Below are 115,343 nucleotides of genomic sequence, written 5' to 3'. Positions count from 1 at the left end.
GCCGCCGCGAGTCGTCGCATCGACAACGCGTCCAGACCTTCGGCGTCGGCCACGGCGACCGCGACGGCGACGATCGCCCGACGGTCGAGGGCTCCGTCGGTGGTCCGGCCGGTGGGGGTGCCTGCCCGGGTGCCGCGCACGGGCGCGGTCGCCCCGGCGACGACGGTGCCGACGCCGGGCCGTGCCTCGACGAGTCCTTCCTGGCGTAGCGCCGTCAGCACCTTGGTGGCCGTGGCCATCGCGACGCCGTGACGGCGGACGATCTCTCGCGTCGACGGCACCCGTGCACCCGCGGCGAGCTCGCCCGACCGGATGCGGGCCCGCAGCTGTGCGGCGATCTCTGCCGACGACGCGGCCATCCCGACCTCCTGAGGTGCACTAGTACAGCATTGTCTGCGCCGGTCGGCGCGCCACCGTCGAAATAGTGCACTAGTACGCTGCTGTTTTCCAGCGCGAACACCTTGAGACAGTGCACTTGTACGGCGTACGTTCCTGCGTCGTGGGGGTCGACGAGGCCCGCCGGACGAGGAGGCTTACGGTGCACGAGAACGACGTCCTGATCTCCGGAGCGAGTATCGCGGGCCCGGCGCTGGCGTTCTGGCTGAGCCGGGCCGGCTACCGGGTGACCGTCGTCGAACGGGCGCCCGCGCTGCGCCCGGGCGGGCAGACGGTCGACCTGCGCGGCGCGGGCCGCACGGTCGTCGAGCGGATGGGTCTTCTCGACGCGGTCCGCGCCCGCTGCGTGCACGAACGCGGCCTCGCCTACGTCGACGAGCAGGGCCGTCGCGTCGCCGAGGTGCCCGTCGAGGCCTTCGGCGGGCAGGGGATCGTCGCCGAGATCGAGGTGATGCGCGGCGATCTCGCGGAGGTGCTGTTCGACGCGACGCGCGGCGACGTCGAGTACCTGTTCGGCGACCGGATCGCGGCCCTCGGCGAGGGCCCCGACGGTGTCGACGTCCGGTTCGCGAGCGGTGAGCGGCGCCGCTTCGGGCTGGTCGTCGGCGCCGACGGGCTGCACTCGGGGGTACGGGCGCTGGCGTTCGGGCCGGAGTCGGAGTTCGTGCGCCCGCTCGGGCTGGTGATGGCGTTCTTCACCACGCCCGACCGCGTGGGCCTCGACGGCTGGTGCACCATGCACAACGTTCCCGGCGGTGTCGTCGAGCTGCGGCCGGACCGGGTCGCCGGGCAGGCGAAGGCGCTGGTTGCGGCGCACACCGGCGAACCGGTGCACCGGCTCCCCCGGGAGCGGTCCCGGGCGCTGCTGCGGGAGGCGCTGGCCGGCGCCGGCTGGGTCGTCCCGCAGGTTCTCGACGACATGGACGGCGCCGACGACTTCTACGTCGAGGCGATCGGCCAGGTGCATCTCGACTGCTGGTCGCGTGGGAGCGTCGTGCTCCTCGGTGACGCGGCGTGCTGCCCGTCGCCGCTGACCGGGATGGGGACGAGCCTCGCGCTCGTCGCGGCCTATGTCCTGGCGGGGGAGCTGGTCCGGCACCCGGAGAGCCGTCCCGCGGCCCTCGCCGCCTACGAGGAGCGGATGCGCCCCTATGCCGTGCGGGCCCGCAAGCTCCCGCCCGGCGGCACCGAGGGTTTCGCGCCGAGGAGCCGGGCGCGGATCGCCGTGGGGCGGGCGTCGATGCGGTGGATGACACGGTGGCCGCTGCGGCTGCTGGCCGCGCGGATCTTCTCGGCCGCGGACGGGATCGACCTGCCGGACTACGGCGGCCTCGTCGCCCCCTCGACACCGCTGTGACTCGTCCGTCACGTCCATTATTCATCGGACGTTGAGTTGATGTCCCGGGAGCGCTACCGTCCCGGCATGACGGACGCCGCAGGCACCGCCCGCGCGGGGCAGCTCGTGGTCGGGCTCGCCGGCCTGCGCCGCGGTTCCCTGGCCGTCGCCGGGGGAAAGGCGGCCAACCTGGGGGAGCTGGTCGCCGCGGGCCTCCCGGTGCCCGACGGGTTCTGCGTCACCACCGACGCGTACACCTCGGCCGCCACCGCGGCGGGCCTGCCCGCGGCCCTCGCCGAGGGCGCCGTCCCTGCCGCTCTGCGGGCCCGGCTGCAGGACGCACCCGTCCCCGCCTGGATCGCCGACAGCGTCCGGGCCGCCTACGCCGCACTCGGCGGCGCGGGCGGCGGGGACGTCCCGGTCGCGGTCCGGTCCTCGGCGACCGCCGAGGACCTCCCCGACTCCAGCTTCGCCGGGCAGCAGGACACCTACCTCAACGTCGTCGGCGCGGACGCGGTCGTCGACGCGGTGCGCCGCTGCTGGGCGTCGCTGTGGACCGACCGGGCCGTCGCCTACCGCGAGACCGCCGGGATCGGCCCGGCGACGGTGCGGCTCGCGGTCGTGGTGCAGCGCATGGTCGACGCCGTCGCCGCGGGTGTGCTGTTCACCGCCGACCCGCTCACCGGCACCCGCGACCGCGCGGTCCTCGACGCCGCGCCCGGGCTCGGCGAGTCCGTCGTCTCCGGCGCGGTCGACCCCGACCACGTCGTCGCCGGGCACGACGGACGCGTCCTCGACTACCGCGTCGGCCGGGACGGGGTGGCCGTCCGGGCTGTCGCCGGCGGTGGCACCGTGCACGAGGAACCCACCTCGGAGCGCACCCGCTGCCTCAGCGACGCCCAGGTCGCCGAGATCGTCGCGCTCGGGCTCCGGGCGGCCGCGCACTTCGGCGCGCCGCAGGACGTCGAGTGGGCGGTCGCTGCCGACGGCACCGTCGCGCTCACCCAGTCCCGCCCGGTCACGACGCTGTTCCCGCTGGTCGAACCCGTCGTGCCCGGACACGTGTACCTGTGCGTCAGCCTGGCCCAGGGCCTCGTGCGGCCGATGACCCCGCTCGGGGTCTCCGCGGCCCGCGTGATCGGCGCGACCGGTGTCGGCCTCATGACGGGCCGGCAGCCGGCCGACCCGCGCCGCGGCCCCCGCGGGTTCGCGGTCGCCGCGGGCCGCCCGTTCGTCGACGTCACGATGCCACTGCGCAGCGCACCCGGACGGGCCCTGCTGCCACCGATCCTCGACGTCATGGAGGCCCGCTCGGCCGTCGTCGCGCGGGCACTGCTCGCGGGCGGGCTCGCCGGGCAGCACGAGCTGGACCGGCCCGCGGGCCGCCGGTCGTGGCTGCCGTTCCTGCGCGGCGTCGGGCGGATCGCCGTCCGGTTCCGGGTGCCGGTGCGTCTCGTCGGTGCGCTCGTGTCGCCGCGGTACGCGTTGCGCCACGTCGCCCGGGTCCGCATGGGCATAGCGCCGCTGTGCGTCGTCGCCCCGGACCTGCCGACGCCGGCACGGCTGCAGCGGGCCGAGGAGGTCGTCGCGGCCGTCTTCCCGGTGCTGCCGACGACCGCGCCCGTCGCCGGGGCAGGATTCGTCGCGCTCGGCGCGGCCCGGTGGCTCGCGGGTGCCGACCTGCCGGCCGCCGACGTCCACGAGGTGCTGCGGTCGTTGCCGCACAACGTCACCACCGAGATGGACCTGCGGCTGTGGGCGCTCGCCGCGCGGCTGCGCACCGACCCCGCGTCGGCGGCCGCCCTCCGCGACCACGACCCGGCCACCCTCGCCGCGCGGTACGGACGAACCGAGCTGCCCGACGCGCTGCAGACCGGGCTCGCGGGGTTCCTGCGTGACCACGGCCACCGCGCCGCGGCCGAGATCGACCTCGGGGTCGCCCGCTGGTCCGACGATCCGGGGCCCGTCCTCGCGGTGCTCGCCGGCTACCTGCGGCTGCCCGTCGACGAGCGCCCCGACACCGCACCCGACGTCCAGTTCGCCCGCGGTGCCCGGGCCGCGGAGCAGGCGGTGACGGCGGTCGCCGCCCGCGTCCGGACCCGTTCGCGCCTCCGCGCCGTGCTCGTCGCCGCGGCACTGCGCCGCACCCGCGCGCTCGCCGGGCTGCGCGAGGAGCACAAGGACCTGCTGGTGCGGGTGCTCGCAGCCGCACGGGCGCACCTGCTGCTCGCCGGCGCCGACCTCACCGTGCGCGGGCTGCTCGCGGCGGCCGACGACGTGGTCATGCTCGACCTCGCCGAGATCGGCGCCGCGGTCGCCGGCACCGACCAGCGCGCGCTCGTCACCCGTCGCCGGGCCGAGCACGAGCATGAGCTGCGCCGCCGGCACGTCCCGCGGATCGTCCTGGCCGACGGGACCGAACCCGAGGCAGCGGTCCTGGCGGCCGAGACCCCGGCGGACGGGGCGCTGACCGGCACCGCGGCGTCGGCGGGTGCGGTCGAGGGGCCGGTGCGGATCGTCCTCGATCCCGCCGACGCCGCACTGCAGCCGGGGGAGGTGCTCGTCGTGCCGTCGACCGACCCCGGCTGGACCCCGCTGTTCCTCACCGCGGGCGCGCTCGTCATGGAGATGGGTGGGTCGAACTCCCACGGCGCCGTCGTGGCCCGCGAGTACGGCATCCCGGCGGTGGTCGGTGTGCCGTCGGCGACGACGGTGCTGCGGACCGGCCAGGTCGTGCGCGTCGACGGCGCAGCGGGCACCGTCACGCCGGTCGCCGCGACGGCCTGAGACCGACGACGGACCGGTCCCGTTCATGTTCGAACCAACCTCGTGTCGGACCCGGCGCTGAGCAGCGGGAACCACCGCGCCGGGCCGGGCCACGGCGCCGGGCCAGACCACCGCGCCGGGCCGGGGGCGGAGCGCAGGCCTCAGGACGGTTCGGGCGTCAGCAGCCGGGCCGTCGCGGCGGCGATGCGCAGCGACCCGACGCCCGTCGGATGGAACGGATATCGGTCGCCGAGACCCTGCAGGTCAGGGCCCAGCCCGTCGACCGGGGGCGGGCTGCACAACGGCTCCAGCGGCGGGTCGACGACCGTCAGCGCGTACTTCGCCGCGCCGGCGCGGAGCACGTCGTTGAGTGCCTGGTTGCGCTCGTGCATGAGCTCGGTCTTGGCCCGGTCGAGCCCCGGCACACCGGCCGGGCCACGGGCGTCGGGGCAGTCGGCGGTGTCACGGCCAGGGGCGAACACGTCGTAGGACGTCGCGATGACGATCTGCGGATGCCCGGGCAGCGTCGTGAGGTCCTGCAGGAGGTCACCGTAGTCGCGGTCGAACGCGGCGAGCCGGTAGTCGAACTCGCCCGCGGTGAAGCGGTCGGCACAGTCGGGCACGCCGAAGCAGTAGGCGAGGAAGTCGCTCCAGCCCAGGTCGTTGGGCCCGATGGCGACGACGACCCAGCGCAGCCCCGCGATCTGCTTGAGCAGCCCGACCTGCGCGGGCACCGAGGTGTCACCGCCGCGGGCCTGTGGTCCGCGCAGGCCCTGGGAGATGCTCGCGCCCGAGCACGCGAGGTTGCGCACGGGTGCGCCGGAGACCAGCGCGAGCTCCGAGGCGAGCGAGTCGGCACTGCGCTCGCAGGCGGTGTCCTCCGGCGAGGCGTCGGGGACGGGTGGGCCGCCGACGCGCGCCACCCGGGAGTCGCCGATCACCGCCCCGGTGTAGCCGAACACCGTCGGCCCCTCCGGCGAGGGCGACAGGTGGTAGGACCCGACGAGCTGGGTGAGCGACCGGATGTCGGAGAGCCCCCGCGTCGCACCCGCGTAGGCGAGGGCCCCGCACGCCGCCCAGGCCAGCAGCGACGTCGTCAGCGCGAGGACCGTCGTGCGCCCGACGGTGCCGGCGCCGCGGTGCCACAGGTCGGCGACGGTGACGTGCCCGGTCGCGGCGGTGCGGCTCTCCCGGCGCAGCAGCGCGAGCGTCCGGATGCAGCCGGCGACCGCGCAGATCGCGACGCACACCCCGACCAGCCCCAGGGCACCCCACACGTACCAGCGGACGAACCCGGACGTCAGCGTGTCCGCGGCCTGGGCGCGGGCGGCGACGGTGCGCTGCGGGTCGAGGACCTGCGCGGCGGCGGCGTTGCGCTGCACCGGCCCGAGCGTGAGCTGCGGGCGCATCGGCCCCCACACCTGCAGCGGTGCGATGTCGAGGCGGGTGTTGCCGATCTGCACGAGCTGCGCGGGCCCGGAGACCGACGGCGTCGGGGTCCGCGCCCCGAGCTGGACGTGCTGGCCGAGGACGGTGACGTCCTGGGCGGGGGTCAGCGCGATCGTCGCGGGCAGGCCGCCGAGGACGCACACGGCGAGGACCACCAGCGTGGGCCAGGACCGCAGCTCCCGCCACAGCGCCCGGAGCGGACCCCGCCGACGAGGCGTCGCCGGGTCTGCCTCACGCGCGCGCTGCGCGGTCGATGACGCCATCTCGGACCGGGACCCCCCGCGGTGTCGGTTCGTGCGGCTCGCCCCAGGATGCGCGACGGGACCCCGGTCCGTCACCACCTGCCGCGCGTGGTGAACCTTCTCACCGCCGCGACGCGTCCCCGCCCGGATGCCCGGGGCCGTGCGGACCCGCGGCGTTCACCCCGTCGACATCCGATCGACGGGGAACGGTCATCCCCGACCGGTGAGGTTCCACCCATGGTCTTCGACGGCCCGCAGGGGCGCTGGTGACGCTGCGGTTGGCGCTGCTCGACCTGGCGGGGACGACCGTGTGCGACGACGGGCTCGTCCTCGACGCGGTGCTCGCCGGACTGGGTGCGGTCCGGGTGCCGAGCGCCGGTCCGCGGTTCCCCGCGCTGCGCCGCCAGGCGGAGGCCACGATGGACCGGGCCTCGCTGTCGGTGTTCGGCGACCTGCTCGACGGCGACATGTGCCGGGCCCGGCACGCCGACGCCGCGTTCGCCGCGCGGCTGCGCACCCGGATGGCCGACGGGGTGCTGCGCGAGGTGCCCGGTGCGACGAGCGCGATCGCCGCGTTGCGGGAGGCGGGGATCGCGGTGGGTCTGTCCAGCGGGTTCGAACCGACGCTGCACGCCGACATCGTCGCCGCACTGGGCTGGACCGGGCTGGCCGACGTGACCGTCTGTCCCGCCGACGTCGACGGCCGCGGCCTGCCCGATCCGGCCATGCTGCTGACGGCCGCCGCGCGCGTCGACGCCGGACCGGCCGACGTCGTGACCGCGGGCGACGCCACCTCGGCGATGGTGGCGGGCCGTCGCGCGGGGGCGGGCCTGACCGTCGGCGTGCTGTCGGGGGCGCACCGGGCGGGGCCCCTGCGGGCGGCGGGTGCCGACGCGATCGTCGACTCCGTCGCGGATCTCCCCGCGCTGCTCGGCCTGCCGTCCTGAGCGCCCGGCTCCGTCAGCCCATGCCCGCCGCCGCCAGCGGGTCGTATCCGGGCGCGGCGAGCATCGTCTGCAGCTGACGGCGGCGCACCCCGGCATTGCTGCCCTCGATGACCGGGTAGGCCAACGCCTCGTTGAGGTGGCGGACGAGCGGGAACTGCTTGTCGTAGGCGGTGACCCCGACGATCTTGACGAGGTCGTTGATCACGTCGACCGCGGTCTCGGAGCCGAACACCTTGGCGTGCAGGGCGAGCTCGGGCCCGGCCGGGTCCTGGGACAGGACGGCGTCCAGCGCCCGCCACGACAGCAGCCGGACGGCCTCGATCCGGCCCTTGGCGTCGGCGAGGACGTCGGACACGGCCTGGTGGGCGATGATCGGCTCGGTGCCGCCGCGGCGCTGCGTCGTCGCGAAGCGGTGGGCGACGTCGAAGGCCTGCCGCATCGCGGCCGTCGCGAAGGTCCCGATCGAGGCACCGCTGGCGAAGAAGGCGTTGCGCGTCAACGACGGGCCCTGCCCTTCGGCACCGAGCAGGTTCGCCCGCGGCACCCTGACGTCGTGCAGCCGGACCCGGGCGGTCATGCAGCCGGCCAGGCCGGGCAGGTCCAGGTACTGCTCGACCTCGATGTGCCCGGCGAGGTGCTCGCGCTCGGCCACCACCAGCGAGACTCCGCCGGGGGTCCGGCAGACGATCGTCATCAGGTCGGGGCCGTCGCCGTCCCAGCCGGGCAGGTGCGACGCCCACTGCTTGCGCCCGTTGACGACCCAGTGGTCGCCGTCGGGCACCGCGACGGTGCGGGTGCCCTCGGCGGGCGGCGGGGCGTCGAAGTTCGCGCTGCCGTCGGGCTCGGAGAAGGCCATCGCGGCGACCGGCGCGCCCGAGTCGGCCAGGAACGGGGCGACGAACCTGCGGATCTGGTCGGGTGTGCCCACCTCGTAGACGGGCGCCAGTGCGATGAGCGGCCCCGCCATCGAGATGACGAAGTCCGGGCTCTGCGCCGCCCACTCCTCGATGAGGATCGCGGCGTCGACACCACCGCCCGCGGCACCGCCGAACGGTACCGGGATCAGGCCCTTGAGGAAGCCGGAGGCGACCGCCTTCTCGAACGCGGGCCGGGCCAGCAATGCGCGGCGCAGCGGGTCGGGCTCGGCGCGCACGGCGTCGGCGAGGGGACGCAGCTGTTCGTCGGCGAACGCGCGGGCGACGTGCACGAGCTGCTGCTGCGCGGGGGACAGGGTGAAGGAGACGGCCACGGGGTGCTCCTCTGCGGTCTCGGGCCGGGCGTCGAGGTGTGACGTCCACCGTCGGGCCGCGGGCCCGGCCGCGTCCCGGCCGGACGTGCGCGATCGCCGTGCAGAACGTGCACGCGCCTGCTCAGGCCCGGCGTCGGCGCAGGTCGCCGGGGGCGATCCCGTACTCGCGGCGGAACGCACGGCTGAAGGCCGACGGATCCCGGTAGCCGTGGCGGGCGGCGATCGCCGTGACGGTGCCCGCCACGGCGGGATCGACGAGGGCACGGGAACAGCGCTCGAGCCGCATCGTGCGGACGGCGGCGGCGAACGTCGTGTCGTGCCCGGCGAACGCGGCGTGCAACGTGCGAGGGGAGACGGCGAAGTGCCGCGCCACCGTCGTCACCGACAGTCCGGGGTCGCCGAGGTTGGCCGCGACGTGGCGCAGCACGGCGGCACGCAGCGCCTCGTGTCCCGGCTCGTCGCCCGGGCCACCGAGCAGCGCGGACACCGCTGAGGCGAACGATCGCTGGAGGTCGTCCTGGCCCCCCGCGGCGGGGGGCTCCGGGGCGTCGTCGAGGTGCCACAACGCCGTCATCAGGGTCGCGACGACGTGCCCGGTGCCGGTGTCGGCGCCGACGGCACGGCCGAGCCGCGCAGGCCGGGGCCTGCCGCCGAGGTCGCGGTGGGGCACGCGGAACGACAGCATCCGCCAGGGTTCGTCGAACCGGAGGTGGTAGGGCTCGGTCGTGTCGAGGACGACGAACCGCCCCGGCCCGACGACCGACTCGACGTCCTCGGTCCCGACGCGGTGGCGGACGTGGCAGCGGCCCCGCAGCTGCAGGTTGACGAAGACGAACTCGCCGTCCGAGCGTGCGACCTCGCGGGCGCCGTGCGCGGTGAGCTGCGGCTGCGAGTCGATCCGGGCGCGGTTGACCTCACCGAGCTCCCGCGTCTCGACCCGGGACGGGAAGCCGTTCACGTCCGCGCCGATGCGGCTCGGGGTCAGCGGCACGAAGGCGCGGCAGATGACGTCGTGCCACATCGCGAACTGGTCGGCGGGCGGTCGCCGCCCGATGTCCCAGACCGGCATGCCACCTCCCGGGGATCGGAACGAGGATGCTCGCCCCGGCCGGTGCGGACAAGGCACGCGGGTCAGCCGGTCGCGAGCTCCTTCTCCAGCGGCGTGCGGAACCGCGGCACCACCCGGGTGCCGCCGAGGTGCGTCGCGACCCGGTGTGCGGCCGCGTCGACGCAGCCGGTGGCCTCGGCGCCGACGTCCTCGAGCAGCCGCACGACGACCTCGCCGCCGTCGCGAACCGCCCATCCGCCGACGACACGGCCCGCCCACCACACCGTCGGCCCGATGTTGCCGGTCCGGTCGAACAGCAGGTCGCGGTGCGGGCCGAGGAACCAGTCGCGGGACTGCCACCCCATCGGCGTCGGGTCGAGCGCGGGCAGCAGCGCGGCCTCGGCCGGCGGCTCGGCGTCGACGGCCGAGCCGGTGACGGGATCGTCGGCGAGCCGGATACCCGGGGTGCCGTCGAGGTCGACGTCGACGACCGCGTCGCGGCCGAGCGTGGCCAGCGCGCGGGTGGCCTCCCGGGCGGTCCAGCCGGTGTACCAGCGCAGGTCCGACACCGGTGCCGGTCCGAAGGCCCTGAGCCAGCGGGCGGCGAGCCCGGCCTGCGCCTGTTCGACGGGCACCGCGGCGAGGGGGGCGCCCAGCCACGTCGCCACCGGTGACCAGCGGTACTGCGTCGAGGTCCACGACCCGCGGGGGCGGCCGCGGACGATGTGCCCGTCGACGGCGAGCTGCAGCAGCACCCGCGCGGTGGCGTTCTGGCCGGTGGCCTCGATGCGGGTGCGCAGCCGGGGGACGTCGGCGGCCAGGTCGGCGGCGAAGGCCTCGCCGCGGGCGTGCAGGGCGGCGAGGGTCTCGGCTTCGACGTCGGCCAGCCAGGCCGCCGCGTCGGCGACCCCGGACCCGTCGAGGTGCATGACGAGGCGCTTGCGCTGCGTCGCGGCGACGGTGTGCGCGCAGCCGTGCTGGACCAGTGCGGCGGTCTCGCGGTCGAGCACCCACACGGTCCGGCGCATGCCGAGCATCCGGACGAGCCTGCGGTCGGTGTAGAGGGCGTGCTCGACGTCGGCGACGCCGCCGCCGTCGGTGCGGGCCAGTGCGGACAGGTGCACGGTGGCGGGGTCGGTGGCGTGCAGGCCGAGCACCGCGGACGCGGCCGCGACGATGCCGTCGGGGTCGCCGCCGGCCCGGGCCGCGGCGGTCAGCCGGTGCCGGGCGGCGAGCCGCGCGCGCCGGGCCGCGACGGTGATCGGTTCCACGGGCGACAGTCCACCACGAGGCCGCCCCGGCCGGGCCGTCAGCTCCAGGCGCGCGCCGAGCGTGCCGCCCAGTACTCCTCGGCCGGCTGGGCCAGGTCCGAGAGCTCCTCGAGGACAGCGGTGTCGACGACCCGCAGGTCGACGTTCGCCGCGGCCGCGTTGCTGCGCACCTGCGCGCCGTCGACGCCGCCGGACAGGACGCGCCAGGCCCACGGCCGGGCCATGGCGACGGCGATGGCGAGCCGGTCGACCCCGATGCCGGCCTTCGCGGCGAGCGCGGCCGCCTTGGCCGCGGCGGGGGAGCCGTCCTGCCCACCGGGTGCGAGCAGGCCGTTGGCCACGGGTTCCTTCACGATCACCCGCGCACCCGCGCCCGCGGCCTCGGCCAGTGCCGGGCCCGCCGAGGGTTCGAGCACGTTCCACGTCGACTGGATGGACGTGAACAACGCCCGCCCCCCGACGTGGATCTCCAGGGCACGCCGGATCGCGTCGGCCTGCCGGGGCCCGGACGTCGAGATCCCGACGCGGACGCCCTCGTCGCGCAGCGCCGCCATCTGGGTGTGCAGGGACGTGTCGGCCAGGACGCCGGTCTCCAGCGTCGCCGAGTGCACGTGGTAGACGTCGAACCGCGGCCCGAGCGTGGCGCGGGTGAGCGCGAGCTGCGTGGTGAACGCGGTGATCGAGTGGTCCTTGACCTCGTGGACGGCTGCGTCGGTGCGCCAGTCGCCGACGTAGCGGTAGCCCCACTTCGACCCGACCTCGACGGCGGCGCCGGGGTGGGCGTCGAGCCAGCCCGCGAGGAACTCCTCGGCGCGGCCGTAGGAGCGGGCGACGTCGATGTAGTCGACCCCGCAGGCGACCGCGGCGTCGAGCACCTGCCAGGTGCGGTCCCGCAGCGTCTCGACGTCGCGGTGCGTCCCGAGGTCGGCGTCGCGGCCGGAGGTGATGTAGGCGGGCCGCGCGACGGCCGCGAGCCCGATGCCCAGTCGCGCGCTCACGCGCTCGCCGCCGGTCGCTCGGTGATGACCGGTGGCCAGGAGGCGGCGCCCAGCTCGCGGGAGATGCTGCGGGCGGCGGCGCGCAGGGCGTCGGTGGCGGCGGGGTCGAGCGGCCAGCCGGTCTGCGGAACCACGAGCCCGATCGCCCCCGCGACGGCGCCGCTGTGGTCGCCGACCGGGGCGGCGACGCCGTACTCGCCGAGCACGGCCTCCTCGGCCTCGGTCGCGATGCCCGCGGCGCGCACGGCGGCCAGCTCGGCGCGCAGCCGCGCGAGGTCGGTCACGGTCTCGCCGGTCATGCTGCGCAACGTGTCCGCCTCCGGGAAGGCGGTGTCGTCGAACGCCAGCAGCGCCTTGCCGAGGGCGCACGCGTGGGCGGGGACGACGATCCCGACCTCGTTCATCTGGCGACCGCCGCCGGGCCGGGGCTCGTGGGCGACGACGATGATCTCGCGCTCGGGGACATCGCGGTCGGAGCCCGCGAGCGGGACGGCCGTGCGTACGGCCATACCGGTGCGGGCCGCGAGGTCCTCGGCCCAGGGCACCGAGCGGGAGCGTAGCTCCAGGGTGTCGAGGTAGACGTTGCCCAGCCGCAGCGTGGCGGGGCCGAGGCGGTAGCGGCCGGAGTCGCGTTCCTGGGCGATCATCCCGTGGTCGAGCAGGGTGCGGACGATGCCGTGCACCGTCGACGGCGCGAGCTCCAGCTGGGTGGCGAGCTCTCCGAGACCCATCCGGCGTGCGCCCTGCAGCGCGGTCAGGATGCGGACGGCGCGGTCGACGGACTGGATCACGCGGTCCTCCCGCCTCGTCGTCGCGGATTCCCTGGACGGACTCTTGCCCGGCTCCGCGGGTGAGCGTAGCTTCCGATGCGCGTTCGGCATAGTCGAAATACATTCACGGTGATCCGCACGTGCCGCCAGACCCGGTCGCGCCCAACGGAGGGCCCACGATGAAGAAGCTCATCAACGATCCGGCCGACGTCGTCGCCGAGGCGTTGCGCGGCATGGACGCCGCCCACCCGGAGCTGCGGGTGGACCACACGAACCGGATCGTCTACCGCGGCGACGCCCCGGTGCGCGGCAAGGTCGGGCTGATCTCCGGCGGCGGGTCCGGCCACGAGCCGATGCACGGCGGCTTCGTCGGCCCCGGGATGCTCGACGCCGCGTGCGCGGGCGAGGTGTTCACCTCCCCGGTGCCCGACCAGATGGTCGAGGCCACCAGAGGCGTCGACGGCGGCGCCGGCGTCCTGCACATCGTCAAGAACTACACCGGCGACGTCATGAACTTCGAGATGGCGGCCGAGCTGGCCGGCGCCGAGACGGGCGTCGAGGTCCTGTCGGTCGTCACCGACGACGACGTCGCCGTCCAGGACAGCCTCTACACCGCGGGCCGCCGGGGGGTCGGTGTCACGGTGCTGCTGGAGAAGATCGTCGGTGCGGGCGCCGACGAGGGCCGCGACCTCGCCGCCGTCGCCGCGCTGGCGCGCAAGGTCAACGGCAACGGTCGCAGCATGGGGATGGCGCTCACGTCGTGCACCGTGCCTGCTGCCGGGCAGCCCACGTTCGACCTCCCCGACGACCAGATGGAGATCGGCATCGGCATCCACGGGGAGCCGGGCCGGCGCCGGGTGCCGGTCGCGCCGGCCCGCGAGATCGCGGCGATGCTCGTCGAGCCGGTCCTGCACGACCTGGACTTCACCGGCCCGGACGGCGTCATCTGTTTCGTCAACGGAATGGGCGGCACCCCGCTGCTGGAGCTGTACCTCATGTACGCCGAGGTCGCCGCGCTGCTGGAGAAGGCGAACGTGCGCATCGCCCGCTCGCTCGTCGGGCCCTACATCACGAGCCTGGAGATGGCGGGCTGCTCGGTCACACTGTTGAAGGCCGACGACGAGCTGGTCCGGCTGTGGGACGCGCCGGTCACCACGCCCGGACTGCGGTGGGGTGCATGAGCGCGACACTCGGCCGGCTCGAGGAGTGGGTCCGCCGCTTCGCGGTCGCCGTCCACTCCCACCGTGACGAGCTGACCCGGCTGGACGCCGCGATCGGCGACGCCGACCACGGCTCGAACCTCGACCGCGGCATGACCGCCGTCGTCGCCGCCCTCGACGCGGAACCACAGCCCGGTGCCGCCGCCCTGTTCAAGAAGGTCGGGATGACGCTGGTCAGCACCGTCGGCGGGGCGAGCGGGCCGCTCTACGGCACGTTCTTCCTGCGCGTCGCCACCGCCTCGGGCGAGGTCACCGAGCTCGACGGCCCCGCCTTCGCCAAGGCGTTGCGGGCGGGTCTGGAGGGAATCGTGGCCCGTGGCAAGGCCGAGGCGGGCGACAAGACGATGTTCGACGCGCTCGCCCCCGCCGTCGACGCGCTCGATGCGGCGCTGGCCGACGGCGACCCGCTGGGGGAGTCGCTGCGGGCGGCGACCGCTGCCGCCGAGGCGGGCCGCGACGCGACCATCCCGCTCGTCGCCCGCAAGGGCCGCGCCAGCTACCTGGGCGAACGCAGCGTCGGGCACCAGGACCCGGGCGCCACGTCGGTCACGCTGCTCGTGGCGGCCGCCGCCGACGCACTGGCGTGAGCGGGCCGACCGGGGCGCTCGTCGGGATCGTCGTCGTCTCCCACAGCCGGGCGCTGGCCGAGGCCGCGGTCGCGCTGGCCCGGGAGATGGTGCACGACGGCGGCCCGCCGATCGAGGTCGCCGCAGGCCTCGACGAGACCACCTTCGGCACCGACGCGGCCGCGATCATGGCGGCGGTCGAGGCCGCCGACGCGGGAGCGGGCGTCGTCGTCCTGATGGACCTGGGCAGCGCCGTGCTCTCGGCCGAGCTGGCACTGGAGATGCTCGACCCCGACGTCGCCGGTCGGGTGGCACTGTGCGCGGCACCGCTGGTCGAGGGGCTGGTCGCGGCCGTCGTGACGGCGGCGGGCGGCGCGGACCGGGCCGGCGTCGCCGCCGAGGCGAGCGGTGCGCTGGCCGCGAAGACCGCGCAGCTCGGCGGCGCGGCGGTCGACGCCCCGACCGACTCCGGGTACGCCGACCCGACCGCCCCCACCGTCTCGCTCACCCTCACCGACCCGCACGGCCTGCACGCACGTCCGGCGTCACGCCTGGTCGGCGCGGTGCGTGGGCTCGACGCCGACGTCCGCGCCCGCAACACGACCACCCGCTCGGACTGGGCCCCGGTCGCGAGCCTGTCGCGGCTCGCCGCTCTCGGCGCGCTCGCCGGGCACACCGTCGAGATCGGGGCGACGGGTCCCGACGCCGCGACGGCCGTCGACCGGGTGGTGGCCGCGGCCGCGGACGCGGGCCTCACCGCCGGCCCCGCGACGCGACCCGTGCACCCCGTCGTGACGCGACCGCCCGCCCGTCCGCTCGGGGCCTCGCCCGGGATCGCCGTCGGCCCCGCCCGGCCCCTGCGCGCCGTCGCCGTCGACGTCCCCGACACCCCGGCGGGCGACCCGGCCGCCGAGCGCGCCGCGCTCGGCCGCGCCCTCGCCGACGCCGCCGCCTCGATCGAGACGACCCGGGCCCGCACCGCTGCGACCGGGGCCGCAGGCGAGGCCACGATCTTCGACGCCCACCTCGCTCTCCTCGACGACCCCGACCTGCTCGATGCGGCCCACACCGGCATCACGGCGGGCCGCGGCGCGGGCCGGGCGTGGGCCGACGCGGTCACCGCCGCGGCCGACCGGTTCGCCGTGCTGCCGGGGGAGTACCTGCGCGCCCGCGCCGCCGACGTCCGCGCCGTCGGCGAGGAGGTGCTGCGCGCCCTCACCGGCGCACCCGCGCCCGCCGCGGCACCGGGCGACGGCATCCTCGTCGCCACCGACCTCACCCCGGCCGGCGCCGCCGGGCTCGACCCCGCGCGCGTCACCGGTGTCGTCCTCGCCGCGGGCAGCCCGACCGCGCATGCCGCGATCCTGCTGCGCGCCAAGGCGATCCCGGCGGTGGTCGGGGCGGGCGCAGACGTTCTCGACGTCGCCGCGGGCACCGTCGTCGCGATCGACGGCGCCACCGGGGAGGTGCTCCTCGACCCGACACCGGAGCAGGCCGACCGGTTCGCCGCCCGCGCCGCCGCGGCCGCCGGACGCGACCGCGCCGCCCGCGCCCGCGCCACGGAACCGGCGGTCACCCGCGACGGCGTCGGCGTGCTCGTCGGTGTCAACGCCGGATCGGCTGCCGACGTCGCGGCCGCCACCGGTGCCGACCTCGCCGGCCTGGTCCGCACCGAGTTCCTGTTCCTCGGCCGCGGCGACGCCCCCGGCATCGACGAGCAGGAATCGGCCTACCGCGACGTCGCCGCCGCCCTGGGCGGCCGCCGGATCACGCTACGCACCCTCGACGTCGGCGGCGACAAGCCGCTGCCCTACGTGCCGGCCCCGGCCGAGGCCAACCCGTTCCTCGGGGTCCGGGGGCTGCGGCTCGCGCTGCGCGCCCCGGACCTGTTCGCCACCCAGCTGCGCGCGATCGTGCGCACCGCGCACACGACGCCGGTCAGCATCATGTTCCCGATGGTCACCACCGTCGACGAACTACTCGCCGCACGGGCGGCGCTGGACTCCGCGATCGCGGCCGAGGGTCGTGGCCGGCCCACGGACCTGCAGGTGGGGATGATGGTCGAGGTCCCCGCCGCGGCCCTGCGGGCGGCGGCGTTCGCGCCGCACGTCGACTTCCTGTCCATCGGCACCAACGACCTCACCCAGTACACGCTCGCGGCCGAACGCGGCAACGACGCAGTCACCGCCCTGGCCGACCCGCTCGATCCCGCGGTGCTCGCGCTGGTCGCGGCCACGTGCCGCGGAGCGGGCGAGGACGTCCTCGTCGCCGTCTGCGGGGAGGTCGCCGCCGACCCCGCCGCCGCGGCGCTGCTGGTGGGGCTGGGGGTCCGCGAGCTCAGCGTCGCGGCCCCGGCCGTCGCAGGCGTGAAGCAGTCGGTCCGGGAGATCGACGTCGCGGCCGCCGCGGAACTCGCGGACCGGGCTCTCCGCGCCCCCGACGCGGCTACGGTCCGGGCCCTGGCCGCCGCGCCCTGACCTGCACGAACGGCACCGTCGCGCAACTCGGTTGCGGCACTGTGCCGTTCGTTCGCTCCGGAGGTGGTCAGACCTGCGGGGTGATCGCCTGCAGCGCAGCGGATCCGCGCACCGCGCGGGCGAGGTCGGCCAGCGCGGCGCCGTGCGCGGCGGCGAGCGTCGCAGTGTCCTCGGTCAGCATCGTGCGGTCGACGTAGCCGGCGTGGTCGACGTACAGGCCGGGTGAGAGCACCTGGACCGCGAAGAACGACGCCAGCACGTTGCGCAGGTCGTTCACCGCGAGGAAGTGGTGCGCGCTCGCGCCCGTCAGCACCGTTGCGGCCACCTTGCCCTGCAGCGGCGCGGTCTTCTCGCCCCAGCGGCCGCGCTCGCAGCCCTCCAGGGCCGTGCGCAGCAGTGCGCTGAATGACGCCCGGTAGACCGGGCTGCCGAGCACGACACCGTCGGCGGCCTCGAACGCCGCCGCGATCTCGTCCTGGGTGACCTGGCTGATCTCCAGCAGCGACGTCGTCGCCCCCGCCTTCGCCGCCCCCGCGAGGATGCCCTCGACGGCGGTCGTGGTCCGGCCACCGACGTCCGGGCCGCCGACGAGCCCCACCAGCACCGGGCTCATCGGGCCTGCTCCGGCTCGGCGACGAGGGTGTAGGCGCCGCGGTGGAACAGCAACGGCGAGCGGGACTCGTCGGCACCCAGGGCGCCGACCCGGCCGACGACGATCGTGTGGTCGCCGCCGTCGTACTCGTTCTCCAGCGCGCAGTCGATCCAGGCGCTCACACCGTCGAGGATCGGTGCCCCGGACGGCGCCGCGCCCCATCTCACGCCCGCGAACTTGTCGACGCCCGAGCGCGCGAACCCGGCGCTGTAGTGCTGGTGGTCGGCGGCGAGGACGTTCACGCAGAAGCGGCCGACCTCCCGGATCCGCGGCCACGTCGACGACGAGCGGGCCGGGGAGAAGTTCACCAGCGGCGGGTCCAGCGACAGCGACGCGAACGACTGACAGGTGAAGCCCAGCGGTCCGTCGGGGCCCGCCGCTGTCACGACGACGATCCCGGACACGAAATGACCCAGCACGTCGCGCATGGTTGCGGCGTCGACCGGATCGGGGGACACACCTGTCCTGGGCTGCGAGTCCGTCACCCGATCAACCCTAGGCGGCGGAACGTCCCGGGACCATGGAAGAGCATCACACCACGATGTCGGCGGAGTGTGACGGCGGTCATTGCGATCGGAGCCGATCCGCGTCGCGCAGGCGTGGCCGAGCCCGCCGGGGTCTCGTAGCGTTGCCGCCGAACGCCCGGCGACGTCGAGGAGGACGGTGCAATGGCGGATCTCGAGCACTTCCGGATGGTGATCGGCGGCAAACCCGTCGACGCGATCTCGGGGGCGACGTTCGAGTCGGAGAACCCCTACACGGGCACGCCGTGGGCGGTGCTCCCCGACGGCGGCACCGACGACGTCGACGCGGCGGTCGCCGCGGCACGCGCCGCACTCGACGGCGAGTGGGGGGAGCTGACCGGGTTCGCGCGGTCGGCGTTGATGCGCCGTCTCGGCGACCTGATCGCCGAGAACGCCGACCGGCTGGCCAGGCTGGAGGTCAACGACTCCGGCAAGCTCTACCGCGAGATGATCGGCCAGCTCAACGGCCTCGGCGGCTGGTTCCACTACTACGCGGGCCTCGCCGACAAGCTCGAGGGCCGCCAGATCCCGTCGCCCAACCCGAACTTCCTCGTCTACACCCGGCGCGAGCCGGTCGGTGTGGTCGCGGCGATCACCCCCTGGAACTCGCCGCTGCTGCTGCTGACGTGGAAGGTCGCACCCGCGCTGGCCGCCGGGTGCACGATCGTCGTCAAGCCCTCGGAGCACGCCCCGGCCTCGTCGCTCGGGCTGGCCGAGCTGTTCGAGAAGGCCGGCTTCCCGGCGGGCGTCGTCAATGTCGTGACGGGCAGGTCGCGTGAGGTCGGCGCGCACCTGGCCGGGCACCCGGGCGTCGACAAGGTCGCGTTCACCGGGTCGACGGCCACCGGGCGCGCGGTCGCGCACGCCGCGGCGGAGAACCTCAACAAGGTCACCCTGGAGCTGGGCGGCAAGTCCCCGCAGATCGTGTTCCCCGACGCCGACCTCGAGGCGGCGTCCAACGGGCTCGTCGCCGGGGTCTTCGCCGCGACGGGCCAGACCTGCATGGCCGGGTCGCGGCTGATCGTGCACGAGTCGGTGCACGACGAGCTGGTGCGGCTGGTGGCCGAGCGGGCGTCACGGATCCGGCTGGGCGACCCCAACGACCCCGACACCGAGATGGGCCCGGTCGCGAACCGGCCGCAGTACGAGAAGGTCCTCGGCTACCTCGAGACCGCCAAGGGTGAGGGCGCGACGGTCGCCTACGGTGGCGCGGCCGACACCGGCCTCGGCGGGCTGTTCGTACAGCCGACCGTGCTGACCGGAGTCGGGCCGGACTCGACGATCGTGCGCGAGGAGGTGTTCGGGCCCGTGCTGTCGGCCTACACGTTCACCACCGAGGACGAGGCGATCAAGCTGGCCAACGACACGAACTACGGTCTGGCCGGCGCCGTCTGGACCAAGGACGTGCACCGGGCGCACCGCGTCGCGGCGAAGATCCGGGCCGGTTCGGTCTGGATCAACGCGTACCGGGTCGTCGCCCCCAGCGTGCCGTTCGGCGGCTACAAGAGCTCGGGCCTGGGCCGGGAGAACGGCATCGAGGCCGTCAACGAGTACACCGAGAACAAGTCGGTGTGGGTCGAACTGTCCGGCGGCACCCGGGACCCGTTCACCTTGGGCTGACACCTGGTGACTGTCCGTCACTCGAACGGGATGCCTGTCGCCCGTGAGTGGCGGGACATGGAGGGGTAAAAAGACGGCGGAAGTCGCCGCCCGTCACTCGTGGGGAGCCCGGTGGGCGGCGGCGACCCGACGGTCGGCGACCGGTTCCCCGGTCGCCGACCGCGGCCTCGTCTCGAGAGGTTCTCCGGGTCGCCCGCGAAGGTCAGCTCGCGTAGGCGCGCAGCCGGTCGGCCCGCTCGCCGACCCGCAGCTTGCCCATGACCTCACGCTCGATCTGGCGCACCCGCTCGCGCGAGAGACCGAACCGGCGGCCGATCTGGTCGAGTGTGCGCGGCTGGCCGTCGTCGAGGCCGTAGCGCATCCGGATCACGTTCTGCTCGCGCTCGTCGAGCGTCGAGAGGACGCGGCGCAGGTCGTCGTGGAGCAGGTGCGAGATCACGACGTTCTCGGCGTCGGCAGCCTCGGCGTCCTCGATGAAGTCCCCGAGCGGGGCCTCCTCCTCGGCGCCGACCGGCATGTCCAGGCTCACCGGGTCGCGGGCGTGGTCGAGGAGGTCGGCGATCTTCCCCTCGGGCAGGCCCGACTCCTCGGCCAGCTCGGCGTGCGTGGCCTCGCGGCCCAGGCGCTGGTGCATGTCGCGTTTGATGCGCGCCAGCTTGTTCACCTGCTCCACGAGGTGGACGGGAAGCCGGATGGTGCGGGCCTGGTCGGCCATGCCGCGGGTGATGGCCTGGCGGATCCACCACGTCGCGTACGTCGAGAACTTGAAGCCCTTGGCGTAGTCGAACTTCTCGACGGCACGGATCAGGCCGAGGTTGCCCTCCTGGATCAGGTCCAGCAGCGGCATCCCGCGCCCGGTGTAGCGCTTGGCCAGGCTCACCACGAGGCGCAGGTTGGCCTCGAGCAGGTGGTTGCGGGCCCGGACGCCGTCGCGGCCCACGGCCCGCAGGTCGCGGGCGTAGTCGGCGTCGAGCTCGCGGCCCTCGGCGGCGGCGGAGTCGAGCACGTGGCGGGCGAAGACGCCGGCCTCGATGCGCTTGGCCAGGTCGACCTCCTGTGCCGCAGTGAGCAGCGCGGTCTTGCCGATCCCGTTCAGGTACACCCGGACGAGGTCGGCCGCGGGGCTCTGCGCGTCGAGCTCGTCGACGGTCGGAGCGGGCCGCGGCTCGATCGTCGGGTCGGTGTCGACCATCTCCGGCTCGGGAGCGGTACGCTGCGACGGCACTGCCTTCGGCTTGCGGGCAGCGGGCTTACGGGCGGTGGCTGCGGTCATCTTGGTTCCCTCCCTGCGCTGCCGGGGGAGGTACGCTGTGGCGTCTGCCGCCCCGGCTTCTGACCGTTCCAACGCAACGCCGTGAACAATCGTTCCCGGCGCGGCGCATCCGCCGTGCGGGTGACAACGTGCCTCTCGTCACTCTCGGAACGTCCGGATTCACCCGTGGTGGCCGGGAGAGCATCGGGGGAGCGGGTGGGCACGTCGGACGTGGTGCCACCGCCGCACGCCGAACCGTCCGCGGGGTCTGCCGCCCGCACCGCGACCGCGCGGTCGGCGGTGTCGCGGCTGCGCGACGTCGTGTCCCCGTCCTGGCTCGCGGCCCGGCTCGACCCGATCGACGTCGTGGGGACCCTCGCCGGGGCTGCGCTGGCCGTCGCGGGCAGCCCGTCCGCCGCGGTCGCCGCCACGACCCGTCTCGCGGGCGGGAGCCTGCACGCCCTCGCCGCCGTCACCGGCTCCGGCGATGCGCCCGCCCCACCGCCCGACCGTCGCCACAGCCACCCCGCGTGGGAGACCAACGCCTGGTACGCGTTCCTGCGCCGCGAGCACGTCCTGCTCGCCGAGTGGGCGCACGCCGTCGCCGCGGGCACCGAGCTGGGGCCGGGCGCGTCCCGCAAGCTCGCGTTCGTCCTCGACCAGGCCGTCGCCGCCGCCGACCCGGCCAACTGGCCGCTCACCAACCCGGAGGTCCCCGCCGCCGCGTTGCGCACCGGCGGGCGCAGCATCCTGCGCGGCCTGCGCAACCTCGTCCGCGACGTCGCCACCAACGGCGCCGCGCCCCGGCAGGTGCCCCGCGACGCGCTCCTCGTCGGCCGCGACATCGCCGCGACACCGGGGAAGGTCGTGTTCCGCAACGACCTCGTCGAGCTCGTCCAGTACGCGCCGACGACCGCGACCGTGCACCGCACCCCGCTGCTGCTGTCGCCGCCCTGGATCAACAAGTACTACGTCATGGACCTCGCACCGGGGCGCAGCTTCGCCCAGTGGGCGGTCGACCACGGGCGCACCGTCTTCGCGCTGAGCTACCGCAACCCCGACGCCGCGCACCGCGACCTGACGATGTCGGACTACCTGCGCGACGGGCTGCTCGCCGCGCTCGACGTCGTCGAGGACGTCACGGGCGAGTCGCGCGCCGACGTCGCCGCCCTCTGCCTGGGCGGCACCCTCGCCACCGCCGCCGCCGCGTGGCTCGCCGCCCGCGGGGACCGGCGCATCGGCACGCTCACCCTGCTCAACACCATGCTCGACTACCGCGACCCGGGCCCGCTCGGCGTCTTCACCGACGCCCGCTCCGTCGCCCGCCTCGAACGGCGCATGCGCGGACCCGGCTTCCTGCCCGCATCGGCGATGAAGGCGACGTTCGACTCGCTGCGCCCCGAGGACCTGGTGTGGCGCTACGTCGTCGAGGGCTGGTGGCTCGGTGAGGACCCGCCGGTGTTCGACCTGCTCGTGTGGAACGCCGACTCCACCCGCATGCCCGCCGCGATGCAGACCGAGTACCTGGCGGGGCTCTACGTCGAGAACCGGCTGGCCACCGGCCGGATGGAGCTCGCCGGTGAGCTGCTCGACCTGGGCGCGGTCCGCCAGGACACCTACGTCGTGGCCGCCGAGACCGACCACATCGCGCCGTGGCGGTCGGTGCACGCCGGGGCGAGGCACCTGGGCGGCGACGTCCGCTTCGTGCTGACGACGTCCGGGCACATCGCCGGGGTGGTCAACCCACCGTCGCCGCGGGCGGCGCACCGGATCGGCACCGGGCCGCTTCCCGCCGACGCCGACACCTGGCGCGACGCGGCCGAGCGGCGGTCGGGGAGCTGGTGGGAGGACTGGGCGGTGTGGGCGGGGGAGCGGGCCGGGCCGATGCGCCCGCCGCCCCCGACGGGCAGCTCCGACCATCCGCCCCTCGACGACGCGCCGGGACGCTACGTCCGGGAGACCTGACGGCGGGGCAGGGGCATCAGGGACAATGGCATGGTGGGACGGGGAGGGCGATGAGCACCGGGGAGCGAGCCGCGGACACCGGGCCGTGGGCCGAGCAGGTCAACGCGCTCGGCGACTTCATCCGTGCCCAGCGCCAGCTCGCCAACCTCTCGTTGCGGGAGATGGCGTCGCTGACCAGCGTGTCCAACGCCTATCTGTCGCAGGTCGAGCGGGGGCTGCACCAGCCGTCGCTCAAGGTCCTGCGCTCGATCGCCGACGCGCTGTCGCTGTCGACCGAGCAGCTGCTCTCCGAGGCCGGCTGGTCGACGGCGGAGCCGACCGCCCCGGCACCCGAGCCGGAACCGGCCGCCACCGGCACCGAGGACGCCATCCGCGCCGACCCCCGGCTCAGCGACGACCAGAAGGCCGCCCTGCTCGGCGTGCTGCGCAGCTTCGTCGAGGGTGCGTCCCCGGCCCGCTGACGCCCGGCGGCGGATCGACGCGTCAGACCTCGACCAGCACCGTGAACGGGCCGTCGTTGACCGACTCGACCTCCATCGCGGCCCGGAACACCCCGGTCCCGACGGTCGCACCGCGCGCCCGCAGCTCGGTGACGACCGCCTCCACCAGCGGTGCGGCCACCTCCGGCGCCGCGGCCGCCTGCCACGACGGGCGGCGGCCCTTGCGGGTGTCGCCGCAGAGCGTGAACTGGCTGACGACGAGCAGCGGGGCGTCCGCCGTCGCGCACGACGCCTCGTCGCGCAGGATGCGCAGCTCGTGGAGCTTGCGGGCCATCGTCGCCGCGTGCTCGGCGGTGTCGTCGCGGTGCACCCCGAGCAGCACCAGCAGGCCGGCCCCGATCTCGCCGACGACCTCGCCCTCGACGCGCACCGCCGCGCGCGTGACCCGCGCCGCGACGGCCCTCACGCCGGCCCCTGCGCCGGGACCAGGAACCCGTGCCGGACCAGCTCGCGCACCGCGGGCAGCGTCGCGTCGACGAGCGCGTCGTACGGGCGGTCGTGGGCGAACGACAGCAGCGCCAGCAGCTCCGAGAGCGGGAGGTCACCGCGGCACCCGGCGAGCAGCGCGGCGGCCGGCTCGTCGACCTCGTGCCGCCACGGCGGCCCGTCGCGGCGGGTGACGGCGGCCCCGGCGTCCTCCCAGCCCTCCGGGCCCGGCACCGCGTAGCGCTCCAGCGTCGCGGCCGGCGTCAGCGTCAGCGTGGCGTCGAGCAGCGCCTCGTCGCGGGTGTGGGCGCGCAGCCAGTCGACGCGGTCGAGCCAGCCCGTGGCCTCCGGCCCCAGCGGGCCGGCCGAGTCACCGACGAGGTCCTCGACCACGACGACCGGCTCGGAGTCGGTGCGCCGCAGCAACAGGTGGCCGAACCCGATGCCCTCGACGTCGCGCTGCGCGGCCCAGTCCAGCCACTCGCCCGCCTGGGCCCGGGCGGAGGGGGAGGAGACGTCGAGGCCGGCGTCACGCTGCCAGGTCCCGACGTGCATGGCCGGGTCGACGACCTCGCGCTGCAGGATCCAGGCGTCGCAGCCCGGCGGGAGCCAGCCGCGGACACGGTCGGGCCAGTCCTGCCCGCGCACGTGCAGCCACGACCCCAGCAGCTGCGCCACCCCACCCGGCTCCAGTACGCCGGGCAGGTCGCGCAGCAGGGCGGCGAGTGCGTCGTCGCCGTCGCGGCCGGAGTCGCGGTAGACGTAGTCGACCCGCGCGGGACCCGGTACGAACGGCGGGTTGGACACGATGTGGGAGAACCGCCTGCCCGCCACCGGTTCCAGCCACGGCCCCTCCAGCAGCTCGGCGTCGACCCCGGAGAGCGCGAGGGTCGCGGCGGCCATCGCCAGCGCGCGCGGTGCCAGGTCGGTGCCGACGACCGTCGCCGAGTGCCGGCTCGCGTGCAGCACCTGCACGCCGCAGCCGGTACCCATGTCCAGGGTCGCGGCGGCGGGCCGGCGGATCGCGGCGGCGGCGAGTGACAGCGACGCCCCGCCGACGCCGGTGACGTGGTCGCGGTCCTGGCGCGCGGCCGGGGTGTCGAGGTCGGAGACGACCCACCAGGCGTCGTCCGCGTCGCCGGGGCCGGCGTCGTCGGCGTAGGGGCGCAGGTCGAGCGCGGCGGCGAACCCGGCGCCGTCGCGGCGCAGCAGCCCGCCCGCGACGAGCGGGTCCGGGTCACCGAGTGCGGCGCGCACGGCGGCGGCGGGCTCCGTCGCGCCGAGCAGCAGCAGCCGCACGACGACACCCAGCTCACCGCCGTCGCGGGTGGCACGGTGTGCCGCCTCCGGTTCGCCGCGGGTCAGGGCGTCGTGCGCGGCGTTGCCGAGCAGGGCCCGCACACCGTCGACGGTGTAGCCGTGGGTGGACAACGCCGTGCGCAGACCGGGCGCGACCGGGACGAGATCGGGGAGCACGCGTCCATCCTCGCCGCCCCGGTCCGGGGGCCCCACCGACGGGTCCCGGACCGGTGGGGTCGGCCGCTAGGCTGACCGCGTGACGCTCTGCCTGGCCCAGGACGCCGACGCCGACGCGCTGCTCGACCGCGACCCGCTCGCTCTGCTGATCGGGATGCTGCTCGACCAGCAGTTCCCGATGGAGCGCGCCTTCGCCGGGCCCGCGCTGCTCGCCGCCCGCCTCGGTGTCGACCGCTTCGACGCCCGCGAGCTGGCCGAGTACGACCCGGACGGGCTCGTCGCCCTGTTCACCGGGCCGCCCGCGGTGCACCGCTACCCGAAGTCGATGGCGCAGCGGGTCCAGGCGCTGGCGGCGACGATCGTCGACCGCTACGACGGCGACGTCACCGGCATCTGGTCCGACGCCGCGACCGGCAAGGAGCTGTTCTCCCGGCTCGCCGGGCTACCCGGCTTCGGCACCCAGAAGGCTCAGATCTTCACCGCCCTGCTGGGCAAGCAGCGCGGTGTCACCCCGGACGGCTGGCGCGACGCCGCGGGCGGCTACGGCGAGGACGGCGTCCACAAGTCTGTCGCCGATGTCGTGGACGCCGCGTCGCTGGGCCGGGTCCGCGACTACAAGCAGGCCGCCAAAGCCGCCAAGAAGGCTGCCGCAGCCGGCTGACGGCCGGGGCGGGACCGCCTGCGGTCCGTGCCGAATTCGACGAGCGACACACCGCCATGTGCGCACATGCTGAGACTCACGGGCTAGCATCGGCGTCGTGCACAAGGTCCCGACCGATCGCCAGGGCCTTCGCGTCGTCGACCCCGATCAGGTGTGCGACGCGACGGCAGTCCTCGCCGACCACGACGAGCTCACCCGTGCGGCCACCGTCCTCGACGCGCTGGGCGAGACGAACCGGCTCAGCATCCTGCTCGCGCTCCACCACGCCGGTGATCTCTGCGTGTCCGACCTCGCGGTCTCCGTGGGCATGAGCGACAGCGCCGTGTCCCACGCCCTGCGGCTGCTGCGGGCGCACGGGATCGTCTCCGCGCACCGGGAGGGTCGCCTCGTCCGCTACCGCGTGGGCGAGGGCATGGCGCGCAGGCTCCTCGAGGTCGTCTCCGACGAGGCCGTCGCGCCCGTCAAGCTCCACGCGCACGGCCATGCCGACCCGAAGGACGTCGTCACCGGCTGACCGCGTCCACGGCTGCCCGTCAGCTCCGTACCCGTTCCGGGCTGCCCGGTTGCGACGGCTGCGGGTCGTTCGTCCGTCGTCGCGTGCGAGGATCCTGGACGCATCTGCGGACGGACGCGCGATCCCACGGCTGTGGTGCAACGATGGTGCAGGTCGGCGGGGACACCTTCCCGGCGACAGCGAGGGAGATGTCGTGACCGAGCCGCAGCGGAGCAGCCAGGACCAGCCGGTACTCATCACCGACGCGGCGATGTCGTACGAGCAGGAACTGGCGGTCCGCAAGCGACGGTACAAGATCATGATGCTGATGCGGATCCCGTGCATGATCGCCGCGGCCGCCTGCTACCAGATCCCGTGGCTCGCCGTGGGTCTGCTCGTGATCTCGATCCCGCTGCCGTGGATGGCCGTTCTCGTTGCGAACGACCGGCTGCCGCGCAAGGTCGAGAAGCCGAACAAGTTCACGCCCGACCGCCACGCCATCGAAGCGCGGGAGCGGCCCGTCATCGACGGCTGACCCCCGCTCGGCCGGCCAGCGCCACCGCGACGTCCGCGGCCAGCGCCGCGTTGGCCTCGACCAGCGCGACGTTCGTCGCCAGGCTCGCCCCACCGCTGCCGCTGTGGAAGTGCTCCAGCAGTGCGGGGGTCACGTCCTTGCCGGCGATCCGGCGCTCGGCCACCATCGCCAGGCCCTCGGCGAGCAGCCGGTCGTGCAGGGTCTCGTCGAGCTCGGCGGCGGCCGGGACGGGCTGGGCGACGACGAGCCCCGCACCCGTCGCCCGGTGCGCCGCCCACACCGCCGCCACCTGTGCCGGGGTGTCGGCCCGCCACGGCACCGGGTGCCCGGAGTCGCGGCGGTAGAAGCCGGGGAACGCGTCGGTGCAGTAGCCGACGACACCCACGGAGTCGGTCTCCAGCACCTCCAGGGTGGCGCCGACGTCGAGGATCGACTTCACGCCCGAGCACACCACCGCCACCGGGGTGCGGGCCAGCACCCCCAGGTCGGCCGAGACGTCCCACGAGTCGCGGGCGCCGCGGTGCACCCCGCCGAGCCCGCCCGTCGCGAACAGTGCGATGCCGACGGCCGCGGCGAGCCATGCCGTCGCGGCGACCGTCGTGGCGCCGTCGCGGCCCAGCCCGGCAGCCGCGCCGAGGTCGCGCACCGACAGCTTCACCAGGTCGTCACCGCAGACCCGGTCCAGCGCGGCCGCGTCGAGTCCCACGCGGGGCCGCCCGTCGAGCACGGCGACCGTCGCCGGTACCGCACCCCGGTCGCGGACCGTGCGCTCGAGGACCTCGGCGGTCGCGCGGTTGCGCGGCGCGGGCAGCCCGTGGGCCAGCAACGTGCTCTCCAGGGCGACGACCGGCCTGCCCCCGGCGAGCGCGTCGGCGACCTCGTCGGACACGACCGGGGCGAGCGGGGAGCCGGCGAGGGGGGAAGGGGGGAGGACGCGGGCGGTCACGTGCGGCATCATGGAGCACATGGCCACCCAGACGCTGCCCGAGGTCGACACCCGCCCGGAGGGCACCGACTCCACGGGCAACGACGAGCCCAAGATGTTCCACTACGTGAAGAAGGCCAAGATCGCCGAGAGCGCGGTCATGGGCAACCTCGTGGTGGCGTTGTGCGGGGAGACGTTCCCCGTCACCAAGTCGCCCAAGCCCGGGTCGCCGGTCTGCCCCGACTGCAAGAAGATCTTCGAGTCGATGCCGCCCGGCAAGGACTGACGTCGTCAGAGATCCGCTCCTGCGGGGGCGGCCAGGAACGCGTCGACGACCGGGGCCAGCTCGTGCGCCTCGGTCAGCAACGCGAGGTGCCCTCCGGGGTGCACGTGCAGCTGTGACCCGGCGATGCCGCGGTGCAGGATCCGCGCGTTGACCAGTGGCACGATCGGGTCGTCCTCACCGGCGACGACGAGCGTCGGCACCCGCAGCAACGGCAGGAACGGCAGGCTCGTCCAGCTCGCCGCCGCCAGCAGCTGGTAGCGGTAGCCGCGGTCGCCCGGGCCGGCCGCGCGCCCGGCGCCGAGAACGTCGGCCGCCTGCTCCGGCCGGGTCCGCATCGTCCCGCCGTAGATGCGGCCCGCGACGGCCCGCGCGTGGTCCGGATCGTGGTAGCGGCGGCCCGTCAGCATCCGCGCCAGCACCGACGGCGGGCCCGGCACCATGAGTGCGCCCGTGCCCGTCGCCACCAGCACGAGGCGACGCACCCGGTGCCGAGCCGACAGCGCCAGCTGCTGCGCGAGCGCCCCGCCCCACGAGAAGCCCAGCACGTCGACCCGGCCGTGGCCCAGCCGCGCCAGCAGGTCGTCGACGACGATCGCGAGCCCGGCCAGCGGGTACGGCAGCACCGGTGCGGGGGAGCCGCCGACCCCGGGCGGGTCGAACCGGACCGTCTCCAGGTCGGCGGGCAGCGCGCGGACGAACGGGTCGAGCAGGCCCAGCTCCGCGCCGATGCCGTTGACCAGCAACAACGGGGTGCGGGCCGAGCCCGCCGAGGCGTGCCGGACCGACACCCGCAGGGTCCGGCCGTCGACGCTCACGTCGGCGACGTGTTCGGCGTCGCTCACCGTGCGGAGACGTACTCGCCCGGGGAGGGCGCGATCGCGTGCATCCCGCGCCCTCCCAGCTCGGCAGGTGCCTCGCGGCGTTCGCCGGTCCGGGCGCCCAGCCAGTCGGTGAGCACCTCCCACCACGACTCGCGGTCGTCGGCGGGCGGGTCGACGAACTCGGCGTGGGAGGTCTCGACGACGCGCACCGGCCCGGAGCCGGCGAGCCGGGCCCAGACCGCGACGTCCGCGGCGTCGGCGACGACCAGCCCGTCCCGGTCGACGGCGGCCGGGTCGAGCGGCGTGCCCAGCAGGTCGGCAGGTGTGCCGGGACCGGTGGGTGCGTCGGCGGTGTCGGCGAGCCACTGCCTCAGGTCGCGGGGTACGCGCCCGTCGGTGGTGGCGGCGCGCGGGTCGAGGCCGACTAGCACGGCCGCGGCGACACGCGCCTGCAGCCCGACCGCCGCGAGGTGGGCGAGGACGCCCGCGGTGAGGTCGGCGCCGCCGCCGATCCCGAGGACCACGGTGGCCGTGGTCCGTGCGATGCGCTCGGCGGCGTCCAGGGCGTCGAGCAGCGCCTGGCCCAGCGTGTCCGGGTCGCCGGTGGCGCCGGGGTGCCAGCTCACGAGCAGGACCTGTTCGCCCGCCCGGACCAGGTGCTCGACGAGGCTGCGGCCGGGGGACAGGTCGGCGAGGTAGCAGGGCAGGCCCGGCGGGGCCACGACGAGCACCGGGAGCGCGTGGACCTCCCGGGTCTGCGGCAGGTAGTGCAGCAGCTCGAACACGTCGGTGCGCAGGACGACGGCGCCCCCGGTGGCGGCGACGTCCTCGCCGACGGTGAGCCGCCGCGTCCCGGTCACCGCTGGTGCGGGTGGGGGCGCGGGCTCGGCGACGGCGCCGGCCGCCCCGGTGGTCTCCGGAGGCGCGTGCCGGGCGGCCAGCGCACGCAGCACCGGGTTGTTGCTCGGCGCGACGACGTCGGCGACCGACTCGACGACGGCGCGCAGCACCTCGGCGTCGCCCGCGTCGAGGCCGGCGTCGTCGAGCATCGCGGCGGCGGCGGCGGTCGTGGCGAGATGGGTCTGGACGACCCGGCGCAGCAGCGGGTCGGCCGACCACGCGGGCGCGGCGAACCGGTCGTCGCCGGGGTCGGGCGCGAGCCCGGAGCTGCCCAGCCCGATCCGGGCGAGCTCACCGGCGAGGGCGACCGTGTGCCGGGCGAGGCCGGCCGGCCGGGACAGCAGTGCCGTGGCCAGGCGCGAACCGGCGGCGGCCACCGTCGGCGGGTCGTCGGGGTCGCCGGCTGCTCCGCCACCGGACGGCGCGCTGCTCACATGATCTCCTGACGTGCTCGGTCCCCACCCGCCGTCACGGCCGGCCGGAGTGATCGTCCACCGTCAGCATGGGCGGGCTGCTCGGGGGCGGGCAAGTCGGCAGGACGGGCGGCGTCCCGTCGCGTCCCCGGCTGCACGGGCGCCACCTGCTCCGGCACCACGCCCGCCTGCCGGACCGCGGCGACCGCCCGCGCTCCCGCCTCCCGTACCGCCGACGTCCCCGTGAGCGCGGCGTGGCGGGCGGTGCGGGTGTGCGCGGCCGCCGCGTGGCGGGCCGCCGACGTCCCGGCCAGCGCCGCCCGCGCCGCGGCGGCGCGCATCGCCCGCAGCCGCCGCAACCGGCGCTGGCGCCGCGTCGGCCGGGACGGCCACGTCTCCTCGACGGCGTTGTTGAGCTGAGCCCCGAGCACGATCGCGAACCCCAGCAGGAACCCGAAGAGCAGGAACGCGATGGGTGTCGCCAGTGCGCCGTAGGTGTAGCCGGTCGCTGTGATGAGGGTGAGATAGACGCGCAGCCCGGTCGTCGAGACCACGAACACGACCATCGCCAGCAGCGCCCCGGGCAGCAGACGCCGCCACGGCGGGCTGTGCCGCAGCGCCACCTTGTAGAACGTGGTCAGGCCCAGGACCAGGACCAGCGCGACCCCCGGGTAGTAGAAGGCGTCGACGGCGGCGGTCACCGAGGGCCGCCACGCCACCGGGAAGACCCGCGGCAGCAGGTCGGGCCCCAGCGCGACGACGGGCAGTGCGAGGACCGCCACGACCAGCGCCACCAGGTACACGCCGAGCGCGACGAGCCGCTGCCACACCGGGTTGCGCACCTCGTACTGGCCGTGGGCCTCGGTGACCGAGTCGACCATCGACGCCACCGCCGACGACCCCGCCCACAGTGCGATGAGGAACCCGAGCGACACGACGTCGGCGCGGCCGCGGGTGAGGATCGCCTCGGCGGTCGGGGCGATGATCTGGTCGACCACCTCGGGGGTGAACACGGTCCGCGAGAACCCGACGATCGCGGCCTCCACGGAGTCGACCGTCCGCGGCCCGAACCAGTCGTCGACGAAGCCCAACGAACCGAGCAGCGCCAGCAGCAGCGGGGGCAGCGACAGCGCCTGCCAGAACGCGGCCTGCGCCGACATCGAGAAGATCCCGTCGTCCCACGCCTTGACCAGGGTCCGCCCCGCCACCCGGCGGACCAGTCACCGCCTGCGCGGCGGAGCCGCCGCGGGGCCGGGCCCCGGCCCTGTCACCGGGGGCTCGGCCGGTGGCTCGCCGGTCGGGTCGTCGGAGGTCATCGCGGCACAGCATGGCCCCCGGGGCCGCCGACGGCGGGTCACGACGCGCCGCCGGATCCCCGCGGGCTACCCTCGTCGTGGTCCGCGAGCGCGGGGGCCCCGACCCCGTCCCTTCCCCGACGCGGCCTCGGAATGACCGTCCGACCAGGGAGTTGTGTGTCGCAGGCAGTTGAGCGCAGCCCCGGGATCGCCCTCGAGCAGCGGCCGCTGCGGGCCTGGCAGCGCAGCGCGCTCGCCCGCTACCTCGCAGGATCGCCACAGGACTTCCTCGCGGTCGCGACGCCCGGCGCCGGCAAGACGACGTTCGCCCTGCGGGTGGCCGCCGAGCTGCTGCGCGACCGCCGCATCGACCGGATCACCGTCGTCACCCCGACCGAGCACCTGAAGTACCAGTGGGCCGACTCGGCCGCCCAAGCCGGCATCCCGCTCGACCCTGAGTTCCGCAACTCGGCGGGCGGCACGTCGTCGGACTACACCGGCATCGCGGTCACCTACGCCGGTGTCGCGGCGCACCCGATGCTGCACCGGGCCCGCACCGAGACCCGCCGGACCCTGGTGATCCTCGACGAGATCCACCACGCCGGCGACGCGAAGTCGTGGGGCGACGCGGTCAAGGAGGCGTTCGACCCGGCGGTGCGCCGGCTCACCCTCACCGGGACGCCGTTCCGTTCCGACGACAACCCGATCCCGTTCGTCGACTACCTGCCCGACGCCGAGGGCGCGCTGCGCAGCAAGGCCGACCACGCCTACGGCTACGCCGAGGCGCTGGCCGACGGCGTCGTGCGGCCCGTGGTGTTCCTCGCCTACTCGGGTACGTCGAGCTGGCGCACCAGCGCGGGCGAGGAGATCACCGCCCGGCTCGGCGAGCCGATGACCGCCGAGCAGACCGCACGGGCCTGGCGCACCGCACTCGACCCGGGCGGCCAGTGGATCCCGGCGGTGCTGGCGGCCGCCGACAAGCGCCTCACCGGGCACCGGGCGGGTGGCATGCCCGATGCGGGCGGTCTCGTCATCGCGTCGGACCAGACCGCGGCCCGCGCCTACGCCGCGATCCTGGAGAAGATCACCGGCACCGCGCCGTCGATCGTGCTGTCCGACGAGAAGGGCTCCTCGAAGCGCATCGCCGACTTCTCGTCGTCGGACGACCGCTGGATGGTCGCGGTCCGGATGGTGTCCGAGGGCGTCGACGTCCCGCGGCTCGCGGTCGGCGTCTACGCCACGAGCGCGTCGACGCCGCTGTACTTCGCCCAGGCCATCGGCCGCTTCGTGCGGTCGCGCCGGCAGGGGGAGACGGCGTCGGTGTTCGTGCCGAGTGTCCCCGTGCTGCTCGGGCTGGCCAGCGAGCTCGAGGCGCAGCGCGACCACGTCCTGGGCAAGCCGCACCGCGCCGAGGAGATCTGGAACGACGAGGAGCTCGCGGCCGCCCAGCGCGTCGAGGACGAGCCGGGGGAGGACGAGAAGTCGTTCACCGCCCTGCACGCCGACGCCGAGCTCGACCAGCTCATCTACGAGGGCACGTCGTTCAGCGCCGACGAGGAGGACTATCTCGGCCTGCCGGGCCTGCTCGACCCCGACCAGGTGCGCACCCTGCTCAACCAGCGCCAGCAGGAGTGGATGGCCCGCGGCCAGGAGCGCCCCCGCACCGGGGCCCAGGCCCGCGCCACCCCCGCTCCCGAGCCCACCGAGCGCCCGCAGAAGTCGGTGCGCGAGCAGCTCAACGGGTTGCGCAAGGAGCTGAACACCCTGGTGGCGATGTACCACCACCGCACGAAGAAGCCGCACGGCGCGATCCACAACGAGCTGCGTGCGTCGTGTGGTGGCCCGGTCACCGCGATGGCGACGATCGAGCAGCTGGAGGAGCGCATCGCGACGCTGCGCTCCTGGCGGTGACGTGGTGAGCCCGGCAGGGTTCGACGTCTCCCGCGTCCGGGCGCAGTACCCGGCGCTGGGCGACGGCCGGGCCTGGCTCGACGGCGCGGCAGGAACCCAGGTCCCGGAACCGGTCATCGAGGCCGTCGCGGCCGCGATGCGGGCGGGCGTCGCCAACCAGGGCGGGATGTTCCCGGCAGCCCGGCGTGCCGACGCGCTCGTCGACGCGGCGCGCCGGGCCTTCGCGGCGTTCACCGGTGCGCCCGACCCGGCGGGCGTCGTCCTCGGCCCGACGATGTCGGCACTGACGGTGCGGCTGGCCACCGCCCTGGAACAGGCGTGGGGGCCCGGCGACGAGATCGTCGTCACCGAGGCCGACCACGAGGCCAACGTCGCGCCCTGGACGCGGGCGGCCGCCCGGACGGGCGCGACCGTCCGGACGGCCCGGCTCGGCGCCGACGGCGGGCTGCCCGCTGACGCGGTGACGTCGCTGATCGGGCCGAGGACGCGACTGGTCGCCCTCACCGCGGCGTCGAACCTGACCGGGGCACGCGTCGACGTCGCGGCGGTCACCGCCGCGGCCCGGGCCGTGGGGGCGACGAGCGTCGTGGACGGGGTGCACCACGCCGCGTACTCGGCCGTCGACGTCCGGGCCCTCGGCGCGGACCTCTACGCGACGAGCGCCCACAAGTGGGCAGGCCCGCACGTCGCGGCGCTGGTGGCGGCCGATCCGGCCGTGCTCGACGACATCGACCCGCCGCGTCCGGCCGGGGCACCGGCGTCGGGACCCGCACGGTTCGAGCAGGGCACCAACCCGTTCCCGGCGCTCGCGGGAGTGGCGGCGGCGGTCGCGCACTGGGCCGGGATGGCGGACGGCGACGACCCGCGGGCCGGGCAACGGGCCGCGGCGGCGCACACGGCGGCGCTGGGGGCCCGGCTGTGGTCGGCGCTCGGGGAGCAGCCGCACGTGCGGCGCTACGGCCCTGAGGGTCCCGAGGGCGCTGAGGGCGCTGCCGGGTCCGATGCCGCGGTCCGGACGCCGATCGCGGCGTTCCGGGTGGCCGGGCGGACGCCCGCGCAGGTCGTGGCCGCGTTGGACGCCGCGGGTGTCAACGCCTGGGCCGGCTACGCGTACGCGTGGGGCGCGGCCGGGGCGCTGGGGGTGCGGGAGGACGGCGGGCTCGTGCGGCTGAGCCCGAACCACTACTCCCGTGCGTGGGAGGTCGACAGGGCGCTCGACGTGCTGGCCGCCCTCACGCCCTGACCGGACCGCGCTGCGGCTCGTCACCGCGGCGGGAACCCCGGACATGACGCAGGGCGGGAACCTGAATGGTTCCCGCCCTGCGTCGGACGTCTGGGTGACCGGCTACCGCCGGCGCGTCAACTGCCCGACTGCACGTCCACCTCGAGCTCGCGCAGCTTGTCGGCGTGCGCACGCGCGTGATGGCCACAGAAGAGGAGCTCTCCACCGGAGGAAAGTACGGCGCGAACCTTGGCTGCCGCGCCGCAACGGTCACAACGGTCGGCGGCGGTCAACTCGGGGCGGGTAAGGGTTCCGGGCTGCATGGCGGTCTCCCTCCGTCTCGACACCGGAGGATCCGGTGCCCTGTGCACTGGACGACCGCTCGCGCGGCGCGCCCACACTCTTGCAGACGTACAGAGCGCTGTACGTGTTCCCGGCCCGGGGGCGACGACCGTCACGTTCGACCACTCGGGGTCGGTGAGGAGTCTTTCCGGTGTACCGCCGGGGAACCTCTGCGATTCAGTTGACGACGAGTGAATGATGCGGTGCCGCTGATGGCCTCGCAAGGTCAGGTGCGTTAACTCTCGTCGGGTCACGACTACTCTTCGCAGTCGTGGTGAACGGCTCGCAGACGTGACGACGACGAGCCCCCGCCGGGTCCCGGCGCCGGTCCTCTTCGTCGTCGGCGGAGCCTCGATGTACGTCGGGGCGGCCGTCGCCGTCGGTCTGTTCGATGATCTCTCGCCCGCCGTGGTCGCCGCGTTACGGATCATGGCGGCGGCAGTCGTGCTGATGGCGTGGCGGCGGCCCGGGAGGGACGCCTGGCGGGGCCGGCGGGTTCTGCGTGCGGGGGTGTTCGGGCTCGCGACGGCGGGAATGAACGTCGCCTTCTACGAGGCGGTCGCGCGGCTGCCGCTGGGCACCGTGGTCGCGATCGAGTTCTGCGGCCCGGTGGCGGTCGCCGCACTGGCGTCGAGGCGGCCGCGCGACGTGGCGGCGGTGGTGCTGGCAGCGGCGGGGGTGGCGTGCATCGCCGATGTGCGCTGGTCAGGAAGTCCCGCCGGCGTCGCGTGGGGGCTCGCGGCGGCGGCGTTGTGGGCGGCGTACATCGTCGTCGGCAAGCGGGTGGCGCTCGCCGGCAACGGTCTGGACGACATGGCGACGGGCTTCGCGCTCGCCTCGGTGCCGCTCGTCGTGCTCCTCGTGGTCGACCGCGGCGGCCTCGCCGCGCTGGGCTCGCCGTCGGTTCTCGGGCTGGCGGCGGGCGTCGGGGTGCTGTCGAGCGTCGTGCCGTATGCACTCGATCAGGTTGTCCTGCGGAGGGTGGGCCGGGCGCGCTTCGCGGTGCTGCTCGCGCTGCTGCCGGTGACCGCGACGGTGATCGGTCTGGTGTTCCTCGGACAGGTGCCCGGAGTCCTCGAGGGGGTGGGCATCGTGGCCGTCGTGGCAGCGGTGGCGCTGCGCTCCCGTGACGGGGACGAAGCGGCCCCGGATGCCGTGCCACCCTCCTGATCAGCGGTCGTTGCTACGCAGAGTGATAACCCACCGTGTGACCTCGTGTGACAGTAAGCGGCGCGAACGGGTGATTTCCTGATCATGTGCTGTCCGAATAGACCCGGATTGTCCCTTTGTCGGGACGTCGGGTCAGGAATGTCCGGATGTCGGCCGCCGCGTTCGGCTCAATCGGTCGGTGTCGCGCGCACTCATCGCCGAACGGCACTCGACGCTCGGGAACCACACGGTCGGCTCCGGCCCGTTCGGGCGTGTCGCGCCGCGCGCCGTTCGGTGATCGAGTGGCCGAAGTTCGGCTGATGTCGACAACAAATTCCCCTCTGCGTGACCCAAATGTGATGTTGCGTGAGGACCTGGACCGATTCAGTGTGCTTCCCGTCACCTGGGTATGGGTCATACGTTGTGGCTCGCAACATTCGGGCGCCGCCACGGCGGCCCACGATGACGTGGGAAGGACATCGATGCGCATACGGAAGACGGCCCTTGCCGTCGTCAGTGCGGGCCTGGCGTTCGCGCTGGCGGCGTGTGGCCAGAACGCCGCACCCTCGACCGGCGGAAGCACCGGGGGCAGCACCGCCCCGGCCGCGGGTGGTGTGAAGGTCGGCGTGATCCTGCCGGAGACCGACTCGTCGGCCCGGTGGGAGGGCTTCGACAAGCCGATGATCGAGAAGGCGATGCGGGCACAGGGGCTCGACCCCGACATCCAGAACGCCCAGGGTGACGAGCAGAAGTTCTCCACCCTCGCCGACGGGATGATCTCCAGCGGCGTCAAGGTCCTGGTCATCGCCTCGATCTCGTCCGACGGCGGCAGCGCCGTCGCGGCCAAGGCCAAGGCCCAGGGCATCCCGGTCATCGACTACGACCGGCTCAACCTCGGCGGCACCAGCGACTACTACGTGTCCTTTGACAACGTGAAGGTCGGTGCGCTGCAGGGTCAGGGCCTCGCGCAGGCGCTGCAGACCAAGCCGGGCGCGCAGGTGATCGAGATCGAGGGCGCCCCCACGGACAACAACGCGACGCTGTTCTACAACGGCCAGCAGACCGTGCTGAAGCCGCTGTACGACTCGGGCGCTCTCAAGCTCGTGCAGAAGCAGGCCATCGACAAGTGGGACAACCAGGTCGGCGGCACCACGTTCGAGCAGATCCTGACCAGCAACGGCGGCAAGGTCGACGGCGTCGTCGCCGCCAACGACGGCCTCGCCGGCGCGATCATCACCGTGCTGGCCAAGAACGGTCTCAACGGCAAGGTCCCGGTCACCGGCCAGGACGCCACCGCCGACGGCCTGCAGGCCATCCTCCGCGGGGACCAGTACATGACGGTCTTCAAGCCGATCCAGGAGGAGGCCGACGCCACCGCGAAGCTCGCGGCGGCGCTGGCCAAGGGTGACACCGCCGCCGCCAACGCGGTCGCGACGCAGAACACGGACGACCCGAAGGGCAACCGCCAGGTCAAGTCCGTCCTGCTCACCCCGCAGCTGATCACCAAGGACAAGGTCAAGGTCGTCACGGACGCCGGCTACGTGAAGGCGAGTGAGATCTGCGTCGCGCAGACGCAGGCCGCCTGCACCGAGCTCGGGATCAAGTGACCCGCTGACCCGTCCGGCCGAAGCACGTGGCGCCGGCGTCGAGACCCGACGCCGGCGCCACGTCCCGGCCCCCATCGCAAGGAGCGCGAGTGTCCGAACCGATCCTGCAGCTGCGGGCGGTCTCCAAGAGTTTCGGCGCCGTCCGGGTGCTGCACGACGTCGACTTCACTGTCCGGGCCGGTGAGGTCACCGCGCTCGTCGGCGACAACGGCGCCGGCAAGTCGACGCTGGTCAAGTGCGTCGCGGGCATCCATCCCATCGACGGCGGGGAGATCGCGTTCGACGGTGAGCCCGTCACGATCAACTCGCCCGCCGACGCCTCCGCGCTCGGCATCGAGGTCGTGTACCAGGACCTCGCGCTCGCCGACAACCTCGACATCGTCCAGAACATGTTCCTCGGCCGCGAGCGCGGCAAGCCCTGGCTGCTCGACGAGTCCGACATGGAGCAGGCCGCCCGGCGGACGCTCGCGTCCCTGTCGGTGCGGACCGTCACCTCGGTGCGGATGCCCGTCGCGTCGCTGTCCGGTGGGCAGCGCCAGACCGTCGCCATCGCCAAGGCCGTCCTCTGGGACTCCAAGGTCGTGCTGCTCGACGAGCCGACCGCCGCACTGGGCGTCGCCCAGACCCGCCAGGTCCTCGACCTGGTCCGGCGCCTCGCCGAGCAGGGCCTCGGCGTCGTGCTGATCAGCCACAACATGGCCGACGTCTTCGAGGTCGCCGACCGCATCGCGACCCTCTACCTCGGCCGGATGGTCGCCGAGGTACCGACGAAGGACGTCACCCATGGCCAGGTCGTCGAGCTCATCACCGCCGGGCGCTCCGGGGACCTCGGCCTCGCCCGGCCCGAGGCTGCGGGGGTGACCCGGTGAGCGAGGACTCCGGGCCCGACCTGTCGAAGGACAGCGGGCCGGCCGCCGACGTCGCGACCGCCACCTCCACCGACTCCGCGCCCGGCGCGGCGGAACGGGCCGCACCCGGCAACCGCCAGGGCGACTTCGGGATCGACACCACCGCCCGCACCACCGGCCAGGCCCTGCGCGACTACGGCGTGCGGCTGCGCTCCGGTGAGCTCGGCTCGCTGCCGGCCCTGCTCGGCCTGCTGGCGCTGTTCATCCTGTTCACCGCGCTCGACCGGGGCGGGGTCTTCCCGAGCCTGCTCAACCTCGCGAACCTGCTCCAGCAGGGCGCCGGGCGCACGATCATCGCGATGGGCCTCGTGTTCGTGCTGCTCACCGGCGAGATCGACCTCGCCGCCGGCACCGCGTCCGGACTCGCGGCCTCGCTCATGGCGCTGCACCTCGTCTCGGGCGGCAACATGCTCGGCGCGATGGGCCTGACCGTCTTCGTCCTGTTCGTCCTCGTCATGCTGGTCGCCGCTGCGCTGGCCGCGTACCTGCGGATCTGGTGGGCAGTCGTCCTGAGCCTCGTGGCGGCACTGCTGCTCGTCGTGGGGTTCCCGCAGAACGCCTGGCTCGAGATGCTGCTCGCGATCTGCACCGGCGTCGTCATCGGCACGCTGACCGGCTTCCTCGTCGCGAAGATCGGGATGCCCTCGTTCGTCGTGACGCTGGCGCTGTTCATCACCTGGCAGGGCGTCATCCTGCAGCTGATCGGCGACGGCGGCACCCTCGGCCTGCGTGACCCCGTCATCAACGCCGTCGCCAACGGCAACCTGTCGACCCTGGGCAGCTGGGTCCTGTTCGTGGTCGCCGCGGGCGGCTACGCAGCCATCCTGCTGAACCGGCAGCGCACCCGGCTGGCCAAGGGCCTCGTCGCCCAGCCGACCGGACTCGTGCTGCTCAAGATCGGTGCCGTCGTCGTCCTCGGTGCCGTTGCGACGTACCTGTTGACGCGCAACAGGTCGGCCGGTCTGACCGAGATCTCCGGGGTGCCCTACGTCGTCCCGGTGGTCCTCGTGCTGCTCGTCGCCGGGACCTACGTGCTCGACCGGACCCGCTTCGGCCGCCACGTCTACGCCGTCGGCGGCAACCGTGAGGCGGCCCGCCGCGCCGGCATCGACGTCGTCCGGATCCGTGCCAGCGTGTTCGTCATCGCGGCCGCGTTCGCCGCGATCGGGGCCATCGTCTACTCGTCCAAGGTCGGGTCCGTCTCACCCGCGGCCGGTGGCGGCAACACGCTGCTGTTCGCCGTCGGTGCGGCCGTCATCGGCGGGACGTCGCTGTTCGGCGGCCGCGGCCGGGTCAGCAACGCCGTCATCGGCGGTGCGGTCCTCGCGACCGTCGAGAACGGCCTGGGTCTGCTCAAGCAGCCCGCGGCGGTGGTCTTCGTGATCACCGGCCTTGTGCTGCTCGTGGCGGCCGGTGTCGACGTGCTGTCCCGGCGTCGATCGGCCTCCGCCGGGCTGTGACCGCTCCGACGTCCGGCACGCGGCCCGACGACGCGCGCAGGCACAACCGCTCGGCGCTGCTGCGCCGGCTGCACGTCGAAGGGCCCTGCACCCGGGCGACCCTGGCCACCGAGCTGGGGCTCAACCGCAGCACGATCAAGGCGGTGGTCGACGGCCTCGCCGAGGCCGGCGTCGTCACCGAGGCCGTCCCGTCCCAGCGCACCGGGGCGGGACGGCCCTCCCTGATGGTGCTGCCGCAGCCGCAGTCCGCGGTGGTGCTCGCCGTCGACATCCGCGTCGACCAGGTCGCCATGGCGATGATCGGCATCGGCGGGCAGATCCTCGGCCGGCACAGCTGGAACCTGCACCGCACCACCCGGCTGCCCGGCGAGGTCATCACCCACGTCGTCGAGTCGGCCCAGCTGCTGCGCGACGAGCTCGCCGTCGTCGTGTCCGGGGCAGGGGTGTCGGTGCCCGGCGTCGTGCGCCGCGCCGACGGCTTCGTCCACGAGGCCCCCAACCTCGGCTGGCGCGACGTCGCGCTCGGCCGCCGGCTCGGGTCGGTGCTGCAGCTGCCCACGCTCGTCGGCAACGACGCCGAGCTCGGTGCCCTCGCCGAGCACGTCCGCGGCGTCGCCCGCGAGTCCAGCGACCTCGTCTACCTGTCCGCCGACGTCGGCCTCGGCGGCGGCGTCATCGCCGGGGGCCGGCCGCTGCGCGGCACCGGCGGCTACGTCGGGGAGATCGGGCACATCCAGGTCCGCCCGGGCGGCCGCGCGTGCTTCTGCGGCGCCCAGGGCTGCTGGGAGACCGAGGTCGGCGAACCCGCACTGTGCCGGGCGCTCGGGCTGCCCGAGGACACCCCCCGCGGCGCGCTCGTCGCCGAGCTCCGCTCGCTGTCCGCGGCGCCGGACCAGATCGACGACAAGCTCGGCGAGTTCACCGAGTGGCTCGCCACCGGTCTGGTCACGCTGGTCAACATGCTCGCCCCCGAGCTCGTCGTCCTCGGCGACCTGCTCACCGCGCTGCCGCCCCGCGTCGTCGACCGGGCCCGCTCGATCGTCCACGAGCGCAGCCTGGTCAGCCGCGCCATCGGCGGGACCAGGATCACCGTGTCCCCGTTGGGCCGCGACGCCCGCCTCGTCGGCGCCGCCGAGCTCGCCTTCGAGCAGATCCTCGAGTCGATCTGAGGACCGGGGGGTGGGCACCCGGCCGGCGTCGGGCGCACCCCCTCGTGCCGGCCGCGGTGCCGCGCAACGCTTCGGTGACCCGGGCCCAGCCGTGCCCGGGAGCGACCCGGGGGATGACATGGAACCGACCGCCGACCTGCCCGAGCGTGCCCGAAACTGGGAGAACGTGTGGGACGACGCCGCCCGCCCCGACCTGCTGCCCCACGGCGCGGAGCTGCGCCGCCTGGACTCCTGCGGGCCCACCCGCCCCGACCCGTACGTCCTCTGACCGGTCCTGACCCGAGGTCGGGCCCGGAGCTGCAGGAACGGCACCTTCCCGCACCCGGTTGCGGGGACGTGCCGTTCCTGCATATCGGCGGCCGGGTCCGTGCACGCCCCGGCGTCCGGTCCGCTCGGCTCGGCGCGGGCTCTGCCATCGGCACGCGGCGTCCGCGGTCGGTGCGTGGCCTGCACGGTGTGCGCGGCGCGGACAACCTGCGCGCCGACCGACGATCCGCGGTGGCGTGCCGCGCGTGGCCGGGCCCAGGTCGAACTCGGCCCGGCGGGGGCGGACGGGGTGTACCGGATGAAACGGGCGGAGGGAACGCCCTACCCGAGGTCGGGGGAGCGCACCCGTGTCCCGGGGGAGCGCACCATCGCCGCGGACCGGTCCCCGGCCCCAGTCTCGATCGGGTCCCGGACAGTCCGGGCCGGGGGGACCGAGGAGAACGTCATGGCAGGGCGCAGGAGCGGCAAGCCGGCACCGCGATCGATCAGCGGGCCGCAGGCGCCGCTGGTCTGGAAGTTCGGCGGCACGTCCGTCGGCGACCAGGAGCGTGTGCTCGCCGTCGCCGAACGGATGGTGGCAGCGCAGCGCAGCGGACGCGGGGTCGTGGCGGTGCTGTCGGCGATGGGGAAGTCGACCGACGCGCTCGTCGCCCAGGCCGCTGCGATCTCGCCCAACCCGCCGCTGCGCGAGCTCGACGCCCTGCTCTCGGTCGGTGAGCAGATCTCCTGCGCGCTGACCGCCATGGCGATCGCGTCCCTCGGCGGCCACGCCGTGTCGCTGACCGGCGCCCAGGCCGGCATTCGCACCGACGCCACCCACGGCAGCGCCCGCATGCTCGGCATCGACCCCGCCCGCATCCGCAAGGCCCTCGACGACGGCGCGATCGTGCTGGTCACGGGCTTCCAGGGCGAGTCGTCCGACGGCGACACGACGACGCTGGGCCGCGGTGGGTCCGACGCCTCGGCCGTCGCGGTCGCGGCCGCGCTCGGGGCCCGGGAGTGCGAGATCTTCACCGACGTCCCCGCCGTGTACACCGCCGACCCGCGGGTCGTCCCGGACGCGCGGCGGCTCGCGACGATCCGCCCGCAGGAGATGCTCGAGCTCGCCGAGGCCGGCGCGGGGGTGCTGCAGCCACGGTCGGTGGAGCTGGCGATGGCGCACGGCGTCGACATCCACCTGCGGTCGAGCTTCGGCACGGAGGAGGGCACCTGGATCCGTGGCGGTGCCGGTGACTTCGAGGTCGCCGGCACCGCGACGGTCGCCGGGGTGGCGCACCGCCGCGACGAGCACCTCTACAGCGTCGACGCCCCGGTCACCGCGGTCGCCGCCGCGCTGGCGGGCCGCGGGCTGGCCCTCGGCGCGGTCGTCCCCGGCGCGGGCACGGTGGTCGCGGTCACCGTCCCCGGCGCCGATCCCGCGGCCGTGGCCGCCGCGCTCGACGCCGCCGCCATCACGCTCCTCGGCCGGGAGGACCTCGGGTCGGTGGGAGTCGTGAGCCTCGGCCTGGCCCGGGCGCCGGAGGTGCCGGCGTCGACACTCGACGTGCTCGCCGCCGCGGGCATCACCCCGCGCCTGGTGACGACGACGCCGTCGCGGGTGGGCGTGCTCGTCGCCGCCGACCGCGTCGACGACGCGGTGCGCGCCCTGCACGCGGCGCTCGTGGGCGGCGAGTCCGCCGGGGCGGGCGCCACCGCCGCCTGACCGTCTCGCAGTGTTCGTGCCGGCCCGGGATCCCCTGATCCCGGGCCTGTTCGCGTGCGGGGGAGAACCCCACCCGGGCCCGGGGGAGGGCCCGGCCGGCTCGGGGGAGCACACCATCGAATCGGACACGGCCCCTCGGCACTCTGAGGAGCAGCAGAGAAAGCCCCCAGAGTTCAGCCAGGAGCCGATCGTGACCACGTTGCAGGAACCCGATGCACCGCCCGCCGCGGCGACGACAGCGCCGGCGCTGCTCGTGGCGGCCGACTACGCCCAGGGCTCGCGGGCCCGCGCCGGTGAGCGCCTCGACCACGTCTTCGAGGAGCAGGCCGACTGGATGCGCGCCTACGGCCGCGCCGGCCATCTGGCCGTCGACGCCGGCGACGTCGCCCTGACCTTCATCGAGCTCGACGAGCGCGCGAACCGGCTCGCACGCCGGCTGCTCGCGTCCGGGGCCCGGGCGGGCGACCGGATCGCGCTGCTGTTCGACCAGCCGGTGCACTCCTACGTCGGGATGCTCGCGGTGATGAAGATCAACGCCGCGTACGTGCCGCTGGACGTCGCGTTCCCGGCCGACCGGATCGCCTACATCCTCTCCGACGCGGGCGTGTCGTTCGTGCTGTCGCTCTCGCACGTCCCCGAGCGCGTCGTGGGCCTGGAGGACTTCGCCCCCGGCCTCATCCACGTCGACCGGATCGCCGCGCAGATCGAGGCGGAGTCCGGCGCGCGGCTGACCGACGCCGAGCGCGGCGAGGCCGTCGAGGACCTGGCCTACCTCATCTACACGTCCGGCACGACGGGCCGCCCCAAGGGCGTCGCGATCGAGCACGCCAGCATCTGCAACTTCGTCCGGGTCGCCGCCGAGGTCTACGGCCTGCGCTCCAGCGACCGTGTCTACCAGGGCATGACGATCGCCTTCGACTTCTCGGTCGAGGAGATCTGGGTGCCGTGGATGGCGGGCGCCACCCTCGTCCCGAAGCCCGCGGGCACGTCGCTGCTGGGCATGGACCTGCACGCCTTCCTGACCGAACGCCGCGTCACCGCGATGTGCGTCGTCCCGACCCTGCTCGCGACGATCGAGGAGGACCTGCCCGCGCTGCGCTTCCTGCTGGTCTCGGGCGAGGCGTGCCCGCAGGACCTCGTCGCCCGCTGGTACCGCGACGGCCGCCGCTTCCTCAACGTCTACGGCCCCACCGAGGCCACCGTCACCGCCACCTGGACCGAGGTCCACCCCGACCGGCCCGTCACCATCGGCCAGCCGCTGCCCACCTACACGACCGTCGTCCTGGACCCGGAGAACCCGTACCGGGCGCTGCCGCACGGCGAGGTCGGGGAGATCGGCATCGCCGGCATCGGCCTGGCCACGGGCTACCTCAACCGTGAGGACCTCACCGACAAGTCGTTCATCGAGGACTTCCTCGGGATCGCGGGCAACCCGTCGGGGCGCATCTACCGCACCGGCGACCTGGGGCGCGTCAACGACCAGGGCGAGATCGAGTACATGGGCCGCATCGACCTCCAGGTCAAGATCCGCGGCTACCGCATCGAGCTGACCGAGATCGAGTCCGTCCTGCTGCAGGTGCCCGGGGTGTCGGCGGCCGTGGTGGACACCTTCGAGCCCACACCCGGCCAGGTCGAGCTCGTCGGCTACTACAGCCTGAAGACGGGCGTCGCCCCGCTGGAGACCGACGCCGTCCACGCGCACCTGCGTGAGCGGCTGCCCGCCTACATGGTGCCCGCGTACCTGGAGCACCTCGCCGCCATCCCGATGACGACGTCGGACAAGGCCGACCGCAAGGCCCTGCCGCCGCCCACCATGCGCCGCGCGGGCGGGCCGGCCGGTGAGATGGTCGCCGCGGCCACCGACACCGAGGAGGTCCTCGCCGCCACGCTGGCGCGCACCATCGGCCTCGACGCCGTCTCCGTCGACTCCAACTTCTTCGACGACCTCGGCGCCAACTCGCTGCTCATGGCCCGCTTCTCGGCGGCGCTGCGCAAGGAGACGTCGCTGGCGGCGCCGTCGATGCGCGTGATCTACGCCAACCCGACGATCCGCGAGCTCGCCGTCGCCCTCGGCGGCGAGGCGCCCGGCGAGTCCGCGGCGGTCCGCACCGGACCGGTCGCGAAGGGCTCCACCGCCGGCTACCTGACGACCGGCGCCCTGCAGCTCATCGCGTTCCTCGCCTTCACCTACCTCGGCGCGCTCGTGCTCGAGCGCGGGTTCGTGTGGTCGGTCGACGGCGCGACGCCGCTGGAGATCTTCGGCCGCTCCGCGCTCTACAACGCCGGCATCTACCTCGCCGCGTGCCTGCTGCCCATCGCCGCCAAGTGGATCCTGGTCGGCCGGTGGAAGGAGCGGGAGATCCGGCTGTGGAGCCTCGGGTACGTCCGGTTCTGGGTCGTGAAGACGCTGATCCGGGCCAACCCGCTCGCCCTGACCGCCGGCGGCCCGCTCTACACCTTCTACCTGCGCGCCCTCGGCGCCAGGATCGGGAAGGGCACGACCATCCTGTCGCGCACCGTCCCCGTCGCCACCGACCTGCTCACCATCGGCGCGCACACCGTCGTCCGCCGCGACTCGGCGTTCGCCGGCTACCACGCCGTCGCCGGCGTCATCCGCACCGGCCGGGTCACCATCGGCTCCGACGTGTTCGTCGGCGAGAAGACCGTCCTCGACATCGGCAGCTCGATCGGCGACGGCGCGTCGCTCGGACACACCTCGTCGCTGCACACCGGCATGCACGTCCCGGCCGGCGAGACCTGGCACGGCGTCCCCGCCGAGCCGACGACGACGAACTACCGCGTCGTCGAGCCCGTCCGGTGCGGGTCGCTGCGCCGCTTCACCTACGCCGCCGGGCAGCTGCTGCTCGCCGTGGCGGTCCTGCCGCTGGCCGGTGCCGCGCTCGTCGCCCTGGCCACGATGGTCCCGGCGGTCGGCGAGGCCGTCGCCGACGGGCACGCGCTGCTCACCGACCCCGGCTTCTACGTGACGATCGCCGCCGCCACCGGCGGGGTGTTCCTCGCCGGCGCGTTCGGCGGGCTCGCCCTGATGGTCGTCGCCCCGCGCATCCTGTCGGTGCTGGTGGAGCCGGGCCGCACCTACCCCCTGCACGGCGTCCGCTGGGCCGTCGCGAAGACGATCACCCGGCTCACCAACTCGTCGTTCTACATGACGCTGTTCGGCGACGCCTCCGCCGCGACCGGCTATCTGTCGGCCATCGGCTACGACCTGGGTGACGTCGACCAGACCGGCTCCAACTTCGGCACCGAGCTCAAGCAGGACAACGCGCTCTACACCTCGATCGGCCGCGGGACGATGGTGTCCGACGCGCTGTCGGTCATGAACGCCGACTTCTCGGCCTCGTCCTTCCGGTTCTCCCACGTGGCGATCGGCCCGGACAACTTCATCGGCAACAACATCGCCTACCCCGCCGACGCCCGCGTCGGCAGCAACGTCCTGCTCGGCACCAAGGTCATGGTCCCGATGGACGGCCCGGTCCGCGAGAACGTCGGACTGCTCGGCTCGCCGAGCTTCGAGATTCCGCGCACCGTCTCCCGCGACACCGAGTTCGACCACCTCAAGGACCCGGCAGTGCTGAAGAAGCTGCTGCGGCGCAAGAACCGGCACAACCTCGCGTCGATGCTCGCGTTCCTCGGAGTCCGCTACATCCAGTTCTTCGTCAGCATGCTGACCTTCGCGATCGCCGCCGACCTCTACTACCGCTTCGCCGAGTTCGGAATCGCCGCCGCGACCGTCGCGACGCTCCTGTTCAACATCGTCCTCACCGCCCTCGTCGAGCGGGCCGTCCTCGGCTTCCGCCCGCTGCGCGCCCGCTTCGTGTCGATCTACGACCCGTACTTCTGGCGCCACGAGCGGCTCTGGAAGCTCGGCGCGAGCGCGCTGTTCAGCGGCACCCCGTTCAAGAACCTGATCTGGAAGCTGCTGGGTGTGCGCATCGGCCGCCGCGTGTTCGACGACGGGTGCGCCATCCCGGAGAAGACGCTCGTCACCCTCGGCGACGACGTGATCCTCAACGCGGGCAGCGTGATCCAGTGCCACTCGCTGGAGGACGGCAGCTTCAAGTCCGACGCCACCGTGCTCGGCGCGGGCGCCGTCGTCGGGGTCGAGGCGTTCGTGCACTACGGCGTCACGGTCGGCGAGGGCGCGATCATCGAGGCCGACGCGTTCCTGATGAAGGGCGAGGTCGTCGCGCCGCACGCCGTGTGGGTGGGCAACCCGGCCACCGAGCTGCGGGAGCGTCGTACCCCGGCCGCCCCGGCCCGGCCCGCGCCCCCGGCCGCGGTCCTGCCCGTCGTCGCGCAGCGGTCCGACGCCGACAAGGCCGCCATGCTCGCCGCCTACGCCTCCGGTTCCGTGCCGAACCTGGAGCTCGACCGGCCGGCTCCCGGCCCGGTCTTCACCGGCCCGGCCCGGCACGTGGCCGCTGTCGAGGCGACGATCGTGCACCCGACGCGGCGCACCCCGCAGCACCGTCCCACCGCGCAGCACCGTCCCACCGCGCAGCACCGTCCCACCCCGCAGCACCGTCCCACCCCGCCGGCACCCGCCGCGCGGCCCGTCACCGCGGCCCGGCCGCGCGACAACCAGGAGACCGTCGTCATGACCAGCACCACCACCACCGGCACCGCCCGTCCGCTCGCGGCAGTCCCGGCCGTGCCTGCGACGGTGCGGCCCGTGCCGTCCGCGTCGCCTGCGCCCGGCCTCGTCGCCGCACCCGGGCCACGCCCCGTTCCGCGCGGGGCACCCGCGCCACGTGCGCCGCTCGCCCCCGCCGCGCAGGGTGCCGGTCTCCCGATGACCGGTCCGTCGGTCACCACGGCGCTGCCCGGCCCGCGCTCGGCCGAGCTGCTCGCCCGGCAGGCCCGGCGCGAGTCCAACGCCCGCGTCTACCCGCGGCACTTCCCGTTCGCCGTCGCCGAGGCGTCCGGCTCGTTCATCCGTGACCTCGACGGGAACGTGTTCGTCGACTTCCTGGCCGGCGCCGGGGTGCTGTCGCTGGGGCACAACCACCCCGAGCTCGTCGCCGCCGCCACCGAGCAGATGGGCGTGTTCACCCACGGCCTCGACATGGCCTCGCCCGCCAAGGACGACTTCACCGAGGCCCAGCTGTCGATGCTGCCTGCGGGGATGCGTGACCGGATGCGCATCCAGTTCTGCGGCCCCACCGGCGCCAACGCCGTCGACGCCGCGATCAAGCTCTGCAAGACCGCCACCGGCCGCGGCCAGATCATCTCCTTCCAGGGCGGCTTCCACGGCTCGTCGCACGCCGCGATGGCCCTGACCGGCAACGTCTCGCAGAAGCGCCCGATCGCCAACGGCATGCCCGGCGTGCAGTTCTTCCCGTTCTCCTCGTGCAGCCGCTGCCCGCTGGCGCTGGACCCGCAGACCTGCCAGACCAACTGCGTCTCGTTCCTCGAGAACGCGCTCGCCGACCCCAACGGTGGCCTCGAGCTGCCGGCCGCGGTCATCATGGAGATGGTCCAGGGCGAGGGCGGGGTGATCCCGGCCCGGCTGGAGTTCGTGCAGCGCGTCCGGCGGCTCACCCGTGAGCTGGGCATCCCGCTGATCGTCGACGAGGTGCAGACCGGGTGCGGGCGCACCGGCACCTGGTTCGCGTTCGAGCAGTACGACATCGAGCCCGACGTCATCATCGCCTCGAAGGCGTTGTCCGGCATGGGGATGCCCGTCGCGATCATCATGTACGACGAGAAGCTCGACACCTGGGCCCCCGGCGCCCACACCGGCACCTTCCGCGGCAACCAGCTCGCCTTCGCCGCCGGTGCCAAGACCGTCGAGATCGTCCGGCGCGACGACGTCCTCGGCAACGTCGCCGAGCGTGGCCGCCAGGTCGCGTCGCGGCTGTCGGGCTTCGCCGCCCACCCGGCTGTCCTGGAGGTCCGGGGGATGGGCCTGATGTGGGGGATCGAGCTCGTCGCCCCCGCCGACGGCCGCACCGTCACCCAGCTCGCCGAGGACGTCCAGGCCCGGGCACTGCGCGCCGGTCTGATCGTGGAGCTCGGTGGCCGCGACGACTGCGTCGTCCGGATGCTGCCGCCGCTCAACGTGACCGCCGAGGTCATGGACGTCGCACTCGCGATCCTGGTGCGCACCATCGAGTCCGCGTGGGCGAACGCCTGACGCACCCCGGTCGGGCCGGCCGTTTCCGGCCCACGGCCCGGCCGGATCGCACGTCGAGCCCAGCACAGGTCGTGCCCGAGTGCCGGTGCCGCTTCCGCGGCACCGGCACTCGCGCGTGCGGCCCGAGTGCCGGATGCGGCCGCGGATCTGCACGGCGAGGAAGTCGTCGTCGAGGATGCCGCCGCGGGGGCGTCCGCTCGCCGCGTAGGTCTGGATCATCCCGGGCAGGGTGCCCACGACCTCCATCGTGCGGCTGCCCGGAGCCGGGTGCCCGGCCATGCGCGCCAACGTGTTCTCGGCGACCATCGTCCCGTTGGGCCCCGACGCCGGCCGGGAGCGCACCACGTCGGGCAGCAACCTGACCTACCCACTGATGCTCCTGGTCGTCGTCCGGGTCAACGTGGCAGGCGTCCGCGCCCAGGGTGTGGGCGAGCACTTCCTGGCCATCGTGCACTAGGGCCCGTTCGAGATCATCTCGCAGTTCTTCGGCCGGCCTCGCCGGCCCTGCGGCTGCGGGGGAACATCGTCGCGGGCGGGCTGATGGTGGGCATCATCGGGCTGCTCCCGGCCTACGTGCCGTGGCTGCCCGCCGCCGCGTGGACGCTTCGACCTGTTCGTCGGGGGGCTGCAGGCCGTCGTCTTCGCACTGCTGACGCCCATCCACTTCGGCGAGGCGGTCGAGAGGCCCCCAGGAGCCCCCAGGAGCCCCCAGGAGCCCCCCCAGGAGCACTGACCGGGCGTAGCCGCACCGCACCGAGCTCGGCACCGGCCTGGCCCCGCACCCGAGTACCGGCCCGGCGCGCGAGTCCCCGTGCGCCGAGCTCGACACCGGCCTGGTCCCGGCGGCCCCACGGGCAGTCTCATGCCGAACTCGGCGGGGTGGGGCCCTGGACGGCGAGGAGCCCGGCCGTCGGATGACGGCCGGGCTCGGGTGTCGCGGGAGGTCAGGGGTCGGTGACCAGTTCCGCACCGATCTCTCGCAGGCGCGGTGCGTGCCGGCGGGCGTGGTGGCCGCAGAAGATCAGCTCACCGGCCGGGAGCAGGACCCGGACGCGGGCTGCGGCACCGCAGGCGTCGCAGCGGTCGGCGCGGGTCAGCGGGCGGGTGATGGCGTCGGAGACGGCAGCGGTCGTGGCGGCCGCGGCAGCGAAGGCGGTCATCGCACGCCCTCGCTGACGCTCGGGCGGCGGTGCCCGCCGGCGCGGTGCTGATGATTCACTCGCAGGCGCTCGTTCATGGCGATCACGCGGCCGCGAGGACGGCGACGCCCGTCGGGGTCAGTGCCGCCGGGCCGGGCCGGTCGACGATGAAGCCCGCGGTGGTCAGACGCAGCCCGGTGAACTGGTCGCTCAGGTTCAGGCCGTCGACGACGAGGCCGCCCCCGATGCGGGGGAACTCGGCGCGGCCGGCGGCGACGGCTCGCAGGACGGCGCGGTCGCGGCCGTTGATGGGGGTGACGGTGGCGTTCATGACGTTCTCCCTTCGAGGTGGTGTCCGTGTGATCCGGACCACTGAAGGATGCGCCGATCCGAGGCTCGGATACATATCGCCAACCCCCCACGTGAAGGGGCCACCCCACCGGAATCCGGTGGGGTGGCCCCTACCCGCGTGCTGCCGCGGAGTGTCTCAGCCGGCGAGGTTGAGCATGCTCAGCGTGCCGTCGGTGAGGTTGGTGACGTACCCGGTCCTGCCGTCGGGCGTCACCGCGACCGACGTCGGCGAGAGGCCGACGGGCAGGGTCGCGGTCACCGAGTTCGAGTCGGCGCTGATCACCGACACGGTGTTGTCGGCGACGTTGACGACGTAGGCGAAGCGGCCGTCGGGGGCCCAGGTGATCTCCTGCGGGTTCTTGCCCACGGGGATCCGTGCCACGACCTGGTCGTTGTCCGTGCTGATCATCGTCACGGTGTTGGAGTCGTAGTTGACGTTCGCCACGAGCGGCCGCTGGTGGTTCACCGCGAGGCTGTGTGGGCTCTTGTCGACCGGGATCTGGGCGATCTCGGACTCGTTCGCGACGTCGAGGACGGAGATGACGTTCGACTCGTGGTTGGCGGTGTAGGCCTTCGTGCCGTCGGTGCTGAACTCGATCCAGTGCGGGTTGGGCGCGACCTTGAGGGTGTTGACCACGGTGTTGGTCGACGTGTCGATGATCGAGATCGAGCCTGAGTCGTGGTTGGGCACCCACAGCTTGGAGCCGTCGGGCGTGACCGCGGCGAGGAACGGGCGCGTGTCGACCTTGATGTTCGCGATGATCGAGTTCGTCGTCGTGTCGATCACGGCGACGTCGGCGATGGTCTTCGCGTCGTCCCAGATGCTGACATAGATCTTCTTGCCGTCGGGCGCGAAGGCCAGGTACTGCGGCGGCCCGGCATCGACCGGGATCGTCGCGGTGATCTTGTTGACCGATGTGTCGATGACGGTGACCGTCTTGGTGGCCCGGTTGGCGACGTAGACCTGCCGGCCCGAGGGCGAGACGACCGCGAAGCCGGCGGGCTTGCCGGCGGGGATCGTCTGGCCCAGTGACGGCACCGGCACGCTCGCGGCGACCGTGACCGGCGTCGTGCCGCCGCCCGCGGTCCCCGTGCCGGTGGCGGCGGTCGCCGTGGTGGAGGCGCCGCCGTCGGTCGGGGTGCTGGAGCCGGAGCGGTTCAGTGCCCACCACGTCCCGCCGCCTGCGAGCGCGAGCAGCACGACGACGGCGGCGACGATCGCGAGCACCTTGCGGTTCCCGCCACCGGAGCCACCGCCCTGCGGCGCGCCCGGGGCACCGGGTGCGGGGGGCGGCCCGGGCGGGGAGCCCTGCTGGAACTGGTTGTGCTGCGGCTGCTGCCGCTGCTGCTGTGGCGGGGGACCGGCGGCGGCGCGCTGCGCCTGGCCGTTGCCGCCCTGGGGCGGTGGTCCCCACCCGTTGCCCTGCTGGCCGGGCGCGCCCTGCGCGACGCCGGGGGCGCGCGGCGGCATCGTCGCCGCGCCCGCCGACGGGCCACCGCTCGCGGCACGCGCACCGAGACCGGCGCCGGCCGCCGCGGCGGCACCCGCACCGAACGGCGCGCCGCCCTGCTCGGGAGCCGCGGAGACGACGACACCGGGCCACGCCGCGCCGCCCTCGGACCCGCGGCCGGCACCGGAGGCGCTGGCCGCGGCGAGGGTGGCCGCGCCGAGGGCGACGGCGTACTTGGGGTGGGCGTCGACGACGGTGGGCCGCCCGAGCTCCTCGGAGATCATGCGCGACACCAGCGGGATCCGCGACGACCCGCCGACGAGCAGGACCGCGGAGAGGTTGGTGGGCTCCACCTGGGCCGAGCGCAGCGTGCGTGACAGCGTGCCGATCGTCGACTCGATGGGCGCGCGGATCATGTCCTCGAACTCGCCGCGGGTCAGCCGGATGTCGAAGTGCCGTCCCGGCAGGAACACCGGGATGGTCGTCTCCGAGTCGATCGACAGCGCCTCCTTTGCCAGCACGCAGTCCTGGCGCAGCCGGGCCAGCGCGATCGCTGTCTGTGGGTCGCTCATGTCGAGCTCCGCGAGCGCGCCGCCGGAGGAGTAGTTGACGTGCGACAGGATCGCCTCGTCGAAGTCGACGCCGCCGAGACGCTCGATGCCCTCGGGCGAGCCGAGGATCTCGATGCCACCCGGGTGCTTGCGCAGCACCGTCGCGTCGAACGTGCCCCCGCCGAGGTCGTAGACCGCGATGACCTCGCCGTCGGACAGGTGCCGGGACGCTGCGTAGTGCGCGGCTGCGGCCTCCGGCTCGGTGACGGTGTCGGGTCCGGTCAGCCCCGCGAACTGCGGGACCTCCTCGAACAGCTCCCGGCGGAACGGGCCCCAGTTGGCGGGGTGGGTGAGCACCACGCTGTCGGGCTTGCCGCCCTCCGTCTCGGTGACCCGGCCCAGCACGTCGCCCAGCAGGGTCCCGAGCAGCGTCGTCACCGCGTAGGGCGAGCCGCCGAGCACGACGGGCGTCGGGTCCCCGAGGCGACGTTTGAACTCTCGCGCCACGCGGTCGGGGTTGCTCACCGCCCGCCGGTTGGCCGCGTCGCCCGTGACGAGGTTGCCGTCCTCACGGAGGAAGACGACCGCCGGCGTGACGACGGTCCGGTCGCCGAGAGTGAACATCTCGACCCGTGAATCGCGCGCGACCGCAGCCGCCACGAACGTCGTCCCCAGATCGACCCCGAGGTTGTAACCCACCGCCGCCTCCCCTGCAAACCGGCACACATCGTAACGAGTCGTGGCCGCCGGAACGAGATACCTCCGGGTGGGATTTCCCCTGGTCGAGCCGATTCGTAACTCGCTGGAACGGATGCAGACGTTACCGAGCGCAGGCGTGTCGACACGACGGGGAGAACCCCGTTTCGAGGTGGGGTTTGCCCCATTCCTCGTAGGCGTGGCGGCAGGCAGGCTGCGACGATGATTGTCGAGCCCGCGCACCGCCCCCTCGGTGCCCCTGCCGCGGGTCCACGTACCGAGTGGCAGGAGGCCGCGGTGGTGACGGACCCGGCGGCGCGCGACGAGCGCCCGCACGTGGTCGCACGCCCTGCCGAGCCTCCGGACGCGGACGAGACGGACACGGTCCGGCTGGTGGCGCCCGGTCGCGACGACCTGGTCCGCAGCAACCGGGCGCACTGGGCCCGGCGGCAGCGGCTGGAGCGTCAGCTCCACGACGGCGCGTCGTTGCGGATCTCGGCGCTCGCGCTGCGGATCGGCGTCATGCGTCACCGGTTCGCGCAGGCCTCCCCGGATCTCGACGAGTCGATCGACGACCTCCAGGAGCAGCTGCACGCGGTGCTGCAGGAGCTGCGTGACGTCGCCGGACGCATCTACCCGACCCTGCTCGACGAGGCCGGCCTCGGCCCGGCACTGCGCGAGGCCGCCGACCGCAGCGAGGCCGTCGTGCGGGTCATCGCCCCGGACAGCCGGTTCGACCCGGCGGCCGAGGGCGCCGCCTACTTCGCCGTCGCCGACCTGCTCGGAGGCCTCGGAGCCGCCTTCCGCGACGTCACGGTCACGGTCACCGCCGAGGACGGCACGCTCGTCGTCGCCGTCGGCGGGGTCCCGGTGGACGCGGCGGGGCGGATGCTCGACGAGGTGGCAGGCCTGGATGGGACGATCGACGTGACCGGCGGCACCGGCGTCGGCATTATCACTGCGAGGATTCCATGCGCGTAGCACTGGCCGAGGACGGTGCCCTGTTCCGCGAGGGCCTGCTCATGTTGCTGCAGGCGACCGGCCACGAGATCGTCGGCGCCACCGCCGACGGCGACTCCCTGCTCGACCTGCTCTCCACCGAGCCGTGCGACGTCGCGATCCTCGACATCCGCATGCCGCCGGAGCCCGACGGCGGGCTCATCACCGCGGAACGCCTGCGCGCCAAGTACCCCGACATGGGGCTGCTGTTCCTGTCGCACTACGCCGAGTCGCACTACCTGATGCGCATCCTCAACATCGGCACCGACGCGATCGGCTACCGGCTCAAGGAGAAGGTCGGCAGCGTCGAGGTCCTCTCCGACACCCTCGACCGCATCCGCGACGGCGAGATCGTCATCGAGCCGTCGCTGGCCAAGCGGCTGGTCGAGCGGCCGCGCGGGGAGAAGAAGGGCCTGGTCGCGTCGCTGTCCGAGCGCGAGACCGACGTGCTGAAGCTGATGGCGGAGGGCCGGTCCAACAACGGCATCGCCGGCCAGCTGTTCGTGACGCCCAAGGCGGTCGAGAAGCACATCGCGAACATCTTCGGCAAGCTCGGCCTGCACCCGGACACCTCGGAGAACCACCGCCGGGTCCTGGCGGTGCTCGCGTTCCTGCGGTCCCAGCGTGACGACGACTGATCGCGCGCAGGGGCTGTCCCGCACGACGGCGTACCTCTAGCGTGACCGTCTCGAACCCGGGCGTGTCCCGGCCGGACGGGCATGGTGGGCGATGAACCGGACGACACTCGCACGGCTGGTGCGCGGGCTGATCGTTGCGCTGGGCGTCGCCGTCGTGTTCGTCGCGGTCGTCGACGGTGCGGGGCGGGCTCTGCCGTCCGAGGGCGTGGCGGTGCTGCTGCCGTTCGCCGCAGCCGCGATCTGCGGGGTGGGTCTCGCCCTGCTCGCACCCCGGATCACGCGGCTGGTCACCCGGCTCACCCACCACCGGGAGACGACGCCGTACATGGCGCTGGCCGACGCCGCCGCCCGCATCCGGGCGGGTTCGCTGGAGGAGGCCCTGCCGGGGCTGGCCGAGGTCGTCGCCGAGGGGACGTCCGCGGCGCGCGGGGCGGTGTGGCTGGTCATCGGTGACCGGCTCGTCCTCGCCGCGCAGTACCCCGTCGTGCCCGAGGCGCCCATGTCGAACCGACCGGGGAACCTCGCCGTCGACAACCTCGCGGTGCTGCTGACCCGCGACGACACCGACCACGTGGTGCCCGTCCTCGACGGCACGCAGCTGCGGGCGGCACTGACCGTCGCCAAGCCGGGCTCGTCGATCACCCCGGCCGACCAGCAGCTGATGCGCGACGTCGCCAACGGTGCCGCGATGCTGCTGCGCGGTGTCTCCCAGAACGCCGAGCTCGCCGAACGGGTCCGCCGCGCCGACGAGCTCGCCACCACCCTGCAGGCCTCCCGCCAGCGGCTCGCCCGGGCCCGCGAGATGGAGCGCCGCCGCCTCGTCGTCGAGCTGTCGAACGCCACCACCGACCGGCTCTCGGACCTGCGCGCCGGTGTCGTCGCCGCCCAGAACGCCGTGCTCACCGAGGGCACCGAGGACGGTGCCGTCGCCGCCGAACGCCTCGCCGACGCCCGCACCGGGCTCGACGAGCTGCTCGACCGCTTCCGGGTCATCGCCCGCGGCGTCTACCCCGCGGTGCTGCGCGACCACGGTCCCGTCGGCGCCCTCGACGAGGTGGCCGCCGACCTGCCCCGCGGCGTCGTCCTCGACGGCAGCATGGACCAGCGGCTGACCTGGGAGATCGAGTCGGGCATCTACTACGTCGCCGCCGCGGCGCTCAAGGAGCTCGCCGCGCAGGCGGCCGACGAGGAGCTCGTCATGACACTCGACCACGCCGACGGCCGGGTCACCGTCACCGTCGACGACGCCCACTCGCCGTCGGGCCTGACCCGGATGCGGGAGCTGCTGGCCGACGAGGCGGAGCGGCTCTCCGCGCTCGGCGGCGCCGTCGAGCTGGACGGCACCGAGCTGGACGGCCCGGCGCCCGGCGGTCCTGTGCCCGGCGGGCCTGCGCTCGACAGCCCTGCGCCCGGCGGAACCGCGCACATCCTGTTGCGCGCGTGGATCCCCGACCGGCTCGAACCGCTCGTCGACGCCGGTGGCGCCGTCGCCTCCGCGGTCCGGGGCTGAGCCGTGGACGAGCGCGAGAACGACCCGTCGCGGCCGGCCCGCGAGCACCACGCCGGCCACGAGCTGCCGCCGTTCCGGATGACCGGCGGGACGTTCGGGCGCAACGACTCCGTGCGCCGTGCCGTCACGTTCGCCGACCCGGAGGCCACCACCGCGATCACCGCCGCCGACGTGCTCACCGCTGCCCCCGCGCCGCCACAGGGTGATCGACGACCCCGGGGCTGGGAGTCGCCGACCGTCGCGCTGCCCACCGGCATCGCCTGGACCAGCCCCGTACCCGAACCGTCCGCGCCCGAGCAGCCGGCACCCGCCGCGCCCCGCCGCGGAGGGCAGCAGTGGCTGCTCGCCGGGTACTGGGTGTTGCTCGCCGCGTGCGGGCTGCTGTCGGTGGTGTGGCTCGTCGTCGGCGCGGTCGTCGGGGTCGCCGCGGCCTCGCCCGGGTTCGCCGCGTCGCTCACCGCCTCGGCCGCCGGTGGGAGCAGCTGGGCCGCAGGCATCCTCGCCGCCGTCGGACACAGCGAGCCCGGCACGCAGGCCGCTCTCGACTACGCGCTGAGCATCGTGTCGATCGGGCTCGCCGTCGCCATGGCGCTCCGCCCGGCCGGCGGACGCTCCTGGTCGTCGAGGCTGCTCGTCCTCGCGCTCATCGGGTCGGCCGGGGCGTTCAACCTGCAGGCCCACGCCGCCGCCTCCGCCGTGGAGACCGCCACCGGCCTCCAGATCGGCCAGCCGCACCAGATCCTCCTCCACGGCGTCGCCTGCGCCGCCTACATCGTCGCGCTGCTCGTCTTCCCGCCCGGCTCCGACGAAGACGCCGACGGCACCCGCCGCCGCCCCGGCCTCGTCACGGTCGGCGTCGCCGCCGTCACCCTGCTCGCCGCCGGCTTCGGCACCGCGCTGCTCCCGCACACCGCGAGCTGCGTGATCTTCTTCGGGTTCGTCGTCCCCGCCGCCGGGCTGTTCGCGGTGCCGCGCAGGGTCCGCCACGGCTCCACCGACGTCCAGCGCACCCAGGCCCGGCTGCTGTTCAGCGTGCTGCTCGCCGCCGGCGCCGTCACCGTCGTCCTCGCCGCGATCAGCCTCCTGGTGTGGGGCATCGGCTGGACCGGGCTGACCCTGGACGACCCCACCGCGGGCGGTGCCGGCGACCTCCCGCTCGCCCTGCTGTTCTGGTTCTCCCGCGTGGCCTGCATCGCCGTGGCCGCCGCCGTGCTCGTCGCCGTCCGCAGCGGCGGCCTGCAGACCGCCGAGCGCCGCTTCAGCCGGGGGCTCGTCGTCGCCCTCGACACCGCCGTCATCGGCGGCGGTTACGTGCTCGTGCACACCGCGCTGGCCCTGTTCCTGCCCGCATCCGTCGCGACGCTCGTGTCCGCGATCGTCTCCTGTGTCGTCGTCGCATTCGCGTTCCTGCCCGTCCACACCGTCGCCGAACGCCTCGTGGACCGGCTCCTCTACGGCACCCGGCCCACCCCCTACAGCGTGCTCGCGGGGATCGCCGCGCTGTCGCGGTCCACCGCCGCCGACGCACCCGACCTCGCCCGCGTCGCCGAGGCCGTCGGCCGTGGTCTGGGCGCGACGACGTGCCGGCTCACCGTCGTGCGCCCCGGCCTGCGCGACCGCACCTACATCTGGTCCGAACCCGGGGTGCACGTCTCCGACGAGCTCACCGAGGTCGCCGTCCGGCACGGCGAGGAACGCATCGGCACCATCGCCGTCGACCGCGCCGCCGTCGCCGGCCTCGGCCCGCAACGCCAGAGCCTGCTCACCGACATCGCCGACAGCCTCGGCGCCGTCCTCCAGGCCAGCCGCTACGGCATCGAGCTGGAACGCCAGCTCCGTGCCGCGCTCGCCCACGCCGGTGAGATCGCGGTGTCGCGGCGCTCAGCCGTCGCCGAGATGGACGGCGAACGCCGCCGCATCGAGCGCGACCTGCACGACGGCGCCCAGCACCACCTCGTCTCGCTGCGGCTCGTCCTCGGGCTCGTCGAGCACCTCGTCAAGACGGGGAAGTTCGACCAGGCCAGGGAACGGCTGGTCCAGGTCGTCGAGCAGATCGGCAACGCCGAGTCGATCCTCGCCGAGACCGCCACCGGCGTCGTGTCGCCGCTGCTGTCCGAGCACGGCCTCGCCGGGGGCCTCGCCCTCGAGCTCGACGGCGGCACGTCACCGGTCACCGTCGACGCGCCCGGTCTGCAGGCCGTCCGGTTCCCCGCCGACGTCGAGGCCGCCGTCTGGTTCTGCTGTCTGGAGGGGGTCAACAACGCCCGCAAGTACGCCGGTGGTGCGCCTGTGACGGTGCGCCTGGTGGTCCAGGGCGGGCTGCTGCAGTTCCGGGTGCGCGACGAGGGACCCGGCTTCGACCAGGCCTCGCTCGGTCACGGCCCCAACCGGGGGATGCGGAACCTGTTGGCGCGCATCAACTCCGTGGGCGGCCGCATCGACGTGCGATCGCGGCCGGGGGAGGGGACGACCGTCGAGGGGTCGGTGCCCGTCCCGTCGCACCACGAGGAGACGATGCCGCTCGACGCCGCCCAGGCCGCTGCCTGGGGGGTCGGGACCGGCTCGCGGACGCCGCAGCGCACAGGCGGTGGTGGCGTTCCGGACGGTGCCTCCCCGCCCGCCCGCACCGTTGCGCCGCAAGCGGTTCCACCCGAAAGGCCGGCGGCGCCGGGGTCGGTGGCCGCGGCCGCCGCGGGTGCCGGGCTGATCGCGGGCATCGCCGCCACGCGAGCCACCGCGAACGATGCCCCGGACAGCGCGGAAGCCTCGGACGACGAGCCGGGCAGCGGGGCCGTCGCGCCGGAGAGCGGGCGCGACATGTGGAAGTCGACGCCTCGCCACGACGACGAGCCCGACGGCGAGCACGCGCCGGGGCGGGCGCACACCGACGTTCCGGAGGCCGAGCCGGGAGACGACAGGGTCGTGGACGATCTCGCCGAGCGCCGCGATCCCGACGGCCCCGGTGCCGACGACGGGGCGCTGCCGGGCACCGCGCCCGTGGACGGGTCCCACCGGTGGTCGTCCGCACCGCCGCGGACCGACGACGACAGCGCCCCGGACGCGGGTGCCCCCGCGGGCGGGTCCGCCGCCTCCTACGGCGCTGCGGACGATCTGCAGTGGTTCGACCCCCGGGCCGTGCGCCGGACGGCCGACGACGGTCCCGGTACGACCGCCGGCACGGAGGGTCCCGCCGACGGGCCGGCCGTCGACACGAGCGACGGTCCGCATGGCGCGGCCGACGATCCAGGGGCCGGGGTGGTCGACGACGATCCCGGTTTCGGCACGGGTTCCGACGCGCCCCCGGCCCCCCCGGGCCTTCACCACGCACGTGGCGTGACCCCCGCCGACGAGGTGCCCGCGGCGTCGGAGGGCGTGCCGCAGCAGGTTCCGGAGAGCAGCGGTCGCCACGCTCTGGACGGCGAGGACGAGCCCGCCGCGGAGCCGGGTGTCGTCCTCGCCGGTGCCGCCGTCCCGGCCGCGCCGGCCGTCACGCCTCCGCCACCGGCAGCCCCACCTCCGCCACCGGCAGCCCCGCCGGCTGTCCCACCCGTGTTCCCGCCCACCGTTCCCGGTACCGGCGCGCACCGGCGCGCGACGTCGGACGGCCGGCTGATCGGGAGCGTCCGCGGCGTCCTCACCCTCGCCGACGAGTGCTACCGCGGCACCCCGCACACGGCACGCCTCGCCGCGCTCGCCGCACGTCTCGACGAGCCCTTGCGCATCGCGTTCGCGGGCCCTCCTGGGATCGGCACGTCGACACTCGTGGAGGCCGTCCTCGGCCGCCCCGGCGGTGCGCTGCCGCCCCCGCCGACGCGGGTGCCGGTGTGGTGGCGCCACGGCGCCCCGGCAGCGCTGGCCGTCGACACCGCGGGCCGGGCCGTCCCCTACGCCGGCCCCTGGCCGCCCGACCCGGCGGCGCCGCTCGACCGTATCGAGCTGCACGTGGCCGACCCGCTGCTCGTGGAGGCGACGATCGTCGACGCCCCGGGGCTCGGCACGGACGGCCGGACCGAGGCGCTGCTCGATCCCGGCGACCCGGTTCCCGACGCGCTGGTACTGCTGATGACGCCCGCGCAGGGGTCGGCAGCGGGGTTCGCGGTGCTGCACTCCGGCGTCCTGCCGCACTCCCGGGCCAACACGCTCGGTGTGCTCGCCCGCGCCGACGAGCTGCCCGGCGGGCTGGACCCGGCGATCGCGCAGCGGTCGGCGGCGGAGCTGTCGGGGCGCTCGGACGTGCGACGACTGTCGCGCACCGTGCTGCCGGTGTCGGGATCCCTGGCGCGCGCGGCGATCGGGCTGACCCCACCGGAGATCGACGCGCTCGCCCGCGGCGTCGCGGTCGACCCCGCGCTGGCGGCCCGGCTGGGCCCGGCGGGCCTGGGCGCGGCGGCGGCGCTTGCGCGGACGGCCCCGGACCCCGGTTCCGTGGTCGCGGGATTGCTGGCCCGCAGCGGGGTCGGGCGGCTGCGGGACCTGATCGCGGCCCGGTTCGTGGGCCGCTCGGAGATCCTCGTCGCCCGCTCTGTGCTGCAGCGCCTGGAGCTGCTGGTGCGCACCGACCCGCCGGCCGACGCCCGGCGGCTGCAGTACGAGCTGGAACGGGTGCGGACGGGCGCGCACGAGCTCGCCGAGACCGATCTGCTCGACGAGCTCCTCGCCGGCGCGATCGTGCTCCCGCCCGCGGAGGTCGCGGCCGCCGAGCAGCTGCTGGGGATGGCCGGTCCGTCGCCGGCGGCCCGGCTGGGGATCGCGCCCGACGCGGACCGTGACGCGGTGCGTGCGGCCGCGGTGGAGCGGCTCGCGTACTGGCAGCGGGCAGGGTCGCACCCGGCGTCCTCGCAGGCGCTGCGGTCGGTCTCCGCGGTACTGGTGCGCACGTGCGAGCAGCTGGTCGCGAGCGCCTGAGCGACGGTCTCAGGCGCTGCGCGGGGTCTCCGACGACGGGCGCAGGTCGACCGACGGCACCCCGATCGGCCTGATGCCCGCGCGCCTGCCCGGGCTGTCGACGGCCGGATCGACGACGGCCGGATGGACGGCCGGGTCGGTGGCGGCCGGGTCGGTGGCGGCCGGGCCGGTGGTCGCCGGTCGCGGGCGCCGGCGCGGTTTGCCGGTGAGGACCGGCCGCAGCGGCGTGCGCCGGACGATCTCGACGAACGTCAGCGCCGCGACGATCGTGACGACGTAGGTCACGACGGTCTCCCACGGCCGCTGCAGCCGCGTGGCGGGGGCGTCCGGGAGCGTCGTGAGCAGCCACAGGATCGCCGGGTGCACGAGGAACACCCCGAACGACCGCGCGGCGGCGGCCTCGACGAGCCGGGACCCCCGCCAGCGGTCGCGGCGGTCGGCCCACAGCGCTCCGACACCCCAGACGGCGGCGACCACCGAGACCGTCCACGGGATGATGATCGGCTGGAAGACGTCGGCGGCGAACTGGGCGCTCGCACCCGTCGACACCGAGTGCCGGTACCAGAGCTCGACGGCCGCTCCGGTCACCGCCGGCGCCACGGACACCAGCGGCAGATGGCTGCGGATCCAGGCGTCGACAGCACCGAGGTTCATCGCGACGACCCCGCCGAACACGACGAAGAACTGGTAGCTGACCAGCAACGACGTCGCCTGGGGGAGGACCGCGGCCTCGGTGGGCGTGGGCGTGGGCACGTGCAGCACCAGGTCGGTGACGACCTGCAGCACCGCGCTGGCCGCGAGCACCGCGAGGTGGTGCCCGCGGGTCGCCCGCAACAGCGCCCGGAACAGCGGGAACACCAGGTAGAACTGCAGCGAGACGAGCAGGAAGTACAGGTGGTACCAGGCCGTCCCGGTGATCAGGGCGTGCCCGAAGCCGCGCAGTGCCTCCCCGGCGGGCACCGGCGTGGTGACCAGCCCGAGGCCGGTGTAGATCGCCGACCACACCACGTACGGCACGCCGACGAGCAGGAGCCGGCGTCGCCAGAACCGCAGCGGCCGGAGCGCGTCGTCGCGGTACCGGTGGGTCAGCACGAACGCCGTGAGTGCGAAGAAGGCCTCCCGCGTGAAGTGCAGGAGCACGACGAACCCGCCTGCGGCGACGCTGTCGAGCGGCGCCGTCGTCGAGATCGTGTGGACGGCGATCACGCACGCGAAGGTGACGACCCGGACGAGGTCGACCGGGTACAGGTGCGGTGTGCGCGCCGGCGCCGCGGCGGTCACCGCACGGACTCCTGAGCAGGGTCCGGTGGCTGTGCGCGCGGGGCGGGCGGGGGGAGCTTGCGGAGCACGGAACCGGAGGGTGGCCCGTCGAGCTGTGGGGGACCTGTGAGCCGCGTAAGAGGTTCCCGCCGTCCCGGCGCGTTCGTGGACGATGCGGTCATCGGGCGAGCACACTACCCCGATCGGGAGGACACCGATGGTCCGTGTCGGTGTCCCGGTGACCGATGGTTGACTGCCGCACACACGACGTGCCCGTCGCGGCACGGTCGGCGGAAGGACGGTGCAGTGCTCGCGAACGACCCCACCCTCATCGGTCTCGCACTTCAGGTGGGACGCACGCGAACGGCGCAGCTCGACGTCGGCGCCATGGTCTCGGGGGTGTGCGGAGCCCTGCCGATGGCGGTCGGCGTGGCCGGCGCGGTGATCGTGTTCCGGCGTCCCCCCGACCCTCTGACGGGCCCGGTCTTCGCCTCCGACCCGGCGGCGACCCGGCTCGGTGAGCTGCAGCACCGCCGCGCCGCGGGCCCGGTGCAGGAGGCGATCGTGACGGGCCGCGTCGTGGTCACGGCGGACCTGACGCGGTCGGAGTCCGTCGAGGTCGCGGCGGTGGCAGCGGAGACGGGACTGGCGAGCGCGGTCACCGTGCCACTGACTCTCGACGGCCGCACGACGGCCGCGCTGCAGTTGCTGGGGACCGGCTTCCGGCCGGTGCCCGCGGAGCTCGCGGAGACGGTCCGACCGCTGGTCGAGGCGCTGTCGGCACGGCTGTCGGACACGGCCGGGTTCGCCAGGCTGAGCGCCGCGGTCGCCCGCTCGACGGCGGCGCTGGAGTGGGGCCTGCCGCTCGCGCACGCGACGGGGATCTTCGCCGAGCGCTACCGCACCGACGTCGAGGAGGCCGGTCGTTTCCTGGCCGGCGCCGCGACCCGGGCGGCGTTGCCGGTCGAGCTCCATGCCGTGGAGGTCGTCGCCGAGGTGGGTCGCCGGGACGGCCCGCCGGCGCGCCGGGACGTCGCCGTCCACGACGACATGCCCCGCGACACACCGTCCGATGCCGCCCGGTCCGGCGAGGTCGCGCCCACCACCGGTGAGGTGCCCGTCCCGCGGAACGCCCCGACCGGCCGCAGGCACCGCCGCGACGACGCCGGCCCGCTCGCCTGGCTCGCCGGGGACCTCCCGCTGCCTCGGCACTCCCGGGCTCGCCGCGACCCGCAGGTGCCGCGCCGCCCGGACCACGAGGACGCGCGCGCGGCCGCCGGCCCGGACGTCGACCCGGACGGCGACGGCGGACCGGGCACCCCGCGGCACCGGCGCGCCGACATCTCCTGACCGGTCCTGGCTACGGCGCCCGGACACCGGGCCGCAACCTCACTGCTGCCGGCCGGCTCGACCACGACCGTGAGGTTGCGTCCGGGTACCCACGCGGAGCGACGTAGGCCACTCGGGTGGCGGCGTGTCCGGCCCGGCACGTAGTGTCGTCGCGACCCGCGGGAGCACTCACGATCCGAGGCTGAGAGGGCGGCAGGACCGGCCGTCGACCGTTCGCACCTGACCCGGTTAGCACCGGCGTAGGGAGGACGACGACTGTGCGCAATCCTCATCCCGTCACCCGGCGGTCCCGCCGCAGGACCCCGGCGCTTCTCACCGCGGTGCTCGCCGCGGTGGCCCTGGTACTGGCCGCGTGCTCCGGCTCGTCCGGTGGTGCCGGCGCGGTGACGACGATCCGCGTCGCGCTCGACTGGACGCCCAACACCAACCACACCGGGCTGTTCGTCGCCCAGCAGCAGGGCTGGTTCCGCGACGCCGGGCTGGACGTGCAGATCCTCCCGTACAACAGCACGTCGCCGGACACGCTCGTCGGCTCCGGCGCGGCCGAGTTCGGGATCAGCTTCCAGAACTCGTTCACGTTCTCCAAGGCCGCGGGCGCCGACATCGTGTCGGTCATGGCGATCCTGCAGCACTGGGGCTCCGGGATCGCGGTGCGCGCCGACCGCACCGACATCACCTCGCCGAAGGACCTCGACGGCAAGATCTACGGCGGCTTCGGCGATCCGGGCGAGACTCCGAAGATGGCGGCCGTGATCAAGGACGCCGGCGGCCAGGGCCGGTTCGACACCGTCGTGCTGGGGACGTCGGCGTACGAGGCGCTGTACTCCGGACAGGTCGACTTCACCGAGCCGTTCACCGCGTGGGAGGGCATCGAGGCGCAGCTGCGCGGCGAACCGCTCAGGACCTTCGCCTACACCGACTACGGCTTCCCCGACGCCTACGGCGTGCTGCTCGAGGGCAACGGCGGCTGGCTGGCTGCGCACCCCGACGTCGCCACGAAGTTCGTGCAGGCCGCGCAGCGCGGCTACCAGTTCGCCGCCGACGAGCCCACCGCGGCCGGGAAGATGCTCTCCGACGCCAACCCCGGCGCGTTCACCGAGCCCACCCTCGTCGACCGCAGCCAGCAGATGCTTGCGGCGACGTACATGAAGGACGCGAACGGCCGCGTCGGCACCCAGCAGGCCGCGCAGTGGGCCGGGTTCTCCGGCTTCCTCTACGACGCCGGGGTCCTCGTCGACTCCGCGGGCAAGCCGCTCGCCGCGCGCCCCGACTTCTCGACGTGGTTCACCGACCGCTACCAGGGAGCGACGCCCTGAGTACCGGGGTCACGGCGCCCCCGGCCGCCCACGACCCGGGGCTCGCCACCGAGCCGGTGCCACGCCGCGGCCCGGGGTGGCGCGCCGTCGTGCCGTCGCTCGTCGTGGTGGCGGTGCTGGTCGCGGTGTGGCAGTGGGCGGTCACGGCCTTCGACGTCCGCCCCCAGGTGCTGCCCTCGCCGCTGCGGGTCGTCGAGCAGGGCTGGTTGTTCCGCGATGCGCTCTGGACGAACACGGTGCCGACGCTGCAGGTCACCGCGGTCGGGTTCGCCGTCTCGCTGGTCGTGGCGTGGGCGCTGGCCGTCGTCGTCGACTTCTCGCCCTGGCTGCGCCGGGCCCTGCTGCCCCTGCTCGTCGCCTCCCAGACGATCCCGATCATCGCGATCGCGCCGCTGCTGATCATCTGGTTCGGCTTCGGGCTGCTGCCCAAGGTCGTGGTGATCGCACTCGTGACCTTCTTCCCCGTCGCGATCGGCCTCGTCGAGGGCTTCTCGTCGGCCGACCGGGAGGCGTCGAACCTGGTGCGCAGCATGGGCGCCGACCGGTGGGGGGAGTTCCGCTACCTGCGGCTGCCCGCCGCGATGCCGTCGTTCTTCACCTCGCTGCGGATCGGCATCACCTACGCGGTGACGGGTGCGGTGTTCGCCGAGTACGTCGGCGCGCGCGCCGGGCTCGGGATCTTCATGAACCTGCAGAAGAACTCGTTCCGCACCGATCTCGTGCTCGCCGCGGTGGTCGTGACGGCCGCGATCAGCGTCGGGCTGTTCGGGCTGACGTTCCTGGTGCAGCGGCTCGCGATGCCCTGGTACGCCGCGGAGCGCCGTCGTGCGTGAGGTCCGTGTCGAGGGGCTGAGCAAGCGGTTCGGTGACCGAGACGTCCTCGTCGACGTGTCGCTGCACGCCCGGCCGGGCGAGCTCGTGTCGGTGATCGGGCCCAGCGGGTGCGGCAAGAGCACCCTGTTCGCGGCACTCGCGGGCCTGGTCGAGCCCGACCGCGGCACGGTGACCGTCGACGGCAGGCCCGCGACCGGCACGACCTTCGGCTACATGCCGCAGAAGGACCTGCTGTTCCCATGGCGGACGGTGCTCGACAACACGGCGCTCGGGCTGGAGATCGCGGGCGTCGGGCGGCGCGCGGCCCGCAAGCGTGCGGAGCCGCTGTTCGAGCCGTTCGGCCTGGCCGGTTTCGAGGGATCGCGGCCCTTCGAGCTGTCCGGTGGCATGCGTCAGCGCGCGGCCCTGTTGCGAACGGTCGTGCAGGACCGCGACGTCCTGCTCCTCGACGAGCCGTTCGGCGCCTTGGACTCGTTGACCCGCACCGGGATGCAGGAGTGGCTGGAGGGCATGCGGTCGCAGTTCGGCTGGACGGTCCTGCTCATCACCCACGACATCCGCGAGGCGGTCTACCTGTCCGACCGGGTCGTCGTGCTGGGGCCACGGCCGGCCCGGGTGCGTGCGGTCGTCGAGATCGACCAGCCCCGCCCCCGTGAGCTCGCCTCGGCCGCCGCGGCGGCCCGGGAGGCCGAGCTGCTGGCGCTGCTGCGCGCCGAATGATCCTGTGAGTGGCGACGGTCGCGGGGCGGCCATCGCCACTCATGGCCCTGGCGCGGGCCCGGAGCGCCGGAGGCCCGGCCTCCGCGGGAGCGGGGCCGGGCCTTGCCGGCAGTGCGGGGTCGGATCAGACGAGCGGGATGTCGACGACACCGCTGTGGTGGTCGACCGTGGTGTCGTGGCTGTCCTCGGTGTGCGTGTGCTGGTCGATGCTGTGGTCGTCGGTCAGCGTGGCGTCGTTGTGCGAGAACAGGTCGTTGTTCGAGTCGGTGACGTTGTGCGCGTCGGTCGTGCTGTGGTTGTCGACCGTGCTCGTGTTGTGGCCCGAGTCGGTGTGCGTGCTCGCGTCGGTGTGGTTGTTGCTGTTCGTCTGGCTGGCGTTGCCGCCGTCGTTCGCCACCGAGCCGGAGCCGAAGTTGGTCAGGGCATCGTGGCTGTCGGTGTGGTCGCCGCCGGTGCCGGAGCCGATGACACCGCCGTCGGAGGCCGTCGCGCCGTGGTTGTTGGTCGCGGAGCCGCCGGCGCCGAAGTTGACCGCGCTGTCGGTGTTGCCCTCGGCGACCGAGTTGCCGGTGCCGGCGACAGCACCGTCGCCGGTGGCGATGTTGCCGTTGTTGGCGCCGCCGACCGCGGCGGAGTGGTCACCGGTGGCGTTGACGTTGGTGACGTCGACCGGCGCGAAGACGTGGCCGCCGTGCGAGGCGTCGATGTCCTGGTGGACCGAGTTGTCGATGTTGGTCTCGCGGGCGTCGACCGACACGTAGTTGTTGGTGATGTAGTTGTTCAGGTACTTGACGGCGGCCTCGTGGGGCGACTCGTGGCCGTGGTGCACGGGCGGGGGCGGGGGCAGGTGGCTGCCGTGGTCGTGCCCGCCCTTCCAGTTGTGCGACTCGTCGTCGTTGGCCAGCGCGATGGCGTCGTGGATGTCGTCGGCGCTCAGGTCCGAGAGCCCGCAGCTCTGGAGGTAGGCGGCCGGGTCCGCCTGGAACGCGGCCTGCTCGGCCGGGTCGTTCAGCAGGCTCATCAGGAAGTCGAGAAGCGAGGTGCTCATCGGGTTCTCCGTCGGTCTCGTGTGTGGGTGGTGTGTCGTTCGTGGTGTTCGGGTGTCGCGACCGGTCCGTGTGGGCCGGTGTTCGAGACGAAACGTTAGGAGTGGGCAGGGGACCGGGGATCGGGGAACAGCCACAGTTCGCGCGGAACGGATCAGCCCGATCCGGGTGGCCGGCGAATGGGGGAGTGGGGTACGCGGCGACGCATTGTCGAAATGGGGGCGACGGGGCCTTCCATGACGCGAAGGTATCCGCTAATGAGGATCTGACCTGCGGATTTGTTCCTGATGTGCAGTAGGTGAGCATGCCGCACATTGTCGGTACGAGGACTCCTTTGCGTTCGGCGACGAATGTTTGCGACGACTTTACGAAAGCACTCGCGCGTCTTGATGCGGGCTCCGCCGATATCCGATTTGCGCATTACACGCTGTTGTCGCCCCATGATTCGGATCGGGGGGTGCGACAACTCCGGTTCGCCCGATTCCGGCCGGTGCGAACGGGATGGGCGCACGTATTCGGACGTTCGGGCCCATGAGCAGCGGATTGCGAATGCTTGACCCGCACCCCCGCCGGTCGATCGCGGTGGTGGTGGGACTCACGGACGCCGCGGGCCGCGGGCGATTAGCGTTGCGCGGACACGGCACGCCCGTCCGGCGAACTCGGACGACGGGGACGCCGACGGCGAAAGGGACAGGCATGGGCACCGGCGGGCGCGTCACCGTCGTCGGGATCGGTGCCGACGGCTGGTCCGGCCTCACTCCCGGGGCCCGCGAGGCAGTGGAGGCCGCCGACGTCGTCCTCGGCAGCCCCCGCCAGCTCGACCTGCTCCCCGAATCCCTCACCGCGACCCCCCGGGCGTGGCCCAGTCCCCTCGTCGCGGCTCTCCCCGGCCTGTTCGCCGAGCTCGCCGACCGGTCCGTGTGCGCCCTCGCCAGCGGTGATCCGATGTTCTTCGGCATCGGCGCCACCCTGGCCCGGGTGCTGGGGCCCGACCGGCTGCGCGTCGTCCCGGCGCCGTCGTCGGTGGCGCTGGCGTGTGCGCGGCTGGGCTGGCCGGCCGAGGACGTCGACGTCGTGAGCGTCGTGGGCCGCCCGCTGGCCCGGATCCGCCGGGCGCTGGCCCCGGGCCGCCGACTCATCGTGCTGTCCGCGGGCGCGGAGTCGCCCGCCGAGATCGCCGCACTCCTCGACGGCGACGGCTGGGGCCCCAGCGCACTCGCGCTGCTCGAACAGCTCGGCGGGCCGCGGGAGCGGGTCCTCGCCGGCCACGCGTCGGACTGGCCCCACCCGCCCGGGGACGCCCTCAACCTCGTCGCCGTCTCGTGCGAGGCCGCCCCCGGCGCGCGTGTCCTCGGTGAGACCGCCGGGCTTCCCGACGACGTCTACGACCACGACGGCCAGCTCACCAAACGCGAGGTCCGCGCCGTGACCCTCGCGCTGCTCGGTCCCCGGGCGGGCGAGCTGCTGTGGGACGTCGGCGCCGGGGCCGGCAGCATCGCGATCGAGTGGATGCGTGCCCACCCGTCGTGCCGCGCCGTCGCGGTCGAGTCCCACCTCGACCGGGTCGCCGCGATCTCCCACAACGCCGACGCCCTCGGCGTGCCGGGGCTACGGGTCGTGTCCGGGCGGGCTCCCGGGGCGCTGACCGACCTCCCCACCCCCGACGCCGTGTTCATCGGCGGCGGCGTCACCGGCGACGGCGTGCTCGACACCTGCCTCGCCGCCCTGAGACCCGGCGGCAGGCTCGTGGCCAACACCGTCACCGTCGAGGCCGAGGGTGTGCTCGCGGCCGCCCACGCCCGCCTCGGCGGCACCCTGACCCGGCTGTCGGTCGCCCGTGCGGGCGCGGTCGGCGGCTTCACCGGCTGGCGTCCCGCCATGCCGGTGACGATCTGGAGCGTGACCCCATGAGCGTGAACCCGTGAGCGTGAACCTGTGAGCGTGAACCCGTGAGCGTGAACCCGTGACCGTCCACTTCATCGGCGCGGGCCCCGGTGCCCCCGACCTGCTGACCCTGCGCGGGCGCGACCTGATCGCCGCCTCCCCGGTGTGCGTCTACGCGGGCAGTCTCGTGCCGCCGGAGATGCTGGAGTTCTGCCCACCCGGGGCGCGGCTCGTCGACAGCGCGCTGATGACACTCGACGACATCGTCGACGAGATGGTCCGCGCGCACACCCACGGCCTCGACGTCGCCCGTCTCGCGTCCGGCGACCCGTCGGTGTTCTCCGCGATGGCCGAGCAGATGCGCCGTCTCGACACCCTCGACATCCCCTACGACGTGTGCCCCGGGGTGCCCGCCTACGCCGCTGCGGCCGCGGCACTGCGCCGCGAGCTGACGGTGCCGACGGTCGCCCAGACCGTGACCCTGACCCGCATCGCCGCCCGCGCCACCCCGATGCCCGAGGGGGAGGGCATCGGCGAGCTGACCCGGGCGGCCGGCACGGTCGTGGCTCATCTCGCGGTGCACCGCATCGAGGAGGTCGTGAAGGAGCTGCTCGACGTGCACGGCCCCGACTGCCCCGCGGCCGTCGTCGCCCACGCCGGCCGCGAGCACCAGATCGTGCTGCGCGGGCGTCTCGACGGCATCGCCGCCGCGGTGCGGGAGGCGGGCATCGAGCGGACCGCCGTCGTCATCGTCGGGCCGGCCCTGGCCGCGGAGCACTTCCCCGACTCCCACCTCTACTCCGACGCGCGGTGCCGATCCTGAGCACGCTGCTCGTCCTCGGCGGGACCGGAGAGGCCCGCCGGGTGGCGGGCGCGCTCGTCACGACGCCCGGGCTGCGGGTGGTGTCGTCGCTCGCGGGCCGGGTGAAGGCTCCGTCGCTGCCGCCGGGCGAGGTCCGCATCGGCGGGTTCGGCGGCACCGCCGGGCTCGCGCAGTGGTTGCGCGACAACAGGGTCGACGCCGTCGTCGACGCCACGCACCCGTTCGCGGCGCGGATCACGGCGCACGCGGTGCGCGCGTGTGCGACCACGGCGACGCCGCTGCTGGTGCTGAGCCGTCCCGGCTGGACGGCGGGGCCGGGCGACCTGTGGCACTGGGTGCGCACCCCGACCGAGGCGGCGGAACTGCTGCCCGACCTGGGCCGCCGGGTGTTCCTCACCACGGGCCGCCAGGACCTCGCGGCGTTCGCCGACCTCGACCTGTGGTTCCTGGTCCGCGCGGTCGACCCGCCGGAGCCGCCGGTGCCCCGCCACGCCGAGGTGCTGCTGGCCCGTGGCCCGTTCACCGTCGACGGCGAACGCGATCTGCTGGAGCAGCACCGCATCGACGTCCTCGTCACCAAGGACAGCGGCGGGATCATGACGGCGGCGAAACTGATGGCCGCCCGCGACGCCCGGATCCCCGTCGTCGTGCAGCGCCGCCCGCCGCTGCCCACGGGGCCCGGAGTGGAGCTCGTCGCGACGGTCGAGGACACGGTGGCGTGGGTGCGTGACCGCCTGGAGGTCTGACGGATGGTTGTGCTGGGCACAACGACCTGATCATCGACTTCCTGCAGCGCCGCGAGGAGCTGTGGACCGAGGGCTGGCTGCAGGCCGGCGCACCCGAGCGCGCCAGGAGCGCCGTCGGGCAGCTGCTCGCGGTGTTCGACCTCGGTCGCTCCGGTGCGGTAGCGCCGTCCCGGAAGGACCGTCGACGCACCGCGCGAGCGGCTCAGGCGCCGTAGTGGCGTGGGGTGAAGACGGTCGTCCCGGCACCGCGCGCCACGACCCGGGTGGCCGACGACCCGATGATCACCAGGGTCCGCATGTCGACGTCGGTGGGGTCGAGCTCGGCGAGCGTCGTCACGACGATCCGTTGCCCCGCACCGCCGACGTCACGCCCGAGTACGACGGGGGTGTCGCCGTCGCGGTGCTCCAGCAGCACGTCACGGGCCGCGCCCAGCTGCCACGGACGGGCGTTCGAGCGCGGGTTGTAGATCGCGATGACCAGGTCGGCCCGCGCCGCCGCGACGAGGCGCTCGGTGACGACCTCCCACGGCTTGAGCCTGTCCGACAAGGAGATCAGCGCGTGGTCGTGGCCCAGCGGAGCCCCGACGGCCGCCGCGACGGCCTGCGCGGCCGACATCCCCGGCAGCACCCGCACGGGCACGTCGGAGTACGTGGGCTCGCTCGCGACCTCGAGCACCGCGGTGGCCATCGCGAACACGCCCGGGTCCCCGGCGGACACGACGACGACGCGCCGGCCCGCAGCGGCCAGGTCGAGCGCCAGCGCCGCACGGTCGGCCTCGACGCGGTTGTCGGAGGCGTGCCGGGTCTGGCGTGGGTTGGGCGCGACCCGGTCGAGGTAGGGGCCGTAGCCGACGAGGTCGTCGGCCTCGGCGAGCGCAGCCGCGGTCTGCGGGGTCAGCCAGTCGCGCCCCGCGGGTCCCGTCCCGACGACGACGACCTCGCCGGGGCCCACGGGCGCGACGGCACGGTGGGGCGCGGGGGAGGCGGCGTCCGGGACGTCGGGCGGGACGCTGGAGGCGACCCGGCCCGGGACGATCGCGATCGAGAAGTACGGCACGTCGGTGGCGTCGACGTCGGCCAGCGGTGCGGTGCGCTCGCCGTCGGTGGTCGCGCGCTCGACGTAGTACGCGTCGTCGAGGCGTCCCGCGTCGGCCAGCGCGCCGCGGACGTTGTCGAAGGTCCGGCCCAGCTTCATCACCGCGGCCGAGTCGGTCGCGGCGAGCCGGCGGGCGAGCTCGGCGCGCGGCAGGGTGCCGGGCAGGACGGTCAGTACCTCGTCTCGCTCCACGAGCGGGCGGCCCAGGGCCGCCGACGCCGCGCTCACCGATGTCACGCCCGGCACCACGACGGCCCGGAACCGTGGGGTCAGCCGCTTGTGCATGTGCATGTAGGAGCCGTAGAACAGCGGGTCGCCCTCGGCGAGCAGCACGACGTCACGGCCCGCCGCCAGATGCGTCGCGAGCCGGGCGGCGGCCTCGGCGTAGAACTCGTCGATGGCGCCCTGGTAGCCGCCGGGATGGTCGGTGGTCTCCGTCGTGACGGGGTAGACCAGCGCCTCCTCGACCTGCTCGTCGCGCAGGTACGGCTCGGCGATGCGGCGCGCGATCGACCGGCCGTGCCGTGCCGCGTGGTAGGCGACGACGTCGGCGGCCCCGATCAGCCGCGCGGCCTTGACCGTCACCAGCTCCGGGTCGCCCGGCCCGACGCCCACCCCGTAGAGGGTCCCGCTCACGTTCACTCCTGCTCGCTCGCCAGCGCGTTGAGCGCCGCCGCGGTGATGGCCGATCCGCCCCGGCGCCCGTGCACCACGACGTGTTCGAGGTCGGTCCGGGCGGCCAGGGCCTGCTTCGACTCGGCGGCACCGATGAACCCGACCGGGATGCCCAGGACCGCCGCGGGGCGCGGCGCGCCCGCATCGATCATGTCGAGCAGGTGGAACAGCGCCGTCGGGGCGTTCCCGATGGCGACGACCGCGCCGTCGAGGTGCGGCCGCCACAGCTCCAGCGCCGCTGCCGACCGGGTGTTGCCCAGCTCCGCGGCCAGCGCGGGGACGCGCTCGTCGCGCAGCGTGCAGATCACGTCGTTGTCGCGGGGCAGCCGGGCCCGGGTGACGCCCGCGGCGACCATCATGGCGTCGCACAGGATCGGCGCCCCGGCCCGCAGGGCCTCCCGGGCCGCCGTCACCGCCCCGGCGGACGCGGCGATGTCGTCGACGAGATCGACCTGCCCGCACGCGTGGATCATGCGCACTGCGACGTAGGCGACGTCGTCGGGCAGCTGCGAGAGATCGGCCTCGGCACGGATCGTCGCGAACGACTGCCGGTAGATCTCGGCACCGTCGCGGATGTACGTGCTGGTCATGCGGTCCTTCCGGAACTGCCCTGTGAGTGGCGACCGTCGCCACCCACGACGTCGGTGGTCTCGTAGCTGCCGCCCGCCCGCGCCACGACCGCGCGGTGCGGGCCGTGCGGGGCGCCGCAGCGCCGCTCGCAGCCGACGACGTGGGTCCGGCTCCCTGCGGTGACGGTCAGCGTCCGGGCGTGGGAACGGACGTCGGCCAGCGACTTCGCGCACCCGGGCGACCCTGCGCACGCGCTGACCTTCGCGACGGGCGAGCCGGCGTCGACGGCGAACCCCGCCGCGGCGAGGGCGCGGCGCTCCGCGGCGCCGCCGCGCGGCAGCACGAGCGTCCGCCACGGCGTGACGAGCACCTCCGGCGAGAGCCGCGCGAGCAGCCGCAGGTCGTCGGCGGCGAGCTCACCGAGCACGGGAGCGACGACGAGCGCGGCACGACCGTCGTCGCGCAGTACCTGCCCGACCTCCGGAACCGTCCGGACGGCGCCGTCGTGCCACTCGGTGGCGCCACTGTGCTGTTCGTTGCCGAAGACGCTCGCGGCGATCCGCCCCGGGGCGTCGAGAACCTCTGCCGTGCGCCACGCCGCCCCGCTCATCCCGGCGAACGCCTCCGCTGCCGCGACCAGGACGTCGACCACGCCGGTCAGTGGGACGGCGCCGATCGGCGTGCCCGCCACCAGCAACGTGCCCGACGTCGCCGTCCGGGCCCGCCAGCAGAGGTCGGGGGCCTGGGCGGCGACGTCGCCGCGGCCGTCGTCGATCGCGAAGAGGAACCGGCCGGACAGCCCGGCGAGGGTGGGGGAGGCGCACAGTGCGGCGTCGAGCCGGGCGGCGACGCCCCGGACGTCGGCGAGCCCGCCGGCGATCCCCGACAGGGGCGAGGCGAGGACGTTGCGCACCCGCTCGTGCGTCGAGGACGGCACGAGGCCGGCCGCGACCAGCATCGACAGTGCGTCGGGGTCGTCGCGGCGCAGACCGCGCAGCTGCAGGTTGCCCCGCGAGGTCAGGTGCGCAGCACCGTCTCCGTGGTGGCGCGCGCAGTCGGCGACGGCCCGCGCCGCCGCCCTGGTGAGCACCCCGCCGGGCAGCCGGATACGGGCGAGTGCACCGTCGGCCGCGTCGTGCGGGGCGAGGACGCCGGGGCAGGCATCGGCGCGCACGCGCGGGGGCTGGACGACGGGCGGGGACACGGCCGTCACTGTAAACACCGCATTGCGGGCGTGGCGGGAGCCGATCGTCACTCCCGGGCCGCTCGGCTTGACGTGTGGACGGGCCGTTGCGGACAGTGAGGTGGCACGCACGAGGAAATCTCACGAACAACTTCATGGCGGGCGGGAGCGAGGAAGCCGGTGTGATTCCGGCGCGGTCCCGCCACTGTCACCGGGGAGCGGACCCCACCGACGGCCACGGGCGCGAGCCCGGAAGGCCGGGGCGAGCGCCGATCCGGGAGCCAGGACACTCACCTGCCCGCCGACCCACCCCACCCGGGACGAGGATCCCGAGGAAGGCCCGGCCATGCGCCCCCTGACGCCGTTCCGGCACACCGCTACGCGGTGCGGCCGATGATCCTGCTGCTCTCGACGTCGGACACCGATCTGCTGTCCGCCCGCGCCGGCGGCGCGCCGTTCCGGCTCGCGAACCCCGCCCGCACCCTCACCGACGAGCTCCCGGCGCTGCTCGACGGCGCCGACGTCGTCGTCGTGCGCATCCTGGGTGGTCGTCGGTACTGGGAGGACGGCCTCGACGCGGTGCTCGCGTCGGGCCGACCGGTCGTCGCGCTCGGCGGGGAGATGGCGCCGGACGCGGAGATGATGGAGCTGTCGACGGTGCCGGCGGGCGTCGCGGCGCAGGCCCACGCCTACCTCGCCCAGGGCGGCACCGAGAACCTCGCCCAGCTCGCGGCGTTCCTGTCCGACACCGTGCTGCTCACCGGCGAGGGCTTCGACCCGCCCGCCGACCTGCCCGCCTGGGGCGTCCTGGAACGCGACGCGCCCGCGGACCTCGACGGGCCGACCGTCGCCGTCCTCTACTACCGCGCCCAGCAGCTCGCCGGGAACACCGGCTACGTCGAGGCGCTGTGCACCGCGATCGAGGACGCCGGGGCCAGGGCGCTGCCGGTGTACTGCGCGTCGCTGCGCCAGGCCCCGCCCGAGCTGCTGACGACGTTGCGTGCCGCCGACGCCATGGTCGTCACCGTGCTCGCCGCGGGCGGGACCAAGCCCGCGTCCGCGCAGGCCGGTGGCGACGACGAGGCCTGGGACGTCGCCGAGCTCGCCGCGCTCGACGTGCCGATCCTGCAGGGCCTCTGCCTCACGAGCAGCCGTGCGACGTGGGCGTCCTCAGACGACGGGATGACCCCGCTCGACGTGGCCACCCAGGTGGCCGTCCCCGAGTTCGACGGCCGGCTGATCACGGTGCCGTTCTCGTTCAAGGAGATCGACGCCGACGGCCTGTCGGTGTACGTGGCCGACCCCGAGCGGGCGGCCCGTGTCGCCGGGATCGCCGTGCGGCACGCGATGCTGCGCCGGATCCCCAACGCGGACAAGCGGATCGTCGTGATGCTCTCGGCGTACCCGACCAAGCACGCCCGGATCGGCAACGCCGTCGGGCTCGACACCCCGGCCTCGACGGTCGCGCTGCTGCGCGCCATGGCCGAGGCCGGCTACGACGTCGGGGAGCTCCCCGGTGTCGCCGAGCAGGACGGCGACGCGCTGATCCACGCGCTCATCGCGGCGGGCGGGCAGGACCCGGACTGGCTCACCGAGGAGCAGCTCGCGGGCAACCCGGTCCGCATCTCCGCGGCCCGCTACCGCTCCTGGTTCGAGCGGCTGCCCGTCGAGCTGACCGATGGCGTCGAGAAGCACTGGGGCCCGGCGCCCGGGGAGCACTACGTCGACCGCTCCGCCGACCCCGACGGCGAGATCGTCGTCGCCGCGCTGCGGGCGGGCAACGTCGTGCTGATGGTGCAGCCGCCGCGCGGCTTCGGCGAGAACCCCGTCGCGATCTACCACGACCCGGACCTGCCGCCCTCGCACCATTACCTGGGCGCCTACCGGTGGCTCGCCGCCCCGCGCGAGGAGGACGGCTTCGGTGCCCACGCGATCGTGCACGTCGGCAAGCACGGGAACCTGGAGTGGCTGCCCGGCAAGACCCTGGGCATGTCGGCGTCCTGCGGCACCGACGCGGCGCTGGGCGACCTGCCACTGGTCTATCCGTTCCTGGTCAACGACCCGGGCGAGGGAACCCAGGCCAAGCGCCGCGCGCACGCCACGCTGGTCGACCACCTGATCCCGCCGATGGCCCGCGCCGAGACCTACGGCGACATCTCGCGGCTGGAGCAGCTGCTCGACGAGCACGCCAACATCTCCGCGCTCGACCCGGCGAAGCTGCCCGCGATCCGCCAGCAGATCTGGACGCTGATGCAGGCCGCGAAGCTCGACCACGACCTGGGACTGGAGGAGCGCCCGGAGGAGGACCGGTTCGACGACTTCCTGCTCCACGTCGACGGCTGGCTGTGCGAGATCAAGGACGTCCAGATCCGCGACGGCCTGCACGTCCTCGGCGCGGCGCCGTCCGGTCCACAGAGGGTCGACCTCGTGCTCGCCATGCTGCGGGCCCGGCAGATGTGGGGCGGCGAGCAGAACGTCCCGGGTCTGCGCGAGGCCCTGGGTCTGGTCGAGGACGGCTCGGAGACGAAGGCGCGCACCGACGCGGTGGAAGCGACGGCACACGCACTCGTCGCGGGGATGGAGGCCGCCGGCTGGGACCCGTCCGCGGCCGACTCCGTGATCGCCGTGTCCTCGCCCGCCGACCCGGTCGCGGTCGGGGACGTGCTCCGCTTCGCCGCCACCGAGGTCGTACCGCGCCTCGACGGCACCCGCCACGAGATCGACCGCATCCTCCACGCCCTCGCCGGCGGCTTCATCCCGGCCGGGCCGTCGGGCTCGCCGCTGCGCGGTCTGGTCAACGTGCTCCCGACCGGCCGCAACTTCTACTCCGTCGACCCGAAGGCCGTACCCTCCCGGCTGGCCTGGGAGACCGGGCAGGCGATGGCCGAGTCGCTCGTGGAGCGCTACCGCCGCGACCACGGCGACTGGCCGCGCTCGGTCGGTCTCTCGGTGTGGGGCACGAGCGCGATGCGCACCTCCGGCGACGACGTCGCCGAGGTGTTCGCGCTGCTCGGCGTGCGCCCGGTGTGGGACGAGATGTCGCGGCGAGTGGTGCGGCTGGAGGCGATCGACCTCGACGAGCTGGGCCGCCCGCGCATCGACGTCACCGTCCGCATCTCGGGGTTCTTCCGCGACGCGTTCCCGCACGTCCTGGCCCTGCTCGACGACGCCGTCGCCCTCGTCGCGGGCCTCGAGGAGCCCGCCGACCAGAACTTCGTCCGCGCCCACGTCCAGGCCGACCGCGACCGGCACGGCGACGAGCGCCGCGCCCGCACCCGCGTCTTCGGCTCGAAGCCCGGCACCTACGGGGCGGGGCTGCTGCAGCTCGTCGAGTCCAGGGACTGGCGCGGCGACGCCGACCTCGCCGAGGTCTACACGACGTGGGGCGGCTACGCCTACGGCCGTGGCCTCGACGGCGTCCCCGCCCGCGACGACATGGAGAACGCCTACCGGCGCATCGCCGTCGCAGCCAAGAACACCGACACCCGCGAGCACGACATCGCCGACTCCGACGACTACTACCAGTACCACGGCGGCATGGTCGCGACGGTCCGCGCGCTGACCGGCACCGCGCCCGAGGCCTACATCGGGGACTCGACCCGGCCCGAGTCCGTCCGCACCAGGACGCTGTCGGAGGAGACTGCGCGGGTGTTCCGGGCTCGGGTGGTGAACCCCCGGTGGATCGCCGCGATGCGCCGCCACGGCTACAAGGGCGCCTTCGAGATGGCCGCGACCGTCGACTACCTGTTCGGCTACGACGCCACGACCGGCGTCGTCGCCGACTGGATGTACGAGAAGCTGACGGCCGAGTACGTCCTCGACCCGGACAACCGGGCCTTCCTGACCGAGTCGAACCCGTGGGCGCTGCACGGCATGGCCGAACGGCTCCTCGAAGCCGTCGACCGCGGCCTGTGGGAGGCCCCCGACCCGTCGACGCTCGCCGCGCTGCGCACCGCATACCTCGAGTCCGAGGGCGACCTGGAAGCCGAGTGACCCGTGAGTGGCGATGGTCGCTCCGGCGAGCATGGCCACTCACGGCCCCGGATCAGGGTGTCGAGGCGGGCGGTTCGGCGAGGAGGCCGGCGAGCGCGGCGTCGGCGACGGCGCGCAGCCGGTCACGTCCGGGGCGGCTCCTGGCCAGGACGTTCATGCCCTGGACGACGGCCACCAGCAGGTCGGCGGACCCGGGACCGGCACCGGGGCGGAGCTCGCCGGCCGCGGCGGCCCGGGTCAGGGCGGACTCGAAGGCCGCGCGCAGGTTCGCGAGGTGCAGGCCGACCATGCCGGTGAGCTCGGGGTCCCGTTCCGCGAACTCGACGAGCGAGTTGGTGATCAGGCAGCCCCAGCGCCGGTCACCGTCGACCATGGCGTCGATCAGGTGGTCGAGGTAGTCGCGCAGGCCCTGCGCGCCGCTCGCGGGTGCGGTGATGCGCCGGACCGCCTCGGCCGACACCGTCTCGGTGTAGCGGCGCAGGGCTGCGGTGAACAGGTCACGCTTGGGGCCGAACGCGGCGTAGGCGCTGCCCGGCTGGACGCGCATCGCCTCGCAGAGGGTCTGCATCGACGACGCCTCGAACCCGTTCTCCCAGAACGTCCGCAGCGCGGCGTCCAGCGCGTCGTCGACGTCGAACTGCCGGGTCCTTCCCACGGCTCCGATGCTAGTACGGCCATTCTTCCTCTCAGATGGATCCAGGGCTGTGCTGCCTGGGATTCTGTACCTATATTTGGTCGGTCATTCATCAAAGGAGGCTGGATGCGGATCGCTGTGACGGGCACCGGCGGGGTTGGTGGCTACTTCGGGGCCCGGCTCGCGAAGGGCGGCCACGACGAACAGGGGGCGAGGCAGATCGAGCCGCTGGTCGGCGAGGACACGGCCGTCGCCCGCGCCGCCGCGCTCGGGACGGACGTGCCTGCGAACCGCGCGGTCGCCGACATCCTCCCGCGTCACGCCGCCGGCGCCCCCGCGTGACCGCCGACCCCATCCCCGCGGTCGCCGAGGCGGACGCGGTCGGCGAGACGGCGGAGATCTTCGAGGACCTGCGGACGACGCTCGGCCTGCCGTTCGTGAACCTGATCTGGCGGCACCTGGCCACGGTGCCGGGAGCGTTGCCCGCGGTCTGGGACACCGTCAAGCCCCTCTACGGCACCGAGGTGCTGCGCGAGCGCGTCGCCGCGATCCGGGAGGAGGCTCGGGCGGCGCAGCTCGACGGGCTGCCCGGACACGTCTGGGACGCGCTCGGTGTCGGGCCCGACACCCGGCGGGGGGTCGCCGAGGTGATCGACGACTACAACCACGCGAACTCGGTGAACTTCCTTGTCATGACGACCGTCGCTGCCGTTCTGCACGGCGCGGCCGCGGGCCCGGCGGCCCCGGGCCGGCCTGCGCCGGCTGCGCCCTGGCCGTCGCCGCCACGCACCGGCGCGCCGCCCCTGCCGTCGATGAGCGCGCTGACCCCCGACCTGCAGGCACTCGTCCGGGCCGCCGACGAGCTCGGACGCCTCGGCCCGGGCGTCGCGCACGCGAGCCTGTACCGCCACCTGACCCTGTGGCCACCGTTCCTGGCGACGGCCTACGTCGCGCTGCTGCCGTCGCACAGGGAGGGTGTCCTGCAGGCGACCCAGCGCCGGCTCCTCGAGCGCGCCCGGCGGGTGGCTGTCGACGACCTCCTGCCGCTGCTCGACGCGGAGCGGCTCGACATCGGGGGAGCGGCTCGCCGCACGGCCCAGGAGTCGGTCGACGAGTTCGCGACGCTCATGATCGGCCGGATGGTCGTGACCGGGACGGCGATGCGGGGACTGCTCGGCTGAGTGCCGTCTCGGCCGCCTCGGCGATCGCCAGCAGCCGGAGATCGGCGAACGGGTGGCCGACGAGCTGGAGCCCGACCGGCAGCCCGCCCGGTGTCGCTCCCGCAGGCAGCGACACCACCGGGTGCCCGCTCTGGTTGAACGGCGAGGTGTGGCGGGCCATCAGCGCGACGCGGGGATCGGCGTCGGCGTCGGCGACGCGCATCGGCGGCACCGGCATCGTCGGCATCGCGAGGGCGTCGACGCCGACGAGGGCCGCGGTGATCGCGTCGACGACGAGCCGGCGCGCCCGCAGCGCGCGGACGTAGTCCTGCGCGAGCACCGAGCCGCCCGCGAGGAGCCGGTCGCGCAGCCCGGGGGAGTACAGCTCGGGGGTCGCCCGCAGGTGCTCCGCGTGCACGACGTGGGCCTCGACGAACATGGCGACGGCCTGCAGCGGCATCAGCGCCCCGATGTCGCAGACCACCGGCCTGACCTGCGCACCCGCGTCCGTCAGACGCGCCACCGCTGCCCGGCACACCCTCTCGACGTCGTCGTCCAGGCCGGTCCAGAAGTACTCCTGCGGCACCCCGACGACGACGTCGTCCAGGTCGGTGACCGGATCGGCCGCGACGAGCGGCCGCGGATCGGAGTGCGGGTCGTCCCGGTCGTGGCCGGCCAGGACGTCGAGCAGCAGGCGGGCATCGGCGACCGAGGTGCACAGCGGACCGACGTGGTCGACGTGGGACATGCTCGTCGGGACCACCCCGCGCAGCGACACCACACCGTGCGTCGGCTTGAACCCGACGACCCCGCAGCAGCTCGCGGGCATCCGGACCGACCCGGCGGCGTCGGTGCCGAGCGAGGCGAACCCGATGCCCAGCGCGACCGCCGCCGCCGACCCGCCGCTCGACCCGCCCGCGACGTACTCCGGGGCGCGCGGGTTGCGGACCGTGCCGGTGTACGGGTTGACCGACGTCGAGCCGAACGCCATCTCGTGCAGGTTCGTCGTCCCGACGATCACCGCACCCGCGTTCCGCAGCCGGGTCACGACGGCGGCGTCGGTCGTGGCCACCCGGCCGGCGAACACCGGCGAGCCGCAGGTGGTCGGGACGCCGGCGACGTGGATGTTGTTCTTGACCGTGACGGGGACGCCGTGCAGCGGACCCCGCGCCGCGCAGCGGTCGGCCCGTGCGGCCTCGGCGCGGGCGGACTCGGCCAGGACGTGGACGAACACGCCGTGGTCGGCGTGCCGTTCAGCCCGCTCCAGCGCCTCGTCGGTCAGCGCGAGCGCGGTGGTCTCGCCCGCATCGAGCGCCGCCCGCGTTCCGGCAATGGATCCGCTGGTCAGGGGTCGTGAGGGCCGATGGTCGCCAGAGAGGCCATCGCCGCTGGCAGGGGTGAAGGTGAGGGCCCCGGGAACGTCGGCCAGCGGGAGGGCCCGCAACCGGTCGGCCAACGCGCGCAGCCGCGCGACCTCGTCCGCGCTCACGCCGCCGCGGCCGGGGTGAACTCGCCGATGACGTCGGCGATCGTGTGCGTCGTCATCGTGGCGTCGCCGAACTCGGGGCGTCCGACGAGGAAGTCGAGGAACCCGATCGTCGTCCCCACGCCCTCCACGGTGAAGCGGCGCAACGCCGCACGGGCCCGGGCGATCGCCTCGTCGCGCGTCGGGGCGTGGACGATCAGCTTGGCCAGCAACGAGTCGTAGTACACGGGCACCGAGTAGCCGGGGACGCAATGGGTGTCGATGCGGATGTTCGGCCCACCCGGCGGCTCCCACACCGTGATCCGCCCGGCCGACGGCCGGAAGTCCTCGCCCGGCACCTCGGCGGTGACGCGGCACTCGACGGCGTGCCCGCGGTGCACGACGTCGTCCTGGCCGAACGTGAGCGGCTCGCCCGCGGCGACGCGGAGCTGCTGCTGGACGAGGTCGATCCCGGTGACCAGCTCGGTGACGGGGTGCTCGACCTGGATGCGGGTGTTCATCTCCAGGAAGAAGAACTCGCCGGTGTCGCGGTCGAGTACGAACTCGACGGTCCCGGCGCTCTCGTAGCCGAGCCGCCGTGCGAGCCGGACCGCGGCGGCGTGCAGGGCGTCGCGGACCTGCGGCGCCAGCCCGGGCGCGGGTGCCTCCTCGACGACCTTCTGGTTGCGACGCTGCAGCGAGCAGTCCCGCTCCCCGAGATGCACGACGTGCCCGTGGCGGTCGCCGAGCACCTGCACCTCGACGTGGCGGGCGTTGCGCACGAAGCGTTCGACGTAGAGCGTCGGGTCGCCGAACGCGGCGGCGGCCTCCGCGGCGGCGGTCGTGAGGACGGTCGGGAGCTCGGCGGCGTCGGTGACGACCTTCATCCCACGCCCGCCCCCGCCCGCGGACGCCTTGACGATCACCGGCAGCCCGACCTCCCGGGCGACGGCCTGCGCCGCCTCCGGCGTCCGGACCTGCTCGGAGCCCGGCAGGATCGGGACCCCCGCCTCCCGGGCGAGCCGGCGGGCGGAGATCTTGTCGCCCATGGCCTGCAGGTGCTCCGCGGTCGGACCGACGAATGTCAGGCCGTGCTCGGTGCACGCGCGGGCGAGGGCGGCGGACTCGGAGAGGAACCCGTAGCCGGGGTGCACGGCGTCGCACCCCGTGGCGGTCGCGGCCGTGACCACACGGGCGACGTCGAGGTAGCTCTGCGGTGCCCGCGCCGGCCCGATGCAGACGGCGCGGTCGGCGAGCCGGGTGCCGAGGGAGTCGCGGTCGGCCTCGGAGACGGCGAGGACCGTCTCGATGCCCAGCTCCTGGCACGCGTGCACGATGCGGACGGCGATCTCGCCCCTGTTGGCGACCAGCACCCGCCGGAGCCCGTGGCTCACGGCTGCGAGACCCGCATCAGCACCGCCCCGAACTCGACGAAGTCGGTGTCGGACACACAGATCTCGGCGACCGTGCCCCGCACCCCGGCCGCGACCGAGTGGAAGGTCTTCATGACCTCGACGAGCGCGACCGTCGTCGTCTCCTCGACCAGGTCGCCGACCGCGACGAACGGAGGCTTCCCGGGCTCGGGCCGGGCGTAGAAGATGCCCATCGTCGGTGCGGTGATCTCGACGCCCCCGGCGGCGGCCGTGGCGACAGGATCCGTGGCGGCGACATCGGCCGCGGCGACCGGCGTGGCAGGTGTGACCGCCTGCGCCGCAACGGGTGCGACCGCGGCGACAGGCGCCACCGGAGGGGGTGGGGGAGCGCCGCCGGCGGCGGGCGGCTCGCCCGTCCCGATCGTGATCCGCAGGTCTCCCAGCTCGACCCGCAGGAAGTCGAACCCCGACCGGTCCAGGCTCTCGACGAGCCGGGTCACCTGGTCGACGTCCTCGTCGGTGAGCCCACGCGGCTCGGTCATGATGCGGTCTCCTTCCGGGAGCGCAGCTCCATCGACGTCGCACCCCGGCTGAGCTGCACGTACCGGACCCGCGACGTCTCCCCGAGCCGGTCGATCAACGTGCGCAGCGGTAGGCCGCCGGAGTGATAGGTGCGGGGCGGGCCCGCTGCGCGCATGGCGTCGATCTCCGCGGTGCCCTGCATGATCGCCCGCAGGATCAGCTCCTCGTCGGAGATGCCGGGGGCGCCGATCGACTCCCGGACGTCGTCGAGGGTGACCCCGACGGGCGGGCGAGCCGCGGCGTCGGCGAGCTCGGCGGCGCGGGGCAGGGCCAGGAACCGGTCGCGCAGGTCGGGATCCATCCAGGTGTACCCGGAGTCCTCCCCGTAGGCGCCCTGGGCGAAGCGGACGAGCTCGTCGATGACGACGTCGTAGCGCCGCCCGGAGGCGACGTTGATCGCCGCCTGCGTCGCGACGTACTGCGAGTACGGCGTGATCATGATCGGGTACCCGAGCTCCTCGCGGATGCGCACGCACTCCTCGAGGACGTCGGTGAGCCGGTCGCCGAGGCCGATCCCGGCGAGCTGGTGGCGCAGGTTGGAGATGACGCCGCCCGGGATCTGGTGGCGGTAGTGGTTGGCGTCGTGGGCCGGCGGGCGGCCCAGCGGCATGCCGTCGCGGCGGGCGAACTCCTCCAGCCGCGACGACACCGACGCGAGCAGCTCCTCGTCCACGGTCGGGGTGAAGCCCAGGACACGGGAGTTGCGCGCGGTGGTGAGCACCGACGGCTGGGCGGAACCGTCGGCCAACGGCGGGACCCCGCAGTGCAGCGTCCGCACCCCGAGCGCCAACGCCTCCAGGTAGACGAGCGGAGCGAGCCCGGTGGTGCAGTGCGAGTGCAGCTCGACGGGGATGTCCCCGGCCTCGGCCATGACGACGGGCAGCAGCGTCCGGATGCGGTCAACGGTGAGCAGCCCACCGGCGTCCTTGATGTAGATGACATCGGGCCTGAACCGGGCGCAGCGCCGGGTGGTCTCGGCGAAGTGCTCGTCGGTGTGCCGCGGCGAGATCGTGTAGCAGACGGCCAGCGCAACGGTCAGGCCCAGCTCGCGGGCCCGCGGGACGGCGGTGGGGAACTGGCGGATGGTCTGGTCGGCGGTGTTGGCCATGAGCTGCGCCCGGTTCATCACCCCGATCTCGGCGAGCTTCTCCGCGAACAGCTCCCCGAGCACCGGCGCGGTGGGGGTGCCGAACCCGTTGAGGTTGCCGCCGACGCCGCCCATGCACGTCGTCGGGGTGCGGGTGATGGTGCGGGCGAGCATCCGCATCGTGTCCCACGGGTCCTCGCGCAGGTCGCGGACCATCTTCTTGAAGAAGATCGCGTTGGCGGGCAGCTCGATGTGGGAGAACCCGGCCCGGTCGAGGTCGCCTGCGAGGGCCTCCATCATCCCGTAGCGGATCCCCATGGCCCACAAGGACTGCGAACCGTCGCGGAACGTCGTGTCGAGGAACGAGACCCTGTTGTCGACGCCGTTGCTCACCAGGCCTCCTGCATGACGCCGACGTGCTCGGCGACGGTCACGGACATGTCGGTCAGGGCCAGCACCTCGTCGACGGTGAACCCGGCCGCGACCTCGTCGAGCCGGAACCCGTCGCCGTCGCGGGTGAGCAGCGCCAGGTCGGTGACGATCGCGTCGACACACCCCACCGCGGTCACCGGATAGCTGCAGTGCTGCACCAGCTTCGGTCGCCCCCCGCTGTCGGAGTGCTCGAGCGTCACGATCACCCGCTTCGCCCCGACGGCCAGGTCCATGGCGCCGCCGATGCCGCCGCCGATCCGCCCCGGGACGGCCCAGTTCGCCAGGTCGCCGCTGCCCCCGACCTGGTAGGCACCCAGCACGACGGCGTCGAGACGCCCGGAGCGGGCGATCTCGAACGACGTGACGCTGTCGAAGAACGACGCCCCCGGCAGCAGAGTGACGAAGTTCCCGCCGGCGTCGTGCATGTCGGGGTCGCGCGGCCCGTCGGTGACGAACCCGCCGTGGCCCAGCACCCCGTTCTCGCCGTGCAGGGTGACACCGCGCCCGGCGAGGTGGTCGGCGGCGAGGTTCGGCAGGCCCGCGCCGAGGTTCACCAGGCTGCCGGGGGCGATCAGGGCGGCGAGGCGGCGGCCGATGCCGGCCCGGGTCATCCCCGGCTTGTCGTGGTAGAGCCGGCCGCTCCCGGCGGGCCGGGCGGCGCGCCGGGGCAGGTCGTTCACGTCGATCGTCACGGTGGTCTGCACGACGCGCGCGACGAACACGCCGGGCAGGTCGATCTCGTCGGGGGCGAGCTCACCGACCTCGACGATCTCGTCGACCTCGACGATCGCGCAGTGGGCGGCCTTGGCGAAGCTGTCGTTGAAGTTGCGGCTCGCGCCGCGGAACGCGACGTTGCCCATCCGGTCGGCGCGGTGCGCGCGCAGCAGCGCGTAGTCGGTGCGGATGCCGTGTTCGAGCAGGTGCGGTACGCCGTCGAAGTCGCGGACCTCCTTGCCGTCGCCGATCGCGGTGCCCGCCCCGGCGGGGGTGTAGAAGGCGGCGATGCCCGCGCCGCCGGCGCGCATCCGTTCGACGAGCGTCCCCTGCGGCACGAGCTCCAGCTCGATGTCGCCGGCCTCGATCCCGGCCTCGGCGGCGGTCACCGGCCCGGGCCGCGCGGAGAACGACGCCACCAGCCGCGACAGCTGCCCGTTCTCGGCGAGGCTCTGCGCGGTGGGGTGGCCGGGCTGCCCCAGCCCGTTGCAGTACACCGTGAGCCGCCGCGCGCCCTGGTCGCGCAACGCGGTGATCAGGCTCGACGGGAACCGGTGGGTCACCCCGAACCCTGCGATCGCGACGGACGAGCCGTCGGCGATGTCGGCCACCGCCGCCTGCGGCGACGGGTACACCTTGTCGGCTCCCGCGGCCCTGGCCGTGCCCGTCTCGTGAGACTGCGTCGTGCCCGTCGTCACTGTCGTCACTGTCGTCCTTCCTCGCACCGGTTCACGTCGCCATCCAGACCGAGCCCCAGAAGATCTCGCTGGACAGGTAACGCTGCACGCCCCGGACCTGCTGGTTCGTGAGCGCTGCCTTGTAGGCGCGGCTGAGCCAGACGACCGCCCGGTCGGCGTTCACCAGCTCCTGCACCCGCTGGTACGCGGCGACGCGCGTGGCCTGGTCGGTCGTGGCGGCGGCCTCGTCGAGGGCGGCGTCGACCTGCGGGTTGGCGTACCTGCCGTAGTTGTTGATCCCGCCCGAGTGGAACTGGTTGAACATGAACGGGTACGGGTTCTCGTACGGCCCGGCGATCCAGTGCACCATCTGGAACTGCCCGCCCTGCACGACGGTCGTGACCAGCGTCGCGAGGTCGTCGAACTTCAGCGTCACGTCGAGCCCGACGGCCATCCACTGCGCCTGCAGGAACGTCGCGAACTGGATGTTGCCGGGGGAGTTGGAGTCGGAGAACGTGAAGTCCGGGTCCCCGCCCGACGCCCTGTAGTCGGCGATGAGCTGCCGCGCCCGCTCCGGGTCGTAGGCCGGCCACTCCTGCGCCGCCTTCTCGCTGTAGTACTGGTCGCCCGCCGCGAACGCGGTGACCGCCTGGGCCATCGTGTTCTGGTACTGGGTGGCCGAGAGCGCCGTCGGGTCGATCGCGTGGATGATCGCCTCGCGCATCCGCGGGTCGTCGAAGGGCTTCCGGGTGACGTTGAAGTAGAGGTACTCGCCGTCGCCACCCGGCCCGAAGTAGACCCTGAGGTCCTTGTTCTGCGACGCTCGGAACACCTCGGAGTGGAACCCCGCGATGTCGAGGTCGATGTCGCCGTTGACCAGTGAGGCGTAGCGGGTCTCGGTGTCCGACAGCGGCCGGAACTCGATGCCGTCGAGATGGGGCAGGCCCGGCTGCCAGTAGTCGTCGTTGCGGACCACGGTCGCCTTGTTGTTCGGGATCCACTCGACGAACCTGAAAGGCCCCGCTCCGACGGGGTTGCGGCCGTAGTCGGCGCCGTACTTCACGACGGCGGTGGGGGACGCGATCGTCCCCAGGTTGCCCGAGCCGAAGGGGAGCGCGAAGACGACCGGGAACGACCCGACCGGCCGGTTGAGGTCGAACCTCACGGTGAGCGGGTCGACGGCGGTCATGCTCGCGATCGGCGTCGTGTAGAGGTGGCCGAGCGCGGTCGGCTTGTCCTGCTGGCGCTTCACGTTGAAGATCACCGCGTCGGCGTCGAGCGGGGTGCCGTCGTGGAACCGCACGTTCGGGCGGAGCGTCAGGACCCAGGTCCGGCCCTGGTCGGGGGTGTCCATCGACCGCGCGAGGAACGGCTGTGGCGTACCGGAGGCGTCCATCTTCATCAGCGAGTCGTAGATCGCGGAGGCGACCAGGTTGGAACCGACGGTCGGGTCGTAGGAGCGGGCCTCGGTGTAGGAGCCGACGACGAGCGTGCCGCCCGCGACCGGCGTTCCTTCCTGGGCGGGGTCACCGCCGTGGGGGTGCGAGGTGTCGAGGGTCGCTGCCGCACCCGCGCCACCGCCGCCACCGGAGGAGCCGCAGGCGGCGGCGACCAGTGCGAGGCCGATCGCTGCCGCGACGATCGCGACTCTTCGCGCGTGGGGTCGGGTCCGTTCCGGGTCGAGGCGCATCGCGACGCCCTCTCTGTGCCGCCGGGCGTCGTCGCCCGGACCGAGCCGGTGGAGCGGGAGGCAATCGTCGTCACGAGGACGACGAGCCGCCGAGGTGGCGACCGGTCATGCGGAGCATGTCGAGTGTGCCGAACGGTGTGGCGGAACGATGTTGACGGTCCTGTACCCAAGATTGTTAACAATCATGAGAACATAATCCGCACATCCGAGGTGGTCAAGGTCACGCACGCGACGGCGTCCGACCGGCCCAACACCGGTCGGACGTGCTCGCCCCGGACTCGCTACGTCGACGCACCCGCGGTGCGCCCCGCGATCCCCGTGCCGGCCAGTGCCAGCACCACCAGGCCCGCCACCAGCAACGGGAGCGCGACCGCAGGCGAGGCCGTCGTCGCCAGCAACGCGCCACCCACACCGACGAGCGTCGCCTGCGAGAGCTGGTCGGTGAGCTGCGCCGCAGCCGAGTCGAACCCGACGCGGCCCGCACCCGACTCCGCCGACCGGGCCAGCAGCAGGAACGACAACGAGGAGAACCCCAGCCCCATCCCGATCCCGGCGACCACCCAGAACGGCAGCGCCGCCCACGCGATGCCCCACGACGGCGCCACCACCAGCAGCCCCGCGATCCCCACCGCGACGAACGCGAACCCGACCCGAAGCAGCGCCGGTCGCGACAGGTCAGGGTGGCGGCCCTGCCACGCGGCCGCCGCCGACCACCCCAGCGCCCCCACGACCAGCGGGATGCCGGCGGTCGACAGCGACCAGCCGTGCGTGGACGTCAGCATGAGCGGCAGGTAGGCGTTGACCGTGAAGAACGCCCCCGACAGCAGCCCCCGTGAGGCCACGACGGCGGCGATCCCGCGCCGTGCCCGGAACGAGCCCGCCGGCAGCAACCGGCGCAGGGCCGGGACGAGCATCGCCAGCGCGACGACGGCCACGACGGCCGCCGGCGGGCCCGTCGGGTGCTGACCGGCCCAGCTCAGCGCCGCGACCGCGACCGCGGCGGCCAGCGCGGCGACGACGACCGAGCGGCCGTGGCCGCCGCTGGGGGTGGGACGCGCCGGCGGCAGGTCGCGGACCGCGGGCAGCACCAGCACCACCGCGACGACGACGAACGGCACGATCGCCAGGAACACCCAGTGCCACGAGAACCGCTCGGTCACGACCCCGGCGACCGGCGGCCCGACCAGTGCGGGCAGCACCCACGCCGACGACATCAAGGCGAACACCGCCGGCCGGGCGTGCTCGGTGTAGACCAGCGCGATCAGCACGTAGACCGCGACGGCCACCGCCCCCGCACCGAGTCCCTGGAGCACCCGCCCCACCAGTAGCTGTGCCATCGACCCGGCCGTCCCCGCAACCACCAGCCCGGCCCCGAACAGCATCGGCGAGGTGATCAACGCGGCCCCCGGCCCACGGGAGTCGCACCACCGCCCGCCGAGCACCGTCCCGACGACGCTCGCCGCCGTGAACGCCACGAACGGCCACGCGTACGACGACACCGAGCCCAGGTCGGCCACGACCGCAGGCATCGCCGTCCCGACCCCCATCGCCTCGAACGCGATCATGCTGATCAGCAGGATGATGCCGACCGTCGTCGCCCGCCGCCCCGGCCCGAACAGCTCGGGTCGCCCCGCGGCCTCGCCGGCCGTCCCGTGCGGCCGGGGTGGGGGCGCCGGCACGGGCTCGGCCGCCGTCGGAGATGTCGGGTCGTCCGTCGCGCTGCTCACGAACACGAGCGTGCGCCCTGAACCCCGGTCGAGGTCAACGGGGATTCCCCGGACGCGCCGGGTCCGACCCGGCAGGATGGGCCGCCGAGGGGGTGGCGATGAGCGTCGACGCACCGGAGCGGCCCCGGCCGTGGTGGCCCGGGGTGGGCGCGGCCGCGGCCGTCGTGCTCGTCGCGCTGCTCGCCACCGCGGGCCGCTACGGCTATCACCGCGACGAGCTGTACTTCCTGCGCGCCGGGCGTGAGCTCGCGTTCGGCTACGTCGACCAGCCGCCGCTCACGCCTCTGCTCGCCCGGGCGGCGACGAGCCTGTTCGGCGACTCGCTCGTCGGCCTCCGGGTGGCCTCCGCGGTCGCCGCGGCACTCGTCGTCGTCTGCGCCGGGCTGCTCGCCCGGGAGTTCGGCGGGGGCCGCGGCGCCCAGCTGCTGGCCGCTGCGGGGACCGGCGCGTCGTCTTTCCTGCTCGCCGTCGGTCATCTGCTGTCGACGACGACGTTCGACGTGCTGGCCTGGACCGTCGCGACGTGGCTCACGGTGCGCGCGCTGCGCGACGGGGGAGCCTTCTGGGTGCTCGTCGGCGTCGTCGTGGGGATCGGCCTGCAGAACAAGGTGATGCCCGCGTTCCTGGTGGGGGCGTTGCTGATCGGCATCCTCGTCGCCGGGCCCCGCGAGGTGCTGCGTACTCCGTGGCCCTGGCTCGCGGGGCTGGTCGCGCTGGCGATCTGGGCGCCGTTCCTGGTGTGGGAGGCCCGGCACGGCTGGCCGATGCTCGACCTCTCCTCGGCCATCGCGGGGGGCGGCTCCGGCACCAGCGCCTCGCGCTGGATCCTCCTGCCCTACCAGCTGGTGATCGTCAGTCCCCTCCTCGTGCCGGTGTGGGGGACCGGGCTGTGGCGGCTCGCCCGCGACCCCGCCCTGCGCACCTGGCGGGCGTTCGCCGTCGTCTACGTCGTGCTGCTCGCGTTCTTCGTCGCCACCGGCGGCAAGCCGTACTACCTGGTCGGGCTCTACCCGCTGCTCGTTGCCGCCGGGGCAGGGCCGGTCGTGGCGTGGGCGGCCCGCGGCGCCGCCCGGGTGCGGCGGTCGGTGCTCGTCGCGGGCGTGGCTCTCGCCGCCGCGGTGAGCGCGCTGCTGTTCCTGCCGCTCGTGCCTGCCACCGCGTTGCCGGGCTCGCCGATCGTCGCGGTCGACTACGACGCGGGGGAGCAGATCGGGTGGCCTGCCGTCGCGGCGACGATCGCCCGGGCCGCCGACACCCTGCCGCCCGCCGAACGCGCCACGACGGTGGTGCTCGCGGAGAACTACGGCGAGGCGGGCGCGATCGACCGCTACGGTCCAGCCCTCGGCCTGCCGCCGGTGTACAGCGGCCACAACAGCTACGCCGAGTGGGGGCCGCCGCCCGAGTCGGCGACGACGGCGATCGTCGTCGGCTATCGCCCGGAGGCGCTCGGCCGGTGGTGTGGGTCGGTGGAACCGTTGGCGCGCATCGACAACGGCATCGGCCTGGACAACGACGAGCAGGGCGCCCCGGTCGTCGCCTGTCGTGACCGGACGGCTCCCTGGGCACAGCTGTGGCCGGAGATCCGGCGCATCGGTTAGCTGTCCCGGGCGGCCCAACTCTGGATTTCGGGTGCCCGAACTCGTACTGTGCGAGCTGTGTCCGGTATGCGAAGTTGCTTCCGGGCGGGCCACGGGCTCGCGTCGGCGATCGGCCGCGCCTGCGCGGTGACCACCCTTCTCGCGGTGCTGGCCGTCGTCGCCGCGTGCGGCGCCGCGTCGCGGCCCCCCGACGAACGGCCGCTGGTGCTGACGACCTTCACCGTGCTGGCCGACGTCGCCCGCAACGTCGCGGGAGAGCACCTGCGCGTCGAGTCGATCACCAAGGTCGGCGCCGAGATCCACGGTTACGAACCCACCCCCGGCGACATCCGCAAGGCCGCGGAGGCCGACCTGATCGTCGACAACGGGCTCAACCTCGAGCTGTGGTTCGGCCGGTTCGTCCAGGAGGTCGACGTGCCGCACGTCGTGGTGTCCGACGGCGTCGCGGTCATGGACATCACCGAGGACGCCTACGCGGGCAAGCCCAACCCGCATGCGTGGATGAGCCCGGCGAACGTGGTCCGCTACGTCGACAACATGGCCGTCGCGTTCGCGGAGCTCGATCCCGCCCACGCCGATGCGTACCGGGCCAACGCGGCGACGTACACGGCCGAGCTGCGCCGCGTCCACGACGAGCTCGTCGCGGCTCTCGCCGCCGTGCCGCCCGCCCAGCGCGCGCTCGTGACCTGCGAGGGCGCGTTCTCCTACCTGGCGCGCGACGCCGGGCTCACCGAGCGCTACATCTGGCCGGTCAACGCCGAGCAGCAGGCGACGCCGCAGCAGGTCACGTCCGCGATCGAGTTCGTGAGGGCCAACGACGTCCCGGCGGTGTTCTGCGAGTCGACGGTGTCCGACAGCGCGATGCGCCAGGTCGCCGCCGCGTCCGGCGCCCGGTTCGGCGGGGTCCTCTACGTGGACTCGCTGTCGGAGGCCGACGGTCCGGTCCCCACCTACCTCGACCTCATCCGCCACGACACGACGACGATCATCGCCGGCCTGACCGGGGTGACGGCGTGAGCAGCACCGACGCCGCGGCGGTCGACGTGGAGGGCCTGTCGGTCCGCTACGGCCCGATCGTCGCGCTCGACGACGTGTCGCTGACCCTGCGGCGCGGCACCGTGTGCGGCCTGATCGGGATGAACGGTTCGGGCAAGTCGACGCTGTTCAAGGCCATGATGGGGCTGCAACGGGCTGACTCCGGACGCGTCACGATCGGCGGGCTCGACCCGGCGGCGGCGCGGCGGCGCGGCATCGTGGGCTACGTCCCGCAGGCCGAGGCCGTCGACTGGTCGTTCCCCGTGTCGGTGCGCGACGTCGTCATGACCGGCCGGTACGGGCGGATGGGCCCGATGCGCCGGGCTCGCGACACCGACCGTGCCGCCGTCGCCGACGCACTGGCCCGCGTCGAGCTCACCGAGCTGGCCGACCGCCAGATCGGGCAGCTCTCCGGTGGGCAGCGCAAGCGGGCGTTCGTCGCCAGGGGCATCGCCCAGGGCGCGGAGATCCTGCTGCTCGACGAGCCCTTCGCCGGCGTCGACAAGCGGTCCGAGGCCACGATGTCGGGCCTGCTCACCGATCTGGCAGCCGGTGGCGCCACCGTGCTGATCGCGACCCACGACCTGCACGCCCTCCCGTCGCTCGCCGACGAGGCCGTCCTGCTGCTGCGCCGTGTCCTGCTGCACGGCCCGGTCGAGGAGGTGCTGGCCCCGCACAACCTCGCGCGGGCCTTCGGCGTCGACCCCCTCGACCACGGGAGCCGGACATGAACCCGCTCGACCTGCTCACCGAGCCCCTGTCCTACGGGTTCATGATCCGCGCCCTGGTCACGACGGCCGTCGCCGCCGCGGTGTGCGCCCTGCTGTCGTGCTGGCTGGTGCTGATCGGCTGGTCGCTCATGGGCGACGCGGTGTCGCACGCCGTGCTGCCCGGGGTCGTCCTGGCCTACGTCCTGGGCCTGCCGTTCGCGATCGGCGCGGTGGTCTTCGGCTTCCTCGCCGTCGGGCTGATCGGCGCGATCCGCGACACCAGCCGGGTCAAGGAGGACGCCGCGATCGGCATCGTGTTCACGACGCTGTTCGCCCTCGGCCTCGTGCTCATCTCGGTGACCCCCAGCCAGACCGACCTCAACCACATCGTGTTCGGCAACGTCCTCGGTGTGTCGGTCGTCGACGTCGTGCAGGTCGTCGGCCTCGGCGCGGTGGTGGTGGCGGTGCTGCTCCACAAGCGCCGTGACCTGGTCCTCTACGCCTTCGACCCCGGCCACGCCCATGCCATCGGGCTGTCGCCGCGGCGGCTCGGGGCGCTGCTGCTGGGGCTGCTGGCGCTCACCGCCGTGGTGGCGTTGCAGGTCGTCGGCGTCATCCTGGTCGTCGCGATGCTGATCCTGCCCGGCGCGACGGCGCACCTGCTCACCGACCGCTTCTCCCGGATGCTGGTCGTCGCGCCGATCCTGTCGGTGGTGTGCGCGACGGTCGGGCTGTACCTGAGCTACTGGATCGACGCCGCGCCCGGCGGCCTCGTCGTCGTCAGCCAGGGCGCGGTGTTCTCGGCGGTCTACCTGTTCGGCCCGCGCCACGGTCTGCTCGGCCGGCTGCGCAACGCGAGGACGGACCGCGCCGCGGGGCCCGGCAGCGACATCACCGACGCCCGGCGCGCTCGCCGCTGACGGACCGCACTGTCGTACCGTTCCGGTGAACTGGGACGAGAGGGACCGAATGACCGAATCCGCGGCGACCGAGAACTACCTGAAGGTCCTCTGGACCGCTCGGGAGTGGTCCGACGAGCCCGTCACGGTCTCGGCGCTCGCGGCGCGCCTGGGGCTCGCGGCGTCGTCGGTGTCCGAGGTGGTCCGCCGGCTCACCGAGCGCGGCCTCGTCGCGCACGCGCGCTACCGCACCATCGAGCTCACCGACGAGGGCCGGCGGATCGCCCTGGCCACCGTCCGCAAGCACCGCCTGATCGAGACGTTCCTCGTCGAGTATCTCGGCTACGGCTGGGACGAGGTCCACGACGAGGCCGACGTCCTCGAGCACGCGGTGTCCGACGTGTTCGTCGACCGGCTCGCGCTGCGCCTCGGCGAACCGGACCGCGACCCGCACGGCGACCCGATCCCGCACGCCGACGGCAGCATGCCGGGCGGCGACGAGCTGACCCTGGACTCCGCGGGCGAGGGGAGCAGGGTGCGTGTCGTGCGGGTGTCCGACAACGACCCGCAGATCCTGCGCCACCTCGACCGCCTCGGGATCGCGCTGGGCAGTGTCCTGGAGGTCGTGGAGCACCACGACACAGCCGGCACGATCGGCATCGTCAACGACGGCGCCGACGTCGTGCTGGGCGTCCCCGCCGCCCGCCTCATCCGCGTCGAGGCGATCCACTGACTCCTTCGACGGCCCGGGCCCGGGTCGCCCGCCAGGTGTCATAGGCGGCGGCTATCACCGCATAGCCACGTTCGTTTTGACCGTGCCCGTCGCCCCGCCCACAGTCACACCATGACGCGGAGTGATCGACTGGAGCGCCGATGAGCATCGAGGCACCCCCCGGGCTGGTGGACGAGGTGGTGAACCGGGCCGTCGAGACCCATCGCGCCTCCCGCGGCGCCCTGCTGCCGATCCTGCACGCGGTGTCGGAGGAGCTCGGCCACGTCCCGCCGTCGGTGGTGCCCGTGCTGGCCGACCGGCTCAACCTGTCCACGGCCGAGGTGCACGGCGTCGTCACGTTCTACCGCGACTTCCGGACCACCCCGCCGGGGCGGGTCACGGTGCGGGTCTGCCGCGCCGAGGCCTGCCAGGCCGTCGGTGCGGAAGCGCTGCTGGAGCACGCCGTCGCGAGCCTCGGCGTCGAGCGCGGGGAGACCACGCCCGACGGTGCCGTCACCCTCGACGAGGTCTTCTGCCTGGGCAACTGCGCGCTGGGTCCGGCCGTGCAGGTCGGCGACCGGCTGCACGGCCGCGTCACCCCGGCCCGGCTCGACGCGCTGATCGGGCAGGCCCGATGACGGTGCGTGTGTTCGTCCCCAAGGACTCCGCCGCGGTCTCGGTCGGTGCCGACGAGGTCGCCGACCTGCTGGCGCGCGCCGGAGCGCAGGTCGTGCGGACCGGTTCGCGCGGCATGCTGTGGCTGGAGCCGCTGGTCGAGGTCGAGACGGACCGGGGCCGCGTCGGATACGGGCCCGTCACCGCCGAGGACGTCGACGGGCTGGTCGCCGCCGGGATGCTGGACGGCGCCGCCGACGGTCTCGGCCCGGTCGAGGACCTCCCATGGATGCGGGCCCAGCAGCGGCTGACGTTCGCCCGGGTCGGTCTCGTCGACCCCGCCGATCCCGACGACCACGAACGCCACGGCGGCCTCGACGGGCTGCGTGCGGCACTGGCCATGGACCCGGCCGACGTCGTGACGGCGGTGACCGACTCCGGGCTGCGTGGCCGCGGCGGCGCGGGCTTCCCGACGGGCATCAAGTGGAAGACCGTCGCCGGTGCGGCCTCGGACCTGAAGTTCGTGTGCTGCAACGCCGACGAGGGCGACTCCGGCACGTTCGCCGACCGGATGCTGATCGAGGGCGACCCGTTCACCCTGCTCACCGGCATGACGATCGCGGCGTACGCGGTCGGGGCGTCGGAGGGCTACGTCTACGTCCGCTCCGAGTACCCCGATGCCGTTGCGGCACTGCGGACGGCGATCGACGCCGCGCGCGGGCGGGGCTGGCTGGGCGACGACGTCCTCGGCTCGGGTGTGGCGTTCGACGTGCACGTCCGGGTCGGTGCGGGTGCCTACATCTGCGGCGAGGAGACCTCCATGCTGGAGAGCCTCGAGGGCAAGCGGGGGACGGTGCGGCCGAAGCCGCCGATCCCCGCGCTGGAGGGGCTGTTCGGGCAGCCGACCGTCGTCAACAACGTACTGTCGCTGGCCTCGGTCCCGACGATCCTCGCCCACGGAGCCGACGCCTATGCCGCACTCGGGGTGGGCCGCTCGCGGGGTACCCAGGTGTTCCAGCTGGGCGGCAACATCGCCCGCGGCGGCGTGGTCGAGACGGCGTTCGGCATCTCGCTCGGCGAGCTGGTGGAGACGTTCGGCGGCGGCACCCTGACGGGCCGGCCGGTGCGGGCGGTGCAGGTCGGCGGCCCGCTGGGGGCGTACCTGCCGGTGGAACGGTTCGACCTGCCGATGGACTACGAGGCGTTCGCGGCGTCGGGGGCAATGGTCGGGCACGGCGGCATCGTGGTGTTCGACGACACCGTCGACATGTCGTCGATGGCGCGGTTCGCGATGGAGTTCTGCGCCGAGGAGTCCTGCGGGCGGTGCACACCCTGCCGGATCGGGGCGGTGCGCGGCGTCGAGACGATCGACCGCATCAAGGCCGGTGCGAACCGCGAGGCCGACCTCGTGCTGCTCGAGGACCTCTGCGAGCTGATGACCGACGGATCGCTGTGCGCCATGGGCGGGCTCACCCCGCTTCCGGTGCGCAGTGCGATCCGGCACTTCGGGTCCGACTTCGGAATCCCCGTGACGGAAGAAGCGCGATGAGCCTGCTCAAGGAACCCGACTTCGGCACACCCGCCCGCGCGGGGGAGGCGACCGTCGAGATCACCGTCGACGGCATCGGAGTCGCCGTGGCGCCGGGCACCTCGGTCCTGCGTGCGGCGAAGGACGCGGGGATCGACGTCCCGAAGCTGTGCGCGACCGACAGCCTGGAGGCGTTCGGGTCGTGCCGGCTGTGCGTCGTGGAGATCGACGGCGCCCGCGGCACCCCCGCCTCCTGCACGACGCCGGTCGCTCCCGGGATGGTGGTGCGCACCCAGACCGGGAAGCTCGGCAAGCTGCGCCGCGGGGTCATGGAGCTCTACATCTCCGACCACCCGCTCGACTGCCTGACGTGCTCGGCCAACGGCGACTGCGAGCTGCAGGACATGGCGGGCGTGACGGGGCTGCGCGAGGTCCGCTACGGCTCCGGTGTGGACGCCGGCGCCAACCACATGGACCTGCTCAAGGACACGTCGAACCCGTACTTCGAGTTCGACCCGGCGAAATGCATCCTCTGCTCGCGCTGCGTCCGGGCGTGCGACGAGGTGCAGGGCACCCTGGCGCTGACGATCGAGGGCCGCGGGTTCGGCTCCGCGGTGTCCCCGGGCGGCACGGACTTCCTCTCCAGCGACTGCGTCTCCTGCGGCGCCTGCGTCCAGGCCTGCCCGACGGCGACGCTGCAGGAGAAGTCCGTCGTCGAGCTGGGGATGCCCACCCGCTCCGTGGTCACGACGTGCGCATACTGCGGCGTCGGCTGCTCGTTCAAGGCGGAGCTGCGCGGCGACGAGCTCGTGCGGATGGTGCCGCACAAGGACGGCGGCGCCAACGAGGGTCACAGCTGCGTCAAGGGTCGCTTCGCGTTCGGTTACGCGTCGCACCCGGACCGGGTACTCGCCCCGCGGGTGCGCGACTCGATCGCCGACGAGTGGCGCGAGGTCTCCTGGGAGGAGGCGATCACCCACACCGCGCAGCGCCTGCGCGCGATCCAGGCCGAGCACGGGACCGGGTCGATCGGCGCCATCACCTCGTCGCGGTGCACCAACGAGGAGGTCTACGTCGTCCAGAAGATGGTGCGGGCGGCGTTCGGCAACAACAACGTCGACACCTGCGCCCGGGTCTGCCACAGCCCCACCGGCTACGGGCTGAGCCAGACGTTCGGCACGTCGGCGGGCACCCAGGACTTCGCCTCGGTCGCCGACGCCGACGTGATCATGGTGATCGGCTCCAACCCGACCGACGCGCACCCGGTCTTCGGGTCGCGGATGAAGAAGCGGCTGCGCCAGGGCGCGCAGCTGATCGTCGTCGACCCGCGCCACATCGACCTGGTCCGCAGCCCGCACATCGAGGCGGCGCACCACCTGGCGCTCAACCCGGGCACGAACGTCGCGATCGTCAACGCGATGGCCCACGTCGTCGTGACCGAGGGTCTGGTGGACCGCGCGTTCGTCGACGCCCGGTGCGAGGACGTGCCGGAGTGGGAGGCGTTCATCGCCGACCCTGTGCACGCCCCCGAGGCCGTCGAAGAGATCACCGGCGTCCCCGCCGCCGACGTGCGGGCCGCGGCCCGGCTCTACGCCACCGCCGGCAACGCCGCGATCTACTACGGCCTGGGCGTCACCGAGCACAGCCAGGGCTCGACGATGGTCATGGGCATGGCCAACCTCGCGATGGCCACCGGCAACATCGGCCGCTCCGGCGTCGGGATCAACCCGTTGCGCGGGCAGAACAACGTGCAGGGCTCCTGCGACATGGGCTCGTTCCCGCACGAGCTCCCGGGGTACCGGCACGTGTCCGACGGTTCGGTCCGCGAGGTCTACAACGAGCTCTGGGGCGTCGACCTGCTCGACGAGCCCGGCCTGCGCATCCCGAACATGTTCGACTCCGCGCTCGACGGCTCGTTCCGCGCGCTGTTCGTGCAGGGCGAGGACATCGCCCAGTCCGACCCGAACACCGGGCACGTGCACGCCGCGCTGGCGGCGCTCGACCTGGTCGTCGTGCAGGACCTGTTCGTCAACGAGACCGCGAAGTTCGCCCACGTCCTGTTGCCGGGCACGTCGTTCCTGGAGAAGGACGGCACGTTCACCAACGCCGAGCGCCGCATCAACCGGGTCCGCCCCGTGATGCCGGCGCGCACCGGCAAGCAGGAGTGGCAGATCGTCTGCGAGATCGCACAGGCGATGGGCTACCCGATGCACTACGACAGCTCCGCGCAGATCATGGACGAGATCGCGCTGACGACGCCCACGTTCGCCGGGGTCTCGTTCGCCCATCTCGACGCCGTCGGCTCGGTGCAGTGGCCCTGCACCGAGCAGCTGCCCGGCGGAACACCGATCATGCACGTCGACGGGTTCGTCCGCGGCAAGGGCCGCTTCATGGTCACCCCGTACGTGCCGACGCGCGAGCGCAGCACACGGCGCTTCCCGCTGATCCTCACGACGGGGCGCATCCTGTCGCAGTACAACGTCGGCGCCCAGACCCGGCGCACCGCGAACGTCACCTGGCACCCCGAGGACGTCCTGGAGCTGCATCCCCACGACGCCGAGGTCCGCGGGGTCACCGACGGCGACCGGGTCGAGCTGTCGAGCCGGGTGGGTACGACGTCGTTGCGGGCCAGGATCTCCGACCGCATGCCGGTGGGGGTCTGCTACACGACGTTCCACCATCCGGTGAGCGGCGCGAACGTCGTCACGACGGACAACTCCGACTGGGCGACGAACTGTCCCGAGTACAAGGTGACAGCGGTGCAGGTGACGCCGTCGACGGCGCCTCGGGCCGCCGCCTCCGCCCACGAGCGGACGACAGTGGGAGCGGCCGGTGCCTGACTACCACCACGACGGTCTCGACCCGGTCGTGCGGATGGCCGAGGACATGGTCGCCCAGTTCGCGCACCGCCCGCCCGACGATGCGGCCGCGGCCGTCGCGGCGCACGTGAGGAAGTTCTGGGACCCGCGGATGCGCCGCCGGCTGGTGACGGTGGTCGACGAGGGCGCCGACGTCGACCCGGTCGTCGTGCGCGTGGCAGAGATGCTCTCGCCGGGCGTGCCCGCACCGTGAGGGGCGGGGCTGCTCGTCACCTGTCGGTGCTGGTCCCCGGGCGCTGCAGGCCGTCGCGCAGCCGCCGCAGCAGCTCGTCGAGTACCGCGGCGTCGGGTCCGAGCAGCTGGAGGAACTGCCGCCGCACGTCGGCGGTGGCGTCCTCCCAGACGGCGTGGGCCTGACGCCCGCGCGGCGACGCGACGACGAGCACGCGGCGCCGGTCGAGCTCGTCGGGACGGCGCAGCACGAGGTTGGCCGAGACCATCCGGTCGACGAGCTTGGAGAGCTTGGGCGCCAGCATCATCGCGTGCTCGGCAACGACGTTCATCGGGCAGCCGCCCTGCGCCACGAGCAACGACAGGATGCGCCACTGCTCGATGTCGGCGCCGTGGGCCTTGAGCGCCTCGTCGAGCCGCTGCTCGACGGAGCGCTCCACGAGGGTGAGCAGCCGCAGGGTCTCGTCGTCGACCATGCCGACCCGGCCCACGACGGGGCCGTCGACGAGGTCCGACGGGTCCGGGCGCGCTCCCATCGGTGGATGGTAACCCACGTTCGGAGTAACACGCGGGCCCACCGTGTCGCTAGCGTCGTCCCATGACCCCGGGCCAGGAGTCGGAGCGGCTGACGGTCCCGCCGGCCGGCGGGACCGACGTCCTCACCATGGCGCTGGTCGTCCCGCTGCAGGGGCCGGCCGGCATCTTCGGGCCGTCCTGCGAGAGCTGCGCCGACCTGGCGGCGGCCGAGATCAACGCCGAGGGCGGCATCCTCGGCCGTGAGCTGCGGCTGCTGCCGGTCGACGGCGGCCGGGCCCCCGACGAGGTGGCCACCGAGGTCGACGCGCTGATCCGGGCCGGTGCCGTCGAAGCCGTGACGGGCTGGCACATCTCGGCGGTGCGGGAGGCGGTGGCGCCGCGGATCGGCGGGCGCGTCCCCTACGCCTACACGGCCCTCTACGAAGGCGGCGAGCACCGTCCCGGGGTCTTCCTCACCGGCGAGACGCCGGACCTGCAGCTGGGTCCGACGCTCGACTGGTTCGCAGGCACGGTCGGGGTGCGGCGCTGGGCGATCGTCGGAGACGACTACATCTGGCCGCGCCGGTCGGCACACATCGCCAAGGAGTACCTGCGGGCGATCGGCGGCACGGCCTGCGCCGAGATGTACGTCCCGCTGGGGACGACGGACTTCTCGGGACCGCTCGCGCGGATCGAGGAGAGCGGCTGCGAGGCCGTCCTGATGCTGCTGATCGGCGACGACGCGGTGTGCTTCAACCGCCAGTTCAGCGGGCGCGGGATGGACCGCGACATCCTGCGGTTCAGCTCGCTGATCGACGAGAACGTGCTGCTCGCCTCGGGGGCGTCCAACACCCGTGGGCTGCTGACGTCGGCGGGCTACTTCGAGGAGCTGGCGACGACACCGGGGCTGGACTTCGCCGCGGCCTACTTCAGCCGGTTCGGGCCCGACGCCCCGGTGCTCAACAGCCTGGGGGAGTCCTGTTACGAGGGCGTCCGGCTGCTCTCGGCGCTGATCCGGCGTGCGCACTCGGCCGAGGTCGGGTCGGTGACGTCGGTGTCGGAGGGGCTGGCCTACGAGAGCCCGCGCGGGACGGTCGTCGTGCGTGACCGCCACTTGAAACAGCGGGTGTTCCTGGCGGTCGCCGACGGCCTGCGCTGGGACGTCATCCAGGAGCTCTGAGCAGCTCCGGGTGCCACCTCACCAGGTCTTCTCTGCGAGGGGACGGCCCGCGTCGGGCAGGCCGTTGACAGCCCCTGTCACACGCCGTAGTTTCCTAGGAAATTGTTTCCGGTGATCGGCATCACGTCGGTCCCGGGAATCCACAACGACGTGGAAGGAGTGCTCGTGGCCCTCTACCGCTATCGCTGTAGTGCGCACGGTGCCTTCGACCTGACCGCCCCCATCGGCACCGCCCCCGACACGGCGCCGTGTCCTGGATGCACGACGGCCTCGGCACGGCAGTTCACCGCCCCCATGCTCGCCACGGGATCGCGCAGCGCCCTCGCCCTGATCGACCGGACCCGCGCCACCGCCGACACCCCCGCGGTCGTCGGCGCGCCCCCACCGCGACCGGCGTCGCGGCGTACCCCGATCGCCCCGCCGAACCCGGCCCTGCGCCGACTGCCGAGGCCGTGACATGGGCGCCGTCGGTCTGATCTACGTGGGCGCCGTCCTGTTCGTCAACGGCGCGATGCTCCTGGGCTGGGTGGACGGTCGCTCCGCGGCCCCGCTCAACATCTTCGTCGGGGTGCTGCAGGTCATCACCCCGACCTACCTGATCTTCACCGCCAACGGGAACGCCGACCAGATCCTCAACGCATCCGGTCTGTACCTGTTCGGCTTCACCTACCTCTACGTCGCGTTCAACCTGTTGATGAACCTCGACGGCACCGGCCTCGGCTACTTCTCGCTGTTCGTCGCCGTCGCGGCCGTCGCCTATTCGCTGGCCAACTTCTTCCGGCTCGGCGATCCCGTGTTCGGCGTCATCTGGCTCTACTGGGCGTTCCTCTGGCTGCTGTTCTTCCTGCTGCTGGGGCGTGGCCGCGAAGGCCTCGGGCGCTACACCGGCGGTGTCGCCGCGGTCCAGGGCTGGGTCACCGGCGCCGTGCCCGCCGCGCTCCTGCTCCTCGGGTTCTGGGGCGGCAGCAACGCCGGCCTGATCGCGACGATCTTCGCCGCCGTCGGCATCGTCGTCTTCGCCGCACTCTGGTTCCCGCTGCGTCCCCGTGGCGACGCGGCCCCCGTCACGACCGACCGGACCGCCGCAGCGGTCTGATCCCCCGGCCCGACACGCGCGGTCCGGTCCCGCCCTCGTTCGCACACCCGTCAGTCCTCAACCCTGGAGACATCCATGCCCGAGGTCGTGTTCCCGCTCGATTCGACCAAGAAGTTCACCGACCAGGAGAAGATCGGTCACAACCGCTGGCACCCGGACATCCCCGCGCAGGTCCACGTCAAGCCCGGCGACTCGTTCCGCGTCCACTGCCGCGAGTGGTTCGACGGTGCGATCGTCAACGACGACTCCGCCGACGACATCCTCAACGCCCCGCTGGCAGGCGTGCACGTGCTCAGCGGGCCGATCGCGGTGGAGGGCGTCAAGCCCGGCGACCTGCTGATCGTCGACATCCTCGACGTCGGCCCGATCCCGCAGGAGGACTCCGGTCCGCTGGCCGGCCAGGGCTGGGGCTACACCGGCGTCTTCGCCACCGAGAACGGCGGCGGCTTCCTCACCGAGCAGTTCCCCGACGCGTACAAGGTCATCTGGGACTTCAACGGCGGCACAGCGACGTCGCGCCACGTCCCCGGCGTCTCCTTCACCGGCATCGTGCACCCCGGCCTGATGGGCACCGCCCCGTCGAAGGACCTGCTCGCCAAGTGGAACGCCCGCGAGCAGGCCCTGATCGACACGAACCCGGACCGTGTCCCGCCGCTGGCCCTGCCGCCGCTGCCGGACTCGGCGATCCTCGGCAGTCTGTCGGGTGCCGACTTCGACCGCGCCGCCGCCGAGGCCGCCCGCACCGCCCCGCCGCGCGAGAACGGCGGAAACCAGGACATCAAGAACCTCACCAAGGGGACGCGCGTCTTCTACCCGGTCTTCGTCGACGGCGGCAACCTGTCGATGGGCGACCTGCACTTCTCCCAGGGCGACGGCGAGATCACGTTCTGCGGGGCGATCGAGATGGGCGGGTTCATGGACCTGCACGTCGACGTCATCAAGGGCGGCATGGAGACCTACGGAGTCTCCGAGAACGCGATCTTCATGCCGGGCAACACCGACCCGCAGTACAGCCAGTGGCTCGCCTTCTCCGGGACCTCGGTGACCCTCGACGGCGAGCAGCGCTACCTCGACTCGCACCTGTCCTACCAGCGGGCCTGCCTGCACGCGATCGACTACCTCACGAACTTCGGCTACAGCCCCATCCAGGCCTACATGATCCTGGGCGCGGCGCCGATCGAGGGCCGGCTCTCCGGCGTCGTCGACATCCCGAACTCGTGCTCGACCGTCTACATCCCGACGGCGATCTTCGACTTCGACGTGCGGCCCGGCAAGAACGGCCCGCACCAGATCGACCCGGGCATGGGGGTCCCGAAGGCCAGCTTCTGACTCCGACGGACCGGCCCCCTCCGCCGCAGCCCGTGCGGGAGGAGGGGGCCGGTCAGTCGTGGGTGCGGTCCGGCTCCGGCCCGGGTGCCGGATCCCGGCGGGCCGCGAGGCGGCCGGCGCGCTCCGCGCGCTCGGCGAGGTGACGGGTCGTCGCGCGCAACCGGTCCACCGCCTGCACGGCGCGGCGGCGCGCCGGGTCGCCAGCGGCCTGCCGCCGTGCGCGCCCGGCGGCGTCGAGCTCGTCGAGCGCCCGGTCGGTCGTCGTGAGCAACGCGGAGTTGAGCTCCCAGAGCCCGTTGCGCCCGCGCGGGTCGGCGATCAGCAGGTCTACCACGGCGGCGCGGCGGCGCCGGAGCTGGTCCAGCGCGCGGGACAGCTCGGCCTCCCGCGGATCGGCGGCGATCTCGATCTCGGCGCGGATCGACCGGCCGAACCCGCGCACGACGGCGGCGAGATCCCCCAGCAGGCCTGCGGCGGCGGCCCGCACCTGCGCCGCGTAGACGGGGTCCTCCAGGCCGGTCCGCTCCACGGTCGAGTCGTACACCGCGCGGAACAGCGCCCGCATCGACACCGAGGCGTGCTCGAGCACGTCGAGACCCTCGCGCAGGCCACGCCCTGCCACCGGCACCCCGAGGGCGCGGACGTTGAGCCGCCGGCTCTCCTCGGCCTCGGCGAGCGCCGCGTCGAGCTGCGGGGCGTGCCGGTTGAGCCGACGCGCGTCGTCGAGCCAGCGGGCCGCGTCCGCCTGCTCCACCATGGCGCGGTTCATCGCCGCGGCGGCGTCGTCGAGCAGGTCCGCGATCCCCGCGGCGAACCGTTCCACGGCGCGCCCGACGTTGCGGGTCTGCACGGCGGGCGGGAACGTGACGTTGACCAGGACGCCGACCGCCGCCCCGATGAGCGTCTCCACGACTCGACCGGCACCGACGGCCTCCGCGCCGGTCGTGTACCCGACGCCGAGCACGAGCATCGCACTGATCGGGACCTCGAGCAGGTGCGGCCCCAGCCGCAGGATCTGTCCCACGACGATCGAGGTCGCGACGATGGCGCCCAGGCTCCACCAGGTCAGCCCGACCATCGAGACGACCACGACCGCCAGCGCGACGCCCGCCACGACGCTCAGGACGCGCTGCACCCCGTTGACCAGGGTGGCAGCCAGCGTCGCTTGCACCACCAGCAACGCGGTCAGCGCGGCGACGAGCGGCGGCGGGTTGCTCAGGCCCAGGAGCTCGGCGGCGACGAACGCCGCGACCGTCGCCCCGCTGATGCGCAACGCCCGCAGCAGCGCGGTCCGGCCGCGCTCCCGGACCCGGCGGCGCAGGTCGGCCAGGAAGCGCCGAAGTGCCCGAACCGCCGTGCGCACCGCGCGAGTCACCGGCCCATCCTGCCGCTCGCCCGGCCCGCAGGGGACCACCTGCAAGCTCCGGCTGTCGTTCAGCCGCGGCACCGTCGGACGGGCAGCAGCTCGCGGAGCGTGCGACCGACGTCCTCCGGCAGCCGGCGCCGGCTCTGCAGGTGCGCGAAGACGGGACCGAGGACGGGGTCGTCCAGCAGCGCGGCCCGCGACAGCGGCCGCTCGACCGGCCGGAACACCCCGGCGGCCTCCCAGCCGCGGTCCGCCCGCGCCACCGCGTCCGACGTGAAGTCGACGACGCCGACGATCCCCTGGTCGCGCCCCGAGCGATAGACCACGGCCCGGGCGCCGCGGACCGTCGACCGGAGGCAGCACATCGTCCGGTTCGCTCCGGCGACGAGCTCGTCGCCCGAGCCGGCCCGCCGCACGAGGACGAGGCCGGGGGTAGGGACGCCTGCGGGAACACCGGGCCGGTCCTGCGACGACAACACGGCGTACCGCCACCCCTCGTTCGCTGCCGGTGACGCGAGAGGGCCCTGGGCAGCGTCGCCGCTGCCCAGGGCCCTCGTCGGAATTCTGCCCGACTCAGTCCAGGTAGTCCCGCAGGACCTGGGACCGCGACGGGTGCCGCAGCTTCGACATCGTCTTCGACTCGATCTGGCGGATCCGCTCGCGGGTCACGCCATAGACCTGGCCGATCTCGTCGAGCGTGCGGGGCTGGCCGTCGGTGAGGCCGAACCGCAGCCGCACGACACCCGCCTCGCGCTCCGACAACGTCGCCAGCACCGACTGGAGCTGGTCCTGCAGCAGCGTGAAGCTCACCGCGTCGACCGCCACGACGGCCTCGGAGTCCTCGATGAAGTCACCGAGCTGCGAGTCGCCCTCGTCGCCGATCGTCTGGTCGAGCGAAATGGGCTCCCGGGCGTACTGCTGGATCTCCAGCACCTTCTCCGGGGTGATGTCCATTTCCTTGGCGAGCTCCTCGGGCGTCGGCTCGCGGCCGAGGTCCTGGAGCAGCTCACGCTGTATACGACCGAGCTTGTTGATGACCTCGACCATGTGCACCGGGATACGGATGGTGCGGGCCTGGTCGGCCATCGCGCGGGTGATGGCCTGACGGATCCACCACGTCGCGTACGTCGAGAACTTGTAGCCCTTGGTGTAGTCGAACTTCTCGACCGCACGGATCAGGCCCAGGTTGCCCTCCTGGATCAGGTCCAGGAACGCCATGCCACGGCCGGTGTAGCGCTTGGCCAGGCTGACGACGAGGCGGAGGTTCGCCTCGAGCAGATGGTTCTTGGCGCGCTCACCGTCGCGGACGATCCAGCGCAGGTCACGCCGCAGCTGCGGGGAGACCTTCTCGCCGGCCTCGATGGCCCGGCGCAGCCGCTCCGCCGCGTAGAGGCCGGCCTCGATGCGCTTGGCGAGCTCGACCTCCTCCTCGGCGTTGAGCAGCGCGACCTTGCCGATCTGCTTCAGGTACGCGCGGACCGAGTCGGCGGAGGCGGTGAGCTCGGCATCCTTACGGGCCTGCCGCAGCGCCTCCGACTCCTCCTCGTCCCAGACGAAGTCGCCCGACTGCTTCTGCTGCGAGCTGCGGGTCGTCGGGGCACGACGATTGGCGCCGGTGTTGGTCGGCTCCTCTTCCTCGTCGTCATCGTCGTCGTCATCGGAGTCGTCCGAGTCCGCCGTGGCGGTCTCGGGCTCGTCGTCGACCTCGAGGTCGTCGAGCTCGACCTCCTCGAGCTCACCGGCCTCGGGTGCGCCGTCGAGCTCCGCGTCGTCGCCGTCGCCGTCCTTCTTGGTGGTCGGCTTCGCAGCCGACCCGGCCCGGGCGCGCGTCGTCTTCGTCGCGGTCTTCTTCGGCGCTCCCGTCGCGGCCGGCTTGCGCCGGCGGGTCGGAGCCGACGCCACCGCCTCGTCGACGGTCGTGTCGGTGCGGGTTGCGGAGTCTGCGGCTGCCACCTAGGCCCTCTCGCTGCGTGCGCTCTGCTGTTCGCCGGAGACACGGATGATCCGGCATTCGAGATGTCGGGACTGATCGATGACCTCGCTGCGCCGCGGACCGCCGTGAATTGGTGTTCGGCCGGCCTCGTGGGGCGGGGTACCGCGTCATTGTAACTACCTCGGCGCCGAGAGTTCGCACGTCGCATGGGTCGCGTGGCGTGGGACCGCCCCGCAGGCCCGCCGCAGCACCCGCGCCGGCGGCCCCGGGAGACCGGAAAACCGCCTCCCACAAGGGGATCCGTGACCCCGGCGACGGCGGCTGCACCGGACCGGTGACGACACGCCGCGTCCGCCGGACAGCTGCCCGACCTGCGGCGGACGGCCGTGATCGGCCTGGCGGCACCTGCGGGAGGCCGCGGCGCGTGTGATCGGATGAGCCCATGCACGACCGAGTGGAGCCGGCACCCCTTTCCGACGATCCCGCGGTGTTGCGCGCCGTCGCCGAGCAGGTGGCGCACGAGGCCGCCGAACACCTGAGGTCGCTCCCGCCGCCGCGGCTGCCCGAGGGCGGCGACGTCGAGGGAGCGGTGCGCACCAAGTCGTCACCGACCGACGTGGTGACCGCGGCCGACGAGGCCGTCGAGGCGCTCATCCGGGCCCGGCTGGCGCAGCTGCGCCCCGGCGAGCACGTGTTCGGCGAGGAGGACGGCGGCGACGCCGCGCGCGCCCGCTGGGTCGTCGACCCCATCGACGGCACCGTCAACTACCTCTACGGCCTGCCCGCCTACTCGATCTCCGTGGCCGCCGTCCTCGGCGGCGAGAGCCTCGCAGGCGTCGTCGTCGACCCGGTCTCCGGCCGCACCTGGAGCGCCGCCCGCGGCCGGGGAGCGACGCTCGACGGACGCCCGCTGTCGGTCACCGTCGAGACCGACCTCGCACAGTCACTGGTGGCGACGGGCTTCTCCTACCGCGCCGAGCGCCGCGCGAGGCAGGCGCGGATGGTGGCCGGCATGCTGCCGCGGGTACGTGACATCCGGCGGGCGGGCTCCTCCGCGCTCGACGTCTGCTCGGTCGCGACGGGCTGGCTCGACGGGTACGTCGAACACGGGCTGAGCTGGTACGACTGGGCAGCGTCCGGGCTGATCGCGGCCGAGGCGGGCGCCGTGGTCCGGGTGCCCGGCCCGCCCGGTGCGACCGCGGCCGACGACGGTCTCGGCGCCGAGGCGATCCTCGTCGCCACTCCCGGTGTCGCCGACGCCCTGGCCGCGCTGGCCCGCGAGCACGGCGCCGCCGAGGTCTGAGACACGGACCGAGGCACCCGGCCCACGGACGGCCGGGGCCTCAGCAGGACGCGTCGCGCGCCTCCTGCAACGTGGTCGGGTCCACGGCGGGGGGCGGCGGCCCCGCCGCGGCGCCCTCCGCACCGGAGGTGTCCGCAGGAGGGTTGGCGAGCTGGTCGAGCACGTCACGTGCCGGGCGACCCGGCTTGACGTCGGAGAACGTGGTGCCGACGGCGAAGTCGACGGAGTCGTCGGCGCGGGCGTCGCGGACCAGCTCGGTGCACGGCAGCACGATCGCGAGCGTCGCCGCGGCCGCGGTGCCGTTCGCGCCGAACCGGATCTGGCCCCGGCACTCGAGGTCGCCGTTCGGGAAGAGCGGGTCGTTGTCGGGTGCGGCGCCCTCGGTGAACCCGAGGTCGCCCAGCTGCGCGGCGACGAGGTTGGCCTGCCCGCGCTGTCCACCGCCGTTGAGGACCCGCACCTTGACCGCCGACGCGGCCGCGGGCGTCGTGGAGTCGAGCGTCGACGCCTCGACGACCTCACCGGCCGCCCCCGCCGCCGCTGTCGGGCACGACGCCGCCCCGGACCGGCCCGCCGAGGAGATCAGCACCGTCGTCCACGTGACCAGTGCCACGACGGCGAGGACCGACACCAGGACCACGACCGGGCCACGCCGGCGTCGCTGGTACGGGCGAGGCGGCCGGGACGTCACACCGGATGCCATCAGGAGATCCCCTCGTCGAGCACGTGGTGGCCGAGGACGACGAGCGGGTCGACCGCCCCGTCGAGCCCCTCGGCCATGTCGGCGGGCACCGCGCCCGCCCGGACCCGGGCGAGGATGCCCGCCAGGACGACGGCCAGCTTGAACGCACCGAACGCCGCGTACCAGGGCAGCGGCGTCAGGTCGAGGCCCGAGCCGGCGGCGTAGGCGGTCGCGATGTCGGAGCGGAGCGGGAAGCCGGGCAGCCGTGTCGGCGACGGGATGTGCTGGGCCGCCCGCCACACGGGGTGCTCGTCGGCCTGGCACCAGTAGACGAGCATCAGCCCGAGGTCGGCGAGGGGATCGCCGAGCGTCGACAGCTCCCAGTCGAGCACCGCGCGGATCCGGCCGGCGTCCGACGCGTCGTAGACACAGTTGTCGATGCGGTAGTCGCCGTGGACGATCGTGTTCCGCTGCGTGGTGGGCACCGCCCCGGCGAGGCGCGACGACAGCGTCGTGAGCGACGACTCGGTCCCGGCGCCGACCGTCAGGCCGCTCTCACGCGCCGACTCCCATTGCGAGTTCCAGCGCCGCACCTGCCGCGACATGAAGCCCTCGGGGCGGCCGAACCCGGACAGCCCGACGGCGTCGGGGTCGACGGCGTGCAGCGCCACCAGCACGTCCACCAGTGCGGTGCCGGCGCGGCTGCGGTCGGCCGGGGTGTCGGCCCAGCTCGCGGGCGGCTCCTCCAGCGGCACCACGCCGTCGACGAGCTCCATGACGTAGCAGGGGGCGTCGACGGGCGCGCCGCCGTCGCTGTGCGCAAGGATCCGGGGGACCGGCACCGCGGTGTCGCGGAGTGCGTCGACGACCGTGCGTTCGCGGCCCATGTCGTGTGCCGTCGCCGCGACCGAGCCCACGGGCGGGCGGCGCAGCACGACCGCTCCCGCGGCGGACGTGACCCGGTAGGTCAGGTTGGAGCGGCCGGCGCCGATCGGGGCGAGCACGCACTCCTGCCAGGCGGGGTCGGCGAGCTCGGTGGCGAGCCAGCGGCCGACGGCAGCGGGGTCGGCCCCCGGGGGCGAGTGAGTCGCGGCTCCGGCGAGGGTCTGATCGGGCACGACCGCAGACCCTAGTGCCCCGAGGCGTCCGTCACGTCGCTCCCGCGACGGGTGTCACGCCCCTGTCTGATGCGGTCGCATCAACCCGGCGGTGACCTGCCGGTTGTCATTCCCGTCACCCGTCGGGGGGTGAGAGTTCGGGTGGGGCGACGCGCGTTTGCGCCCTGGGCTACCCTCTCGGCCCCGGGGGGACAGTCAGTACCGCGCCGTCGGCCGCGCACGGAAGCAACCGGTGCCGCGGCCCGGCCACTGCACTGAGACCGGCATCACGTCGAGGTCGGGCACAAACCCCGCGGTCGTGACGTTGTCGCGGCACGGCGAAGACACAGTGCAGAAGTTGAGGGTGGGAACGATGGCGACCGACTACGACGCTCCACGTCGCAACGAGAGCGACGACATGGCCGAGGACTCGCTCGACGAGCTCAAGGCTCGCCGCAACGAGGCGCAGTCGTCCGCGGTCGATGTCGACGAGACGGACACTGCGGAGAGCTTCGAGCTCCCGGGCGCGGACCTGTCGGGCGAGGAGCTCACGGTCAAGGTGCTGCCCAAGCAGGCCGACGAGTTCACGTGCGCGAGCTGCTTCCTCGTGCACCACCGCAGCCGGCTCGCGGAGACCCGCGGCGCGCAGTTCATCTGCCGCGACTGCGCGGCCTGACCGGGGACGAACGACGACGAGGGCCCGGGCCCGCACCCACGAGGTGCGGAACCGGGCCCTTCGGCGTTCCCCGGCCCTGTGGTCAGTCCCGGCGCGCGAGTGCCGCCCGCAGCCCGGCGGGGTCGCGGGTGCTGACGATCCAGTACGGCTCGTCGATCGCCGGGTCCACGTTCTCGATGCGGACCACCGGCCCGACCCACGCGCGGTGCATCAGGAACGCCTGCGGGTCCAGCTGCGGGCCCAGCGCGACCTGCTTGTCCCGCTTGTCGACGGTGTCGGTGCGCCCGATGGCGCTGCGCGGGATCGTCTCGTCGCCGATCGTGAGGGACTTCTCGTCGACACGCACACGGGTGCGCCCCAACCAGAACAGCGCTCCCACCAGCAGCGGGATCGCAATCACGTATCCGATCCACGACCGCACGCCCGGGTAGCCCATGTGGATCTCGGCGCCCAGCAGGACACCGATCCCCGCGGCGACCAGGTACCACCACGCCGGGACGTACAACCGCTCGTCGAACGCAACACGGCCGGACGTCGCAGACTCCGGGGGTGACGGGTGCTCGCTCACAGAGATCGAGGGTAGCGTCGTCCGTCGTGCCCGGCTCCCTCGACGCTCCCCAGCCCGAGCCAACCGCCGCGCCACTGCCCGAGCCGCTCGCCGGCCCGGCGCTCGCGGTGGCGCTCCTCAGGCTCGACGCCGACGTCCCGATCCCGTCCTACGCCCGCCCCGGTGACGCCGGGGCCGACCTCGTGACCACGTCCGACGTGGTCCTCGGCCCGGGTGAACGAGCGGTGGTGGGCACCGGCGTCGCGATCGCCCTGCCTCCGGGCTACGCGGGGTTCGTCCACCCACGTTCCGGGCTCGCCGCCCGGGCGGGGCTCTCGGTCGTCAACACGCCGGGCACGATCGACTCCGGATACCGCGGCGAAATCCGTGTGTGTCTGATCAATCACGACCCCCGGACCGAACTCGTCCTGGAAAAGGGTGACCGGATAGCCCAGTTGGTCGTTCAGAGAGTGGAACACGTCAGGTTCGTCGAGACCGACGTCCTGCCCGGCTCCGAACGCGGAGCCGGTGGCTACGGCTCCACCGGGGGCCACGACCGGCTGTCCCAGCACGCCATCGAGGAGATCGCGTAGTGGCACGACGCGACCGCGCACAGCTGCGTTCCGCCGCTCCCGCAGCCGACGACGACTACGACGACGGGTACGACGACCGCGACGCCCCGGACCGGAGCGCACGAGGCCGCACGGACCGGTACGCCGACGACGACCGGTACGACGACGAGTACGGCGAGTACGACGAGTACGACGACGGGTACGAGGAGTACGACGACTACGAGGACGACCCGCAGCCGCGGCGCCGCACGTTCGACCCCGACGCGGTCGGCCCGTTCGACGTCGAGGACCTCGAGGCACCCGTACCCGCTGCCGGCGGCGACGACAACGTCGACCCGAAGGAGTACGAGCGGCTCCACAACGGCGCGGACGTCGACGACGACTTCCGCGACGACCCGGCCCATGCCGCATGGGCGCGCACGATCCTCACGGACCTGACCGACTTCGGCGCCCTCCGCGTCCCGGTCCCCGCCGACGGCGACGTCGACCTCACGGTCCCGCCGTCCGGCACGATGCAGGCCGTCCACGTCCTGATCCCGCAGGGCAAGCTGTCGGTCAGCGCGCTGGCCGCGCCCCGCTCCGAGGAGCTGTGGCCCACCCTCGCGTCCGAGATCGAGGCCTCCCTGCGCGACGGCGGTGCCACCGTCCGCGAGTCCTCCGGCGAGTGGGGCCTCGAGCTGCACGCGCACACCGACGTCGCCGGATCGGTGTTCGTCGGCGTCGACGGGCCGCGCTGGATGGTCTACGGCGTCGCCACCGGCCCCCAGGCCTCCGCCGCCGAGCTCGACGCCGCGCTGCGGCTGATGCTGCGCGGCATGGTCGTCGTGCGCGGACGGCTGCCGTACCCGCCCCGGACGGTCCTCCCTCTCGAGCTCCCCGAGGACCTCAAGCTGCGGCAGGACGCGCAGGTCGCCGCCGCGGAGAAGGCGAAGGCAGCAGGCGAGGTCGTGGCCGAGACGCCCGAACCCCGCGATCTGCCGACGACGGCGATCCCCGTGCGGCCCACCCCGGCGCGCCCGCCCGAGCGCCGCATCGGCCCCCCGCGCCCGCCGCAGGGTGTGCCCGGCCGTCGCCCGGCCGGTCACCCCGGTGCGGGTCCGCGCCCGATCGACCCGGCCCGCCGTCCCGCGGCCGCCGCAGGCCGCCCTGCTGCCGAGGGCACCGGCCCGAACCGGGTCCCGTTCGACGGTCGCGCCGCCGCGTTCCGCCCGCCGGTCGACGGCCGTCCGGGTGGCATGAACGGCGCGCCTGTGAACGGGCGCGTCAACGGTGGCCCGGTGAACGGCGGTTCCGTCAACGGTGGTCCGGCCAACGGCGTCAACGCCTCCGGTCACGGGCCGGGTGTCAACGGCTCGGGTGTCAACGGGTCCGGTGTGAACGGCTCCGGTCTGAACGGCTCCGGCGTCAACGGCACCGGCGGCGTCGACGGCACCGGCGTGAACGGCACCGGGGTGAGCGGGTCCGGGGCGCCTCGCGGCCCGGTCAACGGTGCGGTCAACGGCACCGGCAGCCACGGCGTCGACGGCACCGCCGCCTACCGCCCGGCCGTGGGCGCCTTCGGCACCAACGGTTCCGGTGTGAACGGCACGGGTGTCAACGGCACGGGTGTCAACGGCACGGCCGCCGACCGTGGCGGCGACGCCCGGGCGTTCGACGGACCCCCGTCCAACGCCCGCCCGGTCGACGGCCGCGGCCGGCCCGACTTCTCCGGCTTCGCCCCCGACGGCTCCCCGTACGCGCCCGGCCCCGACCGTCCGGACTCCGGCCGGTCCGCGATCCCGCGTCCGGACGACCGGCGCCCGGAAGCCCCACGCCGCCCGCTCGGCGACGGCGGCCCCGTGCCGCGCGACGCCAGGCCCGCCGCGTCGGCCGACCGGCCTTTCGCCGGTGACTCCGGCCGGTTCCCCGCCCGGGGCTCCGAGACCGGCGCCTACGGCGCGGACAGCGGTGCCTACCGCCGCGAGGCGGACAGTGGCTCGTTCCGGCGCGACGCCGAGGGTGGCTCGTTCCGGCGCCCGGTCGACCCCCGGCCCTCCGACACCGGGGCCCACCGCGGGGGACCCGCCGCCGACAGCGGGGCGCTCGCCCCGCGCGACCACCGGCCCGTCCGCCGCCCGGCCGGTCCTCCGCCTGCCGGCATCGACCCGGTCCGCCGCGACGTACCGCCGGCGGCCGAGCTGACCGGCGGCCACCGCGCCCCGGCCGGCACCGGCGGGCATCGTGCGCCCGACCCGACCGGCGGGTACCGG

The 115,343-nt window shown here is 74.0% G+C and carries 95 protein-coding genes and 2 riboswitches (1 of these 97 running past the window's edge); of the genes, 55 read left to right on the top strand and 40 right to left on the bottom strand.

The window, feature by feature from the left end; translation table 11 throughout:
* On the bottom strand, nt 1-359 hold the start of the coding sequence (locus TOK_RS17295; protein WP_098958909.1) for a TetR/AcrR family transcriptional regulator C-terminal domain-containing protein. 568 nt of this gene lie to the left of the window's left edge; only the first 359 of its 927 coding nucleotides appear in the window; the start codon lies at nt 357-359; the stop codon falls past the left edge of the window.
* Between the two features lie 179 nt (nt 360-538).
* On the opposite strand from TOK_RS17295, the gene TOK_RS17290 reads away from it, so the two are divergent.
* Together TOK_RS17290 and TOK_RS17285 are read left to right on the top strand one after the other, a co-directional pair.
* The gene (locus TOK_RS17290) at nt 539-1,753 is read left to right on the top strand and encodes an FAD-dependent monooxygenase (RefSeq protein ID WP_098958908.1); all 1,215 of its coding nucleotides are present in this window, start codon (nt 539-541) and stop codon (nt 1,751-1,753) included.
* A gap of 66 nt (nt 1,754-1,819) precedes the next feature.
* Nucleotides 1,820-4,519 (top strand): PEP/pyruvate-binding domain-containing protein, encoded by a 2,700-nt coding sequence (locus TOK_RS17285; protein WP_098959062.1) that lies wholly within the window; start codon nt 1,820-1,822, stop codon nt 4,517-4,519.
* A gap of 140 nt (nt 4,520-4,659) precedes the next feature.
* Here TOK_RS17285 and TOK_RS17280 read toward each other — a convergent pair whose 3' ends face one another.
* On the bottom strand, nt 4,660-6,210 hold the full coding sequence (locus TOK_RS17280) for a GDSL-type esterase/lipase family protein (RefSeq protein ID WP_098958907.1): 1,551 nt from the start codon (nt 6,208-6,210) through the stop codon (nt 4,660-4,662).
* 245 nt (nt 6,211-6,455) lie between these two features.
* On the opposite strand from TOK_RS17280, the gene TOK_RS17275 reads away from it, so the two are divergent.
* Nucleotides 6,456-7,136 carry an HAD family hydrolase gene (locus TOK_RS17275; RefSeq protein WP_098958906.1) on the top strand — a complete coding sequence of 227 codons (681 nt, stop codon included), beginning with the start codon at nt 6,456-6,458 and terminating at the stop codon, nt 7,134-7,136.
* Nucleotides 7,137-7,149: 13 nt separating this feature from the next.
* Here the strand turns inward: TOK_RS17275 and TOK_RS17270 are convergent, their stop codons facing one another.
* The 5 genes from TOK_RS17270 to TOK_RS17250 all read right to left on the bottom strand — a co-directional run bounded on the left by TOK_RS17270 (nt 7,150) and on the right by TOK_RS17250 (nt 12,493).
* Complete coding sequence (locus TOK_RS17270) at nt 7,150-8,385, bottom strand: acyl-CoA dehydrogenase family protein (protein ID WP_098958905.1); 1,236 nt, start codon at nt 8,383-8,385, stop codon at nt 7,150-7,152.
* A 121-nt stretch (nt 8,386-8,506) separates the two neighbouring features.
* Entirely contained in the window at nt 8,507-9,454 is a 948-nt protein-coding gene (locus TOK_RS17265; RefSeq protein WP_098958904.1) for a helix-turn-helix domain-containing protein, read from the bottom strand.
* 62 nt (nt 9,455-9,516) lie between these two features.
* On the bottom strand, nt 9,517-10,704 hold the full coding sequence (locus tag TOK_RS17260; protein WP_098958903.1) for a winged helix DNA-binding domain-containing protein: 1,188 nt from the start codon (nt 10,702-10,704) through the stop codon (nt 9,517-9,519).
* 38 nt (nt 10,705-10,742) lie between these two features.
* Nucleotides 10,743-11,702 (bottom strand): aldo/keto reductase, encoded by a 960-nt coding sequence (locus TOK_RS17255; RefSeq protein ID WP_098958902.1) that lies wholly within the window; start codon nt 11,700-11,702, stop codon nt 10,743-10,745.
* Nucleotides 11,699-12,493, bottom strand: a complete 795-nt coding sequence (locus tag TOK_RS17250; protein WP_098958901.1) for an IclR family transcriptional regulator — start codon at nt 12,491-12,493, stop codon at nt 11,699-11,701. Before TOK_RS17250 ends, TOK_RS17255 begins: the two co-directional genes overlap by 4 nt.
* Nucleotides 12,494-12,651: 158 nt before the next feature.
* On the opposite strand from TOK_RS17250, the gene dhaK reads away from it, so the two are divergent.
* The 3 genes from dhaK to ptsP are packed head-to-tail and all read left to right on the top strand — an operon-like array spanning nt 12,652 to nt 16,735.
* Entirely contained in the window at nt 12,652-13,653 is a 1,002-nt protein-coding gene (gene dhaK / locus TOK_RS17245) for a dihydroxyacetone kinase subunit DhaK (protein WP_098958900.1), read from the top strand.
* Nucleotides 13,650-14,279 carry a dihydroxyacetone kinase subunit DhaL gene (dhaL, locus tag TOK_RS17240; RefSeq protein WP_098959061.1) on the top strand — a complete coding sequence of 210 codons (630 nt, stop codon included), beginning with the start codon at nt 13,650-13,652 and terminating at the stop codon, nt 14,277-14,279. The genes dhaK and dhaL overlap by 4 nt, the downstream gene beginning before the upstream one ends.
* The gene (ptsP, locus tag TOK_RS17235; protein ID WP_253258433.1) at nt 14,276-16,735 is read left to right on the top strand and encodes a phosphoenolpyruvate--protein phosphotransferase; all 2,460 of its coding nucleotides are present in this window, start codon (nt 14,276-14,278) and stop codon (nt 16,733-16,735) included. Before dhaL ends, ptsP begins: the two co-directional genes overlap by 4 nt.
* Before the next feature lie 67 nt (nt 16,736-16,802).
* Here the strand turns inward: ptsP and TOK_RS17230 are convergent, their stop codons facing one another.
* Both TOK_RS17230 and TOK_RS17225 read right to left on the bottom strand, forming a co-directional pair.
* Nucleotides 16,803-17,348, bottom strand: a complete 546-nt coding sequence (locus TOK_RS17230) for an NAD(P)H-dependent oxidoreductase (RefSeq protein ID WP_098958899.1) — start codon at nt 17,346-17,348, stop codon at nt 16,803-16,805.
* A complete protein-coding gene (locus TOK_RS17225) occupies nt 17,345-17,815 on the bottom strand; it encodes a flavin reductase family protein (RefSeq protein WP_098959059.1) in 471 nt (156 codons plus the stop codon). The genes TOK_RS17230 and TOK_RS17225 overlap by 4 nt, the downstream gene beginning before the upstream one ends.
* A gap of 240 nt (nt 17,816-18,055) precedes the next feature.
* Between TOK_RS17225 and TOK_RS17220 the strand changes: the two genes are divergently transcribed.
* Complete coding sequence (locus tag TOK_RS17220; protein ID WP_098958898.1) at nt 18,056-19,531, top strand: aldehyde dehydrogenase; 1,476 nt, start codon at nt 18,056-18,058, stop codon at nt 19,529-19,531.
* Nucleotides 19,532-19,733: 202 nt separating this feature from the next.
* On the opposite strand, the gene TOK_RS17215 is transcribed toward TOK_RS17220, so the two are convergent.
* Nucleotides 19,734-20,723, bottom strand: a complete 990-nt coding sequence (locus TOK_RS17215; RefSeq protein WP_172457626.1) for a sigma-70 family RNA polymerase sigma factor — start codon at nt 20,721-20,723, stop codon at nt 19,734-19,736.
* A 276-nt stretch (nt 20,724-20,999) separates the two neighbouring features.
* Between TOK_RS17215 and TOK_RS17210 the strand changes: the two genes are divergently transcribed.
* Together TOK_RS17210 and TOK_RS17205 are read left to right on the top strand one after the other, a co-directional pair.
* Complete coding sequence (locus TOK_RS17210) at nt 21,000-22,748, top strand: alpha/beta hydrolase (RefSeq protein ID WP_098958896.1); 1,749 nt, start codon at nt 21,000-21,002, stop codon at nt 22,746-22,748.
* A 50-nt stretch (nt 22,749-22,798) separates the two neighbouring features.
* Nucleotides 22,799-23,209 carry a helix-turn-helix domain-containing protein gene (locus tag TOK_RS17205; protein WP_098958895.1) on the top strand — a complete coding sequence of 137 codons (411 nt, stop codon included), beginning with the start codon at nt 22,799-22,801 and terminating at the stop codon, nt 23,207-23,209.
* A gap of 22 nt (nt 23,210-23,231) precedes the next feature.
* Here the strand turns inward: TOK_RS17205 and dtd are convergent, their stop codons facing one another.
* Entirely contained in the window at nt 23,232-23,654 is a 423-nt protein-coding gene (gene dtd / locus TOK_RS17200) for a D-aminoacyl-tRNA deacylase (RefSeq protein WP_098958894.1), read from the bottom strand.
* On the bottom strand, nt 23,651-25,150 hold the full coding sequence (locus TOK_RS17195) for a methyltransferase (protein ID WP_098958893.1): 1,500 nt from the start codon (nt 25,148-25,150) through the stop codon (nt 23,651-23,653). Before TOK_RS17195 ends, dtd begins: the two co-directional genes overlap by 4 nt.
* 79 nt (nt 25,151-25,229) lie before the next feature.
* On the opposite strand from TOK_RS17195, the gene TOK_RS17190 reads away from it, so the two are divergent.
* From TOK_RS17190 to TOK_RS17180, 3 genes are all read left to right on the top strand, one after another.
* Nucleotides 25,230-25,811, top strand: a complete 582-nt coding sequence (locus TOK_RS17190) for an HhH-GPD-type base excision DNA repair protein (RefSeq protein WP_098958892.1) — start codon at nt 25,230-25,232, stop codon at nt 25,809-25,811.
* A gap of 97 nt (nt 25,812-25,908) precedes the next feature.
* Nucleotides 25,909-26,325: a helix-turn-helix transcriptional regulator gene (locus TOK_RS17185; RefSeq protein ID WP_098958891.1), complete on the top strand. Its 417-nt coding sequence runs from the start codon at nt 25,909-25,911 to the stop codon at nt 26,323-26,325.
* 193 nt (nt 26,326-26,518) lie between these two features.
* A complete protein-coding gene (locus tag TOK_RS17180) occupies nt 26,519-26,839 on the top strand; it encodes a DUF3099 domain-containing protein (protein ID WP_098958890.1) in 321 nt (106 codons plus the stop codon).
* On the opposite strand, the gene TOK_RS17175 is transcribed toward TOK_RS17180, so the two are convergent.
* Nucleotides 26,826-27,794, bottom strand: coding sequence for a pseudouridine-5'-phosphate glycosidase (locus TOK_RS17175; protein WP_253258453.1), 969 nt, complete (start codon nt 27,792-27,794; stop codon nt 26,826-26,828). The genes TOK_RS17180 and TOK_RS17175 overlap by 14 nt on opposite strands.
* A gap of 10 nt (nt 27,795-27,804) precedes the next feature.
* Here TOK_RS17175 and TOK_RS17170 point away from each other — a divergent pair, with 10 nt between their 5' ends.
* On the top strand, nt 27,805-28,050 hold the full coding sequence (locus TOK_RS17170) for a DUF3039 domain-containing protein (RefSeq protein WP_098959057.1): 246 nt from the start codon (nt 27,805-27,807) through the stop codon (nt 28,048-28,050).
* 5 nt (nt 28,051-28,055) lie between these two features.
* Here TOK_RS17170 and TOK_RS17165 read toward each other — a convergent pair whose 3' ends face one another.
* From TOK_RS17165 to TOK_RS33400, 3 genes are read right to left on the bottom strand one after another with little or no spacing between them, the layout of a single operon-like run.
* A complete protein-coding gene (locus TOK_RS17165; protein ID WP_253258432.1) occupies nt 28,056-28,892 on the bottom strand; it encodes an alpha/beta fold hydrolase in 837 nt (278 codons plus the stop codon).
* Nucleotides 28,889-30,205, bottom strand: a complete 1,317-nt coding sequence (locus TOK_RS17160; RefSeq protein WP_098958888.1) for a hypothetical protein — start codon at nt 30,203-30,205, stop codon at nt 28,889-28,891. The genes TOK_RS17165 and TOK_RS17160 overlap by 4 nt, the downstream gene beginning before the upstream one ends.
* On the bottom strand, nt 30,202-31,392 hold the full coding sequence (locus TOK_RS33400; protein WP_253258431.1) for a YihY/virulence factor BrkB family protein: 1,191 nt from the start codon (nt 31,390-31,392) through the stop codon (nt 30,202-30,204). The genes TOK_RS17160 and TOK_RS33400 overlap by 4 nt, the downstream gene beginning before the upstream one ends.
* A gap of 240 nt (nt 31,393-31,632) precedes the next feature.
* On the opposite strand from TOK_RS33400, the gene TOK_RS17150 reads away from it, so the two are divergent.
* Both TOK_RS17150 and TOK_RS17145 read left to right on the top strand, forming a co-directional pair.
* On the top strand, nt 31,633-33,390 hold the full coding sequence (locus TOK_RS17150) for a DEAD/DEAH box helicase (protein ID WP_374754906.1): 1,758 nt from the start codon (nt 31,633-31,635) through the stop codon (nt 33,388-33,390).
* A gap of 4 nt (nt 33,391-33,394) precedes the next feature.
* Complete coding sequence (locus TOK_RS17145; protein ID WP_098959053.1) at nt 33,395-34,633, top strand: cysteine desulfurase-like protein; 1,239 nt, start codon at nt 33,395-33,397, stop codon at nt 34,631-34,633.
* A gap of 116 nt (nt 34,634-34,749) precedes the next feature.
* Here the strand turns inward: TOK_RS17145 and TOK_RS17140 are convergent, their stop codons facing one another.
* Nucleotides 34,750-34,935 carry a hypothetical protein gene (locus TOK_RS17140; RefSeq protein ID WP_098959052.1) on the bottom strand — a complete coding sequence of 62 codons (186 nt, stop codon included), beginning with the start codon at nt 34,933-34,935 and terminating at the stop codon, nt 34,750-34,752.
* A gap of 373 nt (nt 34,936-35,308) precedes the next feature.
* Here TOK_RS17140 and TOK_RS17135 point away from each other — a divergent pair, with 373 nt between their 5' ends.
* From TOK_RS17135 to TOK_RS17100, 9 genes are all read left to right on the top strand, one after another.
* Nucleotides 35,309-36,124 carry a DMT family transporter gene (locus tag TOK_RS17135; protein WP_098959050.1) on the top strand — a complete coding sequence of 272 codons (816 nt, stop codon included), beginning with the start codon at nt 35,309-35,311 and terminating at the stop codon, nt 36,122-36,124.
* Nucleotides 36,125-36,585: 461 nt separating this feature from the next.
* Nucleotides 36,586-37,710, top strand: a complete 1,125-nt coding sequence (locus TOK_RS17130) for a sugar ABC transporter substrate-binding protein (protein WP_098958886.1) — start codon at nt 36,586-36,588, stop codon at nt 37,708-37,710.
* 89 nt (nt 37,711-37,799) lie between these two features.
* Entirely contained in the window at nt 37,800-38,579 is a 780-nt protein-coding gene (locus tag TOK_RS17125; protein ID WP_098958885.1) for an ATP-binding cassette domain-containing protein, read from the top strand.
* The gene (locus TOK_RS17120; protein WP_374754905.1) at nt 38,576-40,078 is read left to right on the top strand and encodes a sugar ABC transporter permease; all 1,503 of its coding nucleotides are present in this window, start codon (nt 38,576-38,578) and stop codon (nt 40,076-40,078) included. Before TOK_RS17125 ends, TOK_RS17120 begins: the two co-directional genes overlap by 4 nt.
* Complete coding sequence (locus TOK_RS17115) at nt 40,075-41,247, top strand: ROK family protein (protein WP_098958884.1); 1,173 nt, start codon at nt 40,075-40,077, stop codon at nt 41,245-41,247. The genes TOK_RS17120 and TOK_RS17115 overlap by 4 nt, the downstream gene beginning before the upstream one ends.
* Nucleotides 41,248-41,365: 118 nt before the next feature.
* Nucleotides 41,366-41,515, top strand: coding sequence for a hypothetical protein (locus tag TOK_RS32680; protein ID WP_172457612.1), 150 nt, complete (start codon nt 41,366-41,368; stop codon nt 41,513-41,515).
* Nucleotides 41,516-41,959: 444 nt separating this feature from the next.
* The gene (locus TOK_RS17110; RefSeq protein ID WP_172457611.1) at nt 41,960-43,216 is read left to right on the top strand and encodes an aspartate kinase; all 1,257 of its coding nucleotides are present in this window, start codon (nt 41,960-41,962) and stop codon (nt 43,214-43,216) included.
* A 190-nt stretch (nt 43,217-43,406) separates the two neighbouring features.
* Nucleotides 43,407-49,373: a Pls/PosA family non-ribosomal peptide synthetase gene (locus TOK_RS33395; protein ID WP_098958882.1), complete on the top strand. Its 5,967-nt coding sequence runs from the start codon at nt 43,407-43,409 to the stop codon at nt 49,371-49,373.
* A gap of 229 nt (nt 49,374-49,602) precedes the next feature.
* Nucleotides 49,603-49,830: a hypothetical protein gene (locus tag TOK_RS17100; RefSeq protein ID WP_141566428.1), complete on the top strand. Its 228-nt coding sequence runs from the start codon at nt 49,603-49,605 to the stop codon at nt 49,828-49,830.
* 487 nt (nt 49,831-50,317) lie between these two features.
* On the opposite strand, the gene TOK_RS17095 is transcribed toward TOK_RS17100, so the two are convergent.
* The 3 genes from TOK_RS17095 to TOK_RS34160 all read right to left on the bottom strand — a co-directional run bounded on the left by TOK_RS17095 (nt 50,318) and on the right by TOK_RS34160 (nt 53,564).
* Complete coding sequence (locus tag TOK_RS17095) at nt 50,318-50,533, bottom strand: hypothetical protein (RefSeq protein WP_098958880.1); 216 nt, start codon at nt 50,531-50,533, stop codon at nt 50,318-50,320.
* An 82-nt stretch (nt 50,534-50,615) separates the two neighbouring features.
* Nucleotides 50,616-50,843 (bottom strand): hypothetical protein, encoded by a 228-nt coding sequence (locus TOK_RS17090; RefSeq protein ID WP_098958879.1) that lies wholly within the window; start codon nt 50,841-50,843, stop codon nt 50,616-50,618.
* Nucleotides 50,844-50,999: 156 nt separating this feature from the next.
* Nucleotides 51,000-53,564: an Hsp70 family protein gene (locus TOK_RS34160; protein WP_098958878.1), complete on the bottom strand. Its 2,565-nt coding sequence runs from the start codon at nt 53,562-53,564 to the stop codon at nt 51,000-51,002.
* A 219-nt stretch (nt 53,565-53,783) separates the two neighbouring features.
* Here TOK_RS34160 and TOK_RS17080 point away from each other — a divergent pair, with 219 nt between their 5' ends.
* From TOK_RS17080 to TOK_RS17065, 4 genes are all read left to right on the top strand, one after another.
* Nucleotides 53,784-54,542, top strand: a complete 759-nt coding sequence (locus TOK_RS17080) for a sensor histidine kinase (protein WP_098958877.1) — start codon at nt 53,784-53,786, stop codon at nt 54,540-54,542.
* The gene (locus TOK_RS17075) at nt 54,533-55,198 is read left to right on the top strand and encodes a response regulator transcription factor (RefSeq protein WP_098958876.1); all 666 of its coding nucleotides are present in this window, start codon (nt 54,533-54,535) and stop codon (nt 55,196-55,198) included. The genes TOK_RS17080 and TOK_RS17075 overlap by 10 nt, the downstream gene beginning before the upstream one ends.
* Before the next feature lie 91 nt (nt 55,199-55,289).
* A complete protein-coding gene (locus tag TOK_RS17070) occupies nt 55,290-56,708 on the top strand; it encodes a hypothetical protein (protein ID WP_098958875.1) in 1,419 nt (472 codons plus the stop codon).
* Nucleotides 56,709-56,711: 3 nt separating this feature from the next.
* On the top strand, nt 56,712-61,613 hold the full coding sequence (locus TOK_RS17065; protein ID WP_098958874.1) for a histidine kinase: 4,902 nt from the start codon (nt 56,712-56,714) through the stop codon (nt 61,611-61,613).
* Nucleotides 61,614-61,622: 9 nt separating this feature from the next.
* Here the strand turns inward: TOK_RS17065 and TOK_RS17060 are convergent, their stop codons facing one another.
* Nucleotides 61,623-62,894: an acyltransferase gene (locus TOK_RS17060; protein WP_172457609.1), complete on the bottom strand. Its 1,272-nt coding sequence runs from the start codon at nt 62,892-62,894 to the stop codon at nt 61,623-61,625.
* Between the two features lie 285 nt (nt 62,895-63,179).
* Here TOK_RS17060 and TOK_RS17055 point away from each other — a divergent pair, with 285 nt between their 5' ends.
* The 4 genes from TOK_RS17055 to TOK_RS17040 all read left to right on the top strand — a co-directional run bounded on the left by TOK_RS17055 (nt 63,180) and on the right by TOK_RS17040 (nt 67,093).
* Nucleotides 63,180-64,223, top strand: coding sequence for a GAF domain-containing protein (locus TOK_RS17055; protein ID WP_172457608.1), 1,044 nt, complete (start codon nt 63,180-63,182; stop codon nt 64,221-64,223).
* A 147-nt stretch (nt 64,224-64,370) separates the two neighbouring features.
* A riboswitch (TPP riboswitch) is annotated at nt 64,371-64,486 on the top strand.
* Complete coding sequence (locus TOK_RS17050; protein ID WP_216361992.1) at nt 64,481-65,539, top strand: ABC transporter substrate-binding protein; 1,059 nt, start codon at nt 64,481-64,483, stop codon at nt 65,537-65,539. (Overlaps the previous riboswitch by 6 nt.)
* Entirely contained in the window at nt 65,503-66,372 is an 870-nt protein-coding gene (locus tag TOK_RS17045) for an ABC transporter permease (protein ID WP_253258430.1), read from the top strand. Before TOK_RS17050 ends, TOK_RS17045 begins: the two co-directional genes overlap by 37 nt.
* A complete protein-coding gene (locus TOK_RS17040) occupies nt 66,365-67,093 on the top strand; it encodes an ABC transporter ATP-binding protein (protein ID WP_098958869.1) in 729 nt (242 codons plus the stop codon). The genes TOK_RS17045 and TOK_RS17040 overlap by 8 nt, the downstream gene beginning before the upstream one ends.
* Before the next feature lie 124 nt (nt 67,094-67,217).
* On the opposite strand, the gene TOK_RS32660 is transcribed toward TOK_RS17040, so the two are convergent.
* On the bottom strand, nt 67,218-68,141 hold the full coding sequence (locus tag TOK_RS32660) for an IniB N-terminal domain-containing protein (protein ID WP_098958868.1): 924 nt from the start codon (nt 68,139-68,141) through the stop codon (nt 67,218-67,220).
* 694 nt (nt 68,142-68,835) lie between these two features.
* Between TOK_RS32660 and cbiE the strand changes: the two genes are divergently transcribed.
* Genes cbiE through TOK_RS17020 form a run of 3 tightly spaced genes read left to right on the top strand, consistent with a single transcriptional unit; the run spans nt 68,836 to nt 71,592 of the window.
* Nucleotides 68,836-70,050, top strand: coding sequence for a precorrin-6y C5,15-methyltransferase (decarboxylating) subunit CbiE (gene cbiE / locus TOK_RS17030; RefSeq protein WP_098958867.1), 1,215 nt, complete (start codon nt 68,836-68,838; stop codon nt 70,048-70,050).
* A 52-nt stretch (nt 70,051-70,102) separates the two neighbouring features.
* A complete protein-coding gene (gene cobM / locus TOK_RS17025; RefSeq protein ID WP_098958866.1) occupies nt 70,103-70,846 on the top strand; it encodes a precorrin-4 C(11)-methyltransferase in 744 nt (247 codons plus the stop codon).
* Nucleotides 70,843-71,592, top strand: a complete 750-nt coding sequence (locus TOK_RS17020) for a cobalt-precorrin-6A reductase (RefSeq protein WP_253258452.1) — start codon at nt 70,843-70,845, stop codon at nt 71,590-71,592. Before cobM ends, TOK_RS17020 begins: the two co-directional genes overlap by 4 nt.
* Nucleotides 71,593-71,794: 202 nt before the next feature.
* Here TOK_RS17020 and TOK_RS17015 read toward each other — a convergent pair whose 3' ends face one another.
* Genes TOK_RS17015 through TOK_RS17005 form a run of 3 tightly spaced genes read right to left on the bottom strand, consistent with a single transcriptional unit; the run spans nt 71,795 to nt 75,137 of the window.
* Entirely contained in the window at nt 71,795-73,324 is a 1,530-nt protein-coding gene (locus TOK_RS17015; protein ID WP_098958865.1) for a precorrin-2 C(20)-methyltransferase, read from the bottom strand.
* Nucleotides 73,325-73,326: 2 nt separating this feature from the next.
* A complete protein-coding gene (locus tag TOK_RS17010) occupies nt 73,327-73,953 on the bottom strand; it encodes a precorrin-8X methylmutase (protein WP_098958864.1) in 627 nt (208 codons plus the stop codon).
* Nucleotides 73,950-75,137, bottom strand: coding sequence for a precorrin-3B synthase (locus TOK_RS17005; RefSeq protein WP_098959044.1), 1,188 nt, complete (start codon nt 75,135-75,137; stop codon nt 73,950-73,952). Before TOK_RS17005 ends, TOK_RS17010 begins: the two co-directional genes overlap by 4 nt.
* 149 nt (nt 75,138-75,286) lie before the next feature.
* A riboswitch (cobalamin riboswitch) is annotated at nt 75,287-75,408 on the top strand.
* 101 nt (nt 75,409-75,509) lie between these two features.
* Here TOK_RS17005 and cobN point away from each other — a divergent pair.
* The gene (gene cobN, locus TOK_RS17000) at nt 75,510-79,109 is read left to right on the top strand and encodes a cobaltochelatase subunit CobN (protein WP_098958863.1); all 3,600 of its coding nucleotides are present in this window, start codon (nt 75,510-75,512) and stop codon (nt 79,107-79,109) included.
* A 52-nt stretch (nt 79,110-79,161) separates the two neighbouring features.
* Here cobN and TOK_RS16995 read toward each other — a convergent pair whose 3' ends face one another.
* Nucleotides 79,162-79,764, bottom strand: a complete 603-nt coding sequence (locus tag TOK_RS16995) for a TetR/AcrR family transcriptional regulator (protein WP_098958862.1) — start codon at nt 79,762-79,764, stop codon at nt 79,162-79,164.
* 105 nt (nt 79,765-79,869) lie between these two features.
* Here TOK_RS16995 and TOK_RS31755 point away from each other — a divergent pair, with 105 nt between their 5' ends.
* Together TOK_RS31755 and TOK_RS16985 are read left to right on the top strand one after the other, a co-directional pair.
* The gene (locus TOK_RS31755; RefSeq protein ID WP_141566427.1) at nt 79,870-80,085 is read left to right on the top strand and encodes a hypothetical protein; all 216 of its coding nucleotides are present in this window, start codon (nt 79,870-79,872) and stop codon (nt 80,083-80,085) included.
* Nucleotides 80,082-80,924, top strand: coding sequence for a hypothetical protein (locus TOK_RS16985; protein WP_098958861.1), 843 nt, complete (start codon nt 80,082-80,084; stop codon nt 80,922-80,924). The genes TOK_RS31755 and TOK_RS16985 overlap by 4 nt, the downstream gene beginning before the upstream one ends.
* On the opposite strand, the gene TOK_RS16980 is transcribed toward TOK_RS16985, so the two are convergent.
* The 7 genes from TOK_RS16980 to TOK_RS16950 all read right to left on the bottom strand — a co-directional run bounded on the left by TOK_RS16980 (nt 80,869) and on the right by TOK_RS16950 (nt 90,650).
* A complete protein-coding gene (locus TOK_RS16980; RefSeq protein WP_098958860.1) occupies nt 80,869-82,392 on the bottom strand; it encodes an amidase in 1,524 nt (507 codons plus the stop codon). The genes TOK_RS16985 and TOK_RS16980 overlap by 56 nt on opposite strands.
* Nucleotides 82,389-83,762 carry an acetyl/propionyl/methylcrotonyl-CoA carboxylase subunit alpha gene (locus TOK_RS16975; protein WP_098958859.1) on the bottom strand — a complete coding sequence of 458 codons (1,374 nt, stop codon included), beginning with the start codon at nt 83,760-83,762 and terminating at the stop codon, nt 82,389-82,391. Before TOK_RS16975 ends, TOK_RS16980 begins: the two co-directional genes overlap by 4 nt.
* On the bottom strand, nt 83,759-84,283 hold the full coding sequence (locus TOK_RS16970; protein ID WP_098958858.1) for a biotin/lipoyl-containing protein: 525 nt from the start codon (nt 84,281-84,283) through the stop codon (nt 83,759-83,761). The genes TOK_RS16975 and TOK_RS16970 overlap by 4 nt, the downstream gene beginning before the upstream one ends.
* Complete coding sequence (locus TOK_RS16965; RefSeq protein ID WP_172457606.1) at nt 84,280-85,803, bottom strand: hypothetical protein; 1,524 nt, start codon at nt 85,801-85,803, stop codon at nt 84,280-84,282. Before TOK_RS16965 ends, TOK_RS16970 begins: the two co-directional genes overlap by 4 nt.
* Nucleotides 85,800-87,263, bottom strand: coding sequence for a 3-oxoacid CoA-transferase (locus TOK_RS16960; RefSeq protein WP_253258429.1), 1,464 nt, complete (start codon nt 87,261-87,263; stop codon nt 85,800-85,802). The genes TOK_RS16965 and TOK_RS16960 overlap by 4 nt, the downstream gene beginning before the upstream one ends.
* 22 nt (nt 87,264-87,285) lie before the next feature.
* Nucleotides 87,286-88,923 carry an ABC transporter substrate-binding protein gene (locus TOK_RS16955; protein WP_098958855.1) on the bottom strand — a complete coding sequence of 546 codons (1,638 nt, stop codon included), beginning with the start codon at nt 88,921-88,923 and terminating at the stop codon, nt 87,286-87,288.
* Nucleotides 88,924-89,204: 281 nt separating this feature from the next.
* Nucleotides 89,205-90,650, bottom strand: a complete 1,446-nt coding sequence (locus TOK_RS16950; RefSeq protein WP_098959042.1) for an MFS transporter — start codon at nt 90,648-90,650, stop codon at nt 89,205-89,207.
* Between the two features lie 98 nt (nt 90,651-90,748).
* Between TOK_RS16950 and TOK_RS16945 the strand changes: the two genes are divergently transcribed.
* The 9 genes from TOK_RS16945 (at nt 90,749) to TOK_RS16905 (ending at nt 100,819) form a co-directional block, all read left to right on the top strand.
* Nucleotides 90,749-92,248: a glycosyltransferase family 39 protein gene (locus tag TOK_RS16945; RefSeq protein ID WP_098959040.1), complete on the top strand. Its 1,500-nt coding sequence runs from the start codon at nt 90,749-90,751 to the stop codon at nt 92,246-92,248.
* Between the two features lie 66 nt (nt 92,249-92,314).
* The gene (locus TOK_RS16940) at nt 92,315-93,265 is read left to right on the top strand and encodes a metal ABC transporter substrate-binding protein (RefSeq protein WP_098958854.1); all 951 of its coding nucleotides are present in this window, start codon (nt 92,315-92,317) and stop codon (nt 93,263-93,265) included.
* A complete protein-coding gene (locus TOK_RS16935; protein ID WP_098958853.1) occupies nt 93,262-94,014 on the top strand; it encodes a metal ABC transporter ATP-binding protein in 753 nt (250 codons plus the stop codon). The genes TOK_RS16940 and TOK_RS16935 overlap by 4 nt, the downstream gene beginning before the upstream one ends.
* Nucleotides 94,011-94,913 carry a metal ABC transporter permease gene (locus TOK_RS16930; RefSeq protein WP_098958852.1) on the top strand — a complete coding sequence of 301 codons (903 nt, stop codon included), beginning with the start codon at nt 94,011-94,013 and terminating at the stop codon, nt 94,911-94,913. The genes TOK_RS16935 and TOK_RS16930 overlap by 4 nt, the downstream gene beginning before the upstream one ends.
* A 49-nt stretch (nt 94,914-94,962) precedes the next feature.
* On the top strand, nt 94,963-95,625 hold the full coding sequence (locus TOK_RS16925) for a metal-dependent transcriptional regulator (protein WP_098958851.1): 663 nt from the start codon (nt 94,963-94,965) through the stop codon (nt 95,623-95,625).
* A 140-nt stretch (nt 95,626-95,765) separates the two neighbouring features.
* On the top strand, nt 95,766-96,242 hold the full coding sequence (locus TOK_RS16920) for a formate dehydrogenase subunit gamma (RefSeq protein WP_098958850.1): 477 nt from the start codon (nt 95,766-95,768) through the stop codon (nt 96,240-96,242).
* The gene (locus TOK_RS16915) at nt 96,239-97,768 is read left to right on the top strand and encodes an NADH-quinone oxidoreductase subunit NuoF (RefSeq protein WP_098958849.1); all 1,530 of its coding nucleotides are present in this window, start codon (nt 96,239-96,241) and stop codon (nt 97,766-97,768) included. Before TOK_RS16920 ends, TOK_RS16915 begins: the two co-directional genes overlap by 4 nt.
* Nucleotides 97,765-100,587 (top strand): formate dehydrogenase subunit alpha, encoded by a 2,823-nt coding sequence (gene fdhF / locus TOK_RS16910; RefSeq protein ID WP_098958848.1) that lies wholly within the window; start codon nt 97,765-97,767, stop codon nt 100,585-100,587. The genes TOK_RS16915 and fdhF overlap by 4 nt, the downstream gene beginning before the upstream one ends.
* Nucleotides 100,580-100,819: a formate dehydrogenase subunit delta gene (locus tag TOK_RS16905; protein ID WP_253258428.1), complete on the top strand. Its 240-nt coding sequence runs from the start codon at nt 100,580-100,582 to the stop codon at nt 100,817-100,819. The genes fdhF and TOK_RS16905 overlap by 8 nt, the downstream gene beginning before the upstream one ends.
* A gap of 16 nt (nt 100,820-100,835) precedes the next feature.
* On the opposite strand, the gene TOK_RS16900 is transcribed toward TOK_RS16905, so the two are convergent.
* The gene (locus tag TOK_RS16900) at nt 100,836-101,333 is read right to left on the bottom strand and encodes a MarR family winged helix-turn-helix transcriptional regulator (protein WP_098958847.1); all 498 of its coding nucleotides are present in this window, start codon (nt 101,331-101,333) and stop codon (nt 100,836-100,838) included.
* Nucleotides 101,334-101,461: 128 nt separating this feature from the next.
* Between TOK_RS16900 and TOK_RS16895 the strand changes: the two genes are divergently transcribed.
* From TOK_RS16895 to fmdA, 4 genes are all read left to right on the top strand, one after another.
* Nucleotides 101,462-102,493: a substrate-binding domain-containing protein gene (locus tag TOK_RS16895; RefSeq protein ID WP_098959037.1), complete on the top strand. Its 1,032-nt coding sequence runs from the start codon at nt 101,462-101,464 to the stop codon at nt 102,491-102,493.
* Nucleotides 102,494-102,604: 111 nt separating this feature from the next.
* Complete coding sequence (locus tag TOK_RS16890) at nt 102,605-102,949, top strand: zinc ribbon domain-containing protein (RefSeq protein ID WP_253258427.1); 345 nt, start codon at nt 102,605-102,607, stop codon at nt 102,947-102,949.
* 1 nt (nt 102,950) lies between these two features.
* Nucleotides 102,951-103,589, top strand: a complete 639-nt coding sequence (locus TOK_RS16885; protein ID WP_098958846.1) for an AmiS/UreI family transporter — start codon at nt 102,951-102,953, stop codon at nt 103,587-103,589.
* A gap of 75 nt (nt 103,590-103,664) precedes the next feature.
* Nucleotides 103,665-104,918, top strand: coding sequence for a formamidase (gene fmdA / locus TOK_RS16880; RefSeq protein ID WP_098958845.1), 1,254 nt, complete (start codon nt 103,665-103,667; stop codon nt 104,916-104,918).
* Between the two features lie 52 nt (nt 104,919-104,970).
* Here the strand turns inward: fmdA and TOK_RS16875 are convergent, their stop codons facing one another.
* The 3 genes from TOK_RS16875 to TOK_RS16870 form a co-directional block, all read right to left on the bottom strand.
* Entirely contained in the window at nt 104,971-106,293 is a 1,323-nt protein-coding gene (locus TOK_RS16875; protein ID WP_172457605.1) for an aromatic acid exporter family protein, read from the bottom strand.
* Nucleotides 106,294-106,352: 59 nt separating this feature from the next.
* Nucleotides 106,353-106,763: a hypothetical protein gene (locus TOK_RS32655; RefSeq protein ID WP_172457604.1), complete on the bottom strand. Its 411-nt coding sequence runs from the start codon at nt 106,761-106,763 to the stop codon at nt 106,353-106,355.
* Between the two features lie 94 nt (nt 106,764-106,857).
* Nucleotides 106,858-108,237: an RNA polymerase sigma factor gene (locus TOK_RS16870; RefSeq protein WP_098958843.1), complete on the bottom strand. Its 1,380-nt coding sequence runs from the start codon at nt 108,235-108,237 to the stop codon at nt 106,858-106,860.
* A 422-nt stretch (nt 108,238-108,659) separates the two neighbouring features.
* Between TOK_RS16870 and TOK_RS16865 the strand changes: the two genes are divergently transcribed.
* Nucleotides 108,660-109,520 (top strand): inositol monophosphatase family protein, encoded by an 861-nt coding sequence (locus TOK_RS16865; RefSeq protein ID WP_098958842.1) that lies wholly within the window; start codon nt 108,660-108,662, stop codon nt 109,518-109,520.
* A gap of 40 nt (nt 109,521-109,560) precedes the next feature.
* On the opposite strand, the gene cei is transcribed toward TOK_RS16865, so the two are convergent.
* Together cei and TOK_RS16855 are read right to left on the bottom strand one after the other, a co-directional pair.
* Entirely contained in the window at nt 109,561-110,223 is a 663-nt protein-coding gene (cei, locus tag TOK_RS16860) for an envelope integrity protein Cei (RefSeq protein ID WP_172457603.1), read from the bottom strand.
* Nucleotides 110,223-111,320: a phosphotransferase family protein gene (locus TOK_RS16855; RefSeq protein ID WP_098958841.1), complete on the bottom strand. Its 1,098-nt coding sequence runs from the start codon at nt 111,318-111,320 to the stop codon at nt 110,223-110,225. The genes cei and TOK_RS16855 overlap by 1 nt, the downstream gene beginning before the upstream one ends.
* A gap of 352 nt (nt 111,321-111,672) precedes the next feature.
* On the opposite strand from TOK_RS16855, the gene TOK_RS16850 reads away from it, so the two are divergent.
* On the top strand, nt 111,673-111,975 hold the full coding sequence (locus TOK_RS16850; RefSeq protein ID WP_098958840.1) for a DUF4193 domain-containing protein: 303 nt from the start codon (nt 111,673-111,675) through the stop codon (nt 111,973-111,975).
* 82 nt (nt 111,976-112,057) lie between these two features.
* Here the strand turns inward: TOK_RS16850 and TOK_RS16845 are convergent, their stop codons facing one another.
* Entirely contained in the window at nt 112,058-112,543 is a 486-nt protein-coding gene (locus TOK_RS16845) for a DUF3093 domain-containing protein (RefSeq protein WP_098958839.1), read from the bottom strand.
* A 74-nt stretch (nt 112,544-112,617) separates the two neighbouring features.
* Here TOK_RS16845 and dut point away from each other — a divergent pair, with 74 nt between their 5' ends.
* Nucleotides 112,618-113,115: a dUTP diphosphatase gene (gene dut, locus TOK_RS16840; protein ID WP_098959032.1), complete on the top strand. Its 498-nt coding sequence runs from the start codon at nt 112,618-112,620 to the stop codon at nt 113,113-113,115.
* On the top strand, nt 113,115-115,343 hold a 2,229-nt coding region (locus TOK_RS16835; protein WP_098958838.1), incomplete at its 3' end, for a DUF3710 domain-containing protein. The genes dut and TOK_RS16835, both read left to right, overlap by 1 nt.

Source organism: Pseudonocardia sp. N23 (genome assembly GCF_002583555.1).
GTDB lineage: Bacteria > Actinomycetota > Actinomycetes > Mycobacteriales > Pseudonocardiaceae > Pseudonocardia.
This window is presented reverse-complemented; position numbering and strand designations above follow the sequence as displayed.

Coding starts and splice junctions, on each gene's coding strand:
- TOK_RS17285 (WP_098959062.1), top strand. CDS start 1,820: ATGACGGACGCCGCAGGCACCGCCCGCGCGGGGCAGCTCGTGGTCGGG.
- TOK_RS17280 (WP_098958907.1), bottom strand. CDS start 6,210: ATGGCGTCATCGACCGCGCAGCGCGCGCGTGAGGCAGACCCGGCGACG.
- TOK_RS17265 (WP_098958904.1), bottom strand. CDS start 9,454: ATGCCGGTCTGGGACATCGGGCGGCGACCGCCCGCCGACCAGTTCGCG.
- dhaK (WP_098958900.1), top strand. CDS start 12,652: ATGAAGAAGCTCATCAACGATCCGGCCGACGTCGTCGCCGAGGCGTTG.
- dhaL (WP_098959061.1), top strand. CDS start 13,650: ATGAGCGCGACACTCGGCCGGCTCGAGGAGTGGGTCCGCCGCTTCGCG.
- TOK_RS17230 (WP_098958899.1), bottom strand. CDS start 17,348: ATGAGCCCGGTGCTGGTGGGGCTCGTCGGCGGCCCGGACGTCGGTGGC.
- TOK_RS17225 (WP_098959059.1), bottom strand. CDS start 17,815: ATGCGCGACGTGCTGGGTCATTTCGTGTCCGGGATCGTCGTCGTGACA.
- TOK_RS17220 (WP_098958898.1), top strand. CDS start 18,056: ATGGCGGATCTCGAGCACTTCCGGATGGTGATCGGCGGCAAACCCGTC.
- TOK_RS17215 (WP_172457626.1), bottom strand. CDS start 20,723: ATGGTCGACACCGACCCGACGATCGAGCCGCGGCCCGCTCCGACCGTC.
- TOK_RS17205 (WP_098958895.1), top strand. CDS start 22,799: ATGAGCACCGGGGAGCGAGCCGCGGACACCGGGCCGTGGGCCGAGCAG.
- TOK_RS17175 (WP_253258453.1), bottom strand. CDS start 27,794: ATGCCGCACGTGACCGCCCGCGTCCTCCCCCCTTCCCCCCTCGCCGGC.
- TOK_RS17170 (WP_098959057.1), top strand. CDS start 27,805: ATGGCCACCCAGACGCTGCCCGAGGTCGACACCCGCCCGGAGGGCACC.
- TOK_RS17150 (WP_374754906.1), top strand. CDS start 31,633: ATGACCGTCCGACCAGGGAGTTGTGTGTCGCAGGCAGTTGAGCGCAGC.
- TOK_RS17140 (WP_098959052.1), bottom strand. CDS start 34,935: ATGCAGCCCGGAACCCTTACCCGCCCCGAGTTGACCGCCGCCGACCGT.
- TOK_RS17135 (WP_098959050.1), top strand. CDS start 35,309: ATGTACGTCGGGGCGGCCGTCGCCGTCGGTCTGTTCGATGATCTCTCG.
- TOK_RS17130 (WP_098958886.1), top strand. CDS start 36,586: ATGCGCATACGGAAGACGGCCCTTGCCGTCGTCAGTGCGGGCCTGGCG.
- TOK_RS32680 (WP_172457612.1), top strand. CDS start 41,366: ATGGAACCGACCGCCGACCTGCCCGAGCGTGCCCGAAACTGGGAGAAC.
- TOK_RS17110 (WP_172457611.1), top strand. CDS start 41,960: ATGGCAGGGCGCAGGAGCGGCAAGCCGGCACCGCGATCGATCAGCGGG.
- TOK_RS17095 (WP_098958880.1), bottom strand. CDS start 50,533: ATGACCGCCTTCGCTGCCGCGGCCGCCACGACCGCTGCCGTCTCCGAC.
- TOK_RS17090 (WP_098958879.1), bottom strand. CDS start 50,843: ATGAACGCCACCGTCACCCCCATCAACGGCCGCGACCGCGCCGTCCTG.
- TOK_RS17080 (WP_098958877.1), top strand. CDS start 53,784: ATGATTGTCGAGCCCGCGCACCGCCCCCTCGGTGCCCCTGCCGCGGGT.
- TOK_RS17075 (WP_098958876.1), top strand. CDS start 54,533: ATGCGCGTAGCACTGGCCGAGGACGGTGCCCTGTTCCGCGAGGGCCTG.
- TOK_RS17070 (WP_098958875.1), top strand. CDS start 55,290: ATGAACCGGACGACACTCGCACGGCTGGTGCGCGGGCTGATCGTTGCG.
- TOK_RS32660 (WP_098958868.1), bottom strand. CDS start 68,141: ATGAGCACCTCGCTTCTCGACTTCCTGATGAGCCTGCTGAACGACCCG.
- cbiE (WP_098958867.1), top strand. CDS start 68,836: ATGGGCACCGGCGGGCGCGTCACCGTCGTCGGGATCGGTGCCGACGGC.
- TOK_RS17010 (WP_098958864.1), bottom strand. CDS start 73,953: ATGACCAGCACGTACATCCGCGACGGTGCCGAGATCTACCGGCAGTCG.
- cobN (WP_098958863.1), top strand. CDS start 75,510: ATGATCCTGCTGCTCTCGACGTCGGACACCGATCTGCTGTCCGCCCGC.
- TOK_RS31755 (WP_141566427.1), top strand. CDS start 79,870: ATGCGGATCGCTGTGACGGGCACCGGCGGGGTTGGTGGCTACTTCGGG.
- TOK_RS16970 (WP_098958858.1), bottom strand. CDS start 84,283: ATGACCGAGCCGCGTGGGCTCACCGACGAGGACGTCGACCAGGTGACC.
- TOK_RS16955 (WP_098958855.1), bottom strand. CDS start 88,923: ATGCGCCTCGACCCGGAACGGACCCGACCCCACGCGCGAAGAGTCGCG.
- TOK_RS16945 (WP_098959040.1), top strand. CDS start 90,749: ATGAGCGTCGACGCACCGGAGCGGCCCCGGCCGTGGTGGCCCGGGGTG.
- TOK_RS16940 (WP_098958854.1), top strand. CDS start 92,315: ATGCGAAGTTGCTTCCGGGCGGGCCACGGGCTCGCGTCGGCGATCGGC.
- TOK_RS16930 (WP_098958852.1), top strand. CDS start 94,011: ATGAACCCGCTCGACCTGCTCACCGAGCCCCTGTCCTACGGGTTCATG.
- TOK_RS16925 (WP_098958851.1), top strand. CDS start 94,963: ATGACCGAATCCGCGGCGACCGAGAACTACCTGAAGGTCCTCTGGACC.
- TOK_RS16920 (WP_098958850.1), top strand. CDS start 95,766: ATGAGCATCGAGGCACCCCCCGGGCTGGTGGACGAGGTGGTGAACCGG.
- TOK_RS16915 (WP_098958849.1), top strand. CDS start 96,239: ATGACGGTGCGTGTGTTCGTCCCCAAGGACTCCGCCGCGGTCTCGGTC.
- fdhF (WP_098958848.1), top strand. CDS start 97,765: ATGAGCCTGCTCAAGGAACCCGACTTCGGCACACCCGCCCGCGCGGGG.
- TOK_RS16900 (WP_098958847.1), bottom strand. CDS start 101,333: ATGGGAGCGCGCCCGGACCCGTCGGACCTCGTCGACGGCCCCGTCGTG.
- TOK_RS16895 (WP_098959037.1), top strand. CDS start 101,462: ATGGCGCTGGTCGTCCCGCTGCAGGGGCCGGCCGGCATCTTCGGGCCG.
- TOK_RS16885 (WP_098958846.1), top strand. CDS start 102,951: ATGGGCGCCGTCGGTCTGATCTACGTGGGCGCCGTCCTGTTCGTCAAC.
- fmdA (WP_098958845.1), top strand. CDS start 103,665: ATGCCCGAGGTCGTGTTCCCGCTCGATTCGACCAAGAAGTTCACCGAC.
- TOK_RS16865 (WP_098958842.1), top strand. CDS start 108,660: ATGCACGACCGAGTGGAGCCGGCACCCCTTTCCGACGATCCCGCGGTG.
- cei (WP_172457603.1), bottom strand. CDS start 110,223: ATGGCATCCGGTGTGACGTCCCGGCCGCCTCGCCCGTACCAGCGACGC.
- TOK_RS16850 (WP_098958840.1), top strand. CDS start 111,673: ATGGCGACCGACTACGACGCTCCACGTCGCAACGAGAGCGACGACATG.